Annotated in this window: 94 protein-coding genes and 1 tRNA gene (1 of these 95 cut by a window edge); 72 read left to right on the top strand and 23 right to left on the bottom strand. The window is 49.9% G+C overall.

Annotated features, from left to right (window positions below; all coding sequences use genetic code 11):
* A protein-coding gene (locus tag ACW9KT_RS14615; RefSeq protein WP_457081652.1) for a S46 family peptidase crosses the window boundary here: on the top strand, positions 1-2,289 show its 3' portion. Its footprint begins 30 nt before the window's first position; the window shows 2,289 of its 2,319 coding nt (coding positions 31-2,319); its start codon lies off the left edge, out of view; the stop codon is at positions 2,287-2,289.
* Positions 2,290-2,875: 586 nt separating this feature from the next.
* Positions 2,876-3,505, top strand: coding sequence for a sugar transferase (locus ACW9KT_RS14610; protein WP_457081650.1), 630 nt, complete (start codon positions 2,876-2,878; stop codon positions 3,503-3,505).
* A gap of 84 nt (positions 3,506-3,589) precedes the next feature.
* Here the strand turns inward: ACW9KT_RS14610 and ACW9KT_RS14605 are convergent, their stop codons facing one another.
* Positions 3,590-3,781, bottom strand: coding sequence for a hypothetical protein (locus ACW9KT_RS14605; protein WP_457081648.1), 192 nt, complete (start codon positions 3,779-3,781; stop codon positions 3,590-3,592).
* Positions 3,782-4,251: 470 nt separating this feature from the next.
* Here ACW9KT_RS14605 and ACW9KT_RS14600 point away from each other — a divergent pair, with 470 nt between their 5' ends.
* Both ACW9KT_RS14600 and ACW9KT_RS14595 read left to right on the top strand, forming a co-directional pair.
* On the top strand, positions 4,252-5,106 hold the full coding sequence (locus ACW9KT_RS14600) for a hypothetical protein (protein ID WP_457081646.1): 855 nt from the start codon (positions 4,252-4,254) through the stop codon (positions 5,104-5,106).
* 47 nt (positions 5,107-5,153) lie between these two features.
* Positions 5,154-7,310, top strand: a complete 2,157-nt coding sequence (locus tag ACW9KT_RS14595; RefSeq protein WP_457081644.1) for a hypothetical protein — start codon at positions 5,154-5,156, stop codon at positions 7,308-7,310.
* Between the two features lie 19 nt (positions 7,311-7,329).
* On the opposite strand, the gene ACW9KT_RS14590 is transcribed toward ACW9KT_RS14595, so the two are convergent.
* From ACW9KT_RS14590 to ACW9KT_RS14565, 6 genes are all read right to left on the bottom strand, one after another.
* Entirely contained in the window at positions 7,330-9,516 is a 2,187-nt protein-coding gene (locus tag ACW9KT_RS14590; protein ID WP_457081642.1) for a reprolysin-like metallopeptidase, read from the bottom strand.
* Between the two features lie 260 nt (positions 9,517-9,776).
* Entirely contained in the window at positions 9,777-11,735 is a 1,959-nt protein-coding gene (locus ACW9KT_RS14585; protein WP_457081640.1) for a DUF3857 domain-containing protein, read from the bottom strand.
* A complete protein-coding gene (locus ACW9KT_RS14580; RefSeq protein WP_457081638.1) occupies positions 11,732-13,792 on the bottom strand; it encodes a transglutaminase domain-containing protein in 2,061 nt (686 codons plus the stop codon). The genes ACW9KT_RS14585 and ACW9KT_RS14580 overlap by 4 nt, the downstream gene beginning before the upstream one ends.
* A gap of 152 nt (positions 13,793-13,944) precedes the next feature.
* Positions 13,945-15,975 (bottom strand): hypothetical protein, encoded by a 2,031-nt coding sequence (locus ACW9KT_RS14575; protein WP_457081636.1) that lies wholly within the window; start codon positions 15,973-15,975, stop codon positions 13,945-13,947.
* Between the two features lie 414 nt (positions 15,976-16,389).
* Positions 16,390-17,580 (bottom strand): MFS transporter, encoded by a 1,191-nt coding sequence (locus tag ACW9KT_RS14570; RefSeq protein ID WP_457081634.1) that lies wholly within the window; start codon positions 17,578-17,580, stop codon positions 16,390-16,392.
* Between the two features lie 144 nt (positions 17,581-17,724).
* Entirely contained in the window at positions 17,725-18,168 is a 444-nt protein-coding gene (locus tag ACW9KT_RS14565; RefSeq protein WP_457081632.1) for a cupin domain-containing protein, read from the bottom strand.
* Positions 18,169-18,340: 172 nt separating this feature from the next.
* Between ACW9KT_RS14565 and ACW9KT_RS14560 the strand changes: the two genes are divergently transcribed.
* Together ACW9KT_RS14560 and ACW9KT_RS14555 are read left to right on the top strand one after the other, a co-directional pair.
* Complete coding sequence (locus ACW9KT_RS14560; RefSeq protein WP_457081630.1) at positions 18,341-20,221, top strand: ABC transporter ATP-binding protein; 1,881 nt, start codon at positions 18,341-18,343, stop codon at positions 20,219-20,221.
* A 164-nt stretch (positions 20,222-20,385) separates the two neighbouring features.
* The gene (locus tag ACW9KT_RS14555; RefSeq protein ID WP_457081628.1) at positions 20,386-20,976 is read left to right on the top strand and encodes a DUF4136 domain-containing protein; all 591 of its coding nucleotides are present in this window, start codon (positions 20,386-20,388) and stop codon (positions 20,974-20,976) included.
* Between the two features lie 6 nt (positions 20,977-20,982).
* On the opposite strand, the gene ACW9KT_RS14550 is transcribed toward ACW9KT_RS14555, so the two are convergent.
* The gene (locus tag ACW9KT_RS14550; RefSeq protein ID WP_457081626.1) at positions 20,983-21,399 is read right to left on the bottom strand and encodes a DUF983 domain-containing protein; all 417 of its coding nucleotides are present in this window, start codon (positions 21,397-21,399) and stop codon (positions 20,983-20,985) included.
* Positions 21,400-21,575: 176 nt separating this feature from the next.
* Entirely contained in the window at positions 21,576-22,484 is a 909-nt protein-coding gene (locus ACW9KT_RS14545; protein WP_457081624.1) for a hypothetical protein, read from the bottom strand.
* A 182-nt stretch (positions 22,485-22,666) separates the two neighbouring features.
* On the opposite strand from ACW9KT_RS14545, the gene ACW9KT_RS14540 reads away from it, so the two are divergent.
* The 3 genes from ACW9KT_RS14540 (at position 22,667) to ACW9KT_RS14530 (ending at position 27,190) form a co-directional block, all read left to right on the top strand.
* Positions 22,667-24,406 carry an LIC_10190 family membrane protein gene (locus ACW9KT_RS14540; protein WP_457081622.1) on the top strand — a complete coding sequence of 580 codons (1,740 nt, stop codon included), beginning with the start codon at positions 22,667-22,669 and terminating at the stop codon, positions 24,404-24,406.
* Between the two features lie 213 nt (positions 24,407-24,619).
* Positions 24,620-25,084: a redoxin domain-containing protein gene (locus ACW9KT_RS14535; RefSeq protein WP_457081620.1), complete on the top strand. Its 465-nt coding sequence runs from the start codon at positions 24,620-24,622 to the stop codon at positions 25,082-25,084.
* A gap of 105 nt (positions 25,085-25,189) precedes the next feature.
* Entirely contained in the window at positions 25,190-27,190 is a 2,001-nt protein-coding gene (locus ACW9KT_RS14530) for a peptidylprolyl isomerase (RefSeq protein ID WP_457081618.1), read from the top strand.
* Between the two features lie 139 nt (positions 27,191-27,329).
* Here the strand turns inward: ACW9KT_RS14530 and ACW9KT_RS14525 are convergent, their stop codons facing one another.
* Positions 27,330-27,677, bottom strand: coding sequence for a cupin domain-containing protein (locus tag ACW9KT_RS14525; protein ID WP_457081616.1), 348 nt, complete (start codon positions 27,675-27,677; stop codon positions 27,330-27,332).
* Between the two features lie 206 nt (positions 27,678-27,883).
* Between ACW9KT_RS14525 and ACW9KT_RS14520 the strand changes: the two genes are divergently transcribed.
* Complete coding sequence (locus tag ACW9KT_RS14520; protein WP_457081614.1) at positions 27,884-28,711, top strand: serine O-acetyltransferase; 828 nt, start codon at positions 27,884-27,886, stop codon at positions 28,709-28,711.
* Between the two features lie 132 nt (positions 28,712-28,843).
* On the top strand, positions 28,844-29,764 hold the full coding sequence (gene cysK / locus ACW9KT_RS14515) for a cysteine synthase A (RefSeq protein WP_457081612.1): 921 nt from the start codon (positions 28,844-28,846) through the stop codon (positions 29,762-29,764).
* Positions 29,765-29,951: 187 nt separating this feature from the next.
* Here cysK and ACW9KT_RS14510 read toward each other — a convergent pair.
* From ACW9KT_RS14510 to ACW9KT_RS14500, 3 genes are all read right to left on the bottom strand, one after another.
* Positions 29,952-30,025: transfer RNA gene (locus ACW9KT_RS14510), tRNA-Ala, on the bottom strand.
* 169 nt (positions 30,026-30,194) lie between these two features.
* Positions 30,195-33,620 (bottom strand): TonB-dependent receptor, encoded by a 3,426-nt coding sequence (locus tag ACW9KT_RS14505; protein ID WP_457081610.1) that lies wholly within the window; start codon positions 33,618-33,620, stop codon positions 30,195-30,197.
* A gap of 148 nt (positions 33,621-33,768) precedes the next feature.
* Positions 33,769-34,299, bottom strand: coding sequence for a C40 family peptidase (locus ACW9KT_RS14500; RefSeq protein WP_457081608.1), 531 nt, complete (start codon positions 34,297-34,299; stop codon positions 33,769-33,771).
* A gap of 192 nt (positions 34,300-34,491) precedes the next feature.
* Here ACW9KT_RS14500 and ACW9KT_RS14495 point away from each other — a divergent pair, with 192 nt between their 5' ends.
* Positions 34,492-35,913, top strand: a complete 1,422-nt coding sequence (locus ACW9KT_RS14495; protein WP_457081606.1) for an FAD-binding oxidoreductase — start codon at positions 34,492-34,494, stop codon at positions 35,911-35,913.
* Positions 35,914-36,037: 124 nt separating this feature from the next.
* Here ACW9KT_RS14495 and ACW9KT_RS14490 read toward each other — a convergent pair whose 3' ends face one another.
* Positions 36,038-36,505: an acyl-CoA-binding protein gene (locus ACW9KT_RS14490; RefSeq protein ID WP_457081605.1), complete on the bottom strand. Its 468-nt coding sequence runs from the start codon at positions 36,503-36,505 to the stop codon at positions 36,038-36,040.
* Between the two features lie 146 nt (positions 36,506-36,651).
* Between ACW9KT_RS14490 and asnB the strand changes: the two genes are divergently transcribed.
* The 25 genes from asnB (at position 36,652) to ACW9KT_RS14365 (ending at position 63,818) form a co-directional block, all read left to right on the top strand.
* The gene (asnB, locus tag ACW9KT_RS14485) at positions 36,652-38,559 is read left to right on the top strand and encodes an asparagine synthase (glutamine-hydrolyzing) (RefSeq protein WP_457081603.1); all 1,908 of its coding nucleotides are present in this window, start codon (positions 36,652-36,654) and stop codon (positions 38,557-38,559) included.
* 63 nt (positions 38,560-38,622) lie between these two features.
* Positions 38,623-39,969, top strand: coding sequence for a UDP-glucose dehydrogenase family protein (locus ACW9KT_RS14480; RefSeq protein ID WP_457081601.1), 1,347 nt, complete (start codon positions 38,623-38,625; stop codon positions 39,967-39,969).
* 48 nt (positions 39,970-40,017) lie between these two features.
* On the top strand, positions 40,018-40,959 hold the full coding sequence (locus tag ACW9KT_RS14475) for a UDP-glucuronic acid decarboxylase family protein (RefSeq protein WP_457081599.1): 942 nt from the start codon (positions 40,018-40,020) through the stop codon (positions 40,957-40,959).
* A gap of 6 nt (positions 40,960-40,965) precedes the next feature.
* Positions 40,966-41,370 (top strand): sugar 3,4-ketoisomerase, encoded by a 405-nt coding sequence (locus ACW9KT_RS14470; protein WP_457081597.1) that lies wholly within the window; start codon positions 40,966-40,968, stop codon positions 41,368-41,370.
* On the top strand, positions 41,358-42,311 hold the full coding sequence (locus tag ACW9KT_RS14465) for a hypothetical protein (RefSeq protein ID WP_457081595.1): 954 nt from the start codon (positions 41,358-41,360) through the stop codon (positions 42,309-42,311). The genes ACW9KT_RS14470 and ACW9KT_RS14465 overlap by 13 nt, the downstream gene beginning before the upstream one ends.
* Positions 42,312-42,330: 19 nt before the next feature.
* A complete protein-coding gene (locus ACW9KT_RS14460) occupies positions 42,331-43,272 on the top strand; it encodes a glycosyltransferase family 2 protein (protein WP_457081593.1) in 942 nt (313 codons plus the stop codon).
* A 66-nt stretch (positions 43,273-43,338) separates the two neighbouring features.
* Positions 43,339-45,303 carry a hypothetical protein gene (locus ACW9KT_RS14455; protein WP_457081591.1) on the top strand — a complete coding sequence of 655 codons (1,965 nt, stop codon included), beginning with the start codon at positions 43,339-43,341 and terminating at the stop codon, positions 45,301-45,303.
* A 199-nt stretch (positions 45,304-45,502) separates the two neighbouring features.
* Positions 45,503-46,612: a DegT/DnrJ/EryC1/StrS family aminotransferase gene (locus ACW9KT_RS14450; protein WP_457081589.1), complete on the top strand. Its 1,110-nt coding sequence runs from the start codon at positions 45,503-45,505 to the stop codon at positions 46,610-46,612.
* A gap of 38 nt (positions 46,613-46,650) precedes the next feature.
* Complete coding sequence (locus ACW9KT_RS14445; protein ID WP_457081587.1) at positions 46,651-47,058, top strand: sugar 3,4-ketoisomerase; 408 nt, start codon at positions 46,651-46,653, stop codon at positions 47,056-47,058.
* A 12-nt stretch (positions 47,059-47,070) separates the two neighbouring features.
* On the top strand, positions 47,071-47,667 hold the full coding sequence (locus ACW9KT_RS14440; RefSeq protein ID WP_457081585.1) for an N-acetyltransferase: 597 nt from the start codon (positions 47,071-47,073) through the stop codon (positions 47,665-47,667).
* 29 nt (positions 47,668-47,696) lie between these two features.
* On the top strand, positions 47,697-48,644 hold the full coding sequence (locus tag ACW9KT_RS14435) for a glycosyltransferase (RefSeq protein WP_457081583.1): 948 nt from the start codon (positions 47,697-47,699) through the stop codon (positions 48,642-48,644).
* Between the two features lie 599 nt (positions 48,645-49,243).
* Positions 49,244-50,440 (top strand): hypothetical protein, encoded by a 1,197-nt coding sequence (locus tag ACW9KT_RS14430; RefSeq protein ID WP_457081581.1) that lies wholly within the window; start codon positions 49,244-49,246, stop codon positions 50,438-50,440.
* A gap of 144 nt (positions 50,441-50,584) precedes the next feature.
* A complete protein-coding gene (locus ACW9KT_RS14425; RefSeq protein ID WP_457081579.1) occupies positions 50,585-51,595 on the top strand; it encodes an STELLO glycosyltransferase family protein in 1,011 nt (336 codons plus the stop codon).
* Positions 51,596-51,605: 10 nt separating this feature from the next.
* Positions 51,606-52,586 (top strand): glycosyltransferase family 2 protein, encoded by a 981-nt coding sequence (locus tag ACW9KT_RS14420; protein ID WP_457081577.1) that lies wholly within the window; start codon positions 51,606-51,608, stop codon positions 52,584-52,586.
* A gap of 46 nt (positions 52,587-52,632) precedes the next feature.
* A complete protein-coding gene (gene fcl / locus ACW9KT_RS14415) occupies positions 52,633-53,586 on the top strand; it encodes a GDP-L-fucose synthase (protein ID WP_457081575.1) in 954 nt (317 codons plus the stop codon).
* Between the two features lie 90 nt (positions 53,587-53,676).
* On the top strand, positions 53,677-54,570 hold the full coding sequence (locus tag ACW9KT_RS14410) for an ABC transporter permease (protein ID WP_457081573.1): 894 nt from the start codon (positions 53,677-53,679) through the stop codon (positions 54,568-54,570).
* A 29-nt stretch (positions 54,571-54,599) separates the two neighbouring features.
* Entirely contained in the window at positions 54,600-55,877 is a 1,278-nt protein-coding gene (locus tag ACW9KT_RS14405; protein WP_457081571.1) for an ABC transporter ATP-binding protein, read from the top strand.
* Positions 55,868-56,605, top strand: coding sequence for an FkbM family methyltransferase (locus tag ACW9KT_RS14400; RefSeq protein ID WP_457081569.1), 738 nt, complete (start codon positions 55,868-55,870; stop codon positions 56,603-56,605). Before ACW9KT_RS14405 ends, ACW9KT_RS14400 begins: the two co-directional genes overlap by 10 nt.
* A gap of 248 nt (positions 56,606-56,853) precedes the next feature.
* A complete protein-coding gene (locus ACW9KT_RS14395) occupies positions 56,854-57,762 on the top strand; it encodes a nucleotide-diphospho-sugar transferase (protein ID WP_457081567.1) in 909 nt (302 codons plus the stop codon).
* A gap of 48 nt (positions 57,763-57,810) precedes the next feature.
* Positions 57,811-58,611, top strand: a complete 801-nt coding sequence (locus ACW9KT_RS14390; RefSeq protein ID WP_457081565.1) for a class I SAM-dependent methyltransferase — start codon at positions 57,811-57,813, stop codon at positions 58,609-58,611.
* A gap of 12 nt (positions 58,612-58,623) precedes the next feature.
* A complete protein-coding gene (locus ACW9KT_RS14385; protein ID WP_457081563.1) occupies positions 58,624-59,580 on the top strand; it encodes a GDP-mannose 4,6-dehydratase in 957 nt (318 codons plus the stop codon).
* Between the two features lie 4 nt (positions 59,581-59,584).
* A complete protein-coding gene (locus ACW9KT_RS14380; protein ID WP_457081561.1) occupies positions 59,585-60,682 on the top strand; it encodes a glycosyltransferase family 4 protein in 1,098 nt (365 codons plus the stop codon).
* A gap of 146 nt (positions 60,683-60,828) precedes the next feature.
* Positions 60,829-61,617 carry a glycosyltransferase family 2 protein gene (locus tag ACW9KT_RS14375; RefSeq protein ID WP_457081559.1) on the top strand — a complete coding sequence of 263 codons (789 nt, stop codon included), beginning with the start codon at positions 60,829-60,831 and terminating at the stop codon, positions 61,615-61,617.
* A gap of 26 nt (positions 61,618-61,643) precedes the next feature.
* Positions 61,644-62,780 carry a glycosyltransferase family 4 protein gene (locus tag ACW9KT_RS14370; protein WP_457081557.1) on the top strand — a complete coding sequence of 379 codons (1,137 nt, stop codon included), beginning with the start codon at positions 61,644-61,646 and terminating at the stop codon, positions 62,778-62,780.
* 69 nt (positions 62,781-62,849) lie between these two features.
* Complete coding sequence (locus tag ACW9KT_RS14365) at positions 62,850-63,818, top strand: NAD-dependent epimerase/dehydratase family protein (protein WP_457081555.1); 969 nt, start codon at positions 62,850-62,852, stop codon at positions 63,816-63,818.
* Positions 63,819-63,983: 165 nt separating this feature from the next.
* Here ACW9KT_RS14365 and ACW9KT_RS14360 read toward each other — a convergent pair whose 3' ends face one another.
* Positions 63,984-64,370, bottom strand: a complete 387-nt coding sequence (locus ACW9KT_RS14360) for a hypothetical protein (RefSeq protein WP_457081553.1) — start codon at positions 64,368-64,370, stop codon at positions 63,984-63,986.
* Positions 64,371-64,839: 469 nt separating this feature from the next.
* Here ACW9KT_RS14360 and ACW9KT_RS14355 point away from each other — a divergent pair, with 469 nt between their 5' ends.
* The 9 genes from ACW9KT_RS14355 to ACW9KT_RS14315 all read left to right on the top strand — a co-directional run bounded on the left by ACW9KT_RS14355 (position 64,840) and on the right by ACW9KT_RS14315 (position 75,621).
* Complete coding sequence (locus tag ACW9KT_RS14355) at positions 64,840-65,964, top strand: glycosyltransferase family 4 protein (RefSeq protein WP_457081551.1); 1,125 nt, start codon at positions 64,840-64,842, stop codon at positions 65,962-65,964.
* 65 nt (positions 65,965-66,029) lie between these two features.
* A complete protein-coding gene (locus ACW9KT_RS14350; RefSeq protein WP_457081549.1) occupies positions 66,030-67,130 on the top strand; it encodes a glycosyltransferase in 1,101 nt (366 codons plus the stop codon).
* 98 nt (positions 67,131-67,228) lie between these two features.
* Complete coding sequence (locus ACW9KT_RS14345) at positions 67,229-68,278, top strand: glycosyltransferase family 61 protein (protein WP_457081547.1); 1,050 nt, start codon at positions 67,229-67,231, stop codon at positions 68,276-68,278.
* A gap of 243 nt (positions 68,279-68,521) precedes the next feature.
* Complete coding sequence (gene gmd, locus ACW9KT_RS14340; protein WP_457081545.1) at positions 68,522-69,634, top strand: GDP-mannose 4,6-dehydratase; 1,113 nt, start codon at positions 68,522-68,524, stop codon at positions 69,632-69,634.
* 198 nt (positions 69,635-69,832) lie between these two features.
* Positions 69,833-70,840, top strand: coding sequence for a hypothetical protein (locus tag ACW9KT_RS14335; RefSeq protein ID WP_457081543.1), 1,008 nt, complete (start codon positions 69,833-69,835; stop codon positions 70,838-70,840).
* Positions 70,841-70,979: 139 nt separating this feature from the next.
* Positions 70,980-72,245, top strand: coding sequence for a lipopolysaccharide biosynthesis protein (locus ACW9KT_RS14330; RefSeq protein WP_457081541.1), 1,266 nt, complete (start codon positions 70,980-70,982; stop codon positions 72,243-72,245).
* Between the two features lie 11 nt (positions 72,246-72,256).
* The gene (locus ACW9KT_RS14325) at positions 72,257-73,180 is read left to right on the top strand and encodes a glycosyltransferase family 2 protein (RefSeq protein WP_457081539.1); all 924 of its coding nucleotides are present in this window, start codon (positions 72,257-72,259) and stop codon (positions 73,178-73,180) included.
* Between the two features lie 37 nt (positions 73,181-73,217).
* Positions 73,218-74,432: a glycosyltransferase gene (locus tag ACW9KT_RS14320; RefSeq protein WP_457081537.1), complete on the top strand. Its 1,215-nt coding sequence runs from the start codon at positions 73,218-73,220 to the stop codon at positions 74,430-74,432.
* Between the two features lie 118 nt (positions 74,433-74,550).
* Positions 74,551-75,621: a glycosyltransferase gene (locus ACW9KT_RS14315; protein ID WP_457081535.1), complete on the top strand. Its 1,071-nt coding sequence runs from the start codon at positions 74,551-74,553 to the stop codon at positions 75,619-75,621.
* A 12-nt stretch (positions 75,622-75,633) separates the two neighbouring features.
* Here the strand turns inward: ACW9KT_RS14315 and ACW9KT_RS14310 are convergent, their stop codons facing one another.
* Positions 75,634-76,980, bottom strand: coding sequence for a hypothetical protein (locus ACW9KT_RS14310; protein ID WP_457081533.1), 1,347 nt, complete (start codon positions 76,978-76,980; stop codon positions 75,634-75,636).
* 19 nt (positions 76,981-76,999) lie between these two features.
* Positions 77,000-78,244: a tol-pal system protein YbgF gene (locus tag ACW9KT_RS14305; RefSeq protein ID WP_457081531.1), complete on the bottom strand. Its 1,245-nt coding sequence runs from the start codon at positions 78,242-78,244 to the stop codon at positions 77,000-77,002.
* A gap of 110 nt (positions 78,245-78,354) precedes the next feature.
* On the opposite strand from ACW9KT_RS14305, the gene ACW9KT_RS14300 reads away from it, so the two are divergent.
* From ACW9KT_RS14300 to ACW9KT_RS14240, 13 genes are all read left to right on the top strand, one after another.
* Positions 78,355-79,269, top strand: a complete 915-nt coding sequence (locus tag ACW9KT_RS14300) for a M20/M25/M40 family metallo-hydrolase (protein ID WP_457081530.1) — start codon at positions 78,355-78,357, stop codon at positions 79,267-79,269.
* A gap of 236 nt (positions 79,270-79,505) precedes the next feature.
* Complete coding sequence (locus ACW9KT_RS14295; protein WP_457081528.1) at positions 79,506-81,758, top strand: sodium-translocating pyrophosphatase; 2,253 nt, start codon at positions 79,506-79,508, stop codon at positions 81,756-81,758.
* A gap of 189 nt (positions 81,759-81,947) precedes the next feature.
* The gene (gene hpt, locus ACW9KT_RS14290; RefSeq protein ID WP_457081526.1) at positions 81,948-82,487 is read left to right on the top strand and encodes a hypoxanthine phosphoribosyltransferase; all 540 of its coding nucleotides are present in this window, start codon (positions 81,948-81,950) and stop codon (positions 82,485-82,487) included.
* Positions 82,488-82,596: 109 nt separating this feature from the next.
* Positions 82,597-83,223 carry an adenylate kinase gene (locus tag ACW9KT_RS14285; RefSeq protein WP_457081524.1) on the top strand — a complete coding sequence of 209 codons (627 nt, stop codon included), beginning with the start codon at positions 82,597-82,599 and terminating at the stop codon, positions 83,221-83,223.
* Between the two features lie 183 nt (positions 83,224-83,406).
* Positions 83,407-84,402 (top strand): GTPase ObgE, encoded by a 996-nt coding sequence (gene obgE / locus ACW9KT_RS14280; protein WP_457081522.1) that lies wholly within the window; start codon positions 83,407-83,409, stop codon positions 84,400-84,402.
* Between the two features lie 269 nt (positions 84,403-84,671).
* Positions 84,672-85,241, top strand: coding sequence for a nucleotide exchange factor GrpE (locus ACW9KT_RS14275; RefSeq protein ID WP_457081520.1), 570 nt, complete (start codon positions 84,672-84,674; stop codon positions 85,239-85,241).
* A 21-nt stretch (positions 85,242-85,262) separates the two neighbouring features.
* Positions 85,263-86,399 (top strand): molecular chaperone DnaJ, encoded by a 1,137-nt coding sequence (dnaJ, locus tag ACW9KT_RS14270; RefSeq protein ID WP_457081518.1) that lies wholly within the window; start codon positions 85,263-85,265, stop codon positions 86,397-86,399.
* Between the two features lie 275 nt (positions 86,400-86,674).
* Positions 86,675-87,190, top strand: a complete 516-nt coding sequence (locus ACW9KT_RS14265; RefSeq protein ID WP_457081516.1) for an RNA polymerase sigma factor — start codon at positions 86,675-86,677, stop codon at positions 87,188-87,190.
* Positions 87,181-87,804: a hypothetical protein gene (locus ACW9KT_RS14260; protein ID WP_457081514.1), complete on the top strand. Its 624-nt coding sequence runs from the start codon at positions 87,181-87,183 to the stop codon at positions 87,802-87,804. Before ACW9KT_RS14265 ends, ACW9KT_RS14260 begins: the two co-directional genes overlap by 10 nt.
* A gap of 82 nt (positions 87,805-87,886) precedes the next feature.
* Complete coding sequence (locus ACW9KT_RS14255) at positions 87,887-88,825, top strand: ABC transporter ATP-binding protein (RefSeq protein WP_457081512.1); 939 nt, start codon at positions 87,887-87,889, stop codon at positions 88,823-88,825.
* Between the two features lie 72 nt (positions 88,826-88,897).
* Positions 88,898-90,238: an ABC transporter permease gene (locus ACW9KT_RS14250; RefSeq protein WP_457081510.1), complete on the top strand. Its 1,341-nt coding sequence runs from the start codon at positions 88,898-88,900 to the stop codon at positions 90,236-90,238.
* A 196-nt stretch (positions 90,239-90,434) separates the two neighbouring features.
* The gene (locus ACW9KT_RS14245; RefSeq protein ID WP_457081508.1) at positions 90,435-91,307 is read left to right on the top strand and encodes a ChaN family lipoprotein; all 873 of its coding nucleotides are present in this window, start codon (positions 90,435-90,437) and stop codon (positions 91,305-91,307) included.
* A gap of 86 nt (positions 91,308-91,393) precedes the next feature.
* Positions 91,394-92,056, top strand: coding sequence for a dioxygenase family protein (locus ACW9KT_RS14240; protein ID WP_457081506.1), 663 nt, complete (start codon positions 91,394-91,396; stop codon positions 92,054-92,056).
* 105 nt (positions 92,057-92,161) lie between these two features.
* Here ACW9KT_RS14240 and ACW9KT_RS14235 read toward each other — a convergent pair whose 3' ends face one another.
* The gene (locus tag ACW9KT_RS14235) at positions 92,162-92,515 is read right to left on the bottom strand and encodes a HesB/IscA family protein (protein WP_457081504.1); all 354 of its coding nucleotides are present in this window, start codon (positions 92,513-92,515) and stop codon (positions 92,162-92,164) included.
* Positions 92,516-92,722: 207 nt separating this feature from the next.
* Here ACW9KT_RS14235 and ACW9KT_RS14230 point away from each other — a divergent pair, with 207 nt between their 5' ends.
* The gene (locus ACW9KT_RS14230; RefSeq protein WP_457081502.1) at positions 92,723-93,259 is read left to right on the top strand and encodes a DUF7935 family protein; all 537 of its coding nucleotides are present in this window, start codon (positions 92,723-92,725) and stop codon (positions 93,257-93,259) included.
* 114 nt (positions 93,260-93,373) lie between these two features.
* On the opposite strand, the gene bshA is transcribed toward ACW9KT_RS14230, so the two are convergent.
* Together bshA and ACW9KT_RS14220 are read right to left on the bottom strand one after the other, a co-directional pair.
* Positions 93,374-94,510, bottom strand: a complete 1,137-nt coding sequence (gene bshA, locus ACW9KT_RS14225; RefSeq protein ID WP_457081500.1) for an N-acetyl-alpha-D-glucosaminyl L-malate synthase BshA — start codon at positions 94,508-94,510, stop codon at positions 93,374-93,376.
* A 294-nt stretch (positions 94,511-94,804) separates the two neighbouring features.
* Positions 94,805-97,750: a glycoside hydrolase family 3 N-terminal domain-containing protein gene (locus ACW9KT_RS14220; protein ID WP_457081499.1), complete on the bottom strand. Its 2,946-nt coding sequence runs from the start codon at positions 97,748-97,750 to the stop codon at positions 94,805-94,807.
* Positions 97,751-98,060: 310 nt separating this feature from the next.
* On the opposite strand from ACW9KT_RS14220, the gene mutL reads away from it, so the two are divergent.
* From mutL to ACW9KT_RS14205, 3 genes are all read left to right on the top strand, one after another.
* Entirely contained in the window at positions 98,061-99,995 is a 1,935-nt protein-coding gene (gene mutL / locus ACW9KT_RS14215) for a DNA mismatch repair endonuclease MutL (protein WP_457081497.1), read from the top strand.
* Between the two features lie 194 nt (positions 99,996-100,189).
* Positions 100,190-100,969 (top strand): rhomboid family intramembrane serine protease, encoded by a 780-nt coding sequence (locus tag ACW9KT_RS14210; RefSeq protein WP_457081495.1) that lies wholly within the window; start codon positions 100,190-100,192, stop codon positions 100,967-100,969.
* 27 nt (positions 100,970-100,996) lie between these two features.
* Positions 100,997-101,890, top strand: a complete 894-nt coding sequence (locus ACW9KT_RS14205) for a rhomboid family intramembrane serine protease (RefSeq protein ID WP_457081493.1) — start codon at positions 100,997-100,999, stop codon at positions 101,888-101,890.
* A 96-nt stretch (positions 101,891-101,986) separates the two neighbouring features.
* Here the strand turns inward: ACW9KT_RS14205 and mdh are convergent, their stop codons facing one another.
* Together mdh and tilS are read right to left on the bottom strand one after the other, a co-directional pair.
* Positions 101,987-102,925 (bottom strand): malate dehydrogenase, encoded by a 939-nt coding sequence (gene mdh, locus ACW9KT_RS14200; protein WP_457081491.1) that lies wholly within the window; start codon positions 102,923-102,925, stop codon positions 101,987-101,989.
* A 118-nt stretch (positions 102,926-103,043) separates the two neighbouring features.
* Positions 103,044-104,372 carry a tRNA lysidine(34) synthetase TilS gene (gene tilS / locus ACW9KT_RS14195; RefSeq protein ID WP_457081489.1) on the bottom strand — a complete coding sequence of 443 codons (1,329 nt, stop codon included), beginning with the start codon at positions 104,370-104,372 and terminating at the stop codon, positions 103,044-103,046.
* Between the two features lie 107 nt (positions 104,373-104,479).
* Between tilS and ACW9KT_RS14190 the strand changes: the two genes are divergently transcribed.
* The 9 genes from ACW9KT_RS14190 (at position 104,480) to ACW9KT_RS14150 (ending at position 114,189) form a co-directional block, all read left to right on the top strand.
* Entirely contained in the window at positions 104,480-106,165 is a 1,686-nt protein-coding gene (locus ACW9KT_RS14190; RefSeq protein WP_457081487.1) for an OstA-like protein, read from the top strand.
* Between the two features lie 77 nt (positions 106,166-106,242).
* A complete protein-coding gene (locus tag ACW9KT_RS14185) occupies positions 106,243-107,079 on the top strand; it encodes an outer membrane protein assembly factor BamD (RefSeq protein ID WP_457081485.1) in 837 nt (278 codons plus the stop codon).
* An 85-nt stretch (positions 107,080-107,164) separates the two neighbouring features.
* Positions 107,165-107,506, top strand: coding sequence for a DNA-directed RNA polymerase subunit omega (locus ACW9KT_RS14180; RefSeq protein WP_457081483.1), 342 nt, complete (start codon positions 107,165-107,167; stop codon positions 107,504-107,506).
* A 24-nt stretch (positions 107,507-107,530) separates the two neighbouring features.
* The gene (locus tag ACW9KT_RS14175) at positions 107,531-108,082 is read left to right on the top strand and encodes a flavoprotein (RefSeq protein ID WP_457081481.1); all 552 of its coding nucleotides are present in this window, start codon (positions 107,531-107,533) and stop codon (positions 108,080-108,082) included.
* Positions 108,083-108,134: 52 nt separating this feature from the next.
* A complete protein-coding gene (locus ACW9KT_RS14170) occupies positions 108,135-108,794 on the top strand; it encodes a phosphopantothenoylcysteine decarboxylase domain-containing protein (protein WP_457081479.1) in 660 nt (219 codons plus the stop codon).
* Positions 108,787-109,698, top strand: coding sequence for a type IX secretion system protein PorD (gene porD, locus ACW9KT_RS14165; protein ID WP_457081477.1), 912 nt, complete (start codon positions 108,787-108,789; stop codon positions 109,696-109,698). The genes ACW9KT_RS14170 and porD overlap by 8 nt, the downstream gene beginning before the upstream one ends.
* 254 nt (positions 109,699-109,952) lie before the next feature.
* Positions 109,953-111,626, top strand: coding sequence for a DNA repair protein RecN (gene recN, locus ACW9KT_RS14160; protein WP_457081475.1), 1,674 nt, complete (start codon positions 109,953-109,955; stop codon positions 111,624-111,626).
* A gap of 264 nt (positions 111,627-111,890) precedes the next feature.
* Complete coding sequence (locus ACW9KT_RS14155; RefSeq protein ID WP_457081473.1) at positions 111,891-112,712, top strand: enoyl-ACP reductase FabI; 822 nt, start codon at positions 111,891-111,893, stop codon at positions 112,710-112,712.
* A 160-nt stretch (positions 112,713-112,872) separates the two neighbouring features.
* Complete coding sequence (locus tag ACW9KT_RS14150; RefSeq protein WP_457081471.1) at positions 112,873-114,189, top strand: cytochrome P450; 1,317 nt, start codon at positions 112,873-112,875, stop codon at positions 114,187-114,189.
* A 33-nt stretch (positions 114,190-114,222) separates the two neighbouring features.
* Here the strand turns inward: ACW9KT_RS14150 and ACW9KT_RS14145 are convergent, their stop codons facing one another.
* The gene (locus tag ACW9KT_RS14145; RefSeq protein WP_457081469.1) at positions 114,223-115,308 is read right to left on the bottom strand and encodes a lipase family protein; all 1,086 of its coding nucleotides are present in this window, start codon (positions 115,306-115,308) and stop codon (positions 114,223-114,225) included.
* Positions 115,309-115,343: the final 35 nt, after the last annotated feature.

The following is a 115,343-nucleotide window of genomic DNA, read 5'->3' as shown; positions in this document are numbered from 1 at the left end:
GTAGTGGCGCTGTTGCTTCCACTAGCAGCCCACGCCGATGAAGGTATGTGGCTGCCGATGCTCGTGAAGCGCCTCAACCACGCCGACATGCAGAAAAAAGGCCTGCAGCTGACGGCCGAAGAAATTTATGATGTCAACAATGCCAGCCTCAAAGATGCCATAGTGCAGCTGGGGGGCTTTTGTACCGGCGAGTTTATCAGTAGCCAAGGTCTGTTGCTCACCAACCATCACTGCGGCTACGACGCCATTCAGAGCCACAGCACACCCGAGAAAAACCTGCTAACCGACGGCTTTTTCGCCGCCAATAAAAGCGAGGAGAAGTCAAATCCTGGCTTATTTGTGGATATTCTGGTGCGCATGGAGGACGTAACGAGCCAAGTTCTGGAAGGTATTACACCCCAGACGCCGGAGCAGGAGCGGGTCACGCTTGTGCAGCAGCGACAGAAGCAGATGGCCGATGCTGCCAAAGAAAACGGCCAGTACGTGGCCTACGTGCGCGATTTCTTCGCTGGCAACGAATACTATATGTTCGTGTACCAGCGCTTTGGCGATGTGCGCTTGGTAGGCGCTCCTCCGGAGTCGGTAGGCAAATTTGGCGGCGACACCGATAACTGGATGTGGCCCCGCCACACCGGCGACTTCTCCATGTTCCGCGTGTACGCCTCCAAGGACAACAAACCCACCAGTGGCTACGCCGCCGACAATGTGCCATACGTGCCCAAAAAGCATTTGCCCGTTAGCCTACAAGGCGTGAGCGAAGGCGACTTTGCGATGGTGTTCGGCTTTCCGGGCCGCACTCAGCGCTTTCTGCCCGCGGCCGGTCTACAACTCACCCTTGACCAAAGTAATCCAGCTCGCATCAAGTTGCGCGATACCCGCTTGAAGCTCTGGAAAGAAGATATGGATGCCGACCCAGCGCTGCGTCTCAAATATGCCTCGAAATACGCCAGCATTGCCAACTACTGGAAGTATTTCATTGGCCAGAATGAAGGTATGAAGCGCCTGAAAACCGTGGATCAGAAAAAGGAGGAAGAAGCAAAGTTTGCTGAGTGGATTGCTCAGGACCCTGCCCGGCAGCAACTCTACGGGAGTGCTTTGCAGGATATTAACCAGAATTACGCGGCCCTACGTGAGTATAATCTAAGCAATGTGTACCTGAACGAAGCCGCCTTCGGTACGGAGATTATGACTTTCGCCGCCCGTATGTTGCCGCTGTATTCGCTGCTGAAAGATCCCAAAGCCGATAAGGCCGCCATTCAAAAAGCTACGGCTGATTTGAAAGAACCGGCCACTGAGTTTTTTAAAGACTACAGCTCTTCCACGGATAAAAAGGTCTTTACGGCTTTGATGAAACTGTACTACACCGATGTAACAAAATCTCAGCACCCCGACGTTTTTCAGACGGTGGAGAAACAGTATGGTGGCTCCATGCCCAAGTACGCCGATTATGTGTTTGCCAACACATTTTTGACTTCGCCTGCCAAGTTCAACGCCTTCTTAGCTGCTCCTACGCTGGCCAAATTGGAAGCCGATCCGGCCTTCAAAACAATGAATTCGGTGTACACGAACTATGTGCAGAAAATTGCCCCCCAGCTTCAAGCCAGTCAGGCTACTATGGCCCGGGCCAATCGTCAATATGTAGCCGGTCTGCGAGCTAAGAATACAAACAAAGTGTACTCACCCGATGCCAACTCCACCCTACGCCTGAGCTATGGCACGGTGCGCCCCTATAAAGGCCGCGACGCGGTATACTATGATTATCAAACCACTGGGCAGGGTATCATCGAAAAAGAAGACCCCTCAAACCCTGAGTTCGTAGTGCCGACCAAGCAGGTGGCCTTGTTAAAAGCTAAGGATTTTGGCCCCTACGCCAATAAAAATGGTCAATTGCCGGTGGCCTTTATCACCGATAATGATATTACAGGGGGCAATTCGGGTTCGCCTGTCATCAATGGCCGAGGGGAGTTGATAGGTTTGGCTTTCGACGGCAACTGGGAAGCCATGACTGGTGATTTAGCCTACGATCCTGATCTGAAGCGCTGCATCAACGTGGACATCCGCTACGTGCTTTTCTGCGTGGACAAACTCGGTGGCGCCAAGCACTTGGTAGATGAGATGACTGTGGTAAACAAAGGCCCTAATCCGGGCGTAGGAGCTACCACGCCTAGTACTAAGACGCTACTGAAAGGCGCGAGCGAGGATAAAAATTCAAAATCATCAAAGAATGAAAAGACCAAAAGCAAGAGAAAGAAGAGCAAAGAAAAAGCTGAGGTCGGCGCTACTATATAGATTGTTACTTTGAGAAAAGTCCCCTGTACGGTTGTATGGGGGGCTTTTTCTTTATAATGCCAGCAGTTTGAGTTTGACTCATTCTGTTTCGCTCAATGTTGGTGAAATTATGAATACTAATATCCGCTACCGGTAATTCAAGTGAGCTTTACGGTCGCATATATCTACAGCATTATTTGATTTTTAAGTGACAAGCAGAACAACTAACTCACATGTGTATCACTTAGCAGCAGGCTTGTAAAAGCAGTAAAAGTATAAATGAATTAAGTAATTGTTAAATTATAATTATAAGTCATAAGAAATCAGACACCCTTACATTGCATTAAGATAAAAATGTTGGTTAAAAATTGTACTATATTTAACTATTTTGAATTATTGCAACATTCTCTAAATTAATTGTATTATTTGTTTGCATATGTGTTTAACGCTATTTAGCTTTGACTATCAATAAAACGCAATTCGATACATTGATTTTACAATTTATTTATTAGTCTCTTTAGCTAATGAGTTAAGTTGTTGCGCATTAGTAAAAAGTGTCCCGCCCTGCTTCTATTCTACCTTCTTACACTTTGCAACAAGTGCTTTTATGATTCGAATCTTTACGCCACGGCTATTGCCATCGCGCAAGGCTCTGCTTAAGCGCGCCTTTGATTTAGTTTTCTCTTTCTTGGTGGTGGTATTGCTGCTGAGCTGGCTGGTGCCGGTGCTGGGCTTGCTGCTCAAGCTGGAGAGCCGCGGGCCCGTCTTCTTCAAGCAGCTGCGCACGGGCAAGAACGGCAAGCCCTTCTACTGCCTCAAGTTTCGCTCCATGCGCCTGAACCGGGACGCCGATGCCCGCCAGGCTAGCCGGGGCGATAGTCGCATTACCCGCATCGGGGCATTTATCCGCAAGACCAGCATCGATGAACTGCCGCAGTTCATCAACGTCTTGCGCGGCGATATGTCGGTGGTGGGCCCCCGGCCTCATATGCTCCAGCACACGGCCGACTACGCCCAGCGCATCGCTAACTTCATGGACCGACACGCCGTGACGCCCGGCATCACGGGCTGGGCCCAGATCAAGGGCTACCGGGGCGAGACGCGCGAGCTGCAGGCCATGGAGCAGCGCGTGCAGGCCGACATCTGGTACTTGCGCAACTCCTCCTTCCGGCTCGATGTGCGCATTGTAGGTCTCACCATCCTACAAGCGATCCGCGGAGATGAGAATGCCTTTTAGGTTTTAAGGCAAATACTATGTCTTTATTAGTTTCTGGCTAATCTAAGGTCATTAGTCACAAGCTTGGCCATTGAACTGCCGTACTTACCTGTTTTTATAGGCCTGACGGAGAATCTTCATTTCTTGGGAAATTCCATCAAGCTGCTGTACTAGTCTAGCAGCATGTTGGCCATAAGGGGTTTTTGCGTCTGTCCAAGCTAGAAATTGCTTTAACTCCTCCTTTGCATACCGCACCAGAGTAGTGGCATTTTCTATAAACTCTTCTTCTGGTTCCATGGGAAAGCTAAGTCAGGGTCTAATATACTTGGTAAGTAAATGAACTCGTCAAAGCCAGTTCTTAGTAGTGCATCTACCTTCAAGCTATTGTGCGGACAATAGCTGACAGCAGCTTTTGCTATACTAAAGAAAGACAGCAAGTTCTCAGCAAAAGTTGCGGACGCTCATTACCTGACCAAGAGGGAATGAAAGAGAAGGTGTAAAATTACCGCACCCTGATTTATGCTTAATGCAAGATAGAAAAAGGCAATAACATATATATTCCAAAATATAATATACTTATAATAAATACTCTCTTAAACTTTTATTGTAAGAGTATAAGTAAGGTAAGACTAGGCTCAAATTACGGTTAACGTAGCCTTATTCAATCATTACTGCTCTTTGCAGTGAATTAAGAGCTATCGGCCAGCATTTGCCACGGAATTTGCTAAGGGTGCGCCAGCCTGTTTTGGGCTTGTTATCCTTAAAATATGCAAAACGTTTTTTTATCGTTAGTAGCTCTATTTTTCCTTGTTTTTACTACTAAAATACACGCTGCTAACGGTCCCGGCGTGCGCGGAGCTCGGGCAGCGGCGTTAGCAAATGCCTCGGTTACAATTAGTGATGTGTGGGCTGTGGGCAATAACGTCGCAGGACTTGGGCAATTAACCCAAATTAGCGTTGGGTTTTATGGTGAAAACCGCTACCTCAGTTCAGCCTTCAATACGGTGGCGTTGGTAGCAGCTCTGCCCTTAGGCACAATTACTACCGAAAAGCCCCCCAGCCGTGGTGTAGTTGGCTTCGAGGCGCAGCGCTTTGGCAGCAACCTATATGCTGAGCAGCGTCTGGGCCTGGGGTATGGCTATCGGGGTGGACAAGTGAGCGTAGGCGGCCGTATCGATGTGCTACAAGTCAGTATTCTGGGGCTGGGTAGCCGGCGGGTATTGGCAGCGTCTTTGGGCGGACAAGCCGAGCTGATTCCGCACCGGCTGGTATTTGGGGGCAATTTATACAACCTCAATCAGGCGAAGCTGGCTGCGTATGAGGATGAGCGGGTGCCTACGGTGCTTAAAGCTGGCCTCTCCTACAGGCCTACGAATAAGCTCATGCTCAATATTGAGTGCGAGAAAGATGTGGAGCAGACCGCCGATTTTAAGGCTGGCCTAGAGTATCGGGTAGTAGAGGCGCTTGCTCTGCGTGCGGGTTTTGCCTCTCTCGCCGAACTGACGACGGCGGGAGTTGGCTTTAAAGCAGGTTTGTTTCAAATAGACTATGCTGCTGCCTGGCAGTCTGCGTTGGGCTTGAATCAGCATGTAAGCGTAAGTGTGCAGTGGGCCCGAAAGTAAATACAGTGTCCCAGAATGCCCCCCAGTCGCTTGTAGTGCAAAAGTTGGTGACACACGCAAAGCTAGCGGAGAGCATTGCTACCTGGCGCCAATTAGTCTGGGCTGTGCTATGTATCTGCGGTGTATTGTTGGCGCCCACCAGCCTCCACGCTCAGGAGTACGTGCGCCCCGCCGCCGACCTCGACCGGTTGGTGCAAGAGTTATTTGCTGAAATTCAGAGTGATGAGGTGCCTTTCGAGGACGTGTACGAAACGCTGCTACTCTACTACCAAACGCCGCTGAATCTGAATACCGCCAGTCGGGAAGAGCTGCGTGGCTTGTTGCTGCTGTCCGAAACCCAGATTTCGGCTCTGCTTGACCACCGCCAGCAACTTGGACCCTTGCTGAGCCTTTATGAGCTACAAAGTATTGCCGGCTTCGAACAGCTGCGCAGCATCTTCCGGCTAGCGCCATTTGTGACGGTGCAGACCACCAATTCTAACGTTACACGCGGGCCTCTTTGGCAACGGATTCGGCACGAAGACAACAACGCGCTTTTCCTGCGCTATGAGCGTGGTTTGCAGCAGCGGCGCGGATATTTGCCCCCCGATACTACCAGTACCGGCCGGCCGCTCAGCCGCTATATGGGCTCACCCGACAAGCTCCTGCTACGTTACCGCGTCAGCCACACCCGCGACTTTAGCTTGGGTATCACGGCCGAAAAAGATGCGGGCGAGCAAATGACGTGGCAGCCAAGTCAGCGCCGGTATGGGGCCGATTTTTACTCCGCACACTTTGTGGTGCAGGAGCGCGGCCGACTCAAAACTCTGGCTTTGGGCGATTATCAGTTACAGTTCGGGCAAGGCCTGCTGCTATCATCGGGTTTTCAGGTAGGGAAAGGGGCCGAGACGATTACTACGCTGCGGCGCAGTAGTTTGGGCGTGCGGCCTTATTCTTCGGTGCTGGAAAATTCTTTCTTTCGCGGAGCCGCAGCCACCGTAAGTCTTCATAGGAGCTTAAAGGCTACAGCCTTTCTCTCCGCCAAAAAAGTAGATGCCAACCAAGAGTTAGCTACCGATTCCCTGGCCCAGTTTGCTGAGTTTTCCACTGGAATCAGCACAAGTGGCCTGCACCGCACATCTACCGAAATAGCAAACCGGCAGCGTTTGCTGGAAACTGTTGCTGGCGGCAACGTGACTTACACTAGTCTGGGGGGCAATTTTGCAGCTGGAACTACGGCCGTAGGCACGCACTACGGCATGGCCTTACAACGCCGCACGGAACCCTATAATCAGTTTGAGTTTCGGGGCCAAAATAATGTGGCTCTGGGGCTTCACTACAGCTACGTATGGGGCAATGTGCTGCTGTTTGGCGAAACAGCCCGCTCCAGCAGCGGCGGCTTGGGCACGGTCAATGGCTTGCTGGCCAGCCTAGCAACCAATGTGGACGCCTCCGTGCTATACCGTCGCTACGATCGTAACTTTCATACCTTCTACGGGCAAGCCTTTGGAGAAAACACTCGCAACATCAACGAGAATGGCTTGTATCTGGGCCTGAAAGTACGGCCGGCTCCGCGCTGGGAAATAACTGGTTACTACGACCAGTTTTGGTTTCCATGGCTTAAATACCGCGTCGATGCACCATCTCGGGGCCATGATTATCTGGTACGGCTGACTTTCGCGCCCACCAAAACCAGCCTGCTTTACGTGCAGGTTCGGGCCCGCACCAAGGATGAAAATGCCGACCTCACGCTCCGCCTCCCAGTGGCGCGACCTGTACCTACCGAGCGCCGCAGTCTACTGCTGTTCTACGACGCTACGCCTGCTCCCGCGTTTAGCCTGCGCACCCGCCTACAAGGCACTCATTACCGCGAAGACGCCGGCCCGGTACGAACAGGTTTTCTGTTGGCCCAAGATGCTACCGTCCGCCTCAACCGCTACATGCGCCTGAGCGCCCGTTATGCCCTATTTGATACCGACGACTATGACACACGGCAGTATGCTTTCGAGCAGGACGTGCTCTACGCGTTTTCGGTGCCGGCTCTCTCTGGTCAGGGGACGCGTACGTATGCCTTGGCCGAGGTGAAATGCACCCGTCATCTTACCCTATGGCTACGCTATGCTGCCACTCAATACCGACACCAACAAGTAATTAGCTCCGGCCTGGAAGAAATTCAGGGTGCCCGTCGCTCCGATGTGAAGGCCCAGGCTCGCTATACGTTTTAGAGCCTATCATTGAATTGGGTTACTCTTTCAGCAAACGAGTTACGCTCGTGCCGTAGGGCGTCGTCAGGCGCAGGTGGTAAACGCCCTGACTAGCGTGCCTTAGGTCGAGGCGGTGTTGAAGCGGCGCGGCAGCTTTACTCACTGTTTCCTGTAGAATAGTTCGCCCCAGTGCATCCATCACGTGCACTGTAATCGGCCCAACCTGCTGATTATTTACGTTTAGGTGAAAAACACCGGTACTGGGGTTGGGGAAAATTTCCAGCCCAGTAAGCGGGGCGCTAGGAGTCGAACTACCAAGCACAGTGGAGATAGTGAAGTCCTGGGGAGAAATAGCAAAGAAGATATTGTCAGTGGGCTGCACCTTGATGCGTGCTGTGGTGGTACTTAGGCCAGCGGGAAGTAGCACTGTCTGCGCACCATCATTAGGCGTAGCTGTAGCCAGAATGGTTGGGAAGGTGAGCCCTCCGTCGGTCGAAAGTAAAATACTCACCTGCGTAGCACTGATGGGAGTCTGATCGGTATTCGCCACGTCCCAGATTACTTGTTGCGTTGAGCCAGCTGTCCAGGCAGCGGCCGCGGTGGGTACCGTTATTACAAAGGGCCCTGCGGTGGCTATTACGGCCACGCTCGTTGTATCGTAGTTTGTACCGCCGGCGGGACGGCGCTGGTCGCGGGCTACTAGGCGAAAGTGCAGGCGCCGGGCGTACGTGGGCAGCAACTCGCCGGGCGGCGGAGCAGTAGTAGCCAGCAAACTCGCCATCTCGGGAAAGGTGCGAGTAGGAGAGGAATTGGGGGGCAAAAATCGGAATAGGGGAGCGTTATCGACTGGTGCGTCTGGAGCGCCGGCTGGCCCCAGGTCGGTCTGCTCCCAGGTGTATGTTATTGGGTCGCCGTCGGGGTCACTACCGGAGCCGGTAAGCGTGAACGGAGTGCGCGCCGGAATTCGAAAATTGCCCCCCGCCTCGACTGTGGGTGACTGATTGCCGCTGGGCGTAAGCTGAGCGCAAGTGCCCGAAGCGGCGGCATAATCCAGAATCTGGTCTATACTGCGCGAATGAAAGTAGGGAGAGCTACTTGGTTGAATATTTTGGGGCGCACACAAACCCGCGTAGGCCATAATGGAGCCACCGCTACCTGGCTCATAAGCCCAGGCCGCGGCGCGACTACTCGTACAAAAGCCCGTAGTGCCATTGAATGTGTGGTTTGCGCCAAACTGATGCCCCATTTCATGCGCCACAAAATCGACGGCAAAGGCGTCGCCGGTAGGGTCGGCTTGCCCCGTGGTGCCGCCCGCTTTGAACTGCGCATCGCACACCACCCCAATGTAGGCTAGGCCACCCACCCGCGTACCAAAGACGTGACCCAAATCATAGTTGGAGGTGCCAATTATTTCATCTATTGTGCGTTGGTTCTCCTCAAGTAAGGCCGAGGCGTTGTTATTGGTATAAGGATCAGTTGCGGGGTCAAGGAAGAGAAGAGCGTCATTATTAGGCACCAATTGCAGTCGAATTGCCAATTCTTGCTCATAAATTCCGCTCACCCGATTTATCGTCGTCACGACACCGGCCAAAGCGGCCGCTTTTGTGCCGCCGAGCGTAGCAGCATACTCGCCCGTGCAAGCCATTGCCAAACGATACGTGCGGAGTTGGTTGCCATTGGCTCGCAATTGATCGGCAACCACGGGCCGCTTGTTCTTTACTATAGTAGTCAAGCACGGTGCCTCAGCGCTACCCGCGCGCATAGCCGCACGATAAAACACACGGTGGTGCACGGTATCATTGGGGGCAGCCGGGTCAATGAAAATGGTAGAGCTTCCGGTGAGAATTTGAGCATGAAAACCAGCAGGGGTCAGGTCAAGGCTTGCGGTTATAGTTGGGTCATCAAGGCTTTGGGCAGTGTAGGTTTTGATGCGCGAATAGCGGGCGGCGAGTTGGGGGTGCATCACGGCCGTTTCCGTAACCTGGAAGCGCTGCGCGGAACCATCGGGGAAAGGCAATAAGATAACTGGATTACTACTGGAGCCTACGCGCCTTGTATCCGCAGTGGCGGGTTGTAAGGCGGCTCGTAAAGCCTTTGTCTGGAAGCGCACCGCACGAAACTCCGCTACTGTTGAAGCGGCAGCATGCGCTCGAACAGAAGTGGGGCGAGGTACTTCATCGACCCAGTGCGGCTTCGGGGTTTGGGCAGCAACTTGAACTGTCAGCAACAGGAAAAGGCACCTCAGCCAGCGCCCTAATGTGTGGCTAGCTCCAGAAAAAGTCGCGGGCATATAGTGATGAAAAACAGCTATCAACAACCAAGTTACGCCTCGACCAAGCAAATATTATTGCAACAAGTTGAGACTATTACTTATGCAACAGAATGACGGTTAAAAAAGCTACTCCCTAACGCTTGCCTTGCTCCTTCATTTTGCCCCCTAAACAAAAAAGCCGGCTCACGGCCGGCTTTTTTATCGTCAAAGCTAGGTTATACCTCGTTTTTAAATAACACAAGCTGGGCCTTGTCCGCCGCGCTGATCTTACGGCGAAACTCTACATACGCCGGATAATCGGTGCGGGGGAAGCGAGTGCGGGGCATGTGCAGCTGGCGCACGTATTGCAGCGTACCGTCGGGCAGCGTCTGAATCTGGGTTGAGTACGTGCCGAAAGCCGTGGTAAGCTGCACCGGCGCGGGCAAGGTTTCGGGCTGAAAACCGGCTGGTACATGAATGCGCACCGTGTCGGCGTGTGAGAAAGCATGATCGAGCCAGATGTCAGCGCGACGCTCACCTACAGGCGCGCTCAAAGCGGGTAGTCGGCTAAGCAAGTTGGGCGTCACGAAAGCCCTTTTGCCGCTTGGGGGGGCAAAATTGGGTAGAGTGAGGCCCAGGGTTTCTACTACAGCCGGTAGAGCTGTGCGCCGGTCGGCGGCCAGATTAAACTTTGTGATGCTGAAATTGGGCAGTGGCAGCGTTTCGGCAATACGCTTTTTCTGGTCGGCGGGGGAGAGATTGTTCAGTAGCTGACTTTGGTTGTCCTGCTCCAGTCCCGTCCGTACCGTCCGGATGCTCACCGTGGCCGTGCCTTGGGCATCGAGGTAGAGGTCAGCGCGTCGCTCCCGCCGGTTTTCGGCTACTCCATACACGGGCGTACGCACTATTTTGCCCCCCGTAGGCGTGAGTAGCAAGGCATGACGATTACCAGTGAAGCTACCCATGTACCCAAAGGCTTCACTCTGGCTTGTGCATTCCAGCCACACCGTATCAGCCTTGGCTGCTTTGGCTAAAGGCACGCACAGCACCACGTGGTTGAACTGATTGCTGGGAAACTCCGTCCGAATATCCGCTTCGTCAGCCCGTACCAGGGCACAGTAGGCAGTTACGTCGGCGGCCTTCAACAGAGCCATGCAATAGTTAGTTAGGGCTTTACAGTCGCCGTAGCCGGTGGCGCTTACGGCCGTGGCCGGAAACGTCTGCCAACCGCCCAGACCAAGTTGAATAGAGATATAGCGCGTATTAGCCTGCAAATACTCGTACACCTTGCGAATGCGTGCCCGCTCATCGGGTATATCTTTTACCAGCGCCGCAATGCGCGCCTTCACCTCAGCGGGCAACACATCACGGCCCGCGTTAAGGTCGTAGTTCCACTGTCCTAAGGTCTGCCAGGAGGTAAGCGCGCCGCGGTGCCCCTGCACTTCAAAGGCCGTGGGCGCCGTCAGGACCGCGGGTACCAGTTCTTCTAATGGCGGGCCAGCAGGCTCCTGCTCCAACGCAACCAAATTAGCAACCTGCCACTGGTACACATCCAGCACCCCTTGCTTGCTGCGGACCACGGCGGCACCTGTCGGTAGGTGACGTTCCTGGTAGCGCAAGGGTAATTCAGCGGGCGTAATAACGCGAAAAGAAGCTTTCTCTACGGCTACTTGCTCGCCCGCCTGTGGGTGCCAGGATGAATAGAACAGCGGATTGTCAGAGGTTACCTCGTACTCAAACTCCACCGTATACGGGTAAGTCGGCTGGCGCAAATCTGCTAAGCGGCCTCGGGTGTCGGTTGCTAAGCTGAAGCCATCGGCAAGGCTGTAATCTTTTATATCCGACGATTTAAGCTGCCGAATAAGTCGACCATTAGCATCGTACACAGCCCCACGCAAATAATTTACGGTGTTGAGCTGATCGTAAGAAACCAGTTCTCCGGCCCAGTGATTTCCGTTATTATCGAGGATTGTAGCGGCCCGGCGCACCGTCTGTACCGTGCGCCCCACCGATTTTATCAGCAAGGTTTCCTCGTAATTGCGCACTACAGCGTGGGCATTTTCGAGCAGCTTGGGGGGCAAATCGCTCAGTGCATACTTAGGAGGCTGGCCTCCCGCCCAGGCCGACGAAACCAACAGGCCGCTCAAACCTAAGCTGAAGCTCAGGCGCCGCAAGGGTTGCAGGAAATAGCTCATGATTTCTTTTTCAATACAATCTGCTCGGCGTGCTTGGCCAGCATCCGGCTATAAAACTCTCGCAGGTAAGTGTATTCCTCGGCCGAGTACACAGCCCGACGCAAATTCATGCGGCTCATAATCTGAATGTTGCCGGGCGTAGTCGCTACTTGGTAAGTAAAAAGCCCCCCATCTTCGGGCAGCTTTACGGCTGCCGACTTCGGCATTTCTTCCGGTTCGTAACCCGCAGGCAGCGTGATGTTGAACACCAGTGTTTCGTCCATTGGAGCTGCGAAATCGACGGGAAAGCGGCGCTCCTCGTGCACAAACGGGTTGCGCTCAGCGCTGAACTGCCGCACCAAATTCAGATACAAAGTAGTCGCGGGCGCATCGGCGCCGGGCGCCGTAAATTCGTAGTCCAGGGTGAGCGGCTTGTGAAGAGTTTCGAGTTCTTTGAAGGCATAGTTTGGAATGGTCCAGCCTTCGTGGGTTTTGGCCATATCCTCCATAAACTTCTTCTCGCCTTTTTTTAGCAGCGTTTCGCGATGATCAGCACCGGCGTAGCCACCCGTTTCCTGGTGCACTTTGCCCTTTAAGCCACCGCGCTCATCCATTGTTAGCTGCACCTGGTGGTAATTGACGTAGCGTTGCGTAGGTGCCAGACTTACCCAGCGCGACTTGCCAGGACTAGCCATCAACAAGCGACCCGTGCCATTAAGGCAGCGCGTGGGCAGCATACCGCAGGGCAGCAGCGCTTCCGTAGCGTCGGCAAATAGCTCTTTATTGTCAGGCAGAGCTACATGAGCCACCACATAGTTGAAGCTCGACAGCAGGGGTAGCGTCTCGGTGATGCGACCGTGATTGCGAGTACTTAGCACTACGGGGTTAGCGTCTAGGCCAGCTTCGCGGAAGGCCGCAATAAGCAGCAGGTTTATGTCGGCCGAGTTGCCGCTGCGCTGGTCGTAGGTGTGTTTAAGGGAACCCGTGCTCAGCATCCAGTCGGAGCCATTGTACTTCACGGCTTTGCGCACCAGGGCATGCACGGCGGCGGCGCGGGCAGCAGGATCGGTGTGCTGGGCAACAATAGAAGCCAGCTCAGCTTTCAAAAAGCCCCCTCGCTTGAGCTGTAGGCCCAAGTTCTCATGGGTTAGTAACTCGCTGTCGATTTTTTCCCAAGTGCCCGACATGGGCTCGTAGGCACGCTGAGGCCATTGGACCCCAGCTAATTCAAAATTTACCCGGGCCACAAAGTCCTTGGAGGTCGTCATGTAAGGCTCGTCGCGGAAGGCAGGTACTTGCTTCATGGCCCAACGAAAGTTGGTGACGCGCGGCGTTACGGTATTGGCGCTGGGACCAGTACGTCCGCTTCCTCCCGAAAGCCCACCTCCTGCATTAAAAGAGCCGCTCTGCGTAAATGTGAATTGCGTGTTGGCTTCCGTGCGCTCCTGCACAGCCAAAGGCTCATAGCCCTGAAATAACTGCTTGTAGTCGAAGTACTCCGGAATAGCCGCCCGATACTCACTCCAGCGCACCGGAATCTCATACTGAAACTGCCAGTCCTGGAAGTTGAACAGGAAGTCAGAGTTTACGGTGTAGGTGTACTCAATTACGGAGCCTTCGCGCACGTTGGGCAAAGTGAATTTGCGCACAAAGTTGTTGACGGTCTGCTGCTCCATGAAGGTCGCATCAGAAGCCATTTTCTCCTTCACCAGCTGCCCGTTTACCATGTTATAAGTAAAGCCGCGCAAGGCTGAGATCTTTTCTTCGCTTGAATTTTTCTTGTACAAAGGCACGCGAACCGTAGCCCAGTCATACCCCGATTTTTTAAGGATTTTGATGCGGGTGACGCGCTCAAATACCAGCTTAAATTCACCGCTGCCTGTTTCAAAGCGCGAGCGGCCAAAGTCGCACAGCACGATAGCCTCGGCGGCACTATCGGCCACGAAGTTCTTGTCATCAAAATCGGCTAAGTCGGGTTTGCCAAACTTGATAGGGTCGGCCTGACCGTACACGGGTAATTGCGCCGCCGTCAACAGAAATAAGGATAGCGCACTGCCTTGAAGTAATTTTTTCGTCATAAATCAGTAAGTAAACGGAGCTTGATAGAGTGGTTAAAAGAGGTTGAATAGTTAAAAAAGGAAAATAGGACGTTGGTCAGAAGCCCTTAAGCTAGAGGCGTGCCGTATTGGTGAAAATCACCGTCCAATGCTAGAAAAAGTAGCTAGCGCGCCTACTTGCGTTGTAGTACAATAGCCTCCGCGTGCTTGGCTACCACGCGGCCATACAGTTCGCGTAGCGCGGCGTATTCCTGAACCGAGTATTCTGCTTTGCGAAGCTGAAGACGACTGGTAATGTGCAGCACGTTCTGCTGGGGAGTAATGCTGAACTGAAAACGCCCCCCATCATTGGGTAAGCTCAAGTTCAGGTTAGCGGGCAGTTCCCGCACCTCATAGCCGACGGGTAAGGTTAGGATAACCGCTTGGCTGTGCTCATGGGGCATGCCAAAATCAACGGGGAATTGCCGGTTCTCTAAGCGGAAAGGATTCTGGCTTTCTCCTAAGTGGTGCAGTGGCTGTACATACAAAGTAGCTGCTGGCGATTCTCCACCCGGAATTTTTACCGCCATCTCCACACTTAAAGGTTGCTGGGAGGTTCCGGTGTTCTGGAAAGTGGGCGCTGTAAGCGTCCACTCGGGCCAGCGCTGCTGTAGCGTTTTGACGAACTGCTGTTCGGTGCCGCCTGCCAGTTGTCCGCGAGCTTCTATACTAGCGTAGCCAGTGTGCTCCAGCTTGATTTTGCCCCCCAGCGCGCCCTGGGCATCGAGCGTGAGCTGGGCGGTAGTGTAGCGCAAGTACCGTACGGTAGGAGTTAGCGATACCCACCGGCCACCAGCTTTGGTCACCAAGCGGCCTTGCCCATTGAGGCAGCGCTCCGGTAATAAGCCCGGCGTAGCATATGGCTCGGTGGCATCAACGAGCAACTCTTTCTGGTCGGGTAGGGTGACGAGCGCGGCTAGGTAGTTGAACTGGCTGAGCACCGGTAAATCGGTTTGGATGCGGCCATGATCGCGGGTGCTGAGCAACAGCGGCTCGGCCGAAAAGCCCGCTGCCCGCAACGTATGAATCAGCAGCAGGTTTACCTCGGCGGCATTGCCTGCGCCTTGCTCGCAAATGCGTCGTAGCGCAGCAGTCGTATAGAATTTCTCATCACCATTGTAGCGCACCGTGCGCTGCACCAACGCTAGAGCTGCCGCCAGCCGCTCCGTATGATTAGGATATTGCGCGACCAGTGCCGCGGCTTTATCAGCTAAGGGAGTAGTGCGGGTGAGGGCTGAGCCGAACTGTTCATCTTTCAACAGTTCGGTTGCTATCTTTTCCCAGGTGCTAGTGATTTGCTGATATTCTTGCCCAGGAAAATGGGTGCCATCTAACTCGAAATCCAGCCGGCTGATGTGGTTGCGGGCCGACGTCATATAGGGTTCGTCACGGAAAGCGGGCGCATCTTTCATGATCCACCGCGACCGCAGCGCCTGGGCCTTGATGTGCACCGTGTTGGTAGGCGCACTCGCCACTCCACCATAGCCATCTCGTTGGGCCGAACGCTGGCTAGTCGTATAAGGTACTGTCAAGCTCTCATTCAGCGCCAGCGGACGATAGCTACGAAGGGTAGTTTTGTAGCGGTAAAATTGGGGAATCACCGTACGGTATTCACTCCAACGGACTGGAATGTTGTACTGAAATTGCCAGTCCTGAAGGTTGAACAGAAAGTCTGATTTGATCGTGTACGTGTACTCAATAATGGAACCCTCGCGCACGTTGGGCAGGGTGAAAGCGTAGCGTAAGTGATTGGCATCGACCTTCTCCTCAAACACGACGTCTTTGCCCATCTTCTCCTTCACCAACTGCCCGTTAACCAAGTTGTAAGTGAAGCCTTTCAGATTGCTGATCTCTTCCTTGCGGTTGTCCTTTTGGTAAAGCGGTACCTGTACGGTAGCCCACGCATAGCCCGCCTTTCGATGAATGCGCAAACGGGTCGTACGTACGAATACCAGCTCAAACCCTTCGTCGGTACCCTTTATCTGGGAGGTGCCATAATCGCAGAGGATCTCGGCAACGGCTGCAGTATCAGATGTGGGCGGGGCGGTAAAATCGGAGACTTGCACTCCTCCAAATTGGATTGGTTCGTCTTGGGCTTGGCAAAAATGCCCCCCAGTTAATAGCAGACCAACGAGAATTGCTTGGCGACCCCAAAATAAAGCCATGAAGGATGAATAGAGCGAGTATAAACAGCATAAACTCCTTCGTTGATAACTCCTAAAAATAAGCCAAATAGCTACTAAGGAAAGAGGCCGACAATACGGCAACCAAAAGTGCAGGATTGCTGCGAATCTTCCAAGTGATTCTTCTATATAGAGGCAAGTGAATCCGATTATTATTCAACTTTTCTTCTCCCTTTTCCATGAGCCACCGGCTGCCATAGCTAAGGCTCAACGGCCTCATTTCTACTCACTCAACAAGGTAGGATTGGCTATGCCTAGCTGTCTGATTCAGTATGAATGTCAACTTAAGCACATATAATCTGCTTCACACCGCACAACGATGGAAAGTCAGAATTCCTGCTGAAGCGGGTGACGTAGGTCTTATTTGGATGCTCGATAGCGTAAGTAAATTGCGTGCTAGGCCACCACGCGCACCTTTTTTTCTGCTCGCACACCCCATACCAAGTACCCGAGCGCGACCAGGGTTGCCAGAGCCCCTAGGGCGTGCACGTAAGGCAAACGACTAGCTATGTTGCCATACAGCCAGCCCGACAATAATGCGCCGAGCCCAATACCGGCTTCCAGCGCAATGTACATAGTGGCTACAGCCCGACCCCGGCGCTGCTCATGGCTCAAGTCGATGGTCCAGGCGTAGAGCGTGGGGGAGTTGAGGCCCGCCGCCAACCCGAATACCACAGCTGCTGTCAGAAACACCGGCACCGTATTGGCCACCATCAGCATAAGCATGGAAAAGGCCAGCAGAGCAGCCGAAATCCGTAGTATAGGCACGCGACCGTACGTATCGGAGGCGCGGCCCGCCACGAGCCGAACCAGCAAGGACGCAGTAGTGAAAAAAGTAAAAAACAAACCCTTGTTGACGATGCCCAATAGCTGGCTTTGGTCGGGAATAACGGTGAGCACGATGCCGAAGGGAAACAAGCACAGTAGCGTTACGATAGCAGGAGCGCGCACCTGGGGCTCAAGCACCTCGTTCCACTCTAAGCGCAGCAAGCGCCAGCTAAACCGCTCGCGCTGGGTCTGAGGCAGCGTTTCCGTCATGGTGCCTTGTACCGCCAACGACAGCAGCGCCGCCCCTGACGAACAGTAAAACATCGTTTCGAGCGAAAACTGATTGGTAATCAGGCTGCCGATGGCTGGTCCGGCAGCCATGCCCAAACTGCCCGCTACGCCCAACAGGCCCATGGCCTCGCCCCGGCGTTGCAGCGGTATAATATCGGCAATAAAAGCCGCCGTACCGGTGGGCTTAAAGCCCGTGCTGAAACCGTGTAGCAGACGCAGCAACAGAAAGCCCGCAACGGTGGTAACCCACGGGTAAAAGAACCCGCACAGAAAGCAAACCAGCGACCCAAACACCATCACCGGAATGCGCCCTACGGTATCGGCCAGCTTGCCGCTAAAAGGCCGCGAAATACCAGCAGTGAGAGTAAATAGGGCAATAATAAACCCCTTGTAGTCAGCCCCACCCAGGCGCGTAAGGTAATCGGGCAGCTCGGGCAGGAGCATGTTGAAGCTGAGGAAAAACAGAAATGAACTCAGACACATCAGCCAGAAGCCGGCCGAGTAAATACTGTTCTGAAAGAAGCGCATAGGCGCAAAGATACGCCTGCTAGCCGCCGTTGGTTAAGAATTTTGCCCCCCACAAAGCCGTTACTCCTAATGAACGGCGCGTGCAGACCTGAACAAAGTAGCCAACAGCCTTTGGTCGAAGGCTTTTAGACTGAGGCCAGCACTTTACCCCAAAATCGTTACCCCATACTTGGCGCAGATTGCTGTTACGGCACCAAAGTCGGGTGGGCCAGGCGGTAACTGATCTAGCTCTTCAAACATACGCTCTATGCCAGCCGGAAAAATAGATAACTGCACTTTGGCTTTGGTATCACCAACTATGGTGAAACGGTGCGCTACCCCGCGCGGCACATATGTAAGCTCGCCGGCTTTGAGCGTTTGCACCGTGTCTTCGATCTGAAACTCAACCATACCTTCCATCACATAAAACACCTCGTCTTCGTGGGCGTGCACGTGCTTTGGAACGCCCACGCCGGGCTCATTTGACTGCTCGATAAGCGTAAACTGATTGTTAGTGTCCTTACCACTGAGTTTGATGCATTGATGGTCACCTAATACAGTGAGCCGGATACCATCTTCTGTCTTAAGAATCTTAGGAGTCGCAGTCATTTTGCGTAGGCATTTTGTGTAAAGGAAGATATTGAATAAGACGTATATATGCTAGCTAAACAGCTGGTTCATTCTCACGGTTGAATGTTGATACAACCTCCCGATAGCATAGAGGTATGCCAAAACGGCGGCCTTTATACTTCGGCGCGAAGTGTGTCTGATGCCGTTTCCTATGTCTTGGTTCTCTGCTGTTTTTGCTAAAATATCCGCCAAACGTCCTCGCCCCGATGGCAAGCCGGCTCTCACCGTGCGGGAGCGTTTTTCGGCGCTCAAAAATATTCCCGCTTTCCTGAAGCTCATCTGGGAAACCAGTCCTAGCCTTACGCTTGGCAATATTGGTTTGCGCTTGCTGAGGGCAGCCTTGCCGGTAGCTATGCTGTATGTCGGTCAGCTCATCTTGGATTTGGTGGTGAGTATGGCTCGGCTGGGGGGCAATTCTGACGATTCGCTGGGGCCGCTGCTGAGCTTGGTGGCGCTGGAGTTTGGGCTGGCCATTTTGTCGGATACCCTGGGGCGGGGCGTGGCCTTGTTGGATAGCCTTTTAGGCGATTTATTTGCCAACCGCTCCTCCGTGCGCCTCATGGAACACGCCGCCGAGCTCGACCTCGATCAGTTCGAGGACAGCGCCTTTTATGATAAGCTAGAGCGCGCCCGCCGCCAAACGCTTTCCCGCACCGTGCTCATGGCCCAGGTGCTCAGCCAAGCCCAGGACGCTATTACCATGGCGTTTTTGGCCGTCGGGCTGGTGGCGTTCAATCCTTGGCTGCTGCTGCTGCTTTTGGTGGCCGTTATTCCGGCTTTTCTAGGCGAGTCGCACTTCAATGAGCGCAGCTATTCGCTGGTGCACGGCTGGACGCCGGAGCGCCGTGAGCTGGATTATCTGCGTCAAACCGGTGCCAGCGACGAAACGGCCAAAGAAGTCAAGATCTTCGGATTGTCGGGATTTCTGATTGATCGGTTTAAGCTGTTGTCCGATCAGTTTTATCAGCAGAATAAAGCTTTGGTGCTGCGCCGGGCGGGCTGGGGGGCATTTTTTGCGGCCGTAGGCGCGGCAGGCTACTACGCGGCCTATGTATACATCATTTCGCAGGCCGTCAGGGGGCAAATTTCCATTGGTCAGCTTACTTTCTTGGCGGGTTCGTTTGCACGGATGCGCGGCTTGCTCGAAGGTATTCTAAGTCGCTTTAGTAGCGTAGCCGAAGGTGCGCTGTACTTACAGGACTTCTTCGATTTCTTCCGCATTCAGCCCCGCATTATTCGTGATGAGGCGCATGTGGTGCGACCATTTCCGCGGCCTATTCAGCAAGGCTTCCAGTTTGAAAATGTAGGCTTCAAGTATCGCAACGCCGGGAAGTGGGCCATTCGCAACCTGAGCTTTACCTTGAAAGCGGGCGAGAAGCTGGCACTGGTAGGAGAGAACGGCGCTGGCAAAACCACCTTAGTGAAGCTGCTGGCTCGTCTCTATGACCCCACCGAAGGTCGCATTTTGCTGGATGGCTACGACCTACGCGAGTACGACCCGGCGGAGCTACGTCAGGAAATCGGCGTCATCTTCCAAGACTTCGTGCGCTTCCAACTCTCGGCCGGACAAAACCTAGCCGTGGGTCGTATTGAAGAAAAAGAAAATCAAGACCGAATTCAGTCGGCCGCCGCGCAAAGTCTGGCCGATACAGTAGTGCAAAAACTGCCCGGCGGCTACGACCAGATTATTGGGCGCCGCTTTGCCGGTGGCGTCGACCTGAGTGGGGGCGAATGGCAGAAGATTGCCTTGGGCCGAGCCTACATGCGCGATGCCCAACTCCTCATTCTCGACGAGCCCACCGCCGCCCTCGACGCCCGCGCTGAGCACGAGGTGTTTCAACGCTTCGCCGACCTGACCAAGGGCAAAACCGCCGTTCTAATCTCGCACCGCTTTAGTACCGTGCGCATGGCCGACTGCATCCTTGTTATCGAGAACGGAGAGTTTGTTGAGATTGGCTCGCACCAAGACCTGTTGGCACGTGGGGGACGATATGCTGAGCTGTTTGCCTTGCAGGCGGCTGGCTATAGATAGAAACGGGCGTACGCTGTCGACTAAGAGCGACCTAGGAAAAATTCAAATCCTCTTTCTTTGACACAGGAAATTAAATTTTTTTCGAAGCTTTTTAGCTGATTATCAAACCGTAAACGAAATCCCTTTCGTATCTTGGGGTTGTGTCTCAACTACAGTAACAACCCATGAAACTATCGTTTACGCTACTCTTGGGATTAATATCCCTGGCCTTCACTGGTTGCTTCGCTTCGCGAGAAGCCCGCGTTGAATCCGACTATAGCTACACGGGCAATTTCCGCCGTTACCGCACCTACGATTTCATTACTGGCCAAGGTCTGGCAGCTGACACTAGCCGCCTGGGCGAAGTGCTGCGCGAGGCCATTCGCACCCGTATGCGGGTGCAGGGCTACCGTCCCGCGCGCAGCCGCGCCGACTTGCTAGTAAACTTTCGAGTGTTTGAAGGTGATATGCGCTTTCGGGGCTATGCCCAGGAAGACCTCACCCGTTGGGTAACAACTGGGGTGGTAGAAGATGATGAAACTCCGAAGGAAGCACGCCAGGGCTACAAGCCTGTAAAGCTGCTGCTCACCGAAGGCACTCTGCTCGTCACCCTCATCGATAACAAAACCAACCGCGCCGTGTGGAATGGCTATGCTTCGGGCGTAACGGTGCCCCCGGGCGCACAGGGTGAGTTGGTGCTGAAGCGTTCGGTGCGTTCCATCTTCGACCGCTATCAGATCTTCACCGAAGGCTATCTGGAAAACAACGGGCAATAAACAGCTTTAAGCGGCGGGCGGGCGGTGCTGCGAGGCATCCTCGGCCCAGCGTGGATTGTAGCGAATAAAGCCGAACAGGTACAGCATAAGCGCCCTGGAATACCGAAACACCAGCGGCATCGTAAGCACCGTGATTACGGCAACTGTCGTGATGTATACCCACACGGGCGGGTCGCCGGCTAGGTAATACAGGCCTACGCCGCTGACGGCGAAAATGGCGACCGAAAAGGCATAGCTCACAAACATTGCCCCCCAGTAAAAGCCTGGCTCCGGCTCGTAGCTTTGACCACATACGGGGCAAGCCTCCGGCATCACCGAGAATTTGGTGAGGCGATATGCTGGATAAGTAAACAATGGTCCTTGGTGGCAGCGCGGACACCGCAGCGCCAGCATGGCCAGGAAGGAAGAACGGATAGGCTTCATGCTACAAAACCGAGGCTAAAATCAAACGCGAAACGGCCCGGTAAGGTCTGTGCGGCCAAAAGCTGACAGACTTTACCGGGCCGGCTTATTACCTGCCTACGCGAGAAAGGAAGGGGAGTTTGGCACGAGTGCGAGAAGACAGCTACTGTTGACCTCCAATAAGCGCACGGCGTGTGTTAGCGACGACTGCTTGGCACGCGAAATTGCAAACCGATTGAAGGAACGACGGTCACGCCCTTGAGCGTGGCTGTGCGATTATTTAGAAGTTGATAGGTGCCGTAGTTCTGGTAAAACAGCGACACAGCTGGAATAACATAAGCGTAGCGGAAGCCTATTTTGGCGTTGATGAATCCGCCAAAGGAGCCGAAGTTCTGCCGCTGATTCAGGCCTGCCAGCAGATTGTTCGTCTGCGGTACATAAATTTTACGCGATTCAAAACCGTAGCGGACAAACGTGTGGGCATACACCACGCCAAACGACAGAGCGCCTATTTCCTCTTCCGGCCCGAAAGATTTGCTGAAGACCAGCGGCACAATCAGGTCGTTGCGATTGGCCGAGAAGCTTAAAAGGTCAGTAATGTTGTTAAGGAATGGAATGCTGGGCAGCTTGGCTCTCTGGGTAGCAAATTGCAGCCCGATGCTGCCATACATTTCACCTGCCCGACCACCAGGGCTTTCGGGCGTGCCGGTGGGGCCCATAAACTGGTACATGGCATCGAAGACATGCGAGCCGAATGCATACTTATAGCCGGCGTCTACGCGCTCGGTGAGGCCGTAACGAATGTAGAGGTCGGCCGTGGGCTGCACAGGGTCTAGTACGTAGGCCAAAGCCGCCGTCTGAAGCCGATCGACGGCGCCGCTGTAGGCCACGGTATCTTTGCGAGCGGCGGCCGTGGCGGCTTCTTTGAGCGTAGAGCCGGCTTTACTTAATGTTTCGGTAGCTACGTTGAAGGCCGTATTACCGCCTACCCGAAACTCGCCCCGGGGAGTTACTTTGCCTGAACTGGTGAAAGTACGAGGCGCAGTGCAGGCTGTAGCCAATAGAGCCAAAAGAGGTAGATGGCGAAGGAGAAAGGAGTAGTTCATGAAGATAACTAGAGCGGGAAAGCAGGCGAAGTTGGCGAAAAAGCCCCCCAGCGCCAAAACCACGCCGGAACCGACTCAGCTATTTGCTGCTAAGAGTCCGACGCGTGGCTATAACGTAAGGGCGGAGCTTGAATTTCACGAAGGCAGCAGTTTGTCGCGGTATCCTGGCATATTTGCCCTCCATGCTGACCTTACTGCTTTCCTGGATAATCATTGGTGCCATTACGGTAGCCGTAGGGCAAGCAGCGTGGCGTGGAATGAAGTACATGGGGCTGCAAAGTGCCGAAGCCAGGCTCCCGTTGGAATGGGGCAGCCTGCTCGGCTTATGTGTGCTAACCCCTATTGTGGGGGGCATTTCTCTGGGTTGGGCCATTAGCTCGGGCGTGCAGGCAGCAGTAGCGCTTAGCGCTGTGGCCTTGGCACTATTGCAGCGAAAAGCGCTGGTCACTGACTTTCGCTCCATTTGGGGCAGGCTGGTAGCGCCGGCTCATCGTTTCCGAGTGCTAGCGGCGATAGTAGTCGTGAGCGTGCTCGGCATTCGGCTGCTGCATTTAAGCTCAGTCGCACCCGCCAATTTCGATTCGGGGCTTTATCATTTTCAGAGTCTGCGTTGGCTAAATGAATACCCAACGGTACCGGGACTGGGCAACTTACACGGCCGCCTGGCTTTCAACTCAAGCTGGTTTTTGCTGCTGTCATTATTTCGATTTGAGAGCCCAGCTGGCCCTGTATATGGTCTGGGGAGCTTTTTGTGTGTATTGCTACTGCTGGCTGGGGCGCGGGCGCTAGTAGGGCAGAGACGCGGTAGCCGTTGGGCCTGGACGCTGCCTTTGCTGTATTTTTTATTGATGTGGAGCTTCCAGATTTGGCTCTCCTCGCCCACGCCCGACTACGTGCTGCCGGTGCTTCTGATTTTTGCCTGCCTGAGCTACGCCCACAAGTGGGAGCAGGGCTACGGTCGCCGCTTCGATGCCGACAGCGTGCTCGTCGGGCTAATCGTTTTGCTGGCCGTTACCAGTAAGCTTTCGGTGCTACCTGCCTTGTTGCTACCCTTGCATAGCATCTGGGCAAGTCGCCAGTCTATGTCGGGCCGCCATTGGCGCCTGGTGACTGGGCTGGGACTTATTATGTTGGTGCCTTGGCTGGTGCGGAGCGTGCTGCTATCGGGCTATTTACTTTATCCTGTGCCCGAGCTCGATTGGGTAAATGTCGATTGGAAAATTCCGTTGGATATAATCCGCAAAGAGCAGTACATGATTACGAATGTAGGCCAGTGGGTAACTCACTCCACCTGCCTGCCGTCGCACCAGACCTTGGCCCAATGGGTACCTCACTGGTGGGCGGCTCAGGGCACCTTTATGCGTAGTGTCATGCTGATGGCTGCGTTATCAGTGGTGCCGGCTGCGGTGAGCTGGCGCCGCCTGCTATCCACCGAAGTCGGGTGGTTTTGGGGCTGGCTGATGGCATGGCTGGGGGGCATTTTTTGGTTTTTCACGGCACCTGATTTTCGGTTTGCCGTTGGGTTTTTGCTGATTGCCGGCCTATGGCCTTATCTGGGGCTGGTGTCTAAGAATAAGCTGAGTCCGAAGCTAGCGCTGTGGCTGCCTTTGGTGCTCACCTTGACTTGGGGGCTGCATTCATTGCGCGACCCTTTGTATCAGTTGCGTGCTCAGCCCGAGTCTTTTGCGCAGCGCCTAGTGTGGCCCGTTTCGCCCCCTGCCGTGCCTACGCTGGCTATACAACCAACTCCGGGCTTACTAGTGCGCATACCCCAGATGGGTATTCAGTGCTGGAATGCCCCATTGCCCTGCGCTGCCTGCCCGACCGTGAAGCTGGAAATGCGGGGTTCCACGCTGGCCCAAGGGTTTCGCTCTCCACCCTTACCGCTACCTGAAGAGTGCTGCCTAGAGGCTGCGAAGTGATACACTCAAGCCAGCAAGGCCAAAACTAAACGTCGAGTGGAACCTTATTCTAGCTATCCAACTCCACTATAGTGGTGGCTTATTACTTCAACCAAAAGCATGAGCAGCAAGCCCACCTTGAGCTTACATCATATAATGCATAATAATCGGATGAGCGCACCGCGAATTTTACTGCTGTGCTGCTTACTGCTTTCGTGGTCGGCATTTGGGCAAATGCCAGCTCGCGCTACAAAACCAGTAGCAACGGTGTACGTGTTTCTTGCCGAAACCTGCCCCATCAGCCAGCAGGCTACGCTGGCGCTCCGCACACTTTATACCACCTATGCCGCGCAGGGGGTGCAGTTCATCGGTGTATTTCCTGATCAGCAGACGTCAGCGGCCGACGTTGCTGCTTTCGGCCGGACGTATCAGGTGCCTTTTCCCCTGAAGCTGGATAGCAAACAGCAGCTTACGCGCCGTTTTCATGCTCGTATCACGCCGGAGGTGGTCGTAGTTGCTCCAGACGGACGCACCACTCTCTACCAAGGCCGCATTGATAACGGCTACGTTCGGCTGGGGCAACGCCGCACCGTCACTACCCAGCAAGAGCTACGCGATGCACTAGCCGCCATCGTCGCCAGCCAGCCGGTAGCCCCGGCGCGTACCGAAGCGGTTGGCTGCTTTATCACGTTGCTTTAAGTGACCTAAAAAGCAGTAGGCAGAGTACCTGGCGCGTAACAAGCCTTGCATATACTTAGCGCGCCGGTTAGCGTCCAAGCCGGAATTTGGCTATTTTGGCCAACAATGACCCACCCTCCAGTTCTTCCTTCTCTGGCCAAACTGCTCGCTGTTAGCTGCGTAAGCTGTTGGCTTGGAGCCTGCGCTGCGCCGCGCGCCAACCTACCTGCTGTTGCTGGCCCCAGCGCAATCAATAAATACGCGGCTGATTCGGCTCTGCGGCGGATTGCCACAGCTCAGGATGAACGCCAGACGGCCGTGCTGCTGCCTTACCTCAGTCGGCCCGAAGCACTTTACCGTCGCGAAGCGGCGTTGGCTTTTGCTTCGGTTCAGGATAAAGCAGCCACATCTGCACTCGCTACGTGTCTAACAGATGCCGACGCGGGCGTTCGCCGCAGTGCTGCCTACGCCCTTGGTCAAACGTCCGATAGCACCGCCACTGCACCGCTACAGCAGCGCATAACCACCGAACCCGACCCAGCGGCCCGGCGGGCAATGCTAGAGGCACTTGGCCGGTGCCTTACGCGTACGGAACTGAGCGCTTTACTGCGTTTGCCTCCCAGCATAGCTTCCGACACTGCCGCTTTGGCTGGTCAGGCCTGGGGGTTGTATCGGGCAGGTTTGCGCGGTATTACCTCCGAGGCGGCTGTAGCGCGACTTATACAATTGCTAGAGCTGCCCAATCCTTATGGGGCGCGCTTAGGTGCTGCCAGCACGCTGGCCCGCACTCGAGGGCTTGACCTGGCTATGTATGCTGTAGCCTTGGGCCGAGTAGCTCAATCTGACCCCGCCTTCGCCGTGCGCAGCGCCGCTGCCGCCGCCTTAGCTAAAGCTTCCGAGGCACCTACTGTGCCCGGCGTGCTTGCTGCCATCACGCGCCGCGACCCAGAGTATCAAGTGCGCGTAAATGCACTGCGGGCCATGAACGCCGCTATGTATGTGCCCGTGAAAGAGGCCGCCTGGGCTGCCCTTACCGATAAAAACAATCAGGTAGCCTTAACCGCTGCCGAGTTTTTTCTTACTCATGCTACCGAGGAGCCTGGTACGCTATTTTTGGAGAAAGCCAACAAGCTGAAACAATGGCGGGTACGCGCCACTCTGTTAGCCGCTGCTCTTAAGCAGGGTGGGGCTGGCCGCGAAGCCATCCGGGGCGATGTTCAGGCCCGCTATGCGGTGGCTACCAATCCGTATGAAAAGGGCTATCTGTTGAAGGCTTTGGGCGAAGATCCAGGTGCTTACGAATTTGTGGTGGCGTCCACATTTTCCCCCCAACAACCCGTGGTCATTGGTACGTATGGCATGGAGGCGCTGGTAAGCATGCGCCGCCTCACCGATTTTCCCGAGGCTCAGTATCCCGCTTTTGCGCTACTCATGCAGCGTGCAGTAGGAAGTGGCGACGTAGCCGTAATGGGCATCGCCGCCGAAGCTATCCGCGACCCCAAGCTAAATTTGCAGCCTCTGCTTACATCCACTGCCTTTCTCACCCAAGCCCGCGACAAACTCACCCTGCCGCGCGATCTGGAAGCGTGGCAATCGTTGCAGCAAACGATTGATTATCTCGAAAAAAAGCCCCCCACACCACTAGCAATAGCACCCGCGGCCGAGCACCCCATCAACTGGGCTACAGTAAGCCGAATTCCGGCTGGCCAGCGGGTGATGGTACAAACCAGTAAAGGTGCTATCGTATTCCAACTGCTCGTGGAGTCAGCGCCCGGTTCAGTAGCCAGCTTTGTCGAGCTGATTGAGCAAGGCTTCTATAATGGCAAAAATTTTCACCGGGTAGTACCCAACTTTGTAGCCCAAGGCGGTTGCCCGCGCGGCGACGGCTGGGGCAGCACCGACTACAACCTGCGCTCTGAATTCGCCGACCTACGTTACGGCGCCGGCGCCGTAGGCCTGGCTTCGGCTGGCAAAGACACCGAAAGCTGTCAGTGGTTTATCACTCACGCCCCCACACCCCACCTCGATGGTCGCTACACCATTTTTGCCCAAGTAGTTAGCGGCATGAACGTAGTAAGCAGCTTGGAAATCGGTGATGGAATTGAGCGCATAGAGTTGCTGCGCTGATGTGTATTAATGAGTAGCTAGTCTCAGCTGCCGTCTGGGGGGCTTTTTTGCGTAACGCTACAGCCTATAAACAGCCAAAACCCCGGTTCCTGCATATGAGGAACCGGGGTTTTGGCTGTTTATAGGCTGTAGCGAAATGTTAGACTTGCTTGTCTTCGCGGCCATGTACCTGCGCCGGGGGAGTAGTTGCTTCTACCGCCGTAAAGGCTTCCAGAATTTTGTAGGTGTGCGAAGCGCCCTTAGGTACTACCCAAGAGTTGCCGGGCTCCAACACTACTACTTGGCCCTCGGAGTGCAGTTCGGCCCGTCCGCTAATTACAAAACCAACGGTTTCATAGGGGCGGCTTACGGGCTCTTTGTCATCGCTGGGCTGCTCATTTTCCCAGAGGCGCATAGATACATTTTTGCCGGAGGCCAAATATTTCTCGCCGTCGTGGCCTTTGGGCGAATGATGCGAGTCTACTTTGATGATGGTGGTGTCAGACATATGTCGGGCGTTTTGGTGTTAAGTGTCGGATTGGTCGTTTGTATCTCCCTAACGGACGAGGCAGGCGTGCGGTTGCCCATAGCTTCAGTGCGAAACCTTCGCATGAATCGGCGGTTGCTAAGATTTGTCCGGGCCTTATCTTAGGTCAAACGAGCCAAATAGCCGTAGTAAGATGAGGCCTGGTCGGCCTCTGTACATTTTGCCTTATGTCCGACGAGTTTATTCAGGCGCTAGCGCAAGCCCATCAGCAAGCCACTGCTCCATTGCCGGCGTCGGCATTTTGTCATTGGGCCGAGCAGCTTCTTAGCGTATTATTTCCCGAGCGCGCCGAGCGTCCGCTAGCCCACCCCGATGCGGTAGCCGCTACGCTAATCCAACTACAAGATGACCTTATTTCGCTCCTGCGCCCTATTTCGCTGTCCCAGCCACCCACAGCTATAGTAGCCGCGTTCGGGGATAAGCTGCCATATCTTCGGGAATTGCTGCTGCAGGATGCCGCTGCCATCGTCACCGCTGACCCGGCCGCGCAAGGCCTGACTGAGGTGATTTCCACGTATCCTGGTTTCTACGCTATTGCCTTCCATCGCCTGGCCCATGCCCTGCATCTGCTGGCTGTGCCCCGGGTGCCGCGCTTATTGAGTGAATACGCTCATGCCCGCACCGGCATTGATATTCATCCTGGCGCGCAAATAGGTCCTTCTTTCTGTATCGACCACGGAACAGGCATCGTAGTGGGCGAAACGGCTGTAATAGGAGCTTATGTCAAGATTTTTCAAGGCGTTACACTTGGGGCGCTGAGTGTTGCCAAGCACTTACAGGGAATTAAGCGCCATCCTACTATCGAGGATTATGTAGTCGTGTATGCCAATGCGACCATCCTGGGGGGCAATACTGTAGTGGGCAGTCATAGCCTTATTGGCGGCAACGTCTGGCTTACCGATAGTGTCCCTTCTCACTCCCGTGTTTACCACAAAGCGCAACTGCACGTAACTCGCACCGAGGATCCGAGCGCCGATATTTCCTTTTCTATATAATTTGTTCGAGGTTAGCTCCAAAGCTGAAGCAAGATGGCCAAGATCTTATTCCCGTCATTTTTCCATTAGCAAAAAGGTCACTTCCACTGCTACATCCTGCATCAAACTACTCAAGACACTTAATTCCAAACAATGAAAGCCAACACTATTCTTGACACCATTGGCAACACCCCTTTGCTACGCATAAACCGGCTGTTTGCCCACCGCCCCGACGTAGAGGTTTGGATGAAGGCTGAGCGCGCTAATCCGGGTGGAAGTATCAAAGACCGCATCGCCCTTTCTATGATTGAGCAAGCCGAAGAAGACGGTTTGCTGATGCCAGATAGTCTTATTGTGGAGCCAACTTCGGGCAACACTGGCGTCGGCCTAGCCATGGTAGCGGCCGTGAAAGGGTATAAGCTTACGCTGGTTATGCCTGAATCAATGTCCATTGAGCGCCGCCGCTTGATGGCAGCCTACGGCGCCAACCTAGAGCTGACCCCGCGGGAGAAAGGCATGAAAGGTGCCATCGAAAAAGCCAATGAAATTGTGCAAAGCACGCCCGGCGCTTGGATGCCTATGCAGTTCGATAATCCAGCGAACATCAAGGTGCACGCTGAAACTACAGCCCAGGAAATTCTGCGCGATGCCCCTGAGGGCTTCGACTATCATATCACCGGCGTTGGTACCGGCGGCCACATCACGGCCGTGACAGAAGTGCTCAAGCCATTGTTTCCAAAGATGCTAACCTTCGCCGTCGAGCCTGAACTGTCGCCCGTTATCAGTGGTGGTGCACCTGGCCCACATCCCATTCAAGGCATTGGCGCCGGCTTTATTCCTAATAACCTGCATACCAATATCCTCGACGGCACCATCCAAGTAAGCCAGCAAGCGGCTTTCGATATGGCCCGCCGCGCCGCCCGCGAGGAAGGTATTTTTATAGGCGTGTCCTCTGGCGCTTCTTTGGCCGCTGTTGCCCAAAAGTTACCCGATATGCCCCAAGGCAGCCGCGTCCTCACGTTTTGCTACGACACTGGCGAACGGTATCTATCGGTTGAAGGCCTGTTCGTTTAAACCACGGACTGGCAGAATTGACGGATTTCGTGAATGACGTTATTTCTGAATAAAAAAGCCCTCCAGAGAAGGTCTGGAGGGCTTTTTTTAGATAGTGGTATGCATAGAAAGAAAACATGCACAAAACCGACCAATTTGCGCTCCAAATAAAAAGGCCCAACCGAGTAGGTTGGGCCTTTTTGTGAAGTGGAGAATATCGGAGTCGAACCGATGACCTCTTGCATGCCATGCAAGCGCTCTAGCCAGCTGAGCTAATCCCCCAAGTGAGATAGTACCAGTCGCCGGTTGCGATTTGGTGGGACAAAAGTACGGCGCGTTTCCGATTGTGCAAGGTTGGGGGGCTTTATTTGCGAAAATCTTTTCTACTAGCCCACAAAAAAAGCGGCCGGAGAATTTCTCCGGCCGCTTTTCAAAAGGATAATAAGTTGGCTTAGTTGAAGATGTAACGCAAGCCAAACTGCATGTAGTAGGTAGAAGCTAGCGCGTTCAAGTCGCGGAAAGTAGAGGTAACGGGCTGGCCTCGGTCCGTAGCCAGACGGAAGGTAGGCCGCGTAGTACCGCCAGGAGCAACTGTACTGTTGTTAGTTGTAACGTTTGTGGGGAACAGAATGGATGCCACATTATTAGAAGCGACATTAACTGTTTGAACAGTACCCCAGTTTCTGTTAAGCAAGTTACCAATGTTGAAGATGTCAGCTGTGAACTGGAGCGTGTTACGCTTCCCGCCAAGGTCCGTGAATATGTCTTGAGCAAGCTTCACGTCTACCTGGTGGCGCCATGGTAGCTTAGCGCCGTTACGCTCAGCATACTGACCTTTACGGCTTCGCAGATAATCATCTTGTTCAATGTACTGAAAAAACAAATCTTTCTGCTGGGCTGCACTAACGATATTAGGATTAGCCGCCGTACCGTAGTTGAAATCACTGAAGTCAATCTCTGATCCGTCCTTCGGAATGTAAATCAGGTCATTGTTCTGCCCGTCGCGGTTGAAGTCGCCGCCGTAGTTGTAGGAGAAGCGACCTTGGCTGGAGCCATCATAGAATAGCGACACGGTGGTTCCCAAGTGACCAAAATACTCTTTACGGAAGGAAAGAGAAGCAACTACGCGGTGAGGCACGACATAGTTAGCGTAGCTCAGCTCTGGGCTGTTAGCGTTGTTAACGATAGGCGTAAGCGACCAAGTATTGAGGAGCTGGTCACCAATACCGTCGAACAAGACTTTCGCGTCGCTGCGTACGTAGGCTACCGAAGCAGACAGGCCGCTGTCGAAGCGCTTCTCTAGCTTACCGGTTAAAGACCAGTAGTAGCCCTTGTGACCGTTATCAAGCACAACCGTGTTGAAGGCCTGCGTACCGAGCGTGTTGCCATTCTCTACCGCCTGATTAGGACCACGGGGAATAGAATTAGCGCCACTAGCAGGAGTTAGTGGGTTGATAAACCGGTTAAAAACTTGGTTTGGGTAAATTGGTCGATTATCAGGGTAGCCAGCTACGTTCAGCGGCTGTGCTTCTACCAGATTAGGATTGCGGCCTAAAGCAACCGTCAAGTCCTTATTATAAATACCTTCCAAAGTACCTACGATACCGAATGGCAACTGAGCATCAATAGCCAAAGTGCTTTTCCAGGTTTGCGGGTTTTTGAAATTCCGATCAGTAGCGCTCAGCGTACCTGGAATCTGCGTGCCAGGTGTAGGAGGCGTAGCCGGGCGATAAGCGTTCGGATCAGGATTGAATGGACCAGGCGTATCAGCACCCGAGGCAGTAGTAGTAAGCTGCAGTAAACCAGCATCGCCGGACTGCGATACGATCCAAACGGTGGGAACCCGGCCTGCGAAAATACCCGAACCGCCGCGTACTTGCAGAGTACGGTCACCCTTCACGTCGTAATTGAAACCTAAGCGGGGCGACCATAGCACCCGGTTTTTAGGCAGGATACCCGTATCAATCTGCTCACCATTGGCGAAAGCCAAGTTTGCCACCAGCGGATGGGTCCGAACCTCGTCTACTTCTAAGAAAGAATTTAATTCCGCCCGCAGACCTAAAGTTACGCGCAACTTATCATTGATGGTAATCTCGTCTTGGGCGTAAAGCGACCCTTGAGCAGTTCTAAAAGCGGGGAAAGCCTGCTCGAAACCGGGTAGCAACGAGATGGTCTGGGCAAAATCACGGGGCTTGGCACCATTTACGAAATCATCCCACGAATTGAACGTGTAGTAGCTGGTAGCGAAGCGCTGGAAGCCGTTCTTAGTATTTTGCAGGTCAAACTGAAAGCCTGTCGTTACGTTGTGAATGCCCAGCGAGAAGTTCACAAAGTCAACTACTGAGTAAGTTTGTACTTGGCGTAGGTTGCCGAAGGTAAACGGCTCATAACCAAAAGAAGTCAAAGGATTGACCCCGGCAACGGCCGTGCCACCAATTGGATTTTGGCCATCTAGGATATCAACGAACGGAAACACCTGACTGTCGGAGCTGCGTGGGTCGTTCTGGTCGGTGTAGGTGGCCCGTAGCGTGTTAAAGAACCGGCCCCCAAATGTTCCGTTCCACTCGCCTACTACGGAGTAGAGGTTTTGCTCCTGGTAATAGTTGGAGTTTTTGAAGGGGAGGGCAAAAATGCTCGTCCGCGTGTTTGCATAAGCCTGTAGAGGTGTACGGGAACCACTCACGAAGCTTGGATCCTTGCTTTCTACCTGGTTGTAGCGCAGGGTAATCCGGTGGTTGTTGCTAATATTCCAGTCGAGACGGCCTAGAATGTTAGTACGGTCGCGCTCGAAAGAATAGCCCTCATAAGGACCGGTTTCGTAGCCGTATTGCTCGCGCAGATAATTGCTGAACTCATCAAGGCGCGCTGCCGTAGGACGTGCGACGTTAGCCGGCGTGTTAGGATCGCCAAACAGTAGTCCCGGTCTAGAAGCAATGTTCTGCTGACCAGGAGATGTTTGTTTGCGTTGCTCAGCATTTATAAAGAAGAAGAGCTTATCCTTAATAATCGGGCCGCCTAAGCGGAAGCCGTACTGCTTCTCTTCCAACTTCTGCTTGGTAAAAGTTTGGTCGCCTACTTTGTTGCCTTGCAGGTCATCATTTCTGTAAAAAGAGAAAACGGAGCCAGAGAAGTCATTGGTGCCCGAGCGGGTTACGGCGTTGATGGCGCTACCAATAAAATTGGATTGCCGCACGTCGAAAGGCGTAACGTTCACCGAGATAGTTTCAATAGCGTCCAGAGAGATTGGGTTGCCGCCACCGGGCAAGTTGCCACCAATACCGAAGTTGTTATTGAAGTCGGAGCCGTCGATGGTGATGTTGTTCTGCCGATAGTTACCTCCTCCAATAGAAGGACCTTGGTTGTTAGTAGAGGACTGAGGCGTGAGGCGAGTAAAGTCGTTTAGGCTACGACTGATCGTAGGTAGGCTTTGAATTTCTTCGCGGCTGATGTTTGTGACCGCGCCCGCGCGTTCTACATTTAGTACTGAGCGTGGATCTGTACCCGTAACTACTACGGTACCTAACTCTGTCGTAGCTTCATTTAGGTTTATATCTAGACGCAGAACTTGACCTAATGTCAGGAATATGCCTTCACGAGTTACTTCTTGATAACCAATGAAAGTAATACGAACGGTGTAAGGACCACCCACCCGCATATTTTGGAGGTTGTAGCGTCCTTCCGAGTTAGTAGGGGCTACGTACTGCGTGTTAGTGGGGGTATGAACGGCAATAACCGTAGCCCCTGGCAGCCCCGCACCAGTCTGGTCGGTAATCACACCGCTCATTGCTGATGTTGTAACGCCTTGCGCCCAACCCAGCCGCGCCGTACAGACGCTAAGCAGCAACAACAGCAAGTAGCGTAAACGTAACTGTTTCATAAAGAGAAAAAAAGGTGAAAAAAGAAGGAAGCAATAGGAATGGGCCGCAAAGGTAAGGATGACAATGAAGCTAAACATTACCAAACCATTAACTATTTGTCAGAACCCCCCAAAGCTGGCTTTGCGGCGGCAAAGGTAGAAGGCAAATTCACAACTTCGGTCGTACAGCCTTAATAAATCTACTGAGGTAATAGTCGGTGTCCAAACTATTTTCGGTTACGCCTAATGAACTGGAAGCGTGAATAAACTGCACACTTTCGGCGGTGGCTTCCGTCACCAGACCCACATGAGTAATTTGGTTGCTGCCTGGCGATGCACCGAAGAATACCAAATCCCCTACCCGCAGATCCTGGGAGCGCACGGGAGTACCCCATGCAGCCTGTTCATTGGAGGAGCGCGGAATAGCTACGTTAATAGCACTAAACGAAGTAGCTAATAAACCAGAGCAGTCCATGCCCAAGCGAGTAGTACCGCCCCACTTATAAGGAGTGCCTTCATAGGAGCGAGCGGTTTGGATAACTGTTGCCAACTCCCGACTAATATTGGCAGGCAACGGTCGGCGTGCTCCCCGCTTGGCTACTATTTTGGTTTTACCCCGAGATGATGAGTATTTTGATTTGGCTTTTGCTACCGGCCTGCCGCCTTTCCTACGCCGCTCATCAGCCTTTATTCGGGCCATTTCCCGGGCTGAATGATACCGCCCGTTCCGATAATTTACTTTTTTAGTGCCGCCACAACTAGCCAGCCACCCAAGCATTACTATTAATAGTAATGCCACCAATCGGCTCCACTGACTCGAAACCTGTACCTTTATAGGGTGTTTCCGCATTGGCGCAAATATACGCGAATCAGTCATTTGCTTTCAATTACGATGAATTTTCAACCGCTCACACCCGACCTGCTGGTGGCTTTTGAAGCTATCGTGGGCCCCGCGCATCTTATAACGGCCCAACGCGCCGAAGCTGCTGCCACCGCCGACGCCTACGCCGACTATGGCCGTGACCACACCGAGGATCTGCATTTTGCGCCGGATGTTGTGCTACGTCCCGCTAACGCTGAGGAAATAAGCCAGATTGTACGCTTGTGTCATCAGCATCATATCCCCGTGACGCCCCGCGGGGCCGGCACCGGCTTAAGCGGTGGCGCTTTACCTGTGCACCAGGGGGTTGTGCTAAGCACTGAACGCTTGAATAAAATTATTGAGATAGACGAGCGTAACCTACAGGCTACGGTAGAGCCGGGAGTTATCAATCAGGTATTTCAGGAAGCTGTGCAAGCCAAAGGCTTATTTTACCCTCCCGACCCAGCCAGCAAAGGCAGTTGCTTTCTGGGGGGCAATTTGAGCCAAAGCAGCGGCGGACCTAAGGCCGTTAAGTATGGCGTGACGAAGGATTACGTCCTCAACCTGCAAGTAGTGCTGCCCACCGGCGACATTATCTGGACCGGCGCCAACGTACTTAAAAACGCTACTGGCTATAACCTTACGCAATTGATGGTAGGGTCAGAAGGAACGCTGGGTATTATTACGCGCATTGTGTTCCGCCTTATTCCGCATCCGCAGCAAGATATTGTGTTGCTAGTGCCATTTCGCGATCAAACCCAGGCGGCCGCGGCCGTATCCGAGATTTTCCGCGCCGGTATTGTGCCGTCGGGCATGGAGTTTATGGAGCGCGAAGCCATCGAATGGTCGGCTCGTTACCTCAATATACCGTTGAATTTGCCCCCCGATATCACCGCTCACCTCCTCATTGAACTGGATGGCAACGAGTTGGACCGGCTTTATAAAGAAGCTGAACAGATCTACGAGGTACTGGAAAAGTATGATATCGGCGAAATTCTGTTGGCTGATACTGCTGCCCAAAAAGACGAATTGTGGAAAATTCGCCGCAATGTGGGAAATGCGGTCCGCTACAACTCCGTCTATAAAGAAGAGGATACTGTGGTGCCTCGCGCCGAGTTACCGACTCTCCTCAAAGGAGTAAAAGAAATCGGCCAGCGCTACGGCTTTAACTCCGTATGCTACGGCCACGCCGGCGACGGCAACCTGCACGTGAATATCATCCGAGGCGACCTCGATGATGCGATGTGGCAGCATGGCTTAGCGACGCCGATTCGCGAGATCTTTCAGCTTTGCGTAAAACTAGGAGGTACAATTTCTGGCGAGCACGGCATTGGCCTTGTGCAAAAACCTTATATCGGCATTGCAATAGGGGAGGTGCAGCTTGAGCTAATGCGTGGAATCAAACGTGTATTTGATCCGCACGGCATCATGAATCCTGGCAAAATATTCTAACAGTAAAGCCTGAAATTCTGTGGCCAAACGTGTTTGGTTGCTAACTCCAGTCTTTTAGCAGCAAAAAAGCCCCCTAGAGAAACTCTGGGGGGCTTTTTTGCTGCTAAAAGACTGGAGTTATTGTTTAGATGGCCTCTTGGTCGCCCTTCAACTTGTCCTCACCGCCGTATGGAGCACCTGCCGTAATATCACCGCGTAGTCCGCCGGTAGAAATGCCAGGTCCAGTGCCAGGCTGTTGAGAGATAGTAGTGTTCTCGGGATTTACTTGCGAGCCGACTCCCATCTGTGCGCTGGATTGCTCACCTATTGGGCCCGCTATTTCATTTACCTTTTCAACGTACTGGCGCTTCGCGTCCTCCTCGCTTACGCCTTTAAACTTGCTCCATGACTCCCACTGGGCTTGCGACATGCCTGGCTCACCGCTAGGATTATCGGGCGAATCATCGCCCACTACTTCGCCTTTTGTATCGTGGTCGCCTTCGGTAGCTTGTTTGTATAGACCGTAAAGTTCGGTCATATGGGCGGCCGCCTGATCGCCAGGCAGGTTATCTACCCGCGCAATGGCGGCTTCAAATTCTTGCTGTAAGTCCATTTGCTGCTGAAGATTCAATGAAAGGGTATCTAATCTAGGGAAGAAAAGCTAAGCTGTGTACTACCGTGGCACGGCTTTGGTTGCGAGCGCCTCCAGCTACTTTTTTACGCACACGTCCTGATAGTTCGTACTTTTGACCACTAATTATGTGTGGAATTACAGGAATATTCGCTTTCTCTGACGCAGGCCGCAATTCGCTAGCCGCGTTGCCGGCCTCGACCGACGCTATTATCAGCCGCGGACCCGATTCCCAAGGTCACTACGTTTACGATAACGTAGGCTTGGGCTTCCGTCGTTTGGCCATTCTAGACCTCTCCTGCGACGGCAACCAGCCCATGACCGACGAGTCGGGCCGATACACTATCGTTTTCAACGGCGAAATCTTTAACTTCCGGGAGTTGCGCCAGCGCCTTATTCGCAAGGGCCACCATTTTCATTCCCAAACCGATACAGAAGTAATTCTGCGCTTGTATATCACCGAGGGACGCAATTTTTTGAAAAAGCTGAACGGCTTTTTTGGCCTCGCTATATACGATAAGGAAGAGGATTCGCTGTTCATCGCCCGTGACCGTATGGGCGTCAAGCCCTTGCTCGTGTACCGCGACGAGGACAAGCTATTGTTTGCCTCCGAAATGAAATCGCTGCTCGCTTTAGGTGTGCCGCGAAAGCTAGATTACGTTGCCTTAAGTCACTATTTGCAGCTCAATTACATTCCGGGTCCTGCTACCATCTTCAAAGGCGTCAAGAAATTGAAGCCAGGCCACTACCTCTATATAAAGGGTCGCAAAGTGGTAGGAAAAGCGTGGTATCGCATTCCCTACGACCCTAAGAAGGTTCAAAAGAATAAGCTAAGCTATGAGCAGCAGCAAAAAAAGCTGGTGGAGCTCATGGATGATGCCGTAGCGAGGCGCCTTGTTGCTGATGTGCCTCTGGGCTCTTTTTTGAGCGGTGGTATCGACTCATCGGCCATTACTGCTCTAGCTGCCCGGCATACGCCTCACCTGAATACGTTTAGCATTGGTTTTAGAGATGAGCCCTTCTTCGACGAAACGAAGTATGCCAACTTGGTTGCTAAAATGCACCAGACCAATCACACGGTTTTCTCACTCACCAACCAAGATCTGTACGATCATATCTTTGAGGTACTGGACTATATCGACGAGCCCTTCGCCGACTCTTCAGCCCTAGCGGTTTATATTCTGAGCAAACGCACGCGCGAAAAAGTAACCGTTGCTTTATCTGGTGATGGAGCTGATGAGCTCTTTGCTGGATATAATAAACACATGGGAGAGTTTCAGGTGCGGCGCGGCGGCTTCAAGGCTGAAGCAGTGACCGGCCTGAACCTTCTCTGGGATATTCTGCCTAAGTCACGCAACAGCTTCTTCGGAAACCGTATTCGTCAGTTTCAACGCTTCTCTCGCGGTATGCTCAGCGGACCCAAAGACCGCTACTGGGACTGGGCTTCCTTTGTCAGCGAGCGCGACGCTCGTAACCTGTTGAGTCCGGCCTCCCGGCGCAAAGTGGGTAAAAAGCTAGCTGAGAAGCGACGCCGCGATATTCTGGAGCATTTACACGCCGACGGTGACCTGAACGAAGTGCTGCTAACGGACATGAAACTGGTATTGCCCAATGACATGCTTGTCAAGGTTGACATGATGAGCATGGCTAACTCCCTAGAGGTCCGCACCCCGTTTCTAGATTACAAAGTGGTCAATTTTGCTTTTTCTTTGCCCGTCGAAAGCAAAATAAATGCGACCATGAAGAAGCGCATCGTACAGGATGCATTTCGCCCCATGTTGCCAGAAGAGCTTTATAAGCGTCCCAAACAAGGGTTTGAAGTGCCGTTGCTCAAGTGGTTTCGCAACGAGTTGCGACCGTTGATCACCGATGATCTGCTTTCGGATGATTTTATTGAATCTCAGGGTATTTTTGACGTAGAGGCGGTGCGAGCACTTAAGGCGCAGCTTTTTTCTCGAAACCCTGGCGATATTCACGCTCGTATCTGGGCCCTCATTGTATTCCAGCATTGGTGGAAAAAATGGATGATGGGCTAATTTTTGCCCCCTAGAAGCTCATACAACTTTATATCTTTCCTTAGGCTTTCATACTCACACACTATGAAAATTGCAGTAGTAGGCACCGGTTACGTCGGTCTGGTAACGGGCACATGTTTCGCCGAGGTCGGCATTGATGTCACGTGCATTGACATTGACCAGAAAAAGATTGACAACCTCAAGCAGGGAATTCTACCTATATACGAGCCTGGCCTGGAGGAAATGGTAGCACGCAATGTAGAGAAAGGGCGCCTACACTTTTCTACTAGCCTCGCCGACAGTATTCATGATGCCGATGTAGCATTTATTGCGGTAGGAACGCCCCCCGGTGAAGATGGCTCAGCTGATTTGAAATACGTACTGGCCGTTGCTCGTGGTATTGGCGAATATATGAATAATTATGGCGTCATTGTGACCAAGAGTACAGTGCCTGTAGGAACGGCTGCTAAAGTGCGGGCGGAGATAGAGCGGGCCTTAGAAAAGCGTGGCTTAGACATCGAGTTCGATGTTGCTTCTAATCCCGAATTCCTTAAAGAAGGTGCTGCTATCGACGATTTCCTGAAGCCGGACCGCATTGTAGTAGGTGTGGCTTCTGAGCGAGCTGAGGAAGTAATGAGCAAGCTTTACAAGCCGTTCTTGTTAAATGGTCACCCGATCATCTTCATGGATATTCCGTCTGCCGAAATGACGAAATATGCCGCCAATTCCATGCTGGCAACGAAGATTTCGTTTATGAACGACATTGCTAACCTCTGCGAAATCATGGGTGCCGATGTAAACAAAGTTCGTCAGGGTATTGGCTCAGATGCTCGCATAGGTACTAAGTTCATTTATCCTGGTATCGGCTACGGCGGTTCATGCTTTCCCAAAGATGTAAAAGCTCTCATTAAAACGGCCGCAGAGAATGGCTACGAGATGCAGGTACTCAAAGCCGTCGAGAACGTAAATGACGCCCAGAAATCAGTGTTATTTGATAAAGTTCACAAACACTTCGGCGGTGAGTTACAGGGTAAAAAGATGGCTATTTGGGGCTTGTCATTTAAACCTAAAACCGATGACATGCGTGAGGCTCCTTCGCTGGTTATCATTGAGCGGTTGCTAGAGGCTGGCTGCACCGTATCGGCGTATGATCCAGTAGCTATCAAGGAAGCCAAGCATACATTAGGTGACCGTATTCATTACGCTAAAGATCAGTTTGAAGCGCTAATTGATGCCGATGCTCTACTGATAGTAACAGAATGGCCTGAATTCCGCTCACCTAATTTTGAAGTACTCGGGCGTCTGATGAAGCAGAAAAATATATTTGATGGTCGTAATATTTATGATGCTAAAGAGCTAAGTGAAATCGGTTTTACTTATCACTGCATCGGTATTCGGGCAAATCATAAAGAGCCAGTAATTCAGGCTTAGAAAGCCAGTTTACTATAAATAAGTGTCTAAGCCTTCAACGCATCGCGCATGTCTGATAAAAAACGCATACTCATTACTGGCGGCGCCGGTTTTTTAGGTTCTCACCTTTGCGACCGGTTTTTGGCAGAAGGTTACCATGTTATTGCCATGGATAACCTCATTACTGGGGATATTTCGAACATTGAGCACCTCTTTGGTCAGGAAGCATTCGAGTTTCATCACCACGACGTCTCTAAATATGTGTTCGTCCCTGGTAAACTCGATTACATCCTGCACTTTGCCTCGCCCGCTTCTCCTATTGATTACCTCAAGATTCCCATCCAAACACTGAAGGTTGGTTCGTTAGGTACTCACAACCTGCTAGGTCTGGCGCGAGTGAAAAATGCTCGCATTCTGATTGCCAGTACTTCTGAAGTCTATGGTGACCCTGAAGTGCATCCTCAGGTGGAGGAGTATTTCGGTAACGTTAATCCTGTTGGGCCGCGTGGCTGCTACGACGAAGCCAAACGTTTCCAGGAAGCAATCACGATGGCTTACCACACCCATCACGGCCTTGAGACGCGCATTATTCGTATCTTTAATACGTATGGTCCGCGTATGCGCCTCGATGATGGCCGCGTATTGCCAGCTTTCTTATCTCAGGCCCTGCGCGGTGAAAACCTAACCGTATTTGGTGACGGCTCCCAGACTCGATCCTTCTGCTATGTCGACGATCTGGTAGAAGGAATCTACCGCTTATTGCTGTCTGATTATCCAATGCCAGTAAATATTGGCAATCCTTCAGAGATAACTATCAAGGAATTTGGAGAGGAAATCGCGCGCTTGACTGGGGTGGAGTTTAAACCTACGTACCAGCCTCTACCGCAGAATGACCCGATGAAGCGGAAGCCAGATATTACTAAGGCGAAAGAAATCTTGGGATGGGAACCAAAAGTCGATCGTGCCGAAGGTTTGCGTCGCACGCTGGAATATTTTAAAGACCGAGTTTAGCACCGAATGATGCAACCATACCTGATTGAGTTCCCCAAATTGGGAGATTCAAGTATTGGATTTATATCTGTAACTGAACAGTTTAAAGCTGTTCCTTTCGAAGTGAAGCGTACTTTCTGGACGTATTATACGCCAGAAAGTATCGTTCGAGGAAGGCATGCTCATTACCAAACAGAGCAGGTTTTGGTGGCCGTAGCCGGGCGTATTATTGTCACAATAGAAATGCCTGATGGGACAGTAAGCGTGCATCGGTTAGAGGATCCTCACATAGGGCTATATGTTCCACCTCATGCTTGGCACACAATGCAATATTCGCATTCGGCTGTGCAAGTGGTCTTTGCTTCTCATCCTTATGATGAGCAAGATTACATAAGGCAATATGACCAATTCAAGGAAGTATGGAAAGCGTAAATACAGCACTTCTCGCTCAACGAGCTGCAATATTACCTTTCTATTCTCCTTATAATTTCTTGAGAAATATAGTTCCTTATGAGCGCCAACAAGAACTGTTTGGCATAGCTAAGATAGCTCAATTTGGAACTGAATCACCGAATGAGGTGATCTTTACGCACAAGGCCGGACAGTTGTTATACTCTGTTCTGCCTTGGGACTCAGAGTTTTTTAATACACCAACTTACCGATTGGTGATGGGGCTTTTCGAGGAAAAGTGCCCCCCCTCAGAACGGGTGAAAGCACTAAAATCTTTCGAGGAAGATTTAGCAGCTAAAGGCGATTATTATTGCTTCAGTGAAATTCCATGCGAGGATACATTATTGCTTCAAGCATTAACTGCTAGTGGTTGGAGGATCGTGGAAACTCGCTTACTTTACTATTGTGATGATTTGCCAAATTATGATCATCCACGTTACCCAGTGCGCTTAGCTCGAATAGAAGAACATGAACATATTGCTCAAATATCGGCTTCAGCGCGTAATGAATATGACCGTTTTCATGCTGATCCTTGGTTTGGGACGTTACGAGCTGACGCTTTTCTAGCGAAGTATGCTAGTGCTGCAGTGCAAGGATATTGCGATGCTGTGCTTGTACCCGATGAACCTAATCTGCCAGTAGATTCATTTCTAGCAATCAGCGATCTAAAACACGATTCGGCCGGATTGGGCGTCAATTTGTCCAGGGTAGTGCTGACGGCTGTTGGATCGCAAAACCGAGGTTGGCATGCGCGATTAGTATCTGAAACAGTACATAGAGCCCGCATGAGAGGAGCACAGGCAGTGCTGATGACTACCCAATCTACAAATCGCGCTGTGTTTCGTACAAGTGAGAAGCTAGGATTCAAATTGGGAGGCAGCAGCCACGTTTTAGCTTGCCACAGCAACTCATCTGCTAGATAAACTCTCCTTTTAAAATATAATGCCTAAGCTTTCTGTTATTGTTCCTTGTTATTTTAACGAGGAAAATATTCCCATCACGGTTAGGGAGTTAATTATCAATGAAGCTCGTTTTCCGGCTCAAGTTGAATTCGAATATGTATTCGTTGATGACGGATCACGTGATCAAACACTTCAGGCATTACTTACGGCCCGAATTCAATATCCTGATCGCATTAGGGTAGTAGAGCTAGTAGGTAACGTAGGCTCCTACAATGCAATTGTAGCCGGAATAGCACATGCAACTGGCGACTGCATGGCCGTTATTACTGCTGACATGCAGGACCCTCCAGAGCTAATGGTGCAGATGTACGACTATTGGCTTAAAGGATTTAAATTAATTATTGGAAATCGCCAGGATCGTGAAGAAACCGGGTTAGCAAAGCGATTTGCTGAAACGTTTCACTGGTTGATGAAGCACCTTGCTCTAAGCAACATTCCTGACGGAGGCTTCGATTTTGTGTTTTTTGATAAACAAGTAGCCAACGAAGTAACAAAAATGCATGAGCGTAATAGCAATGTGTTTTATCTAATGGTTTGGCTTGGCTACACATATATCAATATTCCCTACGTACGTCGTAAGCGTGAAATAGGTAAGTCACGTTGGACTATACAAAAAAAGATAAAATTGTTTATTGACTCACTACTTTCTTTTTCTTATTTCCCTATTCGTGCTATTTCAATAGTGGGTTTAACATTAGGGTTAATAGCGCTACTTTACGGACTATACGTTATTGGACTAAATGTATTCGCTCCCCAAGCACCCACTGGCTGGACTACATTAATGGTCGTTGTTTTATTTGTTTCAGCATTTCAAATGATTGCTTTAGGAGTAATAGGTGAATATGTATGGCGAGGATTGGACGCGTCTCGTAATCGGCCATTATATGTTGTAAAAAACATTTATAATACTAATCTCGAATAAATTTAATAAATAATCAGTTTTATAGCATAATAAATCATAAGTTAAAAAATAATAAATCCTTCAATAATGTTGCTTTTTTTTCAGCTGCTTTCAATTGCAATTATAACAATTGTTATTTGTTATGGGATTGGATTAAGTTTATTTAAACTCCTAAGCGTGCAGCCTCTTGAGAGTTTCTTATTCTTGTTTCTAGTATTAGTCACAGGTATAAGCATCATCATAAGTATTTATGCCTTGCTATGCACTAATGGAAGTACTATCCATGCTCTGATGATTCCATTGATTCTAGCATTACTATATGGAATAAAGAGAGAAGCAATGTTTTCTAAAAAACTATCTGTTACCTACATTAATAAAATATTGACAAAGGAATTTGCGCTGTTATTAGTTGTAAGTCTAATTGTTTTTTTAGTTCAGTACTTGTTGTTGTTTGATTTTAATTCTAATTATTTGCAAACTCCTTTTCAAGATTATGTATATTATAGCCGTCTAACTCTTTCTTTAAATCATTTAGGGGTTGAGACTAACGGATTAGAAGTAATATATCCTCAATTTGTAACTGAGCAACCCTATCACTATATGGAATTATGGCTTAACTCTTTACTAGTATCAATTACTGAGATGCCTTCAGTATGGGTTTATTTTATAAGCTCTTCAGCAGTATTTATAACTGTTACATGTGCTGGGTTTATGGCAATTTTTGCTCATTTTAAAATAAAATATAATTGGATTTTTATTTTTGGATTTTTATTTTTATTTATCACTGGAATGAGATGGATTTTTCTGCAAAAATTTTTGTTTGTGCAAAATGGCGCCCTTCTATCAAGTTTAATTTTATGCTTGAATCCTAAATTAACACCTATCTATATTTTTTTGCTGGTCTCAGCTCTGCTGTTGCTAAACAAATATTATTTTTCAGCCGGTAGTGCATTAGCGATATTGCCTCTTGTGTATATATCTACAGCTCCCGTTGCGGGTTTTGCTTTATTTTCAATAACAACCTATTTATTCATAAGCAAAAAAATTCACTTAACCAAGGCAGTTTACATGTTGCTACCGATGGTCGCAACGGGTCTGTATATTATAGCGTTCTATACGTTACAACCTGAGCCGTATCAGTTTCCAAACACTGGCCGTAATTTCGCACTTCAATCAATTGTTCCTCAATTGAATGAAGTAAAGACTCTTATTAATATTACACTTGGAGTGTTTGTAAATTATAGTATCTACTTTGGAATTTACGTTTTGCTGTTGTTGGCAGTGTTGATCTTTCAGCGTCGAAAACTGCAAGTTACTGTTCCTGGTGTCATTTGGATCTGGTTAGGAGCAAGTCTATTGATGGCTGCAGGTATGAGGGCTTTCGGTACGCATTATCTTGATAGCTTTCAGTTTTTCTCTAACACTATGGTTCCGCTTACCCCTGTTGTTCTAGCTGTGTTTTTTGCTTACGCCCTTCAACAAGCGTCAAAACGAGTTTATACGATTGTTATCATTGCCTTGTTCCTATTAATTGTCGTGAACTTTTCTGCCGTAGGCACAGGTAACACGCGCTATTCACCTGCTTTTATGCGTCAAGTTGAAAAGGTAGTGCCAACTATCGGTTCGCGTGGTTGTTATATACTAGCAGATGAAGATTATGAAAATGCATATATGCTGTCTCCAGATTCTTATACAACAGGAAATTATATTTCTAACTTCAAGAACGACTATGCACTTATATCACTTTCCGCACTTGATCCTGACAGTTTAACAACTGACCCACGGTTTCAACGTGATTCAGCACAAGCTGAGCAAATAGTTAGAAAATCAACTCTGTATAGGTTTGCTAAATTTCAAGCTATGAATAATTTATCACTTGATAGCACTAAGTATAAATTTGTAGCTAATAATAATATTGGTTTTATATGTGTTTCTCAACGTGCAAAATTGCCTTTAATATTGCAATCTTTTGTTGATACATGTTATAGAGATGCATTGTCTGGTGAACAGTTATATGTTCTAAAGCGTAGAAATTCTAAACTGCCTAAATGAGTTCATTGTTTTTTAAGAAATTTTTTATAAATCATAAAATAGTAAATTATAAAATATGTACACAAAATCACATTAATAGATAAAATTTATTTTATCTATTAAGCTTTATTTAATTCATTGTATTTGTTGTTTACTTTTTTAGTGCAAAGATATATAATGCATATCTTTGTGCAGTCAATTAGGCTTCCCATTTGTTCCTATGAATATTCCATTTCTCTCTTTCTCTCCACAACATAATCCCATTCGGGAAAACATACTTTCCGCTATTGCTGCTGTATATGATAAGCAATGGTATGTTTTAGGAGATCAGGTTAAAGCATTTGAAGCTGCTTATGCTGACTTCAACAAAGTACAGCATTGCATAGGGGTCGCCAATGGCCTTGATGCATTACACTTAGCTTTGGAAGCATTAGGTGTGGGTGTTGGTGATGAAGTTCTGGTGCCTAGCAATACCTATATCGCCACTTGGCTTGCAATCTCCTATGTAGGCGCAACTCCGGTACCTGTTGAGCCAAGTCTATATACATATAATATCGATCCAACTCGAATTGAAGCTGCTATTACGCCCCGTACTAAGGGAATTATGCCCGTACATTTATATGGCCAAGCGTGTGAAATGGGTCCGATTATGGAAATAGCCCAACGTCACGGTCTTTGGGTAGTAGAGGATAATGCACAAGCGCAGGGAGCTACTTGGCAGGGAGAGATTACAGGCAGCTTTGGTAATGTGAACGGGACTAGCTTTTACCCCGGTAAAAATCTCGGTGCACTCGGTGATGCTGGAGCTGTTACCACTAATGATGACGAACTGGGAGGCAAAATTCGAACACTCCGTAACTATGGATCACAGAAAAAATATTATAACGAAGTTATAGGATATAACTCTCGACTAGATGAATTACAAGCTGCTGTACTGAGTGTGAAGTTGCCTCATCTTATGGATTGGACACATCAGCGTCAGACAGTAGCTGCCTTATACGATCAACATTTGATGGGTTTAGGCGATCTGATTCTTCCAATTGTAGCTGAAGGAGCTACGCATGTGTATCATCTTTATGTTGTGCGCACCAGACATCGGGAGTTACTTCAGAAACACCTGCAGGAGCAGAACATCGGAACACTTATTCATTACCCAGTACCGCCGCATTTGCAGCAAGCGTATGCACACTTGGGAATTCAGGAAGGTGCTTATCCTATTGCTGAGGAACTAGCAAGCACTGCGCTTAGCTTACCAATGTGGCCAGGAATGCAAGAAAATGAAGTGGCAGCTGTTGCATCCGCTGTACGTGACTTTTTTGAGAGCGCGTAGTTATCCTATCGTATCTCATTTAGAATAGCGCTCCTTTTATGTCAATTCCGTCACTCATTAATTTTTCTAAAATAGGTTCACCCAGTTTGGGTTACATATCGGTGGCACAGAACAGTAATTTGCCATTTGAAATTAAGAGAGTTTATTGGACGTATTTCACTCCAGATTCTGTTATACGGGGTCATCATGCTCATCATGAATTGGAGCAAATTATTTTCGCTACTAGTGGTCGAATTGAGTTTACGTTAGAGGATATATATGGAACTGAACAGCATTTTGTGCTCGATTCGCCGAATCGAGGCTTATATGTTCCACGACTGTATTGGCGAACTATCAAGTTCTCGCACAATGCAGTATTGCTGTGCCTAGCTTCAATGGAATACAGCGAAGATGACTACATCCGCGACTTTGATGAATTCAAAAAGCTCGCCACTAGTTTAAAATAGGCAACTTCACATATGACAAAGGATAGAAGCAACTTTTATAAACATCCGCATTCTTTAGTCGAGACTAATCAGGTAGGAGCAGGTACTACAATTTGGGCCTTTGTGCATATCTTGCCTGAGGTTGCGATAGGGGAAAACTGCAATATCTGTGATCATTGCTTTATCGAAGGGGGGGTTAAAATAGGAAACAATGTGACCCTCAAATGTGGTATCTACCTCTGGAAAGGTGTTACGTTGCATGATAATGTGTTCTTAGGGCCTAATGTGGTTTTTACCAACGACTTGCGCCCCCGTAGCCGGCAGCATGATTATACTCTTACGGAAACTCAAGTTCATTTCGGAGCCTCGCTGGGAGCGAATTCTACGGTGTTAGCTGGAGTGCGTATTGGTCGTTTTGCTATGAGTGGAGTTGGATCTGTTATCACGCGCGACGTGAAGGACCATGCTTTGGTATATGGAAACCCAGCCCGGCAATATGGTTGGGTTGACGAGAGAGGTGATAAGCTATTGTCTGATGGACCAGGGCAGTGGCGCTCCAATAGCGGAGCTCTTTTTGTGGAAGAGGAAAAAGGCCTCATTAAAAAGTTGATGGGCAATGAGACTATTTAAGTCTGCTCGACTATCAACACTTATAATCTATGAGCACAACTCCTCTTGTAAGCATTGGCGTAGCCTCATTTAATAACGCACCATACATTCGGGAGACACTCGATAGCATTCGAGGTTTAAATTATCCGCACGTAGAGTTGATCATCATTGATGATTTATCGACCGATAGCTCAATAACAGTTATAGAAGGATGGTTAAATGACCATGCTGATTTTAACGCCCGCCTGATTTGCCATACACAGAATCAAGGGATATGTCGGGTATGTAACCGGTTTGTTGAAGAAGCGCAAGGAAAATATCTTAGCCTGATCGGGTCAGATGATAACTATCTACCTGATAAGTTGAGTGTCCAGGTAGCAATGCTAGAAGCTGCTTCACCCAAAGTAGGTGTTGTATTTAGCGATGTAAGCAAGATAAATCCGGCCGGCAATATAATTGTGCCTTCCGTGTACGCTACTGGTCAGATTGCACCTTCTTCCGGTGATGTATGGCTGCCGATGTTGCGTACAAACTTCATTGGAGCCATGACTACATTAGTACGTCGAAGCTGTTTTGAAGTAGTTGGCCCATACGATGAGTCTCTGGCCTATGAAGACTGGGATATGTGGATACGCTTAGCCCGTAAATTTCACTTCTTATATCAACCACAAGTAACAGCTCATTACCGGATTCACGGCTCTTCTGCTATGTTTCGGCGTCGAGCGCAGATAGCAGAGACCAATATGCGAATAGTTAGCAAGCATCTTGGGGTGAGCCCCGACGGTGATGCTATTATTTACGAACACATCGCAGCTTTTTCTGAACAACTCTATTTATTAGGTGGAGAAAATAGCGTGTATTGGCTACAAAAGCGCTGGCGGCAGCGTCGGGATTTGCGTGGGCTAGCTTTGTTGACATTAGCTCGGCTAGGAGTACCGGCCCAGCGAGTAGCACAAGCTTACGGCCTTGTAAAGCGAGTTAAAGGTAAAGGAAATTAATACTGCTGAGTAAGCAGACATTGCTAACATGAGCAGATTTGTTAGGTCATCTGTCCCGTGCGTGTCAATCGCCGCTACGTATACCAATAGTCTAGGTGGCTGTTGCAAAACTCCCTATAGTGAATCTGCGAAGTCGCCTCGGCGACTAGTCGCGTCTAAAAAGGCTAGGGTAGCGTCCCTATTTGGCAGCGGGTGGGGCTCACCTAACGTGTTTTCAGACTACCGCCCGCGTTTTGCAACAGCCACCTAGGCTACGTTAAATATTAATCGTAAGCAGGCATTTATTTGACTATAATAACAGGTTGCACTTAAGCAATGATCGATCTGATGATATAAAAGTAATCTGGGATTTGTTTGCCAAGTTAAATTAAGCTGGAGCCGTTATGATTACAGGCACTCAAATTGCAGCAAGTGCTCTAAGGGAAGGACTGTAGAAGCTGAGGATCACTGGTGTGTACCTTAGCCTAATTTCTATCAAAATACGCGGGCATTCTCATCTTATAGTCTGTCTTTTGTAACAAAGTAGTAAGGGCCAGTAGTCTTACGAAGGTATAGTTTCGCTTAGTGCGACCACTGTACTGATTTACACATTCTAGTTGATGCCAACCATTCGAGGAGTTCGCTACCGCTTATCGCAAGTGCTGCACGATACGGCCGACCAACTCTTTATGCCTCCCGGTGGAGGTTCCATTCGTGACATTGGACAAGATCGTTTGGGATCTGGAGCTAAACGTGCGTTGATTGTATATGTGATGCACGTTATACCCTATTATGTAGCGGGTAAGCTAGAAAACGCGCCCATGCTCAATGAGCACTCCATGTATTGGGAGACCGTAGAAATGGTTCGGCAATTGAATGAGCGGGAATATATTGTGGATTTCTACGATGTGGCCTGCCCCGAGCCTATCGACTGGGATAAGTATGAGGTAGCCTTTGTTCAGAGTGACCGTTTAGCTGAATGCCCTCCAACTGCCCGGCTGAAAAAAGTATTCTATTGCACTGAAAATTACTGGGCCTTTCAAAATCTAGCTGAGTTAAATCGATTACGTGATTTTCATCGTCGGACTGGTATCTGGGTTCGTCCCGAACGTCAGACGCGCGTTAGCTTCTCTGATGAGCACGCCGATATCATGACGCTTTATGGAACTCCGTTTCAGCAACAGCTCTACGATCCACGACCTGAGCGGCATCAGTTAAATATTTCTGTTGCGAAGCAGCCAGTACCCGTACCTAAAAACATAGCATCTGCACGGACTAATTTCCTGTGGCTGGGAAGCGGAGGAGCTATTCTGAAGGGCTTAGATCTGACGGTGGAAGCGTTTGCGCGCATACCCGAAGCGCATCTTTACATTGCGGGAAATATTGAGCGAGAGACGCGGCTGTGGAATTGGCTGAAGGGTATGCTCAGTCAGTACCCCAACCTGCACTACTTAGGCTGGGTTGATGTAGCCTCCTCATCGTTTGCCAAAGTAGCAAACAACTGTCTCGGACAGGTGTACCCGAGCGCGTCGGAGGGGGGAGGAGGGTCAGTGGCTCAGCTATTGCATTTTGGGTTAATTCCCATAGTGACGCAGACCGCAACCGTGTGGGGGGCTTTTTTAGGCTTCGAAATTGAGTCGCAGGAGCCGGAGGTTATTACAGTAAGCATCCAGGAGCATGTTCGGACGCTGTTGGCTATGTCTGATATAGAGTTGCTCCAGCGTTCGGAGGCAGCTCGTGAATTTGCTGCCCGTACGCATACCCGCTCAGCTTATGCTGCTAGCTTCGCAGCCTTGCTCGACCGGTTAGCATTGTAGTGTAAGGTTAGTTAAATGGGAGGTAGGTAAAAAGCTCGTACCTTCGCGCCGCCAAATTAGTGGCAGTGGTGCATTGCGTGTGTAAGCGGCATTTATCGTATATGCTAGCTTCAACGCATTTCCACTCAACTTCACTTACTGCGTATGTCATCTTCAAAGCCTACCATTGTTATTACCTCTATTTTCGCGCCGACCAAGGCAGTCGATAAATTTGCTACTCTAACTGATTATCAATTAGTAGTAGCTGGCGACAAAAAATCCCCAGTGCAATGGGAGGCAGATAATGTAATCTATTTATCAGTCCAGGACCAAGAGGCAATGGGCATGGGGATGTCAGCTAAGCTGCCCTATAACCACTACGGCCGTAAAATGATGGGTTACCTGCACGCTATGCAGCAAGGTGCCCAAGTTATTATTGATACCGACGACGATAATATTCCCTATGATGGCTGGGAGTTTCCTGCTATGGAAGGTGAATTCTTGATTTCGCCCGGTGATAAAGGCTTTGTCAACATTTACAAAACCTTTACTGAGCAGCACATCTGGCCCCGTGGCTTACCGCTGGACTTAATTAATTCCAAAGCTCATGTCCTACGGGAGGAAGATTTGCAGAATAAGTCAGTTAAGATTGGCGTGTGGCAAGGGCTGGCCGATGGAGACCCAGATGTCGACGCAATCTACCGCTTGGTGGACAACACCGAATGCTATTTCAACGATCATGCGCCAGTAGTACTGACTGAAGGCACGCTTTGCCCATTTAATTCGCAGAATACCGCATTTCGGCAGGAGCTTTTCCCCTTACTTTACTTACCTGCTTATGTCACCTTCCGTTTCACCGACATTCTGCGCGGTTTGGTAGCACAACCTATCATGTGGCTAAACGGCTACCATTTAGGCTTCACTAAGGCTACGGTAATACAAGAGCGGAATCCTCATGACTACGTAAAAGACTTTGAGTCGGAAATCCCATGCTATCTGCATCCTAATCGGGTAATAGCTGCTGTACAGCGCAGCCTCGATGCTTCCCTGACAGTCAGTGAGAACTTACTCCGCGCTTATCAAGAGCTAGAGAAGGAACAAATCGTAACCAGTCAAGAAGTGGAATTGCTTCAGTTGTGGCTGGCCGACGTGGCGGCATTAACTGCGACTAAATAACTTTTGTCGGATGCAACAACTCCCTTCTCTTTCCATCGTCATTCCCTCCTGGAACCAGGGCCGCTTTATTGAGCGCACATTGCTGAGCATCCTGCGCCAGGATTATCCCGGCTCCGTACAGGTAATTGTATCGGATGGCGGCTCGACAGACGAAACCGTTGAGGTGCTCAAAAAGTATGAGGACCGTATTACCTGGTGGTCGGCGCGCGACAAAGGCTTCGTGGACGCCGTGACCAAGGGATTATCTAAGGTGACGGGAGAGGTAATTGCCATTCAAAGTAGCGATGACTATTACTTGCCTGGTGCTTTTCGGCGCATGGCCGCGGGGTTTCAGCACTATCCCGAAGCGGGCTTCATCTCGGGGGGCGAATACGGAATTGATCTGCAGAATAGCGTAGAGTACGCCAATTCCTTTACCGGTCCTATCACACCCCACTCCATCCTGTTTCAGTTTGTGCCGCCTCAACATGCCACTTTCGTGCGGCGTGAGGTGCTGGAAAAAACGGGCGGTATGCGCGTAGAGGTGGATATGTGCGCTGACATTGACTTATGGTACCGGGTGGCGCACTTCGCGCCCGGCTACTCCATTCCCGATATGATGGCTGCCTACCAGCTGCACCCCGACCAGCGCACGGCCACTTCGCCTAAATGGTTTCCCAACCTAGTGAAGATGGTGGAGAGCTGCGAGCAAAATCCCGTGTATGGGGGGCAATTTAAGCTGACCGAGGAGGAGCGCCGCAACCTATACACCTACTGGGAAATCAACTGGACCGCCAAGCGCAGCCCCGCAGAAGCCCGGCCCATTGCGTTACGTAAGCTGCCCAACCTGCTAAGCTATAGTCCCCGTACCCGCCGTTCTATCTTAGGCGTCACAGTCAATCCGCTGGTGAAGCAACTCTTACCAACGGCTTTACTACAACGGCTGCGCCCAACCATGGCTACTGACCCCGTTTTGCCCCCCGGCGTGGACCTAAACTGGTGGAAATTGTAATCTGACTTTTACTTGAATAAGTGCTTGCAACGCGGCATCATCACTCATGGAGCAAAACGCTAAAATATACATCGCCGGGCACCGCGGAATGGTGGGCTCGGCCATCATGCGCCGCCTCGAAAAAGCGGGCTATCATAACTTTGTGACCCGTACCTCCCGCGAGCTGGACCTGCGGGACCAAGCTGCAGTAGCTGAGTTCTTCGCCGCCGAAAAGCCAGACTATGTGATATTGGCCGCGGCGAAGGTGGGGGGCATTAATGCCAACAACATCTATCGGGCCGAGTTTCTCTACGACAACCTGATGATTCAAAACAACGTGATTCATCAGAGTCACGTGCAGGGCGTGAAGAAGCTACTGTTTTTAGGTTCCTCGTGCATCTACCCTAAAATGGCCCCCCAGCCTCTGAAGGAAGATGCTTTATTGACCGGAGAGCTAGAAAGCACCAACGAGCCTTATGCCATTGCCAAGATTGCAGGCATTAAAATGTGCGATGCTTACCGCAGCCAATACGGCAGTCACTTTATATCAGCTATGCCGACCAATCTGTACGGTCCCCATGATAACTACGACTTAAAAAATTCCCACGTACTGCCTGCTTTGATCCGTAAGTTTCACGAAGCTAAGCTCAGCGGCGCCGCCGAAGTGGAAGTGTGGGGCACCGGCACTCCACGTCGTGAGTTCCTGCACGTCGATGATCTGGCTGACGCCTGCTTCTATCTACTCCTGAACTTCGACGAGGCCGGTCTGGTTAATATCGGCACTGGCGAAGATCTGAGTATTCGAGAGTTAGCTGAGTTGATTCAACGCATCGTTGGGTATCAAGGAGCAATTCGCTTCAATACTGATTACCCTGACGGCACTCCACGCAAACTTATGGATGTAAGTAAGCTCGCAGCTAAAGGTTGGCGCTACTCAATTGAGTTGGACAAAGGAATTCAGGCTGTATACAAAGATTTTATACAGCACGAGCAAAAGAATATGAGTTCAGTATCAGCGTAAAGGACTGTTCTATGGCTGCTTTAGAGTGAAGAGGCTGGTCAGCTAATAATTAAACCTAGTAACTGCCCCGAGTACCCCTGACCAAACCCTATGCAAACAGTGGATGTGATGAAAGCGCCTAGCCCGGCAATAGCGCACGAGGAAGAGGAGTGGACCGAAATAATTGCGCCCAAAACTCGCCTGCTCGATCTGGGTCTGCGCGACGTGTGGCGCTACCGCGACCTAGTAATGTTGTTCGTACGTCGCGACTTTATTTCTACTTACAAGCAGACTATTCTCGGGCCGATCTGGTTTTTCATCCAGCCCCTGCTTACTACCCTCACCTTTATCATCGTATTTGGCCGGGTGGCAAAGCTTTCCACCGACGGGCAGCCCCAAGTAGTGTTCTATTTAGCTGGCGTTACGGTCTGGAGCTACTTTGCTCAAACCCTCACGGCTACCTCTACGGTGTTTATTGCCAATGCGGCAATTTTCGGTAAAGTCTATTTCCCCCGGCTCACCATGCCGGTGTCTATCGTCATTTCCAATATTGTTCGCTTCTTTATTCAGTTTGGACTTTTTCTGTCTGTCTGGCTGTATTACGTGGTGACTGACGACTCTCTTCGGCCCAACTGGCTGATTGCGCTTACGCCGGCTCTGTTGGTGTTAATGGGGCTGCTGTCGTTGGGGTTAGGTATGATATTCAGCTCCCTAACCACTAAGTACCGCGACCTTTCCATGCTCCTAGCCTTTGGTGTGCAGCTGTTGATGTACGCTACCCCCGTTATCTATCCTTTATCCAGTATTACAGATCCTACCTATCGTTTGCTTATTCTGGCTAACCCAATGGCCTCCATAGTGGAAACCTTCCGCTACGCGTATTTAGGCTCCGGCTCTTTTCATTGGATCTATTTAGGCTATAGTGTATTATTCACAGTAATCATCCTGTTTATCGGTACTATCATTTTCAACAAAGTAGAAAAGAGCTTCACCGATACGGTATAGGCTCGCTCACCTAGTGCAGTTCAGTACCCATGAGTGACATAGCCATCAGAGTAGAGGAATTAGGTAAGCTTTACCGCCTGGGCGAAATCGGCACCGGCACGCTTAGCCATGACCTGAATCGGTGGTGGGCTCGCATGCGGGGCAAAGAAGACCCATTCTCCAAAATCGGGGAGACTAACGACCGCACAACTAAAGGCCAAAGCGATTATGTATGGTCACTTAGGGACATAAACTTTGAGGTAAAGCAGGGCGAGGTGTTGGGCATCATCGGCCGTAATGGGGCAGGTAAGTCCACTTTGCTCAAGATATTGTCGAAGGTTACAGCACCCACTACGGGGCGCATCAAAGTCCGGGGTCGTATCGCTTCTTTACTAGAAGTAGGCACAGGCTTTCACCCTGAATTGACAGGGCGTGAGAACATCTTCCTAAATGGGGCCATTCTAGGCATGACCAAAGTCGAAATCCGGAGTAAGTTCGATGAGATAGTAGACTTCTCAGGAGTGGAGCGCTACATCGATACGCCAGTTAAGCGTTATAGTAGCGGTATGTATGTACGGTTAGCTTTTGCGGTATCAGCATTCCTAGAGCCAGAGATCCTGATTGTTGATGAAGTACTGGCTGTCGGTGACGCAGAGTTTCAGAAAAAGTGCTTAGGCCGGATGAAAGATGTCAGTGTAAATGATGGGCGCACAGTGCTATTTGTAAGCCATAATATGGCAGCTGTTAAAAGTTTATGTACACAGGGGCTAATATTAAGTAATGGGTGTGTAAGATATTCAGGCTCAGTTAATAAGAGCATTGATGTATATACAACAGAGATCAATGTGGAAAGAGTAGATAACGATCTTCTCAAGATAAAAAGTAGGAAAGGCAATGGTAACGTACTGTTTTCAGAGTTTAGAATAGAGAATACCGAAGGCAGTACTATTACTTCCGTTTTGACAGGAGAGGATATTGTGTTAGTATTTAACCTAAAAATAAATAACAAAAATATTAATAAGATTGATGTTGGATTTTCACTGCACAACACATATGATGAAATTCAAACCTATTTGTATAGCTCCTTTCAAGATGTGTATTTTAGTTCTGGAGGCTCAGACTATTTAACAGTAAAATTTTTATTGAAAGATTTTCCATTTAGTCAGTCGAAGCTTTTAGTAAAAGGTAGAATTTTAGCAGATGGGTTAGAAGCAGATTGGCCTCAAGAAAGCCTTGGCATATTAAACATAGAGCCTGGCGACTTCTTTTCCAATGGTAAAACAGCTGAAAACATCACTCCGTTCTTAATAAAAGGCACATGGGTTTAAAAAACAGATTGAAAAAAGCTATAATTGCCTTTTTGCCAGAGGGTGTAAAGTCTGAGATCAGAAGTGATAAACCAGCTGGAATAAATCCGGACTATGATTCATTTATTAATCTTTCATTTGCTCAGGAAGGTGAAGATTTAGTTTTATTTAGATTGCTCAATGGAAAATTAAATGGTTATTATGTTGATATAGGTGCTCATCATCCATTTCGCTTCTCAAATACATACAAGTATTATTTGTCGGGTTGGAGTGGAATAAATATAGATCCTCTTCCTTATAGCATGGATCTGTTTAAAAAGTACCGCAGTAGAGACGTAAATTTAGAAATTGCTATTTTAAAAGATCCATTAAAAGAAGTTACGTATTATATGTTTGATGAACCAGCACTTAATACTTTTAACAAAGACTTAGCATTAGAGCGTAATAAAGACACTCCATATAAGTTAGAGAAAGAAGTATCAATTAAGCCTTATAGGTTAAGTGATGTTCTGGATGAATATCTTCCTGATGGTCAACAAATAGATTTTCTGTCTGTAGACGTTGAAGGTATGGATTTAGAAGTATTAGAGTCAAATAATTGGAACAAGTATAAGCCGAGTTATATAATAGCTGAAAGCGTTTCATCAACTCTCGAGGAAGACTTTAATTCAAACATGTCCATATACCTATTCAACCTAGGCTATAAATTAGTTTCAAAAACAGCTAATTCTATCATTTATTCTCTTTAAAACTTATGATGGATTTTAATATATATTGTCCTAGCCTCTCGCTTTTAATGAAGATAGATGTTTTAAATATTGAGAATAGTTGATCTATATAAGTCTTTTGAAAATATATACATTAATTTATTTAAAAAATCGAAACATAAGTAATAAAATACATGGATTCGGAAATATTTTAGCTATTTATAAAATTATCATTTTTTATTAGTTTACTGTGCTATTCAACATGAACACGGCTTCTTCATTAATGAAATATGCTTGCTACTCCCATTCTTTTCTTAGTATTCAACAGGCCTAATACAACAGAAAAAGTCTTTCAACGCATTCGTGAAGTGCAGCCACAACAATTGTATATTGTGGCTGACGGACCGCGTATAGATAAGCCAGGTGAAAAAGAAAAATGTGATGAGGTTCGTCACATTGTTAATCAGATAGATTGGCCTTGTGAGGTGCATAAACTATTCAGAGAAAATAACTTAGGCTGTGGCTTAAATGTATCAGAAGGCATAACTTGGTTTTTCTCAAAAGTTGAAAAAGGGATCATATTAGAGGATGACTGCCTTCCAGATTCCACTTTTTTTTCTTTTGCTGAAACGGCTCTGAAATTTTATGAGAATGATGATAATATCATGCATGTTTCAGGTGCTAATTTACAATGTGGAATTCGAAGAAGTAAATACAGTTATTATTTTTCTAAATTTCCATTGATATGGGGTTGGGCTACATGGAAAAAAGCTTGGGAAAAATACCAATATATCATCTCAGACACTGATGATGAGATAAAGAAAAATTTATACAAAAATTTGACTGATACGCATGCTGATTTTTTTTACCCTGTGATAAAGAAAGTTAAATTAGGTGAGATAGATACATGGGATTATCAATGGCTTTATGCAATGGTAAAGAGTCAAGGATTAGGTTTAGTGCCAGAGGTTAATTTAGTCAAGAATATAGGTTTTGATAAATCAGCCACTCATACTACTGAGGTCCCAATTTGGTATAAGTTTTTGAAAATAGGGTCTATGAATAAAGTCATTTATGAACCATTAGTGCAAGATAATGTTGAGGCAGATGATTTCTACGTTTTGTTATCAATGGGAAAAATAAAAAGGTCTTCTATTTTATATCAAAAACTTATATATTATTTAAACTTATGTAGATAGTTTATGTGATAAATATTGTTTTAATGAAATTTCTTTCTAAGAAATACCATGAACATAAAATCAGTTGATTGTAGAATTTGTAATTGCTCTTCTGAGTTTATTTTTGAATGCCTAGTTCTGAATAAACACAATGTAAAATATTACAAATGTACAAGCTGTGAATTTATTCAAACGGAATTCCCTTATTGGCTGGATGAGGCATATTCATCAGCGATTACCTCTTTAGATATCGGTCTCATAAATAGAAACATGGCCATTGCGCCAATATTGGAAGTACTAATAAAGTGTTTTTACAGAACTGACAAAAAATTTGTTGATTATGGCGGTGGATATGGAATGCTTGTGAGAATGATGCGTGATAAGGGGTTTGATTTTTATAGACAAGATATATATTGTGAGAATATATTTTCCAAAAACTTCGACGTAGATAAAGATTTGCCATGCAAATCAGAGTTCGAATTATTAACCGCATTCGAGGTATTTGAACACCTAGTTGATCCAATATCAGAACTTGATGTAATGCTTAATTATAGCTCAAGTATATTTTTCAGTACTGTATTATATCCAAAGAATATAGATTTACTTAAGTGGTGGTATTTGATTCCAGAAACGGGCCAACATGTTGCTTTGTATTCAAAGCAAGCATTAGAGTTTATGGCCAAAAAGCATAATTTAACCTATTATGGTTTTAATGATACTTATCACTTGTTTACAAATAAAAGAATTGACACAAAAAAGTTTGAGAGAGTTTTTAATAAATTTTATCAATTCTTTATAAATAAGAGATGGCCTAGCCCTGAATCTCTGTTAGGGAATGATTTTAATAAGATAGCAGGTATAAAAATGTAATTATTAATACATATGCATAAAGTTCTTATTACAGGCGCTTCTGGTTTTGTTGGCAAATACCTGATAGAAGCATTAAGTACTCTAAAAGACTCCCTTGAATTAGTTTGTATTTCAAGAAATCCATATTTCCAATTTCCTAGCAGTAAGAACTTAAAAATTAAAGTTATTAACGCTGATCTTAATAATTATTCAGCTTTAGATAATTTATTTATACATTTTAAACCAGACAGTGTTTTTCATTTAGCTTCGGATAGTAGTGTGTCACATAGCTGGGAAAGCCCAATCGAGAGCTTTTTAAATAACACTAATATATTTCTAAATCTTGTTGAAAGTTTAAGAAAGCACTCAATGAGTTGTAGGATTCTCTCTATAGGATCTTCTGAAGAGTATGGTTTGGTTAATCCCACTAACATACCTTTAAATGAAGATTCACCCTTAAATCCCATAAGTCCATATGCCGTAGCGAGGGTTTCACAAGAATTATTAAGTAAAGTCTATTATGAAGGATATGGAATGAGTATAATAATGACTAGATCTTTTAACCACATTGGTCCAGGACAGAGAGATGCATTTGTTATTTCGTCTTTCGCAAAACAAATTGTCGAGTTTAAAATGGGCAAGCATGTGAATATGCAAGTAGGGAATATAAATATAATACGTGATTTTCTGGATGTACGTGATGTTGTAAAAGCCTATATAGGCCTTATGAAATTTGGCCAAGCCGGTAATATTTATAATATATGTAGTGGTAGGGGTTATACTTTAAAAGAAATAATTAAAAAAATGCAAGATATAGCAGAAGTTTCTTTTAGCTATGAAATTAATAGTGACTTATTGAGACCATCTGATAATCCGATCATAGTCGGTGATAATAATAAAATACGAAATGCTATTAATTGGGAGCCATCGTTTACAATTGAACAAAGCTTAACCGATATTATCAAATATTGGGAGTCCAAAATCCTATAAAGACATGAAAGTACTGTACGACCATCAAATTTATATTGATCAGAAATTCGGCGGTATTAGTCGTTATTTCAATGAATTAATGAAAATAGAAAATGATCTATATGACATTGATCGTATTGACCCAGAGTTATTTCGTGTAAAGGAGGAGGTAATAAAAAAAGATATCTTATCAAAGGGAAAAAGGTTTATAAAACGTAAGCTAGGTTCAAGCCATTCTAATGAAGATAAAAAATTTCCTATGTTAGCTAGAAAAAAAATGGTAAGCAACGCTTATGATGTATTTCATCCAACATATTATGATCCTTATTTTATTGATATTATAAATAAACCCTTTGTAGTAACAGTTTATGATATGATTCATGAGATTTATAAAGAATATTTTTCATTACAGGATTCTGTTTCTAAAAACAAGCAGATTTTATGTAAAAATTCTAAAGCTATTATTGCTATTTCTGATAAAACGAAAAACGATTTAATTGAATTGTTCGATATTCCCAGCGAAAAAATTCATGTGACACATTTGGCTTCTGACTTTGATAAATACATCCCTATTAAACCAGAAATTGGAACTGATTTAAAACGCTATATCCTATTTGTCGGGACCAGGTGGGCTTATAAAAATTTCTATTTTTTTGTTCTAGCTATTTCTAGTTTGTTAAAATCTGATCCTAATGTTCATGTATTATGCACTGGGCATGCATTTAGCGCTGATGAAATAAGTTTTTTTCAGCAGCATGGCATAGAAGACCAAATGGTTCATGTATATCTTAATAATGATAATGAATTAGCTTGGGCTTATCAAAACGCAGTAATGTTTGTTTTTCCTTCTCTCTACGAAGGATTTGGCCTTCCCATTCTCGAGGCATTTGCAAGTAACTGTCCTGTTGTAACAAGTTATGGAGGGTCATTGCCTGAGGTTGCTGGAGATGCAGCAATATATTTTAATCCTAAAAGTGCTCATGAGATAAAAGAAGCGGTAAGCTCAGTTTTATATAGCAATATAATACGCAATGATTTGATTGCAAAAGGCAGAAAGAGATACACTGATTTTAGCTGGGATAAGTGCCGCTCAGAAACACAGAAAGTGTATTATAATTTATAGTAATGTTTAACATATTATTAATTTTTATCTGTATTTTATTATTTATATAGCATATTGATTTCAAGGGATAACTTTATGGATATTACATCAATTATTAAGCTTGTATTTTAATTAATATTGATCATAAAATAACATACCACACCTAAGTGCCATTAATAAGTATTATTATTCCTTCTTATCAATCGGGGCACTGTATAGGTGAGGCCCTTGATTCAATCCTTGCTCAGTCCTTCACAGACTATGAAGTTTGGATAATTGATGGTAATTCAAGTGACAGTACTGATTCAGTTGTAGCTCAGTATTTGACCGTAAATCCCCATATCAAATGGATATCCGAACCGGATAAGGGTATTTATGATGCTATGAATAAAGGAGTGAAGCTTGCGAATGGGCAATGGATTTATTTTTTGGGAAGTGACGATAAACTTTATGATAAGTGCGTTCTTAAAGACATGTCAAAAATCATGAATAATACATCCGCCGATATACTTTATGGTAATGCTATTGTATTAAGTGATGGACACCGCCATGAGGGCGAAGTTAGTCTAATGACTTTGCTCACATCCCATAATCTATGTCATCAAGCTATCTTCTATCGAAAAGATGTGTTTGATAAAATTGGCTTCTATAATTTAAAATACCCAGTTGTTGCCGATTGGGATTTCAATATCCGATGCTTTCAAAACGAGAATATTCAGGCGCAGTATATAGTGAGAGATATTGTGTTGTTCAATAACTTAACAGGAGTGAGTAGCTTGACTCATACAGATCCATTTTACGATATGGTTCCAGTAACATATATTAAGCAGTTGAATATAGTCAAGCAAGAGAAAAATGATATAATATTATCTCGATCATATATAATTGGAAGGGCTATTTATGCTTTCTTAAAAAAAACAGGTTTTATAGCGCTTTTAAATAAGTTTAGAAGTTAGCTTTTACTAAGCTTATCAAACACAGTATGGCGACCATTCTTTTCGTAGGGCATGAAGCAAGTAGAAGTGGAGCTCCTTTTACACAATTGCATTTAATGCGATGGATTAAAGAGAACACTTTACATAAAATGGTGCTCATACTACTAGAAGGTGGAGCCCTATTACCAGAATTTGAAAAGTTAGCAGATGTGTACTTAGTGAACAGTCCTAAGTTTTCACTTCCTGCCCGCGTGTGGTCTAAACTGAACCGTATAGGCGGAATAGATCATAGCAATACTATAAACAGGGTTATTGAGTATGCTCCTGATGTGATCTTTGCCAGCTCACTCGTCGCAATTGATTACGCTATCAAATTAAAAGCACGACTTGGCATTAAGTTGATTTGTAATCTCCATGAGTTAGAGTTTGCTTTCATTTATATGCCCACTGCCAATTATCCAACTTCACTTCAAAAAGCTGACTGGCTGATGATGGGCTCCCATGCGGTAAGAAACTTTTATTTGAAAAATTTCCCCGTTAATCCTGACAAAACCTCTGTTATATACGACTTCATAGCCGACGAAAACACAGTGAGTCCTTCACTGGCTGATATTAAGGGCTTACACGGAATCCCGGCAACTGCCAAAATCGTGGGCGGTATGGGCAGCTTGCACTGGCGCAAAGGCTATGATGTTTTTTCGTACGTAGCGCGCGAGGTTACGAAGCTTTCCCCTGAAACATATTTCTTATGGGTTGGTGGTAAAAAGCAGTCTGCTGACTACAAACTACTAGAACGCGAGGTACGGTTGCTGGGGCTATCTGACAGGGTGATTCTAGCAGGCGAGCAGACAGATATACAGAGTTATTACGAGGCCTTCGATGTTTTTCTGCTGACTTCTCGCGAAGATCCTTTTCCATTAGTATGCTTGGAGGCAGCACTAGCCAAGACTCCAATCATTTGTTTTGAAAACTCTGGTGGCATGCCTGAGTTCGTTCGCGACGATGCAGGCTTTGTTGTAGACTACCTTAGCATTGATCAAATGGCAGAAAAAACTTTACTGCTACTAGGTGATGATTCCCTGCGTGAAAAAATGGGAGCAGTTGGCCGCGCGCGCGCATTAAATAACCACACGATTAGTAAGCTTGGACCTAGTATTATAGAGTTGATTGAAGGGGCATTATAACCGATTCAATACTCATGACTAATTAATATGAGCAGTTGAGGTAACAAGTAAAAGGTTAAAACAGGAGTTATGGGTCTAGTAACATGCGTAATTGGAGGCAGTGGTTTCGTTGGCCAAGCAGTAGTACAAGACCTATTACAGCACACCGATCGTGATGTAGTGATAGTCGGGCGTAAACCAATGGTATCACATTTGCCAGCTCGAGTGCGCTATGTGCAAAATCCATCCGGAGCTTCGGATGAGCTGCTTAGTAAAATACTATCTGAAGTTGACGAAGTCGTCGACTTGGCTTATGCCACAGTACCGCAAACCAGTTTTCAGAATCCAGTAAACGATATTTTAGTGAATTTGCCTGAGGCTGTGCGCTTGTTCGAACATGCAACGCAGTGGTCGCTTCGCAAGTTTGTTTGGGTTTCATCGGGAGGAACTGTCTACGGCCACGCCCAACAAGTTCCATTAACCGAAGATCACCCCACAAATCCGGTATCACCTTACGGTATCACTAAATTAGCAATTGAGAAGTATGCTCATCTATACTATTGCTCAACACAACTTCCCATTGTGTGCGTGCGCCCATCCAACGCTTACGGTGAGGGCCAGCGCGTTTATGCTGGGCAGGGGTTCATCGGCACAGCCATTGCCTCTCTACTCGACCACCGAACCTTAGACCTCTTTGGCGACGAGGGCACCATTCGCGACTATTTGCACATAAAGGATATGGCCCGCGGCATAGTTGCAGCGTTGACCGATGGGCATGTAGGCCAAGTGTATAACATTGGTAGTGGAATAGGGCACAGCAACCGTCAAGTATTGGAAATTTTGGAGCCGTTAGCCCGTACTATAGGTATGCCATTACGTCTACATGTACACCCTGAGCGACCATTCGATGTGAAGGTTAACGTTTTAGACAGTACGAAGCTATACGCCCATACCAATTGGAAACCATTATTAACTTTTGAGCAGGGAATACGGCAAACGTGGGAGTGGTATGTTGCAAACTATAAAGGCAAACCTAGTACTGATGGGCCAAGGCCTTAAGACGTCATGAGTATCGTGTGAATAAGACAGTATAGCAGACTTCTATAAGCTAAAAGCCTCACCATTTACGATGGTGAGGCTTTTAGCTTATAGAAGTCTGCTATAATAATCGCAGTAATATTATCGTAGACAAATGCTAGGATACTTTATTGGTATACCGAAAGCCTACTGCTTGCTAGCCATCCACCAAGTAGTCATTGTTACTTCTCCTGTGGTTTGTGTTGTCGTATTGTAAAGGAAGGTCTGACCCCATTGATTGGTGTATTCAGCCTTATAAACCAATTTTACGGGTGGAGGACATTCGGCTTGTCCAGTCCATTTAGCAATCTGGCCATCGGCTGGAGTAGCTTCTTTCACAATAGTCATTTTTACAGGGCAGCTCAAACCAGTTACTGCTGGCCCCTGATACCACGAATCCCCCACGGCAAATTGATCAGTTGGAACTGCCTTTAATTTAGTGGGAGCAGCAGAATCAGATTCCTTGGCGCAGCCAGTAAATAAGGCTACTACAGCTACTGCTGCAAGACGGGAGAATGCGTAAAATGATGCCATGGGTAGAATAGTAAAAATGGTTAATTAATGATTTATCAAATATAAGTACAAGTTTAATAATATGCTAATTCAAATAAAAAATTGCATTTAAAGTTATAGTGAACTAAAATAATTATATAAATACGGTGCTGAATGCGTAGACACAATCAATAGACCTAATAATTGAAGTGAGAGCCATTGGGGACTTTTTATGACATGTATATAGTTAGTATTGAATCAATCAGAGCGTTAGCAGTCAAAAAGGACGATTTAGTGCAGTGATTATCACTGATTTCATTTAGTATAAGTCATTTTCGGGAACGAAACCTGATATACAAGTCAATGATTGGCAGCCGTAGGAAGGCGGGAAGCGCATCCTTAACTCAACAAAGAAGGTCCGTGTCTTACCTTTGCAGTATTATGATTCCTGTTTAGCTTCTTGACAATACTGGAGAGCCGCGTGCATAGTGACTACTAATACAACTCGTTTATGACAATTGCTTTCGTTTCGTTGATGAGGGCGTTTCCGTGGGGTGGGAGCGAAGAGCTATGGTTTAGGGCTGCAAAGCTCGCCTTGGCTAAGGGCCATACGGTATGCACGCTTACTCAACGTTGGGATAAGGTGCCAGATAAAATAAAGGAGATAGAGCAATTAGGTGGGATGACATTTTTTTATGATGTAGCTACTTATAACATTGCCGAGAAGATAGCCATTAAGCTGCGTGCTAAGAAAAACGAATCAGATACGGTTCCGGATATAGACGCTGACGTGTACATAATATCCAATGGCTCAACCTGGGATTTTTTATATAATTATTACCTAACACGCAAAATCCTAAGCAAAGGAAAACCTTATATATTAATCAGTCAGCACAGCTTTGAGAATGGACATATCGTGCAGGCGGAAAGACGAAATGATGCTATTTCGATAATTGAAAAGGCTGAAAAGGTATACTTTGTTGCAGAACGTAATTGGCGGGCGGCCGAGCGCCAGCTAGGCCACGTCATAACGAATAGCCAAGTCATCAGTAACCCAGTTAATATCAGAGAGGTAGCAATAAGAGCATTCCCTGATTCAGCCAAATTACTGATGGCTTGTATTGCTAGGTTTGACTGTGATTTTAAAGGTCAGGATATATTGCTGCAAGCCCTGAGCAGTGAGCAGTGGCGAGCAAGAGACTTCAGCTTAAAACTATATGGTAATGGCCCCCACTCAAGCCATTTGCAACAGCTTATCGAAATGTACGCCCTGCAGGAGAAGGTTATTATAGAAGGGCACGTACAGGATATAGATAATATCTGGCAGATGAGCCAAGTACTTGTGCTGCCTTCTTTAAGTGAGGGTACCCCGCTAGTGGTAGTGGAGGCCATGCTATCGGGCAGACCTGTGCTAACAACTAATGTAGGCGATAACAATAAATATATACTCAACAATAAGACGGGATTTTTAGCCGCCACAGCATCAGTAGAATGCCTTACCCAAAGCCTTAATGAGCTATGGAGCAAAAAGGATGTACTTAGCAAAATGGGAGAAGCAGCGTACGCCCACGCTACCACACTAGTGGACTTTCAACCTGAGGAAACACTCCTAGAATCTATTCGCAAAGTTAAATAAACTGCTTTCGGTCCTGAGGTCATCAGCAGCCTTCCAACAATAGCCAGTATCCTACCTGCCAACTCATGAAACCTACTGGAGTTTCCTTCTTAGTCTGTACTTATAACGGAGCTCCGCGCATTGCTGAGACATTAACTTGCCTTGCGCAGCAACATGTACCAGCCGGAATACTGTGGGAAGTGATTTTCGTGGATAATGCGAGCACCGACGGTGTAGCGGATCTGGCCCGGCGTTTATGGAATGAACTGGGGACTCCAGCCCCGCTACGTATGCTGCTGGAACTTCGTCCGGGGTATAAGGTAGCGATGGAGCGCGCAATCAGTCAGATCCGGTACAGCTATGCCTGCATCGTAGACGATGATAACCGATTAGCTCCCGACTATCTTTCTGTCGGTGTAAGTATTTTAAGTAGAAATTCGGCTATCGGCATCCTTGGGGGGCAAAATACAGCCACGTTTGATGAACAGGAGCCCGAGTGGTTTCCAGCTTTCCAGCACTGCTACGCCGTTGGGCAACCACTTGACCGAGCCGCTGGTGGATTTAATCCGCTGCCTGATGGCAATGTCGGGCGCAATGTGTTGTGGGGAGCCGGCATGTTTATAAGAACGGAGGTATGGACCAAGTTGCAAGAAGCCGATTTCAAAAGTCTGTTCACTGGTCGGCAAGGCGAGAAAAACCTGACCGCCGGTGAAGATGATGAGTTGTGCTACGCGGCCCAGCTATTGGGCTATGAGATCTGGTACTCTGCCCAGCTGCAATTGCGGCATCATATGACCGATGCGCGCATGACATCGGCCTATCGAGACCGGTTGTTTTATGCTTCCGTTCGGTCGGCTGGCCGGTTAGGAGCTTACCGCAATGCGTTGTGGGGTAAGGCGGTGGAGGGTAGTGGTGTGCGCTTAAATCTGCTGAAAGATATTGCGTATATGAGCCTAGGGCTTGCTCGTCGAGTGTTTACTAAAGAGTATGCGCGGGCCTTGCGCCGCGGCGACACGTTTTACATGATGAATTGTAAACACCATTATTTAACGCTTTGCGACTTTGTTATTAATTTCAATCATACTAGAAAATACTACACTAGGGTAGTGGAGCTAAAAAAGAAAGCAGAGGCTAAATACAAAGCGTTGGATTCAACGTCACGGCGTCAAGTATCGCAATCTTTATAGCATTGGTGAAATAGATAGTTATTGCAATGAAAAATTCACCTCTTTATAAAAGAATCAAGTCGACCTTCGATGCTGTTACTAGAAATGTAGCCGTGCTAATGCCTCCCTGGAAAAATTATCAGGTGATGGGCGTGATGCCTGCAGCGCCGGCTTATTCGCCTGCGCTACCCATTAATTACAGAATGCTGCCGCCGTCTTTCGCTACAGCCTTTAAAAAGGAAATAGAGTTTGAGCATCATAAGATTTATGCTGTGCAGGATGTGTATGTTTCTTGGGATGGCGCAGTATTTAAAAACCTGCAAATCTTTACGCCTAGTTTGGTGCGGCCGGAGTTTAGAAGTCGATTTCAGGATACTTTTCTACTGCGACAGTGGCTGGGCGAAGTAGTAGAGCTACCTGAGACGGAGCCAGGTATAGCCGTGGCGCACAACCAATGGTCGGCAGAAAACTACTACCACTGGCTCGTAGATACATTGCCTAGGCTGCTTATTTTACGAAAAAAATATCCCAACTACTTGTTATTGGTTCCGCAGCCTTTGCCCCCCAAGGAGTTACCTGATTATATTCAGAAAAGCGCAGCCGTATTTGGATTCACTAAATATTTTCCCCTGACTACCAATCAGATATTAAAGGCAAGGCACTTGGTATTGGCGGAATTGACAGCAGAGTCACTTTTTCAGAATCCTGAATTAATAGTCCAGGTTCGGCAGGAGCTTATTACGGCGCTATGCCCAGATAAAGCATCGCCAACCAGACGCATCTACGCATCGCGGGCTACACAGGCCGTCCGGCGACTAGTAAATGAGGCCGACATAGAGGAACTGCTACAGAACTATGGCTTCGAAACTGTCTTTTTTGAGCAGCTCAGCTTCCTTGAGCAGGTGCAGTTGATGCGGGAAACCAAGATCTTCATGGGTACTCACGGGGCTAACATGACTAACTTGATGTTTCTGCCGCAGGAGTCCACGATTATAGAATTCCTAAATAAGGAGAACGGCGACCTCTGTTACTTTCGTCTTGCCTCCTGCTTCTCACTGCCTTACTTCTGTGTGCCTTGTGAGAGCACCGATAGCAGCCTATCCAATCAAGCTGACTTAGTGGTTGATTTAAAGGAAGTACAACAGATCGTTGCTACGGCTTTGAGCTAATTTGTGCGGCGTGAAGGCTAAGAGTGATCTGCTTTTGGTAAGGTGCTTGTGTGTGGCAATATTGTGCTGTTTCCTGTTTTATATAATATTTACGGGAAGCCTGTGTCCTTATGGTTTGACACAAAGTAAAACGCGCCTATCTTTGCTGCTCCTTGTTTAGAACCGATGAGCTGGCTAGCGAATGCAGCTCTTATTGACTTGAATCTGTTGAACCAGTTAGGTTTGCGTTAAAATTTGCCCTTTATGAAGCGTGCACTAGTAACCGGTATCACCGGTCAAGATGGAGCCTATCTGGCTGAATTGCTACTAAGCAAAGGATACGAGGTTCACGGCATTAAGCGCCGGTCTTCTCTATTTAATACCGATCGTATTGACCACCTGTACCAAGACCCGCACGAGTCGAACGTGCGTTTCAAGCTACATTATGGTGACCTTTCGGACTCCACCAACCTGATACGTATCATCCAGGAAGTGCAGCCAGACGAAATTTACAACCTCGGCGCAATGTCGCACGTGAAAGTATCGTTCGATACGCCCGAATATACTGCCAACGCCGACGGCATTGGCACGCTCCGAATTCTGGAAGCTGTGCGCTTGTTGGGCTTGACCAAGAAAACCCGTATATATCAAGCCAGTACCTCGGAGCTTTACGGCCTAGTGCAAGAGGTGCCGCAGTCGGAGCGCACGCCTTTCTACCCTCGCTCGCCTTACGCCGTTGCTAAATTATATGCCTACTGGATTACAGTGAATTATCGGGAGGCATATGGAATGTTTGCGTGCAACGGTATTCTATTTAATCACGAATCGCCGTTACGTGGCGAGACGTTTGTAACTCGTAAAATTACTCGTGGTACGGCTCGCATTGCTATGGGGCTGCAGCAAAAAATATTCTTGGGTAATCTGGACGCAAAGCGTGACTGGGGCCACGCTAAGGATTACGTGGATGCAATGTGGCGCATTCTGCAGCAAGATGAGCCCGAGGATTTTGTAATTGCCACTGGCGTAACTACAACCGTGCGCGACTTCGTAAGGATGGCCTTTGAAGAAGTAGGGGTGGAATTAGAATTTAGAGGAGAAGGAGTCAATGAGAAAGCAACTGTAGTGCGTTGCAACAATCCTGATTTTATGCTCGAAGAAGGACAGGTCGTAGTGGAAGTAGATCCAGCTTATTTCCGCCCTACCGAAGTAGAGTTATTAATTGGTGATTCTACGAAGTCACAACAGAAGCTGGGCTGGATGCCTAAGTATGATCTGCCGGCTTTGGTTAAGGACATGATGCAGGCTGACATCGCCCTGTTCCGTCGGGACGCTTATCTGCTCAAAGGCGGACACAAGGTGTATAGCTACCACGAGTAAGCCCATACTTAAGAACCTCGAATGTATTCTCACACAAAAAAGGCCGGCTTTAAAACCGGCCTTTTTGCTACTCAGGTTTCGCCGGGCTAAAATTTCTCTGGATACATTCAGGCTACACACTTTACTCTCTCAAAAGAAGCGAAGAATAGTAGCTACTGCTCAGCTTAATTTTAAGAATATTACATCTTGAGGTAAACCATGGACATTATCGTAAAATCATTTAATCGGCCTTACTATTTAGAGAGATGCCTGCGTAGCATTTATCGTTATATGATAGGTGAGTTTAACGTGAAAATTCTTGATGATGGTACTCCGCCTGAGTATTTGGAACGTATTCAACAACTTTATCCAAAGGCGCTTATTAGTCGTTCGCCACGCTATTCTGCTAAAGTTTTAGCACTGAAGGCGCACGTAGAAAACATGGTGCCGTTTGACCAAAAAGTAATTCCTATTGATTTTTGGATGGATGGTGTTTCGCAGGCAACTGAGCGATTTTTACTACTTGAAGATGATATATGGTTGACTAAAGAGCTGGATATAACTGTCATTGAGCAAGTAATGAAAGATGAAGACCTCGATATGGTGAAGTTGTATTGGTACGGTAATCCTCTTCTTAACTCAGGAAGACTCGTGCCCTTGGGTCATGGTGTTGAGGAAATTATTCCAAAGATTCCGCTTGCTACCCGCACCATTTTTTTGAATGATTATAAGGTGCGGTCGCTGCTATACAGACTTGGCTTTTTTCGTTTTTATAATGATTTTCATCTGTGGCTACCATTGTATACATTCCATTCAATGGCTTCGGTGTTCTTCCGCCGAGACTACTGGCTGGCACTCTGGACTCCAGATCAGGTAAAACTTAATGAAGCTAATCCGTTACGTGCAGCTGTTAAATACCATCGTACGCAAGGTAGCCGCGTCGCAAAAACTACAGAGGAATACACCTGCGACTCACATACTAGTTCTGCTACAAACATCTATTCTGATATTAAGCTTGATCCATTTGTCTTGAGCCATATCTTAAACCAAGCATGGTTACGAGGTGAGTTAGATGTGTACGATAATTTTCCCGCTGACTTCTCTCCGACGCATTTTAAACCATTATTAGATACTGCAGCTGATGAGCGTGCTACATTTGCTGAGTGGTTGCGCTGGGCCGAACGTCGTAAAGCTCAGTACCGGGCTTTGGGCTGTTTGGTAGATTGATTCTGGGTTAATGTTAATAAAGAAGATTGGAGCTCTGATCGAGCCATTAAAGCATAAGGGGTCGTTTGCTCAGAATCTTTTCATCTCCTTTTCTGGATCGGCCTTCATCACGGCGCTAGGCTTTCTACTCACGCCCATAATGTCGCGCTTGTATGCGCCGGCAGCTTACGGGCAGTTTGCCGTATTCACCTCAACGGTGAGCAACCTGGCTATGTTGACCACACTGACTTATCAAAATACGCTGCCTCTGCCCAAAACTAAGGAGAAAGCGCTAGCACTGATGCAGTTGACCATTTTGCTCTCGCTCACGTCCTTCGTGCTGGTGTCGGGGGCACTGCTGTTGTTTGGAGATTGGTTTATCACTTGGCTGCAGGTGCAGACTCTGGGAGCTTGGTTTTATACCGTGCCAGTACTACTACTGTTCTACAACCTTAGTCTGATGATGAGCAGTTGGTATACTCGTACCAAGGAATTTCGGACCCGCGCCGGCGTTGACGTTGTCACGACTATAGTTGGGCGCGTTTTCACGATTGGCTATGGCTGGTTTTCGCTGGGTCATCCCTCCGGACTGGTGTTGGGGGATTTTATTAGCAAGCTGACTACGTTTGTGGGACTGCTGCGTAGCGGCATACATCGTGAGCTGGGTGAGCTACGCCAGACTTTTTCCTTTGCTCGGATTCGGGAGGTGGCGATAGAATACCGGGAATTTCCACTATATATATTGCCTAGCGGATACGTGAGCACGCTGTCGGCGCAGCTACCCATCTTTTTTCTCACCAGTGGCTTCGGGGCTACTGTCGTGGGCTTGTATTCCTTTTCCGTAACGCTACTCGAAATTCCGATACACCTGACTGGCTCGGCCATGGCGCCGGTCTTTTACCAGAAAGCGTCCGAACTATACAACACCGAGCCAGAGCGATTAAAGGATCTGACACTCAATATCTATAATAAGCTTCTATACATTGGGGTTCTGCCATTAGGATTGATTACCATCTATGGCGACTGGATTTTCAAAATCGCTTTTGGCGCTCAGTGGGAAATGGCTGGGGTATTTACAGGCTATCTAGGCTATTATTACATTTTCAAGCTCACTTCGCAATCGACGAGTACCTTATATACGGTTCTCGGAAAGCAACGGTACTTATTGATATCCAATATGCTATTACTACTTACGCGTGCGGCGGCGCTTGCAGTTGGAATATATATGCAGGATATAAACCTAGCACTTTTGTTATTCGGTTTGGGAAGCTTGGTGTGCATTTTTATAGTGGATATGCATATACTTCACCTAGTAAAGTTGCCTGTAGTGCGTATTGCCCTACGCACGATTCTTATTTTGCTTACTACGCTAGCTTTGCTGAAAGGCATACGGTACGGTATTGAACATTTATTTTCTAATCTTTAAAGGACGGCTTCATGAGTGCTGATATGCTGCCTTCCTCAACCCCCTTTTTTAGCGTCGTTATTCCGACATACAACCGCGCTGAGTTTATTGCAGCTACGCTCCGCTCCGTAATAGAACAGCAATTTCAAAGCTTTGAAATTATCGTCGTTGATGATGGCAGCACGGACAATACTGCTGTTATAGTAGCTCAGGTTGCTGACCCTCGAATTCATTATCTGGTTAAAAACAATGGGGAGCGAGGCGAAGCTCGTAATTATGGATTTAGACGGGCCTGCGGGACGTACGTGATTTTTCTAGATTCCGATGATGTACTACACACAACGCATCTAAGTACACTGCACGCCAAAATTCAGCAGTTAGGCGCTCCTAATTTTATTGCTACTAAGTACAACTTCGACCGCGATGGGGTATTGGCTGATAGCGATATGAATAGTATAAAAGAAGGCTGGTACGGCTTAGATCTGTTTATAAGGGGCAATGCGCTAGCTTGTAATATTTGTGTGCGTCGCCAGAATTCAGCCTTACACGTGTTTGAGGAGGATCGACGTTATGCAGCCGTGGAAGATTGGATGTTTATGCTCGAGAATATGCAGCAGGATCGGGTATATATCATAGATGCCGTCACGCTGACAATGAACGATCATAATAACCGTTCCATGCGTTCAGATCACACAGCACTAGTGCGCAAACTTGCGCTAGCGTTAGATTGGATGCTTAGGCGTATAACCCTTACACTAGAGCAGCGCCGGGTACTCACGGGTCGGGTGGATTATCTTTGCGCCATTCACGCTTACGCCGACAATCATCGGGTCAAAGCCCTGAGCTATGCGCGCAAGGCCGCGCCCAACTTGCCCAGTCGTCAGGCCCTGATTTTGTTAGTCCGATGTCTAGTTGGGCTGCGGGCCGTGGAATGGGTAAAGAAACTTCGTACCTAAGCCTGTTGCCTATTCTACTCATTGTTTTCCTGTCTGCATGCGCATTTTGTTTTTGAGTTATTGGGGACTGGAAGATCCACTTACCATTTCCACAGTTTTCCCACACTTGCAGCTATTACAGCAGCGCTCAGATGTGGAGAGGATTCTACTCGTCACAATCGAGCGGAACGGCATGAAACCAATTTTTCAGCCATTCTTCCCCGCTGATAAGCTTACGTACGAGCCCCTTGTATCAGTGCCAGGACGTAATGTGCTGGTTACTAAAACAGATGATTTTCTGCGTTTCCCAAAGGAGTTGGTAAGACTTGCCATTGAACACCGCAGCAACTTGCTATTGGCTCGTGGAGCACCAGCCGGAGCATTAGCTTATCTGGTCTGGAAGCAAAGTAAGCTACCATTTTACGTAGAATCGTTTGAGCCGCATGCTGACTATATGCTGGAATCAGGTGTGTGGAAAAGTTACGATCCGCGATACTTATTTCAGCGTTATTGGGAGCGAAAGCAAAAGCAGATAGCCAGCGGTTTGCTGCCTGTGGCGGAGAATTATCGTCAGCAACTTATACGCGAGGGTGTTCCAGCTAAGCGAATTGTGACAGTGCCATGTTCTGTTAATGTGGCTGCTTTTGGCTACGACGAAGAAGAACGCCGCCGAGTTCGGCAGAAAATAGGCTTTGCTCCTGATGCGCTGGTAGGAATTTATGTAGGCAAGTTTGGAGACATTTATTATGATTCTGAGGCCTTCGATTTATTCAAAGCCGCTGCTAACCATTTTGGTCCCTGTTTTCGCCTGATTATTCTGACGCCTAATGCACAGGATGAGGTGCGGAGTAAACTAGCCAGAGTTGGGTTTACCGAAGAGCAGGTAGTTGTTACAAAAGCCCCCCACGTTGATGTACCAGGTTACTTATCGGCAGCCGATTTTGCTTTTGCTCCCATTAAGCCAGCTCCTTGTCGACTTTTCTGCTCTCCTATAAAGGTTGGAGAGTATTGGGCTGCTGGGTTACCAGTGCTTCTTACTGAGGGCGTAGGCGATGATAGCGCCATTATCCTGGAGGAGGGAGGAGGAGCAATCTTTAACCTTGATCAGCCAGCCAGTGTACCGGACGCCATTCGCCAGATAGCGGAGCAACTACAGACGCCTAACTACCGTCAACAGACGGTGTCGCTAGCGCAACGTCACCGCTCCCTAGACCGCGCCCGACAAGCCTACACTCATTTCTTTTCACTTCGTCAGCCAGTACCAGTGGGGTAGAGAAGCTGTTTGCTTTTTTATCTAATAAATTCTAAAGTCAGGCTTCTGCTTTTTAAGTGCTTTACTTTTAAGCTTGTCATTGAGGTATAGAAAGAGAATTCTCAATTTTATCTTGAGTATGCACATCCTTTTTATTGTTCCTTATCCATTCGGCCGGGCGCCTTCACAGCGCTTTCGTTTCGAGCAGTATTTAAATTTTCTGGCGGAAGCTGGTCATACTTATCGCCTAGCGCCTTTTATTTCAGAAGCAACTTGGCAAATTCTTTATAAGCCTGGACATACGCTAGCTAAGGCAACTGGAATTCTGGGAGGCTTTTTTCGCCGATTATGGCTGCTGCTCTCAGTGTCTTCCTATGACTTCGTCTTTATCCATCGGGAAGCTTCGCCCATCGGTCCACCAATATTTGAGTGGTTGATTGCAAAGGTCATGAGAAAGAAGCTCATCTATGATTTTGATGATGCTATTTGGATACCAAATACCTCGGAGGCAAATAAGATTGTTGCGGGAGTGAAGTGGCATCATAAAGTAGGGAATATCTGCCGCTGGGCGTTCAAGGTAAGCTGCGGTAACGCATACCTATGCGAGTATGCTAGTCAATTCAATAAACGAGCAGTTGTGAACCCCACTACTATAGATACCCTGCACTTGCACAACCAAGTGCGCGACCAGCGTACAGCTGGCCGCCTTATTATTGGCTGGACGGGCACTCATTCGACACTGAAGTATTTAAACCAAGTAGTGCCCGTCTTGGCTGAGCTAGAGACTCGCTACGATTTTGAATTTCGAGTTATTTCTAATCAGCCCCCCCAGCTTCCTCTACGCTCGCTATATTTCCAACCTTGGAACAAAGCCACCGAGATTCCAGACTTGGCAAGCCTACACGTGGGGCTCATGCCTCTAGAGGATGACCCTTGGGCTAAAGGAAAATGTGCATTTAAAGCCCTGCAATACATGGCTTTGGGAATCCCTGCTGTTGTATCACCAGTTGGAATGAACACAGAAGTTGTGCAGCAAGGTCGCAATGGCTACGTATGTGCCACACAAAAAGAATGGCGAGAAGCGCTAGAGACGCTTTTAGAAAATGCGGAATTGCGTATAGGCTTAGGCGAAGCCGCTCGAAACACCGTTGTAGGGCGTTATTCGGTATTAGCTAATAAGCAGAATTTTCTTGATTTATTTCGCCTTTGATATCTCAAGTAACTAGGTTGTTGCAAGTACTTTGCGCCGACGAGGAAACACAGCTTTTTTAGCTTGAGCCTGTAAGATATAAAGTGCAGCCAAGTAAAAGGGCATAAGCGGAATTTTATAACGCACCAATGTGCCGAAGTTTCCACTATTAGTACCTACACCGATACCAAATATTATTGTAAATATTAAGCAGAAAGAAAGCACTGGAGTCGAACTAATTAACTTTAGAGAACGCATAGCGCCTGTGCGAAATAAAATACGCAAGGTAAGCCAAGCAAACCATAAGGCTTCTAGTGCTGAAAGCAGCATAACTGGGTTGCGTGCCTCCCACAGAAATGGACGGTATAAAGACACAATAATAGCCTGAGGAGCAACTGCAATAATGCTACCTACGCTACCGTCAATGTCCCCAATATTATATCCTGACCCCTCTTCCTTTGTACGATTATAGAGCGCATTTTGAGTAATACGAGTGCGCTCTCCGATATTATCTACGTCGAAGCGTTCATCGCCTTCAGTTAAGTTAGAAGCTCCTAAATAACCTGCTGCAGCTCCGATAATAATAAAAAATGGCTTGAGAATATTACGGAGCAATGCACTACGAATACGCTGATTATTCTCATTGAAAACCCAAAATAAAGCTGGGGCTAAGAAAGACATGAGAATATACACCTTCATCATAATTAGGAAATATGCTCCTAGCCCACCCAAAATAGCTGATAAAATTAAATTTCGCTTTTCAATAAGACCGTGATAGAAGCCGTAAAATACCCAACCAAGAGCACCTAAACATAAGGAGTCCTTCATAAGGCCGGAACCCCAAAAGAATACTGAGGGAAGAAAAAATACAGCTATAGCTAATTGCTTATATGCGAGTGGATAAATACGTAAAAAAGTTTGGTACATAGCCCACATTCCTGCGAAGCTAGTTGCAGCAAAAAATAATGCTATAATACTATAGGTGTTAAAGCAAAGTAGCCCAAATGCAGCAGCTATCCGAGCTGTAAAAAACTCTGGATTATTACCATGGTCTGCTCCATACCAAAACATGCGAGCCGCGTACTTTGTCAGACTTGGATCATATGAAGTAGTAGTAAGCAAATTTAAGCCGCTGGAAAATGAGTCGGCGAATGCATCTCGAATAACTGTAGTGTGGTAGAAGTAGTTAAATGTGTCTCCGCCCCCGTAATAAAATTGATAAATTAGACCTAAGGCAATAGCACCTAGAAATTTAAGTGTAAGAGCCGGAATGAAGTATTTTTTTGTAAAAGCATTAGTGTATTTGGAGCGCACCGCATAAGCTATGACATAAAAAATACCAAGGTAGAGAGGTGTAAGAAAAAGGTCTTTTAGCTCCATTAATATGTGCGCAGTCCGCCTAAATTTTGTTTTTCTTTAAGTACGCTTTGGCTTCCCGGAATTGTTCCGATTTATGATCGGCTTTGTCGCGTACTACTTCGTAGTAGCGGCGGGCGGCGGCAATGTCAGGGGTTTTGGCCGCTATGCGGGCTAGGTTAAAGTTGGCATAGACGTAGAAGCCACCACTAGTTTCATCGGTGCTTTCAGCAAATACAATGCAACGCTGATAATAATCTTGCGCTTTTTCGAGGTCTTTATACTTGTTTTGCATAAGCCACCCTAAAAAATAGGTGGCATAGCGTCCGCTGATGCCTTCGTAGCCCGGCATGCCGCGATTGAGCTTATCTAAAATATCGCGGCTCACACGCTCACACTCACGAAAATCCCCTTCGTTGAAGCAAAGTAGGGCATAAAAGCGCTGGAAATAACCATTGTCAGGATAGTTACTGGCTAGGTAACGCGCAACCGGCATAGACACGGCTGGCTTATTTTCCTCATTATTTAAAATGCGCATGAGGAAAAACTTAGCTTCTGTGCCGGTATAAAAACCGTTATCAGCTACGTTTTTTAACTGCTGAAGTCCTAGTTCTCTATTCCCTTTTGGGAAAAATAGCAGGACTGGACGCAGCAAAGGATATTCTTCCGAAATCCAGACAGCGTAATAGTTGAATAGCGCTTGGCCAAAAAGAAACTCGGGGCTCAAGCCATTGGCCTCCTTGCTTTTCTCCAGATACTCGAGGGCTCGTTTGCTACTCACGGTCGCTTTTCGCCAGTTAGCTCGCTCAGCGTTCAGGCGGGCATCAAAGCCATAGGCTGCGGAGAGGAAAAAGCAGGCTTCGTAGTTTTTAGGATCGGCTTTGTAGAGCTTCTCACCATAGGTAATGGCCGTATCCATGTAAGCAAAGAATATGCGGTCGTATTGCTTGCTCTGGACATTGGTGGGTACAATTTTCCACCATGTATTTAAGCCCAGGAGAAAATAAGGCATGGGGTGCTGCGGATAGCGCCGCCGCAATGAGCGAAATTGTTTCTCCGCTTTATCGTACTTGAAGTTGTAGAGATTCTGTACCGCTCCATCCAGCTCGGTCTGAATATCCTTATCCAGGAGCAGCCAACCTTTGGTGTTGGCTGTTGGGAGTACATCTACGTTGTCTACCTCTATGGTACGGATAGGAGCGGGGGTGCGTGTGCTGTCCTTCTTTTGCGCCCACGCTCCAGTCGCTACAAAAAGAAGTAAGAGGATAAATCGAAGTTCTCGGATCATGAGGGTGTGCTACTGCAGTTATCGGCCAAGCTTACATTTACCAGCGGCTGGATGATAAGAGGGCTAAAGTATGGCTTTTATCCTAGTTTTGGGCGAACAACATAGCACTTATGCATCTGTTACGAACCTTATGTGAGATTCAGGCGCCTTCCGGCAACGAAGCTCCTCTGACTGAATTTCTGCTAGACTACATCAATCAAAATCAGGTTGGTTGGCGAACACAGCCACTTATAAAACGCGGAGAAGGGTGGCAAGATTGCGTATTGTTAGTATTTGGAACTCCTCGAACAGCGGTATTTGCCCATCTCGACAGCATTGGTTTTACTGTACGCTATGGCCGCCAACTGGTGCGTATTGGCGGACCACAAGTCGAAACTGGTTACCGGTTAGTAGGTCACGACACGCAAGGTGACATTGAATGTACTCTAGTCGTTGACGACGAAACGGGTGAATTAAGCTATGAGTTCACTCGCGACATTGAGCGGGGCACAGAGCTGACATTTGCTTGCAACTTCCGTGAAACGTCTGATACCGTGCAGTCTTGCTACCTCGACAATCGGCTGGGAGTCTGGAATGCCTTGCGGCTAGCCGAGACGCTGGAGCATGGTATTCTGGCTTTTGGTTGCTGGGAAGAGCATGGTGGGGGATCTGTGACCTATTTGGCTAACTATATCTACGAAACCTACGGGGTACGGCAGGCCTTGATTTCAGATATAACCTGGGTAACCGAAGGCGTACATGCCGGGCAAGGAGTAGCGATTTCCTTACGCGACTCGCTGATACCGCGCCGCTCTTATGTGGAGCGTATCCGCCGGATTGCGGCCGCATCGGGCATTCCGCACCAACTGGAAGTAGAAGGAAGCGGTGGCTCGGACGCAAAGGAGTTACAGCATAGCGCTCAGCCCTGGGATTGGTGCTTTGTAGGAGCCCCTGAGGACAATGTGCACTCACCTGATGAGATTGTAGATAAGCGCGACATTGCCAGCATGCTAGCATTATATAAGGTGCTGATGCAGGAGCTGTGAAACTGCCTGCGAATGATAAAAAAGCCCCCCAGACGAATGCTGGGGGGCTTTTTTTGCGTGTATGGTTTCCTGCATTAAAGCAAACTCAGAAAAGCAACAGAAAGGGGATGGGCAGTCAGGCAAATGTGGAGCTACAGTTTTATGGGCTTAGAACTTGAGGATTAGGTAATAAACTCTATTTTACCCACCCAAACTTCATCCTTCAACCCTAACCCAACCTTCTCACTCCCGCTTCTATGATGGAAATTCTTTACGTAGCCCCTGCACTGGGCGTGCTGGCCCTATTGTACACGTGGTTGCGCTCGGGCTGGGTAGCCCGGCAAGATGCCGGCGACGAACGCATGCGCACGATTGCCGGCTACATCGCCGATGGCGCCATTGCATTTCTTAAAGCTGAATACAAGGTGCTGGCTTTATTCGCTCTCATTGCCTGCGCCTTTCTAGGCTACTTGGGCACTACAGGCGAAAAGTCGAGTCCCGTTATTGTGATTGCCTTTTTAATTGGCGCTGTATTTTCGGCGCTCGCGGGGTTCATTGGGATGAAGATTGCCACTAAGGCTAATGTGCGCACGGCTCAGGCCGCTCGTACTAGCTTGTCGAAGGCGCTGAACGTGTCCTTCTCGGGTGGTTCGGTGATGGGCATGGGCGTGGCTGGCTTGGCAGTATTAGGGCTGGGGTCGCTGTTCATTGTGTTCTACAACATGTTTGTGCTGAGCAAAGGCGGTGGGGCCAATGGAATTGAGATGGAAACTGCCCTAGAAGTGCTGACAGGCTTTTCATTGGGGGCCGAAAGCATTGCGCTGTTTGCACGCGTTGGTGGTGGTATTTATACCAAAGCCGCCGACGTCGGGGCAGATTTGGTGGGTAAAGTAGAAGCGGGAATTCCTGAAGATGATCCTCGCAACCCCGCTACGATTGCCGACAACGTAGGGGATAACGTAGGTGACGTAGCTGGTATGGGCGCTGACCTATTTGGCTCATATGTAGCTACCATTCTGGCCACTATGGTGCTGGGCCGAGAGGTAGCCGCGACAAATGACCAGTTCAATGGCCTTTCGCCTATTATCCTGCCTATGGTGATTGCTGGTATCGGCATTATCTCTTCGTTAATAGGAATCTTGACAGTGCGGGTGAAGGAAGGCGGCAACGTGCAGGGCGCTTTGAACTTTGGCAACTACGTGTCAGTGGTGCTGACGGCTGTTTCATCCTATTTCTTAGTGCGCTGGATGCTGCCCGCAGGCGAACTGGTTATTAACCGTCCGGGCTCTATTCCCTTTGACTCGATGGACGTGTTTTATGCCATCCTAGTAGGCTTAGTGGTCGGTACACTGATGAGTATTATCACAGAGTACTACACAGCTATGGGCAAGCGGCCCGTCATGAGCATTGTGCAGCAAAGCAGCACTGGCCACGCTACCACTGTCATTGGCGGCTTAGCTGTGGGCATGGAGTCAACGGTACTGCCGATTCTAGTATTGGCAGCGGGTATCGTGCTCAGCTTTGAGTTTGCGGGCCTATACGGCGTGGCCATTGCCGCGGCTGGTATGATGGCAACCACTGCTATGCAACTCGCCATTGATGCCTTCGGGCCCATTGCCGATAACGCAGGCGGTATTGCTGAAATGAGCGAACTCCCAAAGGAAGTGCGTGAGCGTACGGACATTTTGGATGCAGTAGGTAACACTACTGCTGCCACCGGAAAGGGCTTTGCGATTGCCTCCGCCGCGCTGACTTCCTTGGCTCTGTTTGCGGCCTTTATGGGTACAGCTAATATTTCCAGCATCGACATCAGTAATGCGCGGGTACTGGCGGGCTTGTTTGTAGGCGGCATGATTCCCTTTATCTTCTCCGCCTTGGCTATCTCGGCCGTAGGAAGGGCCGCAATGGCTATGGTACAGGAAGTGCGTCGGCAGTTTCGCGAGATTCCCGGCATCATGGAAGGTACGGGTCGTCCAGAGTATGAGAAATGCGTAGCCATTTCCACTCAGGCAGCTATCCGGGAGATGATGCTGCCCGGCGCTATTGCGCTCATCGTGCCCATTATTGTTGGCTTTGCCTTCGGACCAGAGGTGCTGGGGGGCTTATTAGCTGGCGTTACCGTTTCGGGTGTGCTGATGGCCATGTTCCAAAGCAACGCGGGCGGCGCCTGGGATAACGCTAAGAAGTCGTTTGAAAAGGGTGTAATGGTGAATGGCAAGATGGAGTTCAAAGGCTCGGATGCCCACAAAGCGTCCGTAACTGGTGATACTGTAGGCGACCCGTTTAAAGACACTTCGGGTCCTTCCATGAACATTCTGATCAAGCTGATGAGTATTGTGTCGCTGGTAATTGCCCCCCACATTGCCGTCACGGATGGTGTCGTGCGTCGGGGTGTGGCGCCGGTTGAGCCTAAGCCCATTGAGCAGGTTATACAACCTAAAGTGCGTTATGCCGAACTAGCGCCCACCGCTGCCAAAGCAGTATTCACGTTGTGGCGGCATACTCAGTAACGCATTGATTTACTACGCTTAGCTTAGGCGGGAAGGTAGTTAGAGGCTCAGGTAAGCTACTGTTAAGCGCGCCTAATACATCACTCCCAGTAAGTCACGGTGCAAAAGCAGCCTCTTCGGTGCGAAGAGGCTGCTTTTTTTTGTCCTACCTTTGGCCCTCCCTTCGCCCGGTTTACAACCTCGCCCGGTATGCCCCACTCCGTTATCTCGCTGCACAACAAGCAGTTTGCCCCTTACCTCACCTCTGAACAATTGGCAACTGCCGTGCGGGAGCTAGCCGCCCGCCTAAACGCTGATTACGCCGATAAGACACCGCTCTTCGTGGCTGTGCTCAATGGCTCGTTCATGTTCGCCTCCGATTTGATGAAGGAACTGACGATTGACTGCGAGATTTCCTTTGTCAAGATGGCTTCGTATGAGGGCACCAGCAGCACGGGTAAGGTTAGAGAACTGCTGGGGCTGCGTGAAGAAGCGCAGGGTCGGCACCTCGTTATTCTGGAAGATATCGTGGATACGGGCCATACAATTCGGGCCTTGCTCGACGTGCTGGGGGGCAAAAACCCAGCTTCCCTCGAAGTAGCCTGTTTGCTCATCAAGCCCGAGTGCTTGCAGCATGAGCTGGCCGTTCGCTATTCGGCGCTTTCAATTCCCAACGAGTTTGTAGTAGGCTATGGCCTTGATTATGACGGCTTAGGTCGCAATTACCCCGATCTGTATAAGGCGTTGTAATCTGACTCCTTCGGCCTACTTTTGCCCCCCGCCGTATGGGTCACTTTGTTTCTGATTCACTATCTTTCCCAACACCGTCTTTTCTTTTCCCTGCGAAACTCCTCGCTCTATGCTCAATATCGTGCTCTTCGGCCCGCCCGGCGCCGGCAAAGGAACGCAAAGTCAGAAGTTAATTGCCCGTTATAATCTGGTACACCTCTCGACCGGCGACCTGCTCCGCTCTCAAATCACGCAAGGCACCGATCTGGGCCTGCGTGCCAAAAAGCTTATGGATGAAGGCCTGTTGGTGCCCGATGAAGTGGTAATTGGCATGATTGAGAGCCAACTGGCCAACAACACGACTGCTGCGGGTTTTATCTTCGACGGCTTCCCACGCACCGTGCCTCAGGCCCAAAGCCTGGATGAGCTGATGATACGCTACGACACGGGCGTATCGTGCATGATAGCGCTGGAAGTAGCAGAGGAAGAACTGGTGACGCGTCTGCTAGAGCGGGGCAAAACCAGCGGCCGACCCGATGACCAGGACGAAGCCAAGATTCGTCGTCGGGTGAACGTGTACAACACTGAAACTGCCCAAGTGGCAGGCTACTACGCTGAGCAACAGAAGTTTCACGCTTTAAATGGCATTGGTGCTATTGAAGAAATATTTACTCAGATCTGCGAAATTATCGACCAAAAGCAGCCCGCACCTTCGCTCTCTAATGGGCAACAGGCAGCTGACGAAGTAAAAGCGTAACTTTGTAGGTACAACTGCCTTATCTGTCATCCTCAACGGACGGCCCGAAGCAAGGATCTTATCACGTTAGAACGGTTGTTATACCAACGACTTGTGCTTTTGTGAAAAGCTCTTTCTTCGGGCCGTCCGTTGAGGATGACAGATGTTTTTTGGGCTATCCGCAGTACTCTTACTTCATCACCAGTGGCTTCTAATAATTTCATCGATTACGTTAAAGTCTGCTGCCGTTCGGGCAAAGGCGGCGCAGGTTCTTCTCATTTCTTTCGGGCCAAGGGCTTGCCTAACGGTGGTCCCGATGGTGGCGATGGTGGCCGTGGGGGGCATATTATTCTGGAAGGCAACTCCCAACTTTGGACTTTGCTGCACCTGCAGTATAAGAAGCACATAATTGCTGGCCACGGCGAAGGCGGGGCCGAAAGCTTGCGCAGTGGTGCGCAGGGCGAGGATGTAATTCTGCAAGTTCCTCTGGGTACCATCGCCCGCGACGCTGAAACCGGAGAGAAAAAAGTGGAAATCACGGAGCATGGACAGCGAATAATTCTTACGCCCGGCGGACGCGGTGGCCTCGGCAACGACCATTTCAAATCGGCTACTAACCAGGCGCCCACCTATGCTCAGCCCGGCGAGCCCGGCATTGAGGAGTGGGTTATATTGGAGCTTAAGCTGCTGGCTGACGTCGGGCTAGTTGGCTTCCCAAATGCGGGCAAAAGCACGTTGCTGTCGGTGGTATCGGCGGCTAAGCCTAAAATTGCCGATTACGCTTTCACAACGCTAGTGCCGAATCTGGGGGTAGTTGCTTACCGCGATTACAAGTCCTTCGTGATGGCCGATATTCCAGGTATCATCGAAGGAGCCGCTGAAGGCCGTGGTCTGGGTACGCGTTTTCTCAAGCACATCGAGCGCAACTCCATGCTGCTCTTTATGATTTCGGTGGATAGCAATGATATTGCTGCCGAGTATCAGATATTGGTCAATGAGCTGACGCAGTTTAATCCAGAGCTACTGGAAAAGCGCCGCATATTGGCCATTACCAAAGCTGACCTCATCGACGACGAGCTAGAAGCCGAAATTCGGGCCACGCTGCCGACTGACTTGCCGAGCGTGTTCATCTCCAGCCTAGCAAACAAAAATATTCAGCGGCTGAAGGATATGATTTGGCAAGAGCTGACTGCGGAGTAAAGCGAAGTGTTGTTACCTGCTCCGAGAAATCGGTATCAGCACTATTACTGCCGATGGCTACGTATACGCTAAGTCATTCAATGATCGGGGGTAGTACGACTTTGAAATCCTGTTACTACCAACGAACGCTCAACTGAACTAAACACGGCTATTCCGAAGTTTCAGTGCCACTATGGCAGCCCTACTGCCTTTGGCAAACTCCTTGTCTTCGCTTCTTGCCAACCGGCTAAAATGTAGTGAAAAACCCGTTTCGACGAATATTCGATAAGATGGCTGACGATAATAACGTACCGCAGGACGACAACTTGACCGTTGATCCCGACCAGGTAGCTGGCGAAATGGCTGATGGTGAGGCTACAGTAGCAACTGATACTGAAAATGCTCCCCAGCAAGAAGCTACCAAGACGGAGACTGAGCTTGCGGAGCTAAAAGATAAATACTTGCGCTTGGCAGCCGAGTTTGACAACTACAAACGCCGCACTGCCAAGGAGCGCTCCGACTTGTTTAAATCTGCCAATCAGGAACTGATGGCGGTGTTGCTGCCCGTACTCGACGACTTTGAGCGCGCCCGCACCCACACCCAAGCGTCGGAGGACGTGCAAGTGGTGCGCGAGAGCGTAGACATCATCTACAACAAGCTGGTAAAGACGCTTCAGCAGAAGGGTTTGACGGCTATGGAGACCAAAGGCGGCGGCTTCGACCCTGACTTGCATGAAGCAATTACCCAAATTCCGGCTCCCACAGAGGAGTTGAAGGGCAAGGTGGTTGACGAAGTGGAGAAGGGCTATTATTTAGGTGATAAAGTAATCCGCCACGCCAAGGTGGTGCTGGGCCAGTAAACGACGCACGTACTAAAGATTATGGCGCAGAAGCGAGATTATTACGAGGTGTTGGACGTAGCCAAAACCGCCTCGCCGGAGGAAATCAAGAAGGCCTATCGTAAGGTAGCCATCAAGTTTCACCCCGATAAAAACCCCGATGACCCAACAGCTGAAGATAAGTTCAAGGAAGCTGCTGAGGCCTACGAAGTATTGTCGGATGAGCAAAAACGCTCCCGCTATGACCGTTTCGGTCACCAGGGTGTAGGTGGCAACGGTGGCGGTCCAAACATGGAAGATATCTTCTCCCAGTTTGGCGACATTTTCGGCGGCGGTGGCTTCGAAGGCTTCTTCGGTGGTGGCCAAAGCCGCGGTGGACGCCGGGTGCGGAAAGGCTCCAACCTGCGCATCAAGCTTAAGCTTGACTTAGAGGAAGTTGCCAACGGCATCGAGAAGAAAATAAAAGTAAAGCGCTACGTAGCGTGCAATACTTGCACGGGCACGGGCGCTAAGAACGGCACCGACGTAAAGGACTGTGGCACTTGTAATGGCCAAGGCCAGGTGAAGCGCGTAGTGAACACCATGCTTGGTCAGATGGTGAGCAGCTCTACTTGCCCCACTTGCAACGGCGAAGGCAAAGTAGTAACGAGCAAGTGCGACGTATGCCACGGCGACGGACGCCAGCTTCAGGAGGAAATTATTCCGATCAATATTCCGGCGGGCGTGGCCGAGGGCATGCAGCTAAGCATGAACGGCAAAGGCAACTACCCCGAGCGTGGCGGCGTACCTGGTGACTTGCTTATTCAAATCGAGGAGGAGCCGCACGAATTGCTCAAGCGCGACGGCAACAATATCATGTTCGACCAGTACATCTCCTTCGTGGATGCTGCATTGGGCGCAAGCATTGAAGTGCCGACCATTGAAGGTAAGGTAAAAATCAAGGTCGATCCAGGCACCCAGCCAGGCAAGATTCTTCGTTTGCGCGGCAAAGGCATTAAAGACCTGAATGGCTACGGCCGCGGCGACCAGTTGATTCACATCAACGTCTGGACGCCGAAGGTGGTAAACAGCCAGGAGCGCGAGTTGCTAGAGAAATTGCGCGACGCGCAGAATTTCACGCCTAATCCGGGTAAGAATGAGAAAGGCTTCTTCGAAAAAGTGAAGGAGTATTTCCAGTAAGCTAAATTTGATTTAAGCTGTTAGCTCAAAAGCTAAAGCAGAAAAGCCCCCCAGATTTATTCTGGGGGGCTTTTTTATGCCCTCGAATGCTTGATGCCTTATTCGCAGCCTGGGAAGAAAGGAAAGAGCATAAGAACACTGTTATTCAGCCTGTACTGTTAGGATTAATAAGAACTTACAAACCCGTTTAGTAACTGTAAAATTATTTCTTTGGCCCCGTAATGCTGCCTCACAAATGGCGATATATGTAGTGTATTCTGGCTAGCTACCTTCCCTTGCCACCCGACCCATCTACTTCCGATTTTGTTGCGCTTATCAATGCGCACCAGGCCATGCTCCGACGGATTTGTCGGCTGTATTGCCCGGATGCGGACGACCAACAGGATCTGTTTCAGGAGATTGTGCTGCAGCTGTGGCGGGCGTATCCGCGCTACGAGGCGCGGGGGGCAAAAATCAGCACCTGGATGTATCGAATCGGGTTAAATGTGGCCGTGTCGGATTTGCGGCAGCGTACGCGCAAGCCTATTCCCGACCGCCTCGATCGTGCGGTGTTAGAAATAGTGCAAGCGCCGGATACTGGAACCGACTCAACAGAAATAGCGGCGCTATATAGGGCTATTGAGCGGCTGTCGGAAGTGGAAAAGGCCTTTGTGCTGCTTTATTTAGAAGAGCACACATATGAGGAAATGGCCGACATCCTGGGTATTACGCAGAATAACGTGCGGGTTAAAATGCACCGCATTCAAGACAAACTCCGCAAGATTTTTAGCAAGTCAGCGCAATGGAATTAAATGAACTACGTCAGTTGTGGAGCCACCAGGCCGAGGACGATCTGGCGCCGCTCAGTGAGCAGGGCGTAGCACGCATGGTGGCGCGCAAGTCGGGGGGCGTAATAACGCGGCTGCGCCGCAATGCGTGGTGGGAAGTAGGATGTATCGTGTACGTAATCATAGCCTTACCATTCGGTATTCGCTACTTCAACGACCAGTTTATGAAGGGCTATCTACTGGTGCTCGAGGTTTTATCGGTAGCTTTTCTTTACTACTACTATCGCAAGTTCAAGCTGCTGCGTCGGATGGACCAGGTAGAAAAGGACGTGCGAGGGCATCTGGAGGCGCTGATTATGGGTTTGCGCGGGCTGCTTACCATTTATTTGCGCCTCACACTCTGGGTTACGATTGTCGCACTGGTGGCCGTTACCTTTAATCGAGCATTTAGGCTTTCACTAAAGTATGATGGGGATAAGCTATTCTCGAGCATTGGGGTGATGCTGCTGATCATGTTTTTCGCGGGCGCAATTCTGTATTGGCTGATGCTCAAATTCACTAAATGGTATTTGCACAAGCTGTATGGGCAGCACCTTGACCGGCTGGAAAATTACTTACACGAATTGCAGGGGGAGTAAAATTTGCCCCCCAGCGAAGGACCAACTTCTAAGCATTGCTATTAATCGATACATTTAAGTTCCACAAACCTTTACACCTGCCGTGAGCAACATTTTACAAGCTATTGACGTGCACAAAGCCTACGATGCGCACGTGGCCCTGAGTGGCGTTAGCCTCGATATTCCCGAGGGCAGCATCTTTGGGTTGCTCGGTCCGAATGGGGCGGGCAAAACCTCCCTGATCCGTATTATCACCCAGATTACGGGCGCCGACTCGGGCGAAATCCGATTCAGGGGCGAGCGGCTAAATCCCAGCCACATTGCCCAAATCGGGTATCTGCCGGAGGAGCGCGGGCTGTATAAGAAAATGAAGATAGGGGAGCAGTTGCTCTATCTGGCGCAGCTCAAGGGCCTCAACAAAACTGACGCCACCAAGCGCATTAAAGCCTGGATCGACCGTCTGGACCTACGGCCTTGGGTAAGCAAAAACGTGGAGGACTTGTCGAAAGGCATGCAGCAGAAGGTGCAGTTTATTGCCACCGTGCTGCACGAGCCCAGTCTGATCATACTCGATGAGCCGTTTTCGGGCTTCGACCCAATTAATGCCAACCTGATTAAGGACGAAATTTTGGAGCTACGTCAAAAGGGCGCTACCATTATTTTCTCCACGCACCGCATGGAATCGGTGGAGGAAATGTGCGACTCCATTGCTCTGATCAACCGCTCCCGCAAAGTGCTGGATGGCCCTGTAAGGCAAATTAAGGATACTTTCAAGACGAATACTTATGAAGTAGAAGGCAAAGGCCGCCTGATGGTGCTACACCCCGACTTTGAGGTGCTGGAGCACAAGGAGCGCGAAAACGGCTTCTTCTACGATCGGATTCGCCTGCATGAGGGCGTAACCCCCAACGATTTGCTGCGCTACCTGATTGGTCACGTGGAGGTGCACGCTTTTCGGGAGCAAATCCCGAGCATCAATGAAATCTTTATTCGCCGCGTGCGCGAAACCATGCCGGAGTCTTTGGTGGAGGAGAAGGTGTAGAACGCCCGCATGCCATGCATGGCCACCTTTCTTGAGCATCAAGCAGAATCAGTATCAAAACTCTTTACTTCAATGGATAAAATCTGGCTTATCGTGCAGCGTGAGTACCTCACGCGGGTGCGCAAAAAAAGCTTTCTCATCATGACCTTTGTGGGGCCGCTCCTGATGTCGGCCCTGTTCGTGATACCGGCTGCACTGACTCAAATGGGGTCGGATGAGAAGAAAATAGTGACTGTGGCGGATGCTGGGGGGCTTTTTGCCGGCCAGTTGCCCCAAAACGAAAAGAGCGAGCTGCGCTATGTGCACGCACCCACCGACCTTGAAACTGCCAAGGCGGAATTCAAGAAAAGTAAGAACTCAGCCTTACTCTACATTCCGCCTTTCGACTTAGCAAACCCAACGGGAATCAAGCTATTTGGGCGCGAAAATCTCAGCCTCACCCTTCAGCTAAACATTGAGCGCATGGTGAACCGGCAGGTGGAAGCTGCTCGCCTACGCAAGTCGGGCATCGACCAGCAAGTGCTCGACAACCTCAAAGCCGACGTTGACGTGGCCACCGTAAATCTGAGCTCAGAAGGTGAGAAATCGAGCAACTCCATGGTGACATCGGGCGTGGCTTACTTCATGGCTTTTCTGATTTATCTGTTCATCTTTCTGTACGGCGTACAGATTATGCGCGGCGTAATTGAGGAGAAAACCAGCCGTATTGTAGAAGTGATTATGTCGTCGGTGAAGCCGTTTCAGCTCATGATGGGCAAGGTAATCGGCATTGCCGGCGTGGGCCTAACCCAGCTGCTACTGTGGGTAGCGCTGTCGAGTATTGTCATAACGGGCGTGTCGGCCTCTATGGGCCTGGATACGGTAGCCACTTCCCGCACTCAGCAGATGCAGACGGCCGCTCAATCGGCCGGCGCTACGCCCGTTGAGACCGAGAAAAAGACGACAGCCGTGCTCCAAACCGTTTCCGATGGCTTCGCTAATCTCAATTTGCCGCTCATCATCGGTAGCTTCCTCTTTTACTTCCTGGGGGGCTATTTGCTTTACGGTGCTTTGTTCGGGGCCATTGGGGCGGCCGTGGACAATGAAACGGACACGCAGCAGTTTATGCTGCCTATCACGATGCCGCTTATCCTCACCTTCATCGTGGCCCAGAGCGTCATGATTCGTGACCCCAACGGCCCGGTAGCGTTCTGGATGTCGATGATACCGTTCACTTCGCCCATTGCCATGGTTATCCGCATCCCCTTCGGCGGAGTCACTACGGGGCAACTCCTGCTTTCTATGGGCCTGCTGATACTCGGGTTTATCGGTACTATTTGGGTGGCCGCCCGCATTTACCGCGTGGGAATTTTGCTGTATGGTAAAAAGGTGAACTACAGAGAGTTGTCACGCTGGATGTTTTATAAAGGATAGGCGCCAAGCCATTAATTTTAGCCTAGCAAGAACTGAAATTTGCCCCCCAGCTTCCCGCCGTAACTAAACGTGGGCCAGCGCATTTCTGAAAAGCCCCGTCATTTGCCACTGTGGCAACTATGACGGGGCTTTTTGCGCCGTATGGGAACAAGATGCCCCCTATCCGACTTCCTACAACATGTCAATCGCTTTCTTAATGCGTCGCCTTCTTTTTCTGCCGGTCTTGCTTAGTCTGCTCAGCTTCCGAACCGGCGACCGGCCTGCGTATCACCTCTATACCGCCGCTGGCAAAGCCGCTAGCTACGATAAAATGCTCAAGGAGCTAGCCGAAGCCGACGTCGTGCTTTTTGGGGAGCAACACAACGACCCTATCGCGCACTGGCTACAACTGCAAGTAGCCCGCGACTTGGCACAGCGCAAAGCTGGTCAACTGGTATTAGGAATGGAAATGTTTGAGCGCGACGTACAGCCGCTGGTGGAACAGTACAATACCGGCGAGCTAGATGATAAGACCTTTGAGGAACAAAGCCGCCCCTGGCCCAATTATGCCACCGATTATAAGCCCATACTCCAGTTGGCCAGGCAGAACAAGCTGCGAGTGGTTGGGACCAACGTGCCTCGGCGCTACGCTTCTCAGGTAGCCAGAGGCAGCTTAGCTTCATTGGAAAATTTGCCCCCCAACGAGCGAGAATGGCTGGCGCCGCTGCCTATCACCGTCGATTATACCCTGCCCGGCTACGCCAACATGGCCAAGATGTTTGGCGACGCTGCTCACGGCGGCGCGGGCGCCCAAAACATCATTCAGGCCCAGGCGCTGAAAGACGCCACCATGGCCCATTTTATTCTGAAAAATCGGCAGCCCGGCCAACTATTCCTGCACCTCAACGGCAGCTACCACTCCGATAACTACGACGGCATAAACTGGTATTTGCGCCAGGCTGAGCCTAAACTGCGCATACTGACTATCTCTACCGTGTCGCAGGAGCAGCTGGGAAAGCTGGAAAAGGAGCACCAACGCAAGGCCGACTTTGTGCTGGTAGTGCCAGCCGATATGACGAAGACCTACTGATCTGCGCTTTCTAGGAGATAGGAGAATAGTGCTGGCAAAGTCGTAACTTAAGTAACGCACCGGTAGCACAGCAAGTAGTCAGGGTTATGGAAGTTAATTATCAGATGGTTGGCCTACTACTGCTCAGTGGATTAGTTAGCGCCTGCAGCGACACAAAGTCGGCCAGCAATGCTGATGCGTTGCCTAACTCCACGGTGCCTGCCACAGCTCCCAGAGATACTTGCGACGGGCCGGATACTGCCATTACCTGCTGCTTTGTGAACATGCCAACCTCCTTGACTTCGACCCTAACTATGGGTGGTCAGGATGAGCGCGGTGACCCGTTGCGCATCTCCGGCACCCTTCTCCATGCTGATGGCAAAACCCCGTATGCTGGCGTAATTCTTTACGCTTACCAAACCGACCACACGGGGCGCTACACCAAAGAAGGCAACGAAAAAGGTGTCCAGAGATGGCACGGCCGTTTGCATGGCTGGGCAAAATCAGATGCGCGGGGGCAATACACAATTCAAACCCTCCGTCCAGCGCCATACCCTGGCCGTACCGATCCAGCTCATATTCACGCGGCTATTCAAGAGCCCGGCGGACGCCCGCCGTACTATATCGCTGATTTTGTATTCAAAGATGACCCCTTGGTGACATCACGATATCTTGTATCGGTGCCGGCTGTGGGTGGCAATGGCGTAGTAGAGCTGCAGCGAACACCGACAGGTTGGGCGGGCCGCCGAGACCTTATTCTGAAGAATTAATGGTACCTGCCAGTTCTGTTTTAGCAATACCAGGCAAACAAAAAGCCTTGCTTACGCTAGGTAAGCAAGGCTTTTTGCGAGAGCTAAGAGCTTATATATTAAGTATTAAGCTGAGAACGACGAGCCGCAGCCGCAGGTGCTTTTCGCTTGCGGATTGTTGAACACAAAGCCCCGAGCGTTTAGGCCGTCCTGGAAGTCAACCTCCATGCCCAGCACGTACATCGCGTGCTTTTTGTCCATGATCAGGCGCAGACCGTCAAGGTCGTACACCTCGTCGTTGTCTTTGGGTTTGTCGAAGCCGAGCAGGTAGCTCATACCTGAGCAGCCGCCGCCCTGCACCCCGATACGCAAGCCGTACTCGGTAGGGACTTTCTTTTCTTCAATGATATTTCTGACTTCTACCAAAGCCCGCGAGGTGAGGCTAATGGGAGCAGTTTTGGTTGAAACGGCCGTTGCCATAATGAGTTCCTGGTTAAGAGAAGACTGAAGCAAAGATACGAAGCGCGTAGCATTCGTATAGGTACAGAACAGCAGGTTGGCTGGTCCGGTTCACTGGTTATCTTTGCCCAAAGACCGCGCCAGTCGCCAATCAGCCGCTGCCGTATATAAATTCCTCAAGCTCACTATTGTTTTCAAATTTGCCAGGCTCAGGCTTGGTACCCACGCATGGATACGACCGCCTATATTTTTGACTTGCTTAAAATCATCCTGCCTGCGCTTATCGTGGCCGGCTCGCTGTTTCTGCTCATCAAGCAGTACTTCGAAAAGGAACAGCAGCGCCGCCTCATTGAGCTGCGCCTACAAAGCAGCAAAGAAACCCTGCCCATCCGCCTGCAAGCCTATGAGCGCGTGACGCTGCTGCTGGAGCGTATTACACCTAACAACATTCTGGTGCGTCTGAGCAGCGCCGGCCAAACGGCTCCTGAGTTTCACCGCTTACTGCTTCAAGAAATCAGAGCCGAGTATGAGCACAACCTCAGCCAGCAACTCTACATGAGCCCCGACGCTTGGGACCACGTAAAGCAGGCCCGTGAAAACGTACTGACTATGATTAATAAAGCCTATCACGCGCTGCCCTCGCCTCAGCAAGCCCGCGGCACCGAGCTAGCCAAGCGCGTGCTGGAAACCCTGATAGCAGAGGAGGTGGACCCTACAGCTCGTGCCCTTAACGTAGTGAAGCACGAGGCAGCGAGCCTGTTTTAATACTCGCTTATTCAATATTGAAAAAAGCCTCCCAGTGCTGCTGGGGGGCTTTTTTCAATATTAATAGATTTAGATCAGAGCCATTGTGGTTCAGCAAGAGCAATTAAGTATGGTTTACACCACTGCTAATTGTGCATCAATAGCGCGCTGATAACAGGCCTCGTACAACGGAACAATCTTCTCCACGGCAAACTCCTCGGCCCGCGCTCGGGCATTGGCTTTGAAGGTAGGCAGGTTCTCATCGGCCAGAATGAAGAGTGAGTGCTTCACCATAGCTTCCACATCGCCGACGGGGCTCGTTGTACCAGTTACGCCGTCTACGTTAAGCTCCGGGATGCCCCCCGCGTTGGTGCTAACCACGGGTACTTCGCAGGCCATAGCTTCCAAGGCAGCCAAGCCGAAGCTTTCTTTTTCAGAAGGCATCAGGAATAAGTCGCTGATGCTAAGTACTTCTTCTACAGCTTCGAGCTTGCCTAGAAAACGAATGTCGCTCAGGTAGCCGGTTTCGCGGCAGAGCTTCTCGATGCGGGGCCGGTCAGGTCCGTCACCAACCAACAGGAGCTTAGCCGGAATCTGTTTCCGAACCCCGGCAAAAATGCGCACCACATCCTCTACCCGTTTTACTGAGCGAAAATTGGAAGTGTGAATTAGTAATTTCTCGCCCTCAGGCGCAATGGCTGCTTTGAAGTGAAGCTTGTTCTGCTTCTTGAAGCGCTCCAAATTGATGAAGTTGGGAATTACTTCAATATCCTTCTCAATGGCGAAGTATTCATAAGTCTCGGCTCTTAAGTCGGCTGATACGGCCGTCACACCATCTGATTGATTGATACTGAACGTAACCACCGGCTCGTAGCTAGCATCTTTACCGACCAAAGTAATATCAGTGCCGTGCAGAGTCGTGATTACGGGAATCTGAATGCCTTTCGTGCGCAGAATTTGCTTGGCCATGTACGCTGCCGAGGCATGCGGAATGGCGTAATGAACATGCAGCACGTCGAGCTTCTCGTGCTGCACAATATCCACCATTTTGCTTGCTAACGCCAACTCGTAGGGCGGAAACTGAAATAGAGGATAGGGGGGGACATATACCTCGTGATAAAAGAGGTTTTCGTTGAAGAAATCGAGGCGGACGGGTTGGCTATAGGTAATAAAATGAACCCTGTGGCCCTTCAGTGCCAGTGCTTTACCTAGCTCGGTGGCAACAACGCCGGAGCCTCCAAAAGTAGGATAACAAACAATGCCGATGTTCATGGTTGGTAGAGAGAGGAGTGGGGCGCCATCAAGCTAAGCTTGGTGAGTGAATGCTGCGTAGCGCGAAGCAACACTTTTGCCGCGCGTTAAAATTGTTGATAAAGCCCCCCAGCCGTCTCTTGCGAAGCGCAAGCTGAAAGGTGGATTTTAACTTCTAGGGCTCTGGCTATAAAGAGTACGCGGCTTTCAACCAGTAAATTATAAAGGCCAGAAAAAAATTGGCGGTAAGTCATCAGGTAGATGTCTTACCGCCAAATGCAGGTCATAAGTTGCGCGAAAACAACAGGCAACAGGTCATGTCTTGGATATGCTTTTAACTAAGGACTTATAAATAACGTCGTGGATGCGTGTACGGACGTTGTTTTGAAGCAATTTGTTGTTGCCTGCATCGGGGTACACTCGGTTGGAAAGAAAGATGTACATGATTTTGTTTTCGGGGTCAAGCCACACGCAAGTGCCCGTGAAGCCCGTGTGCCCGAAAGTGGTAGCAGGAGACAAGCTTGACGTAGGTCCCTGGCCCGGTCCTTTCTCAGGTGTGCCGTGGTCCCAACCAAGTCCGCGCCGATTGCCTGCTACTTGGGTCTTAGAGAACTCCGTTACAACAGGCGACTGGAAGTAACGCTGTCCCCCGTAGCGACCATTCTGCAGATTCATCTGCATTAGAATAGCCAAGTCGTTGGAAGTGGCAAACAAACCCGCATGGCCGCCCACCCCGCCCACGATGGCTGCACCCTGGTCATGTACCGAACCACGTAGCTGCGAACGACGATAATATGTGTCGTTTTCAGTGGGGGCGATGCAGGAACTAGGGAACCGCTGTAGCGGCTTGTAGGTCATAGTGTTTAATCCCAACGGCTGATAGATATTCTTAGCCAGAAACTCATCGAGAGGCTGCTTAAGTAGCTTTTCGCACAGCCGCTTTACCATCACGAAAGTAAGGTCGCTGTACTCCATTGGATACTTGCCTTTTACTTTCGGAATCAGACTGGAGCGCATAGTCCAGACCCACACAGAGTCGTCGGCAGTTTTCAGGCTGTAGGTGCCGGGAACTACTTCATTGGGGAAATCAGCAGATTGGGTGCTGGCGTAGAAAGTCGGCTTCAGACCAGTTTTGGTAACTGTGCGCTCCCACATTGGTATGCCCGCCTTGAGGCCCGCCTGATGCAACAGCAAGTCGCGCACGACGATGTCCTTTTTGTTTGTGTTGCGCAGCTCCGGCAAATAAGTCGATACCTTTTCGTCGAGGTTGAGCTTGCCCTGATCTTTCAGGTACATGGCTGCCTGCAAGGTTCCAGCCACTTTGGTGATAGAAGCCAGATCATAAAGCGTGCTGCTATTTACGGGCTGGGTCCGGTCATACGTATTGAAACCGTAGCTTTTATCAAATACTACGGCCCCATTTTTTGCTACGAGAACCTGGCAGCCAGGCGCGGCGGCATAGGCCACCGTTTCTAGCGCAATGTTATCTATCTGAGCCAGTATACGCGAGTCAAGTCCTTCGCTCTCCGGGGTAGCATAACGCAACCGGCGTAAGTCGGGCGTCGGCAGTCCCGTACCAGCTTTAAGTGTCGGGGCCACGGTCACGGGCAAACGCCCTTTGGCGGGCAGTGCTCCAAACAACACCTGCGGCACGACCAACTGAGAAGGGTAGTTGTCCTCGTAGCCGCAAACCAATGTGCGTGCTGCCTCTAAGTATTTGAGGGCGTACGCATTACCCATAGCTACTACCACCGTCTTCACGCGCCGATTTGCTTGGAGCTGCTCAATAAATTTCAAAGCACCATCGCCCATGCCGTACTTATGCACCGGTGTGCTATTCATACCATGCAAGCTCACGACTACGGTATTATAAGGTCCTAGCCGCGAAAGGATGCGAGCAAAGGTAGAGTCGGGGGCGTAGCGGTTTGGGACCGAGTACACGGTGCCGCCCTGATACTTATTCATCAGGGTAGCATAAGTGCTACCTACTGCAGTGCCAATGGTAACGGAGGCAATACGCAGGGTGTCGAGGCGCTGAAAAGGCAAGAGGTTGTCTTGATTCTTGACTACCGTCACGGCGTGCTCATAGAGCTGCTGCTGCACCATGCGGCTCAGCGGCCGGTTCAGGCTCGTCATTAGGTTAGCCAGATCAACGGGCTTGTACTTATTGAGGCCAGCCCAATATTTAGCTCGCAGAATTTTGCGTATTCGATACTCTAAGTCAGCCGGCTGAATTTTGCCCCCCGCAATAGCTTCCCGGATTTTCTGAAGGGCCACCGGCACATCCTCTGAAAACAGTAGCACATCGTTGCCGGCGGCCAAAGCCAACGCATCAACTTCACCTGGTTTGTACAGGGTCGAGACGCTCTTCATATTCAGCGCATCGGTAAATACCAACCCCCGATAAGCCATCTTCTCCTTAAGCAGCCCAGTCACCAGATTTCGCGACAAAGTAGTGGTCTGGGTACGCAGCGTATCGAAGAGCGGCATGTATAAGTGTGCCACCATCACGCCCATCACGCCCGCGTCGAAGGACTGCTGGAAGGGATACAAATCCACGTTGGTGAGGCGGGCCATATCGGTATTTACGACCGGCAGAGCTACGTGAGAGTCAGTGTCCGTGTCTCCGTGACCGGGGAAGTGCTTGGCTACGGCAATGATACCGTGGTCTTGTAGGCCCCGGATATAGGCCACGCCGCGCTTAGATACTTGCTCTTTATCTTCTCCAAACGACCGATTACCGATAACCGGGTTAGCTGGGTTGGAATTAACGTCAATAACAGGCGAGAAGCTCACGTGTACGCCGAGCGCCTTCATGTTGAGCGCGATTTCGCGGCCCATCTGGTACACGTACTGGTCGTCGTCCATGGCGCCCAAGGTCATTGCCTTGGCGAAGTGCATGGAACTATCGAGGCGCATATCAAGGCCCCATTCAGCATCCATAGCTATTAGCAAAGGCACCTTCGCTAAGCGCTGGTAGCGATTGGTAAGCGATGCCTGCCGCCGCGGGCCGCCTTGCAAAAACATGATGCCCCCAATGTGGTAAGTACGCACCAGCTCTTCAATCTGCTGAATGTGTTTCTTATCCTTATTAGAGTACGCAGCGACCATGAAAAGCTGCCCCAAGCGTTGGTCGGGGCTGAGCGAGGTGTACACGCTATCCACCCAGTTCTGCTCGGCGGCAGACATCGGGCGCACATCTTTGTCAATCGGAGACGATGACGAAATGATAAGACCCGTGACGGCCAGCAGAAGCAGCAAGAGTCTAATCGGATATTCCTTGAGCATCGGCTCCCTAGTGTGGTCGTAACGTTGAAAACGAGCGGAATTAGCCCTACTTTTGTTCCCTTCAGGAAGCAATAGCGAGTGGGGCTTTAATCGTTTTGACCGATTGTGTGCACCCAGTTATCGCACTGCTTGGGTAGTTGGTTCGGCAGTCCGGGCCAGAGCTGCATAAACCAAAGTTGACCGCGAACTTACGGATAATTTCCCGGCCTTGGACGCTTTTGGTGGTATTTAGGGCCTTTCTACTCCTGCTAACTTCATTCTTAACAACCTCAGTTCCCGGCCGATGGCGGACGTAATACAATTGCTCCCCGAGTACCTCGCTAACCAAATTGCGGCCGGTGAAGTTGTGCAGCGTCCGGCATCGGTGGTAAAAGAACTGCTGGAAAATGCCGTGGACGCGGGCGCTTCACAGGTGCAGCTTATTATCAAAGATGCCGGTAAGCAGCTCGTGCAGGTGGTAGACAACGGGGCCGGAATGTCGCCAACCGATGCGCGCATGAGCTTGGAGCGGCATGCCACGAGCAAGATCCGTTCCACCGAAGATTTGTTTCGAATTCGCACCCTGGGTTTTCGGGGGGAGGCCCTAGCTTCCATCGCGGCCGTAGCTCAACTGGAACTCCGTACTAAGCAGCGCGAGTACGACACAGGCACGCTGTTGCTGGTGGAGGGTTCCCAGGTGATGAGTCAGCAGCCCGTCGCTTGCCCCGATGGTACCAGCATTGCCGTCAAGAACCTTTTCTTCAACGTGCCGGCCCGGCGTAACTTCCTAAAGAGCAACGCCGTGGAAATGCGGCACATACTGGATGAGTTTCAGCACGTGGCGCTAGCTAATCCACAGACAACATTTTCGCTGTACCAAAATGAGCTGGAAGTGTTTAACCTGCCGGCTGGCAAGCTGAGTCAGCGCATTGTGGCCTTGCTGGGCAATGGTTATAAGGAGCAATTGGCGGCCTGCGAGGAGGTGACGCCATTTATTACCGTGAAGGGCTTTATCGGCAAGCCTGAGTCGGCTAAGAAAAGCCGGGGGGACCAGTTCTTTTTCGTCAACAACCGCTTCATCCGCTCGGCTTACCTCAATCATGCGGTGCTGGCTGCCTACGAGGGCCTGCTGCCCCGCGACACACATCCATTTTACGTTTTGTTTTTGGAGCTTGATCCCAAGACCATCGACATCAACGTGCACCCGACCAAAACAGAAATAAAGTTCGAGGACGAGAAAACGGTGTACGCCATTGTGCGGGCCGCCGTGAAGCAGTCTTTGGGTATCCATAACATGGCGCCGTCGCTGGACTTTGAGGGCGACGTGAATTTTGCCCCCATCCGCCCCCTACGCAGCTCTGGCGCCTCGCGCAACTCATTCTCCGACGAGTACCGGCCCGATGCACTCGCGGCGGCCGCTGCCAACGCAGCTTCGCCTTCGCCCCGCGCGCCGCAAACTGACCGATTTGCCCCCCAGGATCGGAATTTGCCCCCCAAACCCACTGACCAAGCTAAAAAAGACCTAGAGGATTTCTACCGCTCACTGGGCCAAACGGCGCTGCCCGATGTGGAGGCTGAAGCTCCAGAAGCGGCCCTGACTCTGGGTCTCGAGGTTGAGGAAACGGAAAGCGTGGCTCCAGAACTGCCCTTGCGGGAAAGCCAAGCCGGACCGGGCAGCAAGGTTATTCAGGTGCATCAGCAGTACGTACTCGTGCCGGTGAAGTCGGGCGTGATGCTGATTGACCAATTGGCCGCCCGCGAGCGGATCCTGTATGAGCAGTATGCCCAAGCGTTGGAGCGGGAAAGCGGCGCTTCCCAAACCCTACTTTTCCCGCGCACCGTCACGTTTTCTCCCGCCGATTTTGCCGTGCTGCGTGAGGTCACTGATTCGTTGCACGCCCTGGGTTTTCGCTTCGCAGAATTTGGTCCCCACACCATCGCTGTGGAAGGGATTCCGGCCGATGTGCCCGCCCGCGACGAGAAAGAGCTTTTTGAAGGCTTAATCGAGCAGTTTCGTAACCACGCAGGGCCCGTGAAGCTGGACCGGCGCGAGCAAATGGCCCGTGCGCTGGCGCGGCGAGTGGCCAGCAGTGCCGCTAGTGCCCGCCTTTCCGAAGTAGAGATGAACGCCTTGGTCGATCGGCTTTTTGCTTGCTCAGTGCCCGGCTACACACCCGATGGCCGTCGGACGCTGGTGCTGCTGGAGCTTGACCAATTGCAGGCGTTCTTTACACGCTAAACAGCTACTTGTACCGCCTAAAAAGATTTCACTGGCCTGAGCGGTTATCGTTTCAGACGGGACTATCGTTTAAGCCGTAATCTTTGTCGGCATTACTCGTCGGTAGTTAGGCGCAAAGCAGGCCCTCACTGCTGGTGCGCTGTGCCGACGACCGAGCTAATGCACCCTTCTTAGTCTGTAAAACCTGCTATTTAATGTTCAATCTTACCCCCACAGTCCGCACGCTGCTGTTTATTAATATCGGCGTTTTTCTGCTCGCCACGCAGCTCAGCGGCTTGGGCTTTCTGGCGCTCTATCCGGTCGGCTCGCAGAACTTTCAGCCTTGGCAGTTTGTGACCTATATGTTCATGCACGGCGGCCTCGGGCACATTTTCGGCAATATGTTCGGCCTAATTTCCTTTGGGCCCTTGCTGGAGCAACGCTGGGGTGGACAACGGTTTCTCGTTTTCTGGATGATCTGCGGCATTGGCGCCGGTATTCTTTACTCTGGAGTGCGATTTTATGAGCTAGACAAGATGAACGATGCGCGGCTGGCGTTTCAACGGGAGCCTTCTGGCGTGGCCTTCGCCGATTTTTTCCGCGATAACGCACCTGATGCTCGGGGCTTTGAGGTAGTAGCTGCCGCTCTGCAGCGCAATCCCAATGATGCGAACCTGATTGCTTCCGCCAATGAAACCATTGATGCCATTTTCAGCCGCAGCTTCAACTCGCCTATGGTGGGCGCTTCGGGGGCGCTGTTCGGCATTCTGTTCGCGTTTGCGTACTTATTTCCCAACACCGAGCTGATGCTCCTGTTCTTTCCATTTCCCATTAAAGCTAAATACTTTGTGAGCCTCTACGGTTTGTACGAACTGTACGCGGGCTTCAAGCGGGTGCCAGGCGACAATGTGGCGCACTTTGCCCACTTGGGTGGAATATTGATCGGCTTCATTTTGTTGAAACTCTGGGAGCGCAACCGCACCCGGATGTATTAATAACTTGTACTACCTCTTGCATTTTTCATGAGTATTGTAAACGATATCCGCACTGCCTTTAGCCGGCGCGACAATGCCTTGAATCAGCTCTTGCTGATCAATATCCTGGTGTTCGTTGTGCTGATTGTGATTAAGGCGGTGACGTTTTTGGCCGGTGGAGCAGGCATATATGAGAGCATTGTGCGCTTGTTTAGCCTGCCTGCCGATTTGGGCGCCTTGGCCCGTCGCCCTTGGGCGGTGCTCACGTATGCTTTTCTGCACCAGGGCTTTCTGCACATTATCTTCAATTTGCTCAACCTATACTGGTTTGGCTCTCTAGTGCGCGAATACTTAGGCGACCGGAAATTAGTAAGCCTCTACATTCTGGGCGCGTTGGCTGGTGCGGCGCTATTTCTGCTAGCTTATAATCTGGTGCCAGCTTATCGCAATGGTCCGCTAGCTGAAGTGTTAGGCGCTTCGGGCGCTGTTACGGCCATCATCGTGGCCGCTGCTACACTGTTGCCTGACTATACTTTCAATCTAATCCTGATCGGACCGGTTAAGATTAAGTACATCGCCATCGTGATTGTCATTATTTCTCTGGCCGGAATTGATGGCGGCAATGCTGGCGGCGAAATCGCACACATAGGGGGCGCGATTTTAGGCTTTAGCTTTATTAAGCTGCTACAAGGTGGCACCGATTTAGGCCGCCCCGTGCAGGCCATTGGCGACTGGGTTGGGGGGCTTTTTAGCGGCCGTTCGCGCCTGCGTGTTACTCACCGCAATCGTGCTGCTGAGCCGGCCACCACGGCCCGCAAAGGCACGGTTATTAAGCCTGAGCAAGATGAGATTGACCTAATTCTCGACAAGATTTCCCGCTCTGGCTACGAGAGTTTGTCTAAAGACGAGAAGCAGAAATTATTTAGGGCTAGTCAGAAGTAGTAGTTTGGAAAATGTCATGCAGAGCGAAGCATAACACAAAAAAGCCCCCCAGTCGATAACTGGGGGGCTTTTTTATAGCTAAGCTAAAAAGTAAGACTATGCAGTCTGGCCCATTTTGTCCAGTGCATCCATTACTTCCTTCACATGACCGCGTGAAGTTTCGAGCAGCTGCTTCTCGTCGTCGTTGAGTTGCAGTTCGATAACGCGCTCAATGCCGTTTTTGCCCAGAATAACCGGCGCCCCGAGGTATACGCCATCGATGCCGTATTCGCCCTCTAGCTTGATGCACACGGGGAACACGCGGCGCTGGTCGCGCACGATAGACTCTACCATTTGGGCAGCGGCGGCGCCCGGAGCGTACCAAGCCGAAGTGCCCATGAGCTTCACCAGCTCGCCGCCACCAACGGCCGTGCGCTGTACAATAGCGTCGAGTTCTTCCTTACCGATAAGCTCCGTCACGGGAATGCCGCCGACAGTGGTGTAACGGGGGAGGGGGACCATAGTGTCGCCGTGGCCACCCATAAGCACTGCCTGAATGTCTTTGGGGCTTACGTTCAACGCCTCAGCCAGGAAGGCACGGTAGCGAGCCGTATCCAAGATGCCGGCCATGCCGAATACTCGCTCGCGGGGCAGGCCCGAAGTGAGATGAGCTTGGTAAGTCATCACGTCGAGCGGATTCGACACGATGATGATAATAGCGTCGGGCGAGTGCTTAACTACCTGTTCCGTCACCGATTTTACGATGCCGGCGTTGGTCGAAATCAGGTCGTCGCGGCTCATGCCGGGCTTGCGAGGCAGACCCGAGGTGATAACCACCACGTCCGAGCCAGCGGTGCGGGCATAGTCGCCGGTGACACCTACGGTACGAGAATCGTAGCCAATAATGGGAGCCTTCTGCCAGATGTCCAGCGCTTTGCCTTCGGCGAAGCCTTCCTTGATATCAACGAGCACTATTTCGTTGGCGATTTCGCGGGTGGCGAGGACATCGGCGCAGGTTGCGCCCACGTTGCCAGCCCCAACTACGGTAACTTTCATCGGATAAGGAATTGGGTGTATGAATTAGGATTCGCACGGTAAAAGTAAGCGAAAACCGTTTCCATGCCGGAGGTTTTTGCGAAGTAAGCCAGAAAACCCAAAGGAGGGCTGGGTCGTGCTATAGTCGGCGCAACACGAGCACGCGTTGCGTCTCCTCCGTCACTTTGTACCGCTCGTCGGGCCGGAAACCTATCACCCAGGCAATACGCTGGTCGGCGGTAACGAGCACGCGCACGTCGTCTTTGAGGTTAAGTGGCACTTTTTGGTCAATTAAGAAGTCGCTTATTTTCTTCTTGCCCTTCATGCCAATGGGCATAAACCAGTCACCTTCTTTCCAGCGACGCACCGTGAGCGGAAACTGCAAACGGTCGGCATCGAAGGCTGTTTCGTTTTTCTTGCGAGGAACCGCAAAGCCTTCCGCTTCCTGTAAGTCGGCTGTCAGGTGCAGGCCATCGGCCAGCAGTTTGGTCTGACCCGCGTGCAGCTGGTGAGTACCGAAGCTGGTGAGATTGCGGCGGGTAATAACTAGTTGGTCGCGGTCCTTTACCAGCAAGTGAGTCGGCGACTCAAAGCGGCGGCCGGCGGTAGCTTTGAAAGCAGCAACGATTTCCTTGGTGACCGGAAAAGAAAAGTTGAAGGGCCGCAGCAGTTCGTGCAGTACCAGCGTGATGGCCGCCGTGGCCTGTAGGGTCGAGATGTTGAAGTACACAACTTCCTCTTCCGTTTTCTGAGCCTGCGCGGCCGTGTCGGCCACGTAGCGGCGCACAATTTCCTCGGCTCCGCCCACGCGCTCGGCCGTGTGCTCTAGGGTCTGGTCGAGGTTGGGGTTGATGTCGCGCAGTACGGGCAGCACCTCGTGGCGCAGGCGGTTACGCTGGTAGGTGGTGCTGTCGTTGGAGGCGTCCTCACGCCATAACAAGCGGTTTTCCATCACGTATTCGAACAAGTCTTCCTTACCAATGCCCAAGAAAGGCCGCACCACGTAGCCGTTTTTGGCTTGAATGCCGTGCAGGCCCGCTAAGCCGGTGCCGTGGGTGAGGTTTAGCAGCATGGTTTCGGCCGCGTCGCGCTGGTGGTGAGCAGTGGCAATGTAGCTTAACTGCTGGGTTTGGCGGATGCGCTCAAACCATTCGTAGCGCAGGGCGCGGGCGGCCATTTGGGTGGAAATACCTTCCTGGACGGCAAATTCCTTGGTTTGAAAAAACTCGGCGAAGTAAGGCACCTCATATTTCTTGGCCAGCTTGCGCACAAACTGCTCGTCGGCGTCAGCCTCCTCACCCCGCAGGCCAAAATGGCAATGCGCAATAGCAAATGGTACCTCCAGGCGGTGGAGCACATCAGCCAAGGCTACGGAGTCAATGCCGCCGCTCACGGCCACTAATAGGTGGTCGGTGGTGGGGGAGAAAAGGTTTTTTTCTTCGATATACTGGCGGACGCGGTCAAGCATAATGTATTGTTCTGTTTAGCCCTCGCTGGGGGGGCAAAATTTAGGTCGAAGGCACTACGTTGCAAAGATGGGCGTTACCGACGGGCCTTCTGTACCTTTGCGGCGAAATGCGTTCTATACGACTCCTCATTCTTCTGTTGTTGCTGCCCCTAGCCATGCTAGCTCAGCAACGTCCGGCGCCCAAAGCTGCTACCCCGCCCAAAGGCCAACGCATTGAGCTGCTGACAGCGGGCGAGCTGGTGGGGGGCGATTTCAATGGCGTAGAAATTCGTAAGCTCATTGGTAATGTGAGCTTTAAGCAGCAGAATACGTTTATCTACTGCGACTCAGCTTATCAGTACATCGGCCGCAACGCCCTAGAGGCGTTCAGCAATGTACGCATCGTCGAAAACGACACGCTGACTATTACCGGCGACCAAGCCTTTTACGACGGCGACACTCGCAAGGCGCGCATGACCGGCAACGTAGTGATGCGCGACCCGCGCATGACGCTCATCACCCAAGCCCTCGACTACGACCTCAACCGCAAGCAAGCCTACTACAACACCGGCGGCCGCCTCACAGACCCTGAAAATACGCTTACCAGCCAGCGCGGCTACTACAATACGGTGTCGAAAGTGTTCAGCTTCCGCCGCGACGTGCGTCTGACGACCAAGGACAACGTGATTACCACCGACTCCTTGCAGTACAATACGGTGTCAAAGATTGCTTACTTCTTTGGCCCTACGCGGATCACGGGCCAGGAGGGCCGCAGCTTGTACGCCGAGAATGGCAACTACAACACCATTACCCGGGTTTCCAACTTTCAGCGCAACGCCAAGATTGAAACGCCGGACTATCTGCTTGGTGGCGATAAGCTGGTGTACGACGAGGCCCGGCAGTACGGCGTGGCCACTGGCAACGTATCGATGACCTCGAAGAAGGATAATATTGTGATTCGGGGTGACGTGGGACGGTATTGGCGGGCGCTGGGTAAGGCTAAAGTGTATGGCACGCCCGTGATGCGCAATATCTCGGACCGCGACACACTGTATTTAGCCGCTGATACGCTGATGAGCGTGGAGGGTCGGCCGGGCCAAACGGCGGGGGGCATTATTTATGCTTTTCCCAAAGTGCGCATCTTCCGCGCCGATTTGCAAGGCCGTTGCGACTCGCTGACCTACGACCGTCAGGACTCCATTATTTATTTGAACCGAAACCCGATTCTATGGAGCGATAAAAATCAGCTCACTTCCGATAGCATGGAAATCAGGCAGCGACGCGGCAAAATCGACCAGATGCGCCTGTATGCCAATGCTTTTATCGTGGGACAGGATACGCTGCTGAACTTTAATCAGGTGAAGGGGCGCAACATGGTGGCGTACTTCAGTGAAAATAAAATAAAAAAAGTGGACGTGGTTGGCAACGCGGAGAGCCTCTACTTTGCTCTTGAGGGTGACACCACCACTACCGGCATGAACAAAGCTGTCAGCGCCACCATGGCGCTACGCTTTGCCGCTAACAAGCTGCAAACCATCACCTTCCAAACCAACCCCGACGCCAGCTTCATTCCGCCGCATGAGCTGAAGGAGCCCGATAAGACGCTGAAAGGCATGCAATGGCGCATAAAGGAACGACCTAGTCGTAGAGCTACGTTAGGAAAGCATTTTGCGCCCCCAGCCAAAGCCAAACCAAAAAAATCGGCTCCCAAGCCGCAGAAAAGCCCCCCAAAGCCAAAACCGAAAGCTGCTCCCAACGCTAAAAAGCCTGCCCAGCCCATAACCCCTGCGCCGGCGGCAGCTAAGCTAAAATAGCTGCTACGTTATCTATAGTAGAAGCTACTTTCTCTGCCGTTTGATTCGGCTTCGTAATCAGTTACCTTTGCGTCCTTATGCCCTTGTTTCGTCCTACCTTCTTTCTGTTGTTGCTGAGCACTTTGCTGCTCGGCTCGTGCGGTGGCTACCAAAAGCTGCTCAAGAGCGACGACGTGAATAAAAAATACGCTGCCGCCATCAAGTATTATGATGAGGGCGACTTTTTTAAAGCCGGCACCTTGCTTGAAGAGCTGATTCCCTTACTGCGTGGTCGGCCGGAAGCGGAAAAGGCACAGTTTTACTTTGCCAACACCAACTTCCGCCAACGCAACTACACGCTGGCTTCCTACTATTTCAATTCGTTTACGGAAACATACCCCAACTCGACCTATGCTGAGGAGGCCATGTTTATGCATGCCAAGTCGTTGTTTCGCGACTCGCCTCAGTTTCAGCTCGACCAAACCAATACGTATACGGCCCTTGAAGCCATCCAGAACTTCCTGAACCGTTACCCAGAAAGCCAATTCCGACCCGAGACAGAAAGCATGTCGCTGGAATTGCAGAAGAAGCTGGATGTGAAGGCTTTTGAAAGCGCACGCTTATATTATCAACTCCGGTATTATCAGTCGGCAGTAGTTGCGCTCACGGCTTTTCAGCAGCAATTCCCTTCATCAAGCTATAACGAGGAAGCTGCTTACTTGAAAGTAGTCGCGCAGTACAACTACGCCAAGGAAAGTGTGGAGCAGAAGCAGCGAGAACGTTATCTGGAGGCAATTGCCTTTTATCAGGCCCTCGTTGATGCGTATCCGCAGAGCAAAAATTTGAAAGCGGCTGAGTCGCTTTATGACGATGCCCGTGCAGAGGTGGCCAAGCTAAAACCCGCGACGGACGCCGCCGCAACTAATAATAACTAGTTGAATAATAGGCTGATGGTTAGGTGTAAACTTCTCCGTTAAGTCAGCCATTCAGCTATAAAACAATTTAACCATTCAGTTTAAGATGAAAACTCCGAATAACGTCCCTGCTTCTATCGTGACCCGCAACTTGTCGGAATTCGCTGACCAAACCGGTAATGTGTACGAGTCGCTGGCTATCATTTCTAAGCGGGCCAACCAGATTTCGGTTACGCTGAAAGAGGAATTGAACAGCAAGCTGGCCGAATTCGCCACTACTGTCGACAACCTCGAAGAAGTTTTTGAGAACCGCGAGCAAATCGAGATTTCCAAGCACTACGAGCGTCTGCCCAAGCCCACTAACCTAGCGGTAGAAGAGTTCTTGGAAGGCAAAGTGTACTTCTCGACGCCCGCCGAAGGCGAAACGCCAGCGCGCGCTGCCGAGTAAACCTCGCTGCCTAACTACCGCACAATGGCGCTGCAAGGCCGTAAAATTTTGCTGGGCGTGTGCGGAAGCATTGCCGCTTATAAGTCCGCCCTGTTGGTGCGACTCCTGGTTAAGGCCGGGGCTGAGGTACAAGTCATTCTGACTGCCTCGGCCTCGGCCTTTGTCACGCCCCTTACACTTGGTACACTCTCCAAAAACCCAGTTCTAACGGGCTTTTTGAAGAATGAAGCGGCCGGTGAGTGGCACAACCACGTGGAGTTGGGCCTGTGGGCCGATGCACTGGTGATTGCGCCGGCCAGCGCCAATACGGTGGCTCAACTCGCTAACGGGCACTGTCCCAATCTGCTGGCGGCCGTGTACCTCTCGGCCCGATGCCCCGTGTTTCTGGCTCCCGCCATGGACCTGGATATGTATGCTCACCCAGCTGTAAATGAGAACTTTGCCCGCCTTCGCCGCTTTGGCAACCACGTGCTCGACTCGCCCGCCGGGGAGCTGGCCAGCGGCCTGTCGGGGCCGGGCCGGATGCTGGAGCCGGAGGATATTATGCTGAAGCTGGACGAGTTTTTTAGTAAATAGCCTGACGTTTGCTGTGCTCTGCGAAGCACGGTATTGCCCTCAACTTCCTCCTATGCGCGTCCTGATTACGGCTGGCCCCACCTACGAACCCATTGATCCGGTGCGCTTTATCGGTAATCACTCCACTGGGAAGATGGGCTACGCGCTAGCTGAGGCTTTTGCTGACTGGGGGGCAAATGTGACGTTGGTAAGTGGTCCTACTCAGCTGCAACTTCAGCATAAACTAATTGAGGTAGTAGCCGTGCAAACGGCTGATCAGATGTACGCTGCTGCTGCCAAATTTGCCCCCCAAGCCGATGTGTGGGTGTTTGCCGCCGCAGTAGCCGACTACAAGCCACGCTCAATGGCAGCGGACAAAATCAAAAAAGACGACGATACGCTAACGCTGGAGCTGGTTAAAAACGTGGACATCGCGGCCACACTGGGTCAGCAGAAGCGACCTGAACAATTTTCGGTGGGTTTTGCGTTGGAGACTAGTAATGAGGAAGCGCATGCCCGAGCTAAGCTCCGGCGGAAGAATTTCGACCTTATTGTGCTTAACTCCCTCCGCGACGCCGGCGCTGGTTTCGGTCACGATACCAACAAAGTGACTTTGCTAAGCGCTGGGGGGCAAATGACTACCTTTGAATTGAAGCCAAAAGCCGAAGTGGCCCGCGACATTGTTCAAATCGTTCTTGCTTCGCTGTCTGCCATTCCCACACCCCATGCGTAACCTGCTATTCTCATTCTGCTGTCTGTTTCTACTGCTGGCGCGTCCTGCTCAGGCTCAGGAGCTACTGGCTGAAGTAAATGTGACCACTGAAAACGTGACCATTGCTGATCAGCAGCTTGTGCAGCAGATGCGCACCGACATCCAATCCTTTCTGAACACCCGCACTTGGACCAGCATTACGTATCGGCCCGAGGAGCGCATTCGGTTTCGGCTGTTCGTGGGCATCACGGGAATCCCCCAAACTGGCTCGTACCTAGCCACGGCTCGCATCGTGACGGAACGGCCCGTGTATGGTACTGGGTATCAAACCAATTTGCTTTCCTACGCTGATCGGGGCTGGTCGTTCAACTACTCGCCCCAGAATCCGCTCGATTATTCCGACAACGTATTTGTGTCGAATCTGTCGTCGCTGCTGAGCTTCTACGCCTACATTATTATCGGCATGGATCAGGACAGCTTTACACCATTGGGCGGCTCGCCTTACTACGACCGCGCCCGCCAGATTCTGACTACTGCCGCTTCCCAAACCCAGGAAAACGACCGCGGCTGGCGCGACACGGAGCCCCGCAACCGTTATTGGCTGCTCAATAACTTACAAGATCCGCAGCTAGCTGCTTTTCGCAGTGGTGTGTACGCTTATTACCGGCAGGGTATGGACATCTTTATCGAGAAGCCTGAAGAGGCTCGTGCCAGCATATTCAAGGCTTTGCAAGGCGTGCAAAGTGCTACCGTCCGCCGCCCCGGCACGCTGTTGGCCCGTGCTTTCTTCGACACGAAAGCCGACGAAATTGCCAATATATTCCGCACCGCCACCGACCCTCAGCAGAAGCAGCAAGTCGTGGCTTTGCTTACCGAAGTCGACCCGACTAACTCAGCGAAATACCAAGCTATTCTACAGCGCTAGCGTATTTGGGTAAGAGCAGCATTTAACAATCTGCTGCTAAATAATTTGGCTTTATTTTGTTGGACTAAGGGAATCAACTAATTTTATTAGTTGTAGTGGATGCCTATTGCCTTCAGGATAGCCAAAACGTCCTTTTTTGCTTTGTTGACTATGTGAGTTGGAAAACAAAAAGCCCCTAGCGCTGGCAGTCGCGACATTAAATTAAGAGTTTACGGAAGCCGCCGACGGCGCTGCTTCCTGTTATTTGAAACCCTATGCTGGTTGATCTTCGCATTCAAAATTACGCGCTGATTGAAGCGCTGGAGTTGCGGCCCTCGGCTCTGCTCAATATTATCACCGGCGAAACTGGCGCCGGTAAGTCTATCATGCTGGGCGCCATTGGTTTGCTCCTCGGAAACCGGGCCGACTCACGCATGCTCTTCAACACGGGCAATAAGTGCGTGATTGAGGGCCAGTTCGATATTTCGAACTATCAGCTTCAAGACATCTTCGACTCGGAAGATCTCGACTACGACGCTCAGTGCATTCTGCGCCGCGAGATTAGTCCTACAGGCAAGTCGCGGGCCTTTGTGAACGACACACCCGTGACGCTAGAGACGCTGCGTAAAATCGGCGCTAACCTAATGGACATTCACTCCCAACACGATACGCTGCTGCTGGGCGACGCTGTGTTTCAGCTGAACCTGCTCGACTTATATGCGAGCTTGGTGCCGACGCGGGGGCAGTATTCCAACGCTTACCGTCAGTACCGCAAACTCGAAGCCGATTTGAAGGCCTTGGAAAACCAAGTGGCGCAGGCGAATAAAGAGCTTGATTACCATAGCTTTCTGCTTAGTGAGCTGGAAGAAGCCCGTTTGGATCAGGAAAATCAGGAGGAGCTAGAGCAGGAAATAAAGCAGCTGGAGCACGCCGAGGAAATCAAGTATAAGCTCAGCCAAGCCTACCAAAGCTTGTCGGAAAGCGAGTATTGCGCTACGGGCAGCATGAAGGAAGCGGCCACTATGCTCGGTCAAATTGCCGCCTACGCCGACTCCTTCCAAACGCTAAAGGCCCGCCTCGACAGCTGCCTTATTGAACTGCATGACATCGCCGACGAAGTAGAAGCGGCCGAGCGCCGCACTGAAGGCGACCCCGCCCGCATCGACGAGCTGCAAGGTCGGCTGAATGTACTCTACAACCTCCAGCGCAAGCACCAAGTCCGCGACCTGGCGGCCCTTATTGAAGTGCGCGACCAATTGCGTCAGCAGGTAGGCTCGGTGTTCAACCTCGACAAGGAAATTGCCCGCTTGCGCAAAGACACCGACGGCGCCCTGGCTACCGTAACTAAGCAAGCCGCCCGCCTGTCGGAAAGCCGCCGCAAAGCGTTTCCAAAGTTTGAGAAGGAACTGGCCGCATTGCTCTCTGAACTCGGTATGCCGCACTCGCGCATTGTAATACAGCACACTACTAGTCAGCCCAGCGCTAGTGGTACCGATGTGGTGAGCATTCTATTTACGGCTAACAAAGGCGCTCAACCCCAGACACTGAGCAAAGCTGCCTCGGGGGGCGAATTCTCCCGCCTTATGCTTTGCATTAAGTACATGCTGGCCGATAAGACTGCCTTGCCCACCATAGTGTTCGACGAAATCGACACCGGTATATCGGGCGAAATTGCAGTGAAAGTGGGTCGTATGATGCAGCAAATGGCTAAGAAGCACCAACTGGTAGCTATTTCCCACCTGCCTCAGATGGCCGCTGCCGGTGACGCGCATTACTTCGTGTACAAAGAAGATCGTGCCGACCGCACCATCAGCCGCATTCGTGAGCTGAACACCGAGGAGCGTATCCGGGAAATTGCCCATATGATTGCCGGCGCTAAGCCCAGCGAAAACGCCTTTGAAAGCGCGCGAGAGCTATTGGCGATGCGCGGCGAGGCAATTGCCGCCTAGCGCAACTGGTCGAACAACACCGCTTGAAGAGTTAGAACCAAATAAGGGGGTCATGCAGAGCGGGGCGAAGCATCTCGCATGTTTACCAGGATTAGTAATCCCACGAGCGAGATGCTCCGCTCCGCTCTGCATGACGGTCTCGTGGCGGTGGTCAACACACAAGATTAGAGGAGACCAGTTGACGTTGTTGGAGAGAGTGTGGTGGTGTTTTTTATTTTTTCGCCTCTTTTGCACTTCCTAACCACCAACTCCTACATTCTCTCCATGTCCAATAACCTACTCGCTGGCAAAGTCGGCATTATTTCCGGCGCGCTCGATTCCAAATCTATTGCCTGGAAAGTGGCTCAAAAAGCTCACTCCGAAGGTGCTCGCTTCGTGCTGACCAATGCCCCGCTGGCTATGCGCATGGGCGAAATCAAGCAGTTGGCTGAGGAGTGCGGCGCTCTTATCGTGCCCGCTGATGCTACCTCGGTAGAAGAGTTGGAAAACCTATTTTCGCAGGCTACTGAGCACCTGGGGGGCAAATTGGACTTCGTGCTGCATAGCATTGGCATGAGCCCCAACATCCGCAAAAAGAAAAGCTACGGTGAGCTGGACTACAAATTCTTCCAGCAAACGCTCGACGTATCGGCTTTGTCGTTTCACAAGATGATGGCCGTGGCCGAGCGCCAGGATGCCATGAATGAGTGGGGCAGCATTCTAGCCCTGAGTTACATAGCCGCTCAGCGCGTATTTCCCGATTACACGGATATGTCGCAGGCTAAAGCCATGCTCGAAAGCATTGCCCGCAACTATGGCTACCGCTTTGGCAAGCTGAAGAAAGTGCGTGTAAATACCATTAGCCAATCTCCCACTAAAACCACGGCTGGCACTGGTGTAGGAGGCTTCGATGCGTTCTACGACTACGCCGACAAAATGTCGCCCCTAGGTAATGCGCCCGCTGAGGCCTGTGCCGACTACTGCATCACCCTTTTCTCCGACCTAACCCGCTACGTGACCATGCAGAACCTGCTCCACGACGGCGGCTTCAGCAGCACGGGCATTTCGGAGGATGTGGTAGAAGCTTTGACAAAAATGAATAGCTAAGCTTCCGAACCGGAAGTAGTGAGAGCCCGACCTATAATTAGGTCGGGCTTTTTTGTGTGAACCGAATGCGGCGATTAAACTCCTCCGCATCCCATGAGCGTAGTGTGCGTAGAAAAATGGTTACCGCATCATTTATTCTTAGTAGCCATTACAACAGCTTATGCGCACTATTCCCCGCGACCCTAGCTTCGACAGCACGTTAGATTTATTACGTGAGGGCTTCCCCTTTATTCACAATCGTAGCAACCATTTACAATCCGATATCTTTCAAATTCGGTTGCTGGGGCAAAAGACTATTTGTTTGCACGGACCGGAGAGTGCCCGGCTCTTCTACGATCCTGCCCGATTTATGCGAACTGGCGCAGTGCCCCGGCGCATTCAAACTACCCTTATGGGCCAAGATGCGGTGCAAACGCAGGACGATGATATCCACCGCTGCCGCAAGGATATGTTTATGTCGGTGATGACGCCGGGCAGCCGGCACCGGCTCATGGCTTTGCTCGCCGAGGAATGGCAGACCTACGCGGAGCAATGGGAGCACTTGGATGAGGTAAAGCTGTTTCCGGAGGTTCAGGAAATCTTGTGCCGAGCGGCGTGCGCTTGGACTGGGGTCCCCCTCCGAGAAAAGGAAGTAGAACAGCGCGCCCGTGACTTTGGCGCCATGGTCGATGCGTTTGGCGGGGTGGGGCCACGGCACTGGCGCGGCAAACGTGCCCGTCGTCGCGCCGAGAAATGGATTCGAGGAGTTATACAAAAAATTCGCTCGGGCAAATTAGCCGTCGAAGAAGGCATGCCAGCTCATACCGTAGCCTGGCACCGGGAGCCTAACGGGGAGCTGTTTGATACTCAAATGGCCGCTGTGGAGCTAATAAACCTGCTGCGCCCCATTGTGGCAATTGCTACTTACATCACCTTCGCCGCCGTGGCCTTGCACGAGTTCCCAGCGTACCGGCCGCTGCTGCGCAACCGCTCCGAAGATTACACCGAACTGTTTGTGCAGGAAGTACGGCGGTACTTTCCGTTTGCGCCATTCCTAGGGGCGCGGGTCCGCACCGACTTTGTCTGGCACGGCTACGAGTTTACTAAAGGCACCTTGGTGCTGCTGGATGTGTACGGCACTCTCCACGACCCACGCCAGTGGCAAGACCCCGACGTATTTTGGCCAGACCGTTTCCGCAACTGGAAGCAGAGCCGCTTTGACTTCATTCCCCAAGGTGGGGGTAGCTACGAAACCGGTCACCGCTGCGCCGGCGAGTGGATAACGATCGAAGCCATCAAGCAAGCCGTCACCTTCCTCAATGACAACCTCACCTACGACGTGCCGCCCCAGGACCTGCGCTACGACCTGCGCCGTATGCCGACGCTGCCGAAAAGCGGCTTTGTGATGGAAAATGTGCGCGTCCGAAAGCCGATGCTATTAGAGGCGCGCAGCCTCGCAGCCGAAGCCGCCGCGACTGGGTGTCCGTTTCATGGCTAATCGCTCTGTTGCGGCTGCTGGGGGGATTTTGCCTTAAGGCAACCGCTCCGCTAAGTAGTAGTAGGGCTGAAAAAGGTGGTGGCCGAACAGCTTTTCCTGGTCATTCGGAAACTTGGTGTAATACGTAGAGTCGGCGGGCAATACGATAGGAGTACCGGTGCGCACGTAGTTGTTGCTGGGATAAAAAGCGGGGCCCTGATAGGCAGGGACTTGCTTCTTTATCTCCCGCGCCACGAAATTGCCAAGGTAGCGCTGGTAGCGGCGCTGAGCCCGCTGAGAAGGCCGCGCTAGCTGATTATAAGCAAAGCCCAGCGCGACGCGCTTCGGAAATTTCTGCTTGCGGATAATAGATTTGGCCCCCACAAACGGATTGACAGGGTTGAAGTCGCGCAGCGTCTGGACGGAGAGGGGGAATTCTGGCACCCAGTCGGCTGGGTTTACTACGTTAAACGCCCAGCCGCCATGGGTTGCAGCCTCATAGTCGTAAGCGAAATACAGGTTGCCGGGCTTAGGACCGGCGCTGCAATAGGTCTTGAAGCGGATATCGGTGGGCAGGCGGCCCTGCTTTTGCAACGAGCGTACGTGGGCCGTAAGCAAATAAGCCAACGAGCCGCCCTGGCTGTGTCCCATGATGATAAAGTCGCGGGTGCCGAGCTGGTGGAGAGAATCTATTTTGACCAGAATGTCGTCGGCAAGGAAGGCCGTGCCCAGCAGCCAGCCCGCGTGCACGGCCGCCTGCGGATTGGTAGCCAGCGCGTACTTGAACGTGCGAGTAGGGGAGATGCGCAGCTCGCCGGTAGCGGGCAGCATAGCCGCGTAAAAATTTTCCAGCCAGCTCACCGAGTTCTGGGTGGTGCCCCGAATACTGATAACGGCCGCCGCGTCGGGGCTGATCCACAGGTCCCAGCGGTTGTCGAGGCCTACCACGGGCGAGCGGTACACCATGCGAAAGCGAGCAGGCCGCGGAATAGCCCCAAAAAACGTGGTGTCGGCAATGCGCGCGTGCAGTCGCAACAGCTCCAAGTACTCAGCCTTATCGAAGCCAGGCTTCAGTTGTTGGGCCTGTAGGGTGCCGGCTCCTATCAGCAAACCGAGGAGAGCAACGATGGCAATGCGCATTGGCAGAGTAATTTGGTAGATTACTCTTATACAAG

This window comes from Hymenobacter sp. HD11105 (assembly GCF_054051685.1).
The sequence above is the reverse complement of the archived record's forward strand: the minus strand, read 5'-3'. Positions and strand labels throughout refer to the sequence as shown.

Excerpts from the sequence above, each read along its gene's own strand:
- ACW9KT_RS14230 (WP_457081502.1), top strand. The coding sequence starts at position 92,723 with ATGGATACGACCGCCTATATTTTTGACTTGCTTAAAATCATCCTGCCT.
- recN (WP_457081475.1), top strand. The coding sequence starts at position 109,953 with ATGCTGGTTGATCTTCGCATTCAAAATTACGCGCTGATTGAAGCGCTG.
- ACW9KT_RS14445 (WP_457081587.1), top strand. The coding sequence starts at position 46,651 with ATGTCAATTCCGTCACTCATTAATTTTTCTAAAATAGGTTCACCCAGT.
- mutL (WP_457081497.1), top strand. The coding sequence starts at position 98,061 with ATGGCGGACGTAATACAATTGCTCCCCGAGTACCTCGCTAACCAAATT.
- ACW9KT_RS14355 (WP_457081551.1), top strand. The coding sequence starts at position 64,840 with ATGACAATTGCTTTCGTTTCGTTGATGAGGGCGTTTCCGTGGGGTGGG.
- bshA (WP_457081500.1), bottom strand. The coding sequence starts at position 94,510 with ATGAACATCGGCATTGTTTGTTATCCTACTTTTGGAGGCTCCGGCGTT.
- ACW9KT_RS14370 (WP_457081557.1), top strand. The coding sequence starts at position 61,644 with ATGGCGACCATTCTTTTCGTAGGGCATGAAGCAAGTAGAAGTGGAGCT.
- asnB (WP_457081603.1), top strand. The coding sequence starts at position 36,652 with ATGTGTGGAATTACAGGAATATTCGCTTTCTCTGACGCAGGCCGCAAT.
- ACW9KT_RS14550 (WP_457081626.1), bottom strand. The coding sequence starts at position 21,399 with ATGAAGCCTATCCGTTCTTCCTTCCTGGCCATGCTGGCGCTGCGGTGT.
- ACW9KT_RS14535 (WP_457081620.1), top strand. The coding sequence starts at position 24,620 with ATGCCAGCTCGCGCTACAAAACCAGTAGCAACGGTGTACGTGTTTCTT.
- ACW9KT_RS14365 (WP_457081555.1), top strand. The coding sequence starts at position 62,850 with ATGGGTCTAGTAACATGCGTAATTGGAGGCAGTGGTTTCGTTGGCCAA.
- ACW9KT_RS14190 (WP_457081487.1), top strand. The coding sequence starts at position 104,480 with ATGCGTTCTATACGACTCCTCATTCTTCTGTTGTTGCTGCCCCTAGCC.
- ACW9KT_RS14545 (WP_457081624.1), bottom strand. The coding sequence starts at position 22,484 with ATGAACTACTCCTTTCTCCTTCGCCATCTACCTCTTTTGGCTCTATTG.
- ACW9KT_RS14300 (WP_457081530.1), top strand. The coding sequence starts at position 78,355 with ATGCATCTGTTACGAACCTTATGTGAGATTCAGGCGCCTTCCGGCAAC.
- ACW9KT_RS14245 (WP_457081508.1), top strand. The coding sequence starts at position 90,435 with ATGCGTCGCCTTCTTTTTCTGCCGGTCTTGCTTAGTCTGCTCAGCTTC.
- ACW9KT_RS14285 (WP_457081524.1), top strand. The coding sequence starts at position 82,597 with ATGCTCAATATCGTGCTCTTCGGCCCGCCCGGCGCCGGCAAAGGAACG.
- ACW9KT_RS14610 (WP_457081650.1), top strand. The coding sequence starts at position 2,876 with ATGATTCGAATCTTTACGCCACGGCTATTGCCATCGCGCAAGGCTCTG.
- ACW9KT_RS14210 (WP_457081495.1), top strand. The coding sequence starts at position 100,190 with ATGTTCAATCTTACCCCCACAGTCCGCACGCTGCTGTTTATTAATATC.
- ACW9KT_RS14460 (WP_457081593.1), top strand. The coding sequence starts at position 42,331 with ATGCCTAAGCTTTCTGTTATTGTTCCTTGTTATTTTAACGAGGAAAAT.
- ACW9KT_RS14605 (WP_457081648.1), bottom strand. The coding sequence starts at position 3,781 with ATGGAACCAGAAGAAGAGTTTATAGAAAATGCCACTACTCTGGTGCGG.
- mdh (WP_457081491.1), bottom strand. The coding sequence starts at position 102,925 with ATGAAAGTTACCGTAGTTGGGGCTGGCAACGTGGGCGCAACCTGCGCC.
- ACW9KT_RS14320 (WP_457081537.1), top strand. The coding sequence starts at position 73,218 with ATGCGCATTTTGTTTTTGAGTTATTGGGGACTGGAAGATCCACTTACC.
- ACW9KT_RS14275 (WP_457081520.1), top strand. The coding sequence starts at position 84,672 with ATGGCTGACGATAATAACGTACCGCAGGACGACAACTTGACCGTTGAT.
- ACW9KT_RS14585 (WP_457081640.1), bottom strand. The coding sequence starts at position 11,735 with ATGAGCTATTTCCTGCAACCCTTGCGGCGCCTGAGCTTCAGCTTAGGT.
- ACW9KT_RS14150 (WP_457081471.1), top strand. The coding sequence starts at position 112,873 with ATGCGCACTATTCCCCGCGACCCTAGCTTCGACAGCACGTTAGATTTA.
- ACW9KT_RS14490 (WP_457081605.1), bottom strand. The coding sequence starts at position 36,505 with ATGGACTTACAGCAAGAATTTGAAGCCGCCATTGCGCGGGTAGATAAC.
- ACW9KT_RS14175 (WP_457081481.1), top strand. The coding sequence starts at position 107,531 with ATGGCGCTGCAAGGCCGTAAAATTTTGCTGGGCGTGTGCGGAAGCATT.
- ACW9KT_RS14345 (WP_457081547.1), top strand. The coding sequence starts at position 67,229 with ATGCCTCCCTGGAAAAATTATCAGGTGATGGGCGTGATGCCTGCAGCG.
- gmd (WP_457081545.1), top strand. The coding sequence starts at position 68,522 with ATGAAGCGTGCACTAGTAACCGGTATCACCGGTCAAGATGGAGCCTAT.
- ACW9KT_RS14315 (WP_457081535.1), top strand. The coding sequence starts at position 74,551 with ATGCACATCCTTTTTATTGTTCCTTATCCATTCGGCCGGGCGCCTTCA.
- ACW9KT_RS14180 (WP_457081483.1), top strand. The coding sequence starts at position 107,165 with ATGAAAACTCCGAATAACGTCCCTGCTTCTATCGTGACCCGCAACTTG.
- ACW9KT_RS14185 (WP_457081485.1), top strand. The coding sequence starts at position 106,243 with ATGCCCTTGTTTCGTCCTACCTTCTTTCTGTTGTTGCTGAGCACTTTG.
- ACW9KT_RS14570 (WP_457081634.1), bottom strand. The coding sequence starts at position 17,580 with ATGCGCTTCTTTCAGAACAGTATTTACTCGGCCGGCTTCTGGCTGATG.
- ACW9KT_RS14430 (WP_457081581.1), top strand. The coding sequence starts at position 49,244 with ATGCCAACCATTCGAGGAGTTCGCTACCGCTTATCGCAAGTGCTGCAC.
- ACW9KT_RS14455 (WP_457081591.1), top strand. The coding sequence starts at position 43,339 with ATGTTGCTTTTTTTTCAGCTGCTTTCAATTGCAATTATAACAATTGTT.
- ACW9KT_RS14335 (WP_457081543.1), top strand. The coding sequence starts at position 69,833 with ATGGACATTATCGTAAAATCATTTAATCGGCCTTACTATTTAGAGAGA.
- ACW9KT_RS14540 (WP_457081622.1), top strand. The coding sequence starts at position 22,667 with ATGCTGACCTTACTGCTTTCCTGGATAATCATTGGTGCCATTACGGTA.
- ACW9KT_RS14440 (WP_457081585.1), top strand. The coding sequence starts at position 47,071 with ATGACAAAGGATAGAAGCAACTTTTATAAACATCCGCATTCTTTAGTC.
- ACW9KT_RS14205 (WP_457081493.1), top strand. The coding sequence starts at position 100,997 with ATGAGTATTGTAAACGATATCCGCACTGCCTTTAGCCGGCGCGACAAT.
- ACW9KT_RS14385 (WP_457081563.1), top strand. The coding sequence starts at position 58,624 with ATGCATAAAGTTCTTATTACAGGCGCTTCTGGTTTTGTTGGCAAATAC.
- ACW9KT_RS14600 (WP_457081646.1), top strand. The coding sequence starts at position 4,252 with ATGCAAAACGTTTTTTTATCGTTAGTAGCTCTATTTTTCCTTGTTTTT.
- tilS (WP_457081489.1), bottom strand. The coding sequence starts at position 104,372 with ATGCTTGACCGCGTCCGCCAGTATATCGAAGAAAAAAACCTTTTCTCC.
- ACW9KT_RS14470 (WP_457081597.1), top strand. The coding sequence starts at position 40,966 with ATGATGCAACCATACCTGATTGAGTTCCCCAAATTGGGAGATTCAAGT.
- ACW9KT_RS14575 (WP_457081636.1), bottom strand. The coding sequence starts at position 15,975 with ATGGCTTTATTTTGGGGTCGCCAAGCAATTCTCGTTGGTCTGCTATTA.
- ACW9KT_RS14235 (WP_457081504.1), bottom strand. The coding sequence starts at position 92,515 with ATGGCAACGGCCGTTTCAACCAAAACTGCTCCCATTAGCCTCACCTCG.
- ACW9KT_RS14500 (WP_457081608.1), bottom strand. The coding sequence starts at position 34,299 with ATGGCCCGAATAAAGGCTGATGAGCGGCGTAGGAAAGGCGGCAGGCCG.
- ACW9KT_RS14475 (WP_457081599.1), top strand. The coding sequence starts at position 40,018 with ATGTCTGATAAAAAACGCATACTCATTACTGGCGGCGCCGGTTTTTTA.
- ACW9KT_RS14405 (WP_457081571.1), top strand. The coding sequence starts at position 54,600 with ATGAGTGACATAGCCATCAGAGTAGAGGAATTAGGTAAGCTTTACCGC.
- ACW9KT_RS14395 (WP_457081567.1), top strand. The coding sequence starts at position 56,854 with ATGCTTGCTACTCCCATTCTTTTCTTAGTATTCAACAGGCCTAATACA.
- ACW9KT_RS14260 (WP_457081514.1), top strand. The coding sequence starts at position 87,181 with ATGGAATTAAATGAACTACGTCAGTTGTGGAGCCACCAGGCCGAGGAC.
- cysK (WP_457081612.1), top strand. The coding sequence starts at position 28,844 with ATGAAAGCCAACACTATTCTTGACACCATTGGCAACACCCCTTTGCTA.
- ACW9KT_RS14435 (WP_457081583.1), top strand. The coding sequence starts at position 47,697 with ATGAGCACAACTCCTCTTGTAAGCATTGGCGTAGCCTCATTTAATAAC.
- ACW9KT_RS14520 (WP_457081614.1), top strand. The coding sequence starts at position 27,884 with ATGTCCGACGAGTTTATTCAGGCGCTAGCGCAAGCCCATCAGCAAGCC.
- ACW9KT_RS14465 (WP_457081595.1), top strand. The coding sequence starts at position 41,358 with ATGGAAAGCGTAAATACAGCACTTCTCGCTCAACGAGCTGCAATATTA.
- ACW9KT_RS14310 (WP_457081533.1), bottom strand. The coding sequence starts at position 76,980 with ATGGAGCTAAAAGACCTTTTTCTTACACCTCTCTACCTTGGTATTTTT.
- ACW9KT_RS14155 (WP_457081473.1), top strand. The coding sequence starts at position 111,891 with ATGTCCAATAACCTACTCGCTGGCAAAGTCGGCATTATTTCCGGCGCG.
- ACW9KT_RS14480 (WP_457081601.1), top strand. The coding sequence starts at position 38,623 with ATGAAAATTGCAGTAGTAGGCACCGGTTACGTCGGTCTGGTAACGGGC.
- ACW9KT_RS14580 (WP_457081638.1), bottom strand. The coding sequence starts at position 13,792 with ATGACGAAAAAATTACTTCAAGGCAGTGCGCTATCCTTATTTCTGTTG.
- fcl (WP_457081575.1), top strand. The coding sequence starts at position 52,633 with ATGGAGCAAAACGCTAAAATATACATCGCCGGGCACCGCGGAATGGTG.
- dnaJ (WP_457081518.1), top strand. The coding sequence starts at position 85,263 with ATGGCGCAGAAGCGAGATTATTACGAGGTGTTGGACGTAGCCAAAACC.
- ACW9KT_RS14350 (WP_457081549.1), top strand. The coding sequence starts at position 66,030 with ATGAAACCTACTGGAGTTTCCTTCTTAGTCTGTACTTATAACGGAGCT.
- ACW9KT_RS14295 (WP_457081528.1), top strand. The coding sequence starts at position 79,506 with ATGATGGAAATTCTTTACGTAGCCCCTGCACTGGGCGTGCTGGCCCTA.
- ACW9KT_RS14240 (WP_457081506.1), top strand. The coding sequence starts at position 91,394 with ATGGAAGTTAATTATCAGATGGTTGGCCTACTACTGCTCAGTGGATTA.
- porD (WP_457081477.1), top strand. The coding sequence starts at position 108,787 with ATGCGTAACCTGCTATTCTCATTCTGCTGTCTGTTTCTACTGCTGGCG.
- ACW9KT_RS14560 (WP_457081630.1), top strand. The coding sequence starts at position 18,341 with ATGTCTTGGTTCTCTGCTGTTTTTGCTAAAATATCCGCCAAACGTCCT.
- ACW9KT_RS14555 (WP_457081628.1), top strand. The coding sequence starts at position 20,386 with ATGAAACTATCGTTTACGCTACTCTTGGGATTAATATCCCTGGCCTTC.
- ACW9KT_RS14360 (WP_457081553.1), bottom strand. The coding sequence starts at position 64,370 with ATGGCATCATTTTACGCATTCTCCCGTCTTGCAGCAGTAGCTGTAGTA.
- ACW9KT_RS14145 (WP_457081469.1), bottom strand. The coding sequence starts at position 115,308 with ATGCGCATTGCCATCGTTGCTCTCCTCGGTTTGCTGATAGGAGCCGGC.
- ACW9KT_RS14170 (WP_457081479.1), top strand. The coding sequence starts at position 108,135 with ATGCGCGTCCTGATTACGGCTGGCCCCACCTACGAACCCATTGATCCG.
- ACW9KT_RS14530 (WP_457081618.1), top strand. The coding sequence starts at position 25,190 with ATGACCCACCCTCCAGTTCTTCCTTCTCTGGCCAAACTGCTCGCTGTT.
- ACW9KT_RS14450 (WP_457081589.1), top strand. The coding sequence starts at position 45,503 with ATGAATATTCCATTTCTCTCTTTCTCTCCACAACATAATCCCATTCGG.
- ACW9KT_RS14505 (WP_457081610.1), bottom strand. The coding sequence starts at position 33,620 with ATGAAACAGTTACGTTTACGCTACTTGCTGTTGTTGCTGCTTAGCGTC.
- ACW9KT_RS14390 (WP_457081565.1), top strand. The coding sequence starts at position 57,811 with ATGAACATAAAATCAGTTGATTGTAGAATTTGTAATTGCTCTTCTGAG.
- ACW9KT_RS14400 (WP_457081569.1), top strand. The coding sequence starts at position 55,868 with ATGGGTTTAAAAAACAGATTGAAAAAAGCTATAATTGCCTTTTTGCCA.
- ACW9KT_RS14525 (WP_457081616.1), bottom strand. The coding sequence starts at position 27,677 with ATGTCTGACACCACCATCATCAAAGTAGACTCGCATCATTCGCCCAAA.
- hpt (WP_457081526.1), top strand. The coding sequence starts at position 81,948 with ATGCCCCACTCCGTTATCTCGCTGCACAACAAGCAGTTTGCCCCTTAC.
- ACW9KT_RS14250 (WP_457081510.1), top strand. The coding sequence starts at position 88,898 with ATGGATAAAATCTGGCTTATCGTGCAGCGTGAGTACCTCACGCGGGTG.
- ACW9KT_RS14305 (WP_457081531.1), bottom strand. The coding sequence starts at position 78,244 with ATGATCCGAGAACTTCGATTTATCCTCTTACTTCTTTTTGTAGCGACT.
- ACW9KT_RS14495 (WP_457081606.1), top strand. The coding sequence starts at position 34,492 with ATGAATTTTCAACCGCTCACACCCGACCTGCTGGTGGCTTTTGAAGCT.
- ACW9KT_RS14325 (WP_457081539.1), top strand. The coding sequence starts at position 72,257 with ATGAGTGCTGATATGCTGCCTTCCTCAACCCCCTTTTTTAGCGTCGTT.
- ACW9KT_RS14410 (WP_457081573.1), top strand. The coding sequence starts at position 53,677 with ATGCAAACAGTGGATGTGATGAAAGCGCCTAGCCCGGCAATAGCGCAC.
- ACW9KT_RS14330 (WP_457081541.1), top strand. The coding sequence starts at position 70,980 with ATGTCGCGCTTGTATGCGCCGGCAGCTTACGGGCAGTTTGCCGTATTC.
- ACW9KT_RS14420 (WP_457081577.1), top strand. The coding sequence starts at position 51,606 with ATGCAACAACTCCCTTCTCTTTCCATCGTCATTCCCTCCTGGAACCAG.
- ACW9KT_RS14380 (WP_457081561.1), top strand. The coding sequence starts at position 59,585 with ATGAAAGTACTGTACGACCATCAAATTTATATTGATCAGAAATTCGGC.
- ACW9KT_RS14425 (WP_457081579.1), top strand. The coding sequence starts at position 50,585 with ATGTCATCTTCAAAGCCTACCATTGTTATTACCTCTATTTTCGCGCCG.
- ACW9KT_RS14565 (WP_457081632.1), bottom strand. The coding sequence starts at position 18,168 with ATGACTGCGACTCCTAAGATTCTTAAGACAGAAGATGGTATCCGGCTC.